120 protein-coding genes, 3 pseudogenes and 1 other annotated feature (1 of these 124 only partly in view) are annotated in these 115,343 nt (G+C 31.6%); of the genes and pseudogenes, 16 read left to right on the forward strand and 107 right to left on the reverse strand.

Going from position 1 to position 115,343, the window contains the following annotated elements:
- Positions 1–222 precede the first annotated feature (222 nt).
- Positions 223–591, forward strand: coding sequence for a large conductance mechanosensitive channel protein MscL (gene mscL, locus JX287_RS02345; RefSeq protein WP_204641610.1), 369 nt, complete (start codon positions 223–225; stop codon positions 589–591).
- Between the two features lie 469 nt (positions 592–1,060).
- Here mscL and JX287_RS02350 read toward each other — a convergent pair whose 3' ends face one another.
- From JX287_RS02350 to JX287_RS02405, 12 genes are all read right to left on the reverse strand, one after another.
- Positions 1,061–2,056 (reverse strand): D-2-hydroxyacid dehydrogenase, encoded by a 996-nt coding sequence (locus JX287_RS02350; RefSeq protein WP_204641611.1) that lies wholly within the window; start codon positions 2,054–2,056, stop codon positions 1,061–1,063.
- A gap of 94 nt (positions 2,057–2,150) precedes the next feature.
- Positions 2,151–2,849, reverse strand: a complete 699-nt coding sequence (locus JX287_RS02355; RefSeq protein ID WP_204641612.1) for an HAD family hydrolase — start codon at positions 2,847–2,849, stop codon at positions 2,151–2,153.
- Positions 2,850–2,950: 101 nt separating this feature from the next.
- A complete protein-coding gene (locus JX287_RS02360; RefSeq protein WP_204641613.1) occupies positions 2,951–3,097 on the reverse strand; it encodes a hypothetical protein in 147 nt (48 codons plus the stop codon).
- A 41-nt stretch (positions 3,098–3,138) separates the two neighbouring features.
- Positions 3,139–3,810, reverse strand: coding sequence for a transaldolase family protein (locus JX287_RS02365; protein WP_204641614.1), 672 nt, complete (start codon positions 3,808–3,810; stop codon positions 3,139–3,141).
- Entirely contained in the window at positions 3,791–4,468 is a 678-nt protein-coding gene (locus JX287_RS02370) for an HAD family hydrolase (protein WP_204641615.1), read from the reverse strand. The genes JX287_RS02365 and JX287_RS02370 overlap by 20 nt, the downstream gene beginning before the upstream one ends.
- A 98-nt stretch (positions 4,469–4,566) precedes the next feature.
- Positions 4,567–5,364, reverse strand: coding sequence for an SDR family oxidoreductase (locus JX287_RS02375; RefSeq protein ID WP_204641616.1), 798 nt, complete (start codon positions 5,362–5,364; stop codon positions 4,567–4,569).
- A gap of 19 nt (positions 5,365–5,383) precedes the next feature.
- The gene (locus tag JX287_RS02380; protein WP_204641617.1) at positions 5,384–5,740 is read right to left on the reverse strand and encodes a PTS glucitol/sorbitol transporter subunit IIA; all 357 of its coding nucleotides are present in this window, start codon (positions 5,738–5,740) and stop codon (positions 5,384–5,386) included.
- Between the two features lie 92 nt (positions 5,741–5,832).
- Entirely contained in the window at positions 5,833–6,840 is a 1,008-nt protein-coding gene (srlE, locus tag JX287_RS02385; RefSeq protein WP_006364083.1) for a PTS glucitol/sorbitol transporter subunit IIB, read from the reverse strand.
- A gap of 17 nt (positions 6,841–6,857) precedes the next feature.
- Positions 6,858–7,403 carry a PTS glucitol/sorbitol transporter subunit IIC gene (srlA, locus tag JX287_RS02390; protein WP_006364082.1) on the reverse strand — a complete coding sequence of 182 codons (546 nt, stop codon included), beginning with the start codon at positions 7,401–7,403 and terminating at the stop codon, positions 6,858–6,860.
- A 19-nt stretch (positions 7,404–7,422) separates the two neighbouring features.
- On the reverse strand, positions 7,423–7,863 hold the full coding sequence (locus tag JX287_RS02395) for a transcriptional regulator GutM (RefSeq protein ID WP_204641618.1): 441 nt from the start codon (positions 7,861–7,863) through the stop codon (positions 7,423–7,425).
- Positions 7,864–7,878: 15 nt separating this feature from the next.
- The gene (locus JX287_RS02400) at positions 7,879–9,789 is read right to left on the reverse strand and encodes a BglG family transcription antiterminator (protein WP_204641619.1); all 1,911 of its coding nucleotides are present in this window, start codon (positions 9,787–9,789) and stop codon (positions 7,879–7,881) included.
- Positions 9,790–9,988: 199 nt separating this feature from the next.
- A complete protein-coding gene (locus tag JX287_RS02405; protein WP_204641620.1) occupies positions 9,989–11,746 on the reverse strand; it encodes a 1-deoxy-D-xylulose-5-phosphate synthase in 1,758 nt (585 codons plus the stop codon).
- 366 nt (positions 11,747–12,112) lie between these two features.
- Between JX287_RS02405 and JX287_RS02410 the strand changes: the two genes are divergently transcribed.
- Entirely contained in the window at positions 12,113–12,949 is an 837-nt protein-coding gene (locus tag JX287_RS02410) for a DegV family protein (protein ID WP_204641621.1), read from the forward strand.
- 131 nt (positions 12,950–13,080) lie between these two features.
- On the opposite strand, the gene JX287_RS02415 is transcribed toward JX287_RS02410, so the two are convergent.
- From JX287_RS02415 to JX287_RS02455, 9 genes are all read right to left on the reverse strand, one after another.
- Positions 13,081–13,275 (reverse strand): heavy-metal-associated domain-containing protein, encoded by a 195-nt coding sequence (locus JX287_RS02415; protein WP_204641622.1) that lies wholly within the window; start codon positions 13,273–13,275, stop codon positions 13,081–13,083.
- Positions 13,276–13,297: 22 nt separating this feature from the next.
- Positions 13,298–15,751 carry a heavy metal translocating P-type ATPase gene (locus tag JX287_RS02420; RefSeq protein WP_204641623.1) on the reverse strand — a complete coding sequence of 818 codons (2,454 nt, stop codon included), beginning with the start codon at positions 15,749–15,751 and terminating at the stop codon, positions 13,298–13,300.
- Positions 15,752–15,982: 231 nt separating this feature from the next.
- Positions 15,983–16,642: an RDD family protein gene (locus tag JX287_RS02425; RefSeq protein ID WP_204641624.1), complete on the reverse strand. Its 660-nt coding sequence runs from the start codon at positions 16,640–16,642 to the stop codon at positions 15,983–15,985.
- Positions 16,643–16,655: 13 nt separating this feature from the next.
- Positions 16,656–17,633 carry a signal peptide peptidase SppA gene (gene sppA, locus JX287_RS02430; RefSeq protein ID WP_204641625.1) on the reverse strand — a complete coding sequence of 326 codons (978 nt, stop codon included), beginning with the start codon at positions 17,631–17,633 and terminating at the stop codon, positions 16,656–16,658.
- Positions 17,634–17,718: 85 nt separating this feature from the next.
- Positions 17,719–19,038, reverse strand: coding sequence for a DUF4767 domain-containing protein (locus JX287_RS02435; protein WP_204641626.1), 1,320 nt, complete (start codon positions 19,036–19,038; stop codon positions 17,719–17,721).
- Positions 19,039–19,049: 11 nt separating this feature from the next.
- A complete protein-coding gene (gene dnaB / locus JX287_RS02440; protein ID WP_204641627.1) occupies positions 19,050–20,411 on the reverse strand; it encodes a replicative DNA helicase in 1,362 nt (453 codons plus the stop codon).
- 22 nt (positions 20,412–20,433) lie between these two features.
- Positions 20,434–20,877 (reverse strand): 50S ribosomal protein L9, encoded by a 444-nt coding sequence (gene rplI, locus JX287_RS02445; protein WP_204641628.1) that lies wholly within the window; start codon positions 20,875–20,877, stop codon positions 20,434–20,436.
- 31 nt (positions 20,878–20,908) lie between these two features.
- On the reverse strand, positions 20,909–22,855 hold the full coding sequence (locus JX287_RS02450) for a DHH family phosphoesterase (RefSeq protein ID WP_204641629.1): 1,947 nt from the start codon (positions 22,853–22,855) through the stop codon (positions 20,909–20,911).
- A 2-nt stretch (positions 22,856–22,857) separates the two neighbouring features.
- Positions 22,858–23,859 (reverse strand): DUF2232 domain-containing protein, encoded by a 1,002-nt coding sequence (locus tag JX287_RS02455; protein WP_204641630.1) that lies wholly within the window; start codon positions 23,857–23,859, stop codon positions 22,858–22,860.
- A gap of 541 nt (positions 23,860–24,400) precedes the next feature.
- On the opposite strand from JX287_RS02455, the gene JX287_RS02460 reads away from it, so the two are divergent.
- Together JX287_RS02460 and JX287_RS02465 are read left to right on the forward strand one after the other, a co-directional pair.
- Positions 24,401–25,165 (forward strand): M15 family metallopeptidase, encoded by a 765-nt coding sequence (locus JX287_RS02460; RefSeq protein WP_204641631.1) that lies wholly within the window; start codon positions 24,401–24,403, stop codon positions 25,163–25,165.
- 25 nt (positions 25,166–25,190) lie between these two features.
- The gene (locus tag JX287_RS02465) at positions 25,191–26,138 is read left to right on the forward strand and encodes a hypothetical protein (protein ID WP_204641632.1); all 948 of its coding nucleotides are present in this window, start codon (positions 25,191–25,193) and stop codon (positions 26,136–26,138) included.
- A 52-nt stretch (positions 26,139–26,190) separates the two neighbouring features.
- On the opposite strand, the gene JX287_RS02470 is transcribed toward JX287_RS02465, so the two are convergent.
- The 3 genes from JX287_RS02470 to JX287_RS02480 form a co-directional block, all read right to left on the reverse strand.
- The gene (locus tag JX287_RS02470; RefSeq protein WP_239650314.1) at positions 26,191–27,432 is read right to left on the reverse strand and encodes an MFS transporter; all 1,242 of its coding nucleotides are present in this window, start codon (positions 27,430–27,432) and stop codon (positions 26,191–26,193) included.
- Between the two features lie 239 nt (positions 27,433–27,671).
- Complete coding sequence (locus JX287_RS02475; protein ID WP_204641634.1) at positions 27,672–28,268, reverse strand: ComF family protein; 597 nt, start codon at positions 28,266–28,268, stop codon at positions 27,672–27,674.
- A gap of 3 nt (positions 28,269–28,271) precedes the next feature.
- Positions 28,272–29,810, reverse strand: a complete 1,539-nt coding sequence (locus tag JX287_RS02480) for a DEAD/DEAH box helicase family protein (protein WP_204641635.1) — start codon at positions 29,808–29,810, stop codon at positions 28,272–28,274.
- A gap of 290 nt (positions 29,811–30,100) precedes the next feature.
- On the opposite strand from JX287_RS02480, the gene hpf reads away from it, so the two are divergent.
- Together hpf and JX287_RS02490 are read left to right on the forward strand one after the other, a co-directional pair.
- On the forward strand, positions 30,101–30,646 hold the full coding sequence (gene hpf, locus JX287_RS02485; protein WP_048802184.1) for a ribosome hibernation-promoting factor, HPF/YfiA family: 546 nt from the start codon (positions 30,101–30,103) through the stop codon (positions 30,644–30,646).
- A 380-nt stretch (positions 30,647–31,026) separates the two neighbouring features.
- Positions 31,027–31,602, forward strand: a complete 576-nt coding sequence (locus JX287_RS02490) for a DJ-1 family glyoxalase III (RefSeq protein ID WP_204641636.1) — start codon at positions 31,027–31,029, stop codon at positions 31,600–31,602.
- A 53-nt stretch (positions 31,603–31,655) separates the two neighbouring features.
- Here the strand turns inward: JX287_RS02490 and JX287_RS02495 are convergent, their stop codons facing one another.
- From JX287_RS02495 to rpsF, 5 genes are all read right to left on the reverse strand, one after another.
- Positions 31,656–32,732: an iron-containing alcohol dehydrogenase family protein gene (locus tag JX287_RS02495; protein ID WP_204641637.1), complete on the reverse strand. Its 1,077-nt coding sequence runs from the start codon at positions 32,730–32,732 to the stop codon at positions 31,656–31,658.
- A 236-nt stretch (positions 32,733–32,968) separates the two neighbouring features.
- Complete coding sequence (locus JX287_RS02500) at positions 32,969–34,186, reverse strand: HD domain-containing protein (RefSeq protein ID WP_204641638.1); 1,218 nt, start codon at positions 34,184–34,186, stop codon at positions 32,969–32,971.
- Between the two features lie 105 nt (positions 34,187–34,291).
- Positions 34,292–34,540 (reverse strand): 30S ribosomal protein S18, encoded by a 249-nt coding sequence (gene rpsR / locus JX287_RS02505; RefSeq protein ID WP_003148047.1) that lies wholly within the window; start codon positions 34,538–34,540, stop codon positions 34,292–34,294.
- Positions 34,541–34,563: 23 nt separating this feature from the next.
- Positions 34,564–35,136, reverse strand: a complete 573-nt coding sequence (locus tag JX287_RS02510) for a single-stranded DNA-binding protein (protein WP_204641639.1) — start codon at positions 35,134–35,136, stop codon at positions 34,564–34,566.
- A gap of 13 nt (positions 35,137–35,149) precedes the next feature.
- The gene (gene rpsF, locus JX287_RS02515; protein WP_027129919.1) at positions 35,150–35,437 is read right to left on the reverse strand and encodes a 30S ribosomal protein S6; all 288 of its coding nucleotides are present in this window, start codon (positions 35,435–35,437) and stop codon (positions 35,150–35,152) included.
- A 731-nt stretch (positions 35,438–36,168) separates the two neighbouring features.
- On the opposite strand from rpsF, the gene adhE reads away from it, so the two are divergent.
- Complete coding sequence (adhE, locus tag JX287_RS02520) at positions 36,169–38,811, forward strand: bifunctional acetaldehyde-CoA/alcohol dehydrogenase (RefSeq protein ID WP_204641640.1); 2,643 nt, start codon at positions 36,169–36,171, stop codon at positions 38,809–38,811.
- 103 nt (positions 38,812–38,914) lie between these two features.
- Here the strand turns inward: adhE and JX287_RS02525 are convergent, their stop codons facing one another.
- The 5 genes from JX287_RS02525 to JX287_RS02545 form a co-directional block, all read right to left on the reverse strand.
- On the reverse strand, positions 38,915–40,150 hold the full coding sequence (locus tag JX287_RS02525; protein WP_204641641.1) for an MFS transporter: 1,236 nt from the start codon (positions 40,148–40,150) through the stop codon (positions 38,915–38,917).
- Between the two features lie 200 nt (positions 40,151–40,350).
- Entirely contained in the window at positions 40,351–43,164 is a 2,814-nt protein-coding gene (locus JX287_RS02530; RefSeq protein WP_204641642.1) for a DEAD/DEAH box helicase, read from the reverse strand.
- Between the two features lie 20 nt (positions 43,165–43,184).
- Positions 43,185–43,988 carry a dihydropteroate synthase gene (gene folP / locus JX287_RS02535; RefSeq protein ID WP_204641643.1) on the reverse strand — a complete coding sequence of 268 codons (804 nt, stop codon included), beginning with the start codon at positions 43,986–43,988 and terminating at the stop codon, positions 43,185–43,187.
- A gap of 143 nt (positions 43,989–44,131) precedes the next feature.
- Positions 44,132–45,484 (reverse strand): MATE family efflux transporter, encoded by a 1,353-nt coding sequence (locus JX287_RS02540; RefSeq protein ID WP_204641644.1) that lies wholly within the window; start codon positions 45,482–45,484, stop codon positions 44,132–44,134.
- Between the two features lie 429 nt (positions 45,485–45,913).
- Positions 45,914–46,369 carry a GNAT family N-acetyltransferase gene (locus JX287_RS02545; protein WP_204641645.1) on the reverse strand — a complete coding sequence of 152 codons (456 nt, stop codon included), beginning with the start codon at positions 46,367–46,369 and terminating at the stop codon, positions 45,914–45,916.
- 385 nt (positions 46,370–46,754) lie between these two features.
- Between JX287_RS02545 and JX287_RS02550 the strand changes: the two genes are divergently transcribed.
- On the forward strand, positions 46,755–46,958 hold the full coding sequence (locus JX287_RS02550) for a hypothetical protein (RefSeq protein WP_204641646.1): 204 nt from the start codon (positions 46,755–46,757) through the stop codon (positions 46,956–46,958).
- 203 nt (positions 46,959–47,161) lie between these two features.
- On the opposite strand, the gene JX287_RS02555 is transcribed toward JX287_RS02550, so the two are convergent.
- Positions 47,162–48,004, reverse strand: a complete 843-nt coding sequence (locus JX287_RS02555) for an SDR family oxidoreductase (protein WP_204641647.1) — start codon at positions 48,002–48,004, stop codon at positions 47,162–47,164.
- 211 nt (positions 48,005–48,215) lie between these two features.
- On the opposite strand from JX287_RS02555, the gene JX287_RS02560 reads away from it, so the two are divergent.
- Positions 48,216–49,649 (forward strand): bifunctional folylpolyglutamate synthase/dihydrofolate synthase, encoded by a 1,434-nt coding sequence (locus tag JX287_RS02560; protein WP_204641648.1) that lies wholly within the window; start codon positions 48,216–48,218, stop codon positions 49,647–49,649.
- A gap of 260 nt (positions 49,650–49,909) precedes the next feature.
- On the opposite strand, the gene JX287_RS02565 is transcribed toward JX287_RS02560, so the two are convergent.
- Together JX287_RS02565 and JX287_RS02570 are read right to left on the reverse strand one after the other, a co-directional pair.
- Positions 49,910–50,668: a Cof-type HAD-IIB family hydrolase gene (locus tag JX287_RS02565; protein WP_204641649.1), complete on the reverse strand. Its 759-nt coding sequence runs from the start codon at positions 50,666–50,668 to the stop codon at positions 49,910–49,912.
- 4 nt (positions 50,669–50,672) lie between these two features.
- Positions 50,673–52,379, reverse strand: a complete 1,707-nt coding sequence (locus tag JX287_RS02570) for a PTS transporter subunit EIIC (RefSeq protein WP_204641650.1) — start codon at positions 52,377–52,379, stop codon at positions 50,673–50,675.
- A gap of 238 nt (positions 52,380–52,617) precedes the next feature.
- Between JX287_RS02570 and JX287_RS02575 the strand changes: the two genes are divergently transcribed.
- Positions 52,618–53,385: a MurR/RpiR family transcriptional regulator gene (locus tag JX287_RS02575; protein ID WP_204641651.1), complete on the forward strand. Its 768-nt coding sequence runs from the start codon at positions 52,618–52,620 to the stop codon at positions 53,383–53,385.
- Positions 53,386–53,581: 196 nt separating this feature from the next.
- Here the strand turns inward: JX287_RS02575 and JX287_RS02580 are convergent, their stop codons facing one another.
- From JX287_RS02580 to JX287_RS02590, 3 genes are read right to left on the reverse strand one after another with little or no spacing between them, the layout of a single operon-like run.
- Positions 53,582–56,191, reverse strand: coding sequence for a hypothetical protein (locus JX287_RS02580; protein WP_204641652.1), 2,610 nt, complete (start codon positions 56,189–56,191; stop codon positions 53,582–53,584).
- Between the two features lie 24 nt (positions 56,192–56,215).
- The gene (ytpR, locus tag JX287_RS02585) at positions 56,216–56,821 is read right to left on the reverse strand and encodes a YtpR family tRNA-binding protein (protein WP_204641653.1); all 606 of its coding nucleotides are present in this window, start codon (positions 56,819–56,821) and stop codon (positions 56,216–56,218) included.
- Positions 56,822–56,857: 36 nt separating this feature from the next.
- Positions 56,858–57,658, reverse strand: a complete 801-nt coding sequence (locus JX287_RS02590; RefSeq protein WP_204641654.1) for a DUF1444 family protein — start codon at positions 57,656–57,658, stop codon at positions 56,858–56,860.
- 178 nt (positions 57,659–57,836) lie between these two features.
- Between JX287_RS02590 and JX287_RS02595 the strand changes: the two genes are divergently transcribed.
- A complete protein-coding gene (locus tag JX287_RS02595) occupies positions 57,837–58,097 on the forward strand; it encodes a hypothetical protein (protein ID WP_048802210.1) in 261 nt (86 codons plus the stop codon).
- Positions 58,098–58,334: 237 nt separating this feature from the next.
- Complete coding sequence (locus JX287_RS02600) at positions 58,335–59,498, forward strand: multidrug effflux MFS transporter (protein ID WP_204641655.1); 1,164 nt, start codon at positions 58,335–58,337, stop codon at positions 59,496–59,498.
- Between the two features lie 390 nt (positions 59,499–59,888).
- Here JX287_RS02600 and JX287_RS08905 read toward each other — a convergent pair.
- The 12 genes and pseudogenes from JX287_RS08905 to JX287_RS02655 all read right to left on the reverse strand — a co-directional run.
- A pseudogene (locus JX287_RS08905) lies at positions 59,889–60,167 on the reverse strand (transglycosylase SLT domain-containing protein); the annotation flags it as partial.
- A gap of 141 nt (positions 60,168–60,308) precedes the next feature.
- A pseudogene (locus tag JX287_RS08910) lies at positions 60,309–60,911 on the reverse strand (ubiquitin-like domain-containing protein); the annotation flags it as partial.
- A 4-nt stretch (positions 60,912–60,915) separates the two neighbouring features.
- Positions 60,916–61,704, reverse strand: a complete 789-nt coding sequence (locus JX287_RS02610; protein WP_204641657.1) for a TatD family hydrolase — start codon at positions 61,702–61,704, stop codon at positions 60,916–60,918.
- A gap of 306 nt (positions 61,705–62,010) precedes the next feature.
- Entirely contained in the window at positions 62,011–62,502 is a 492-nt protein-coding gene (gene ybaK / locus JX287_RS02615) for a Cys-tRNA(Pro) deacylase (RefSeq protein WP_204641658.1), read from the reverse strand.
- A 165-nt stretch (positions 62,503–62,667) separates the two neighbouring features.
- On the reverse strand, positions 62,668–63,831 hold the full coding sequence (locus JX287_RS02620) for a 5-methyltetrahydropteroyltriglutamate--homocysteine S-methyltransferase (protein ID WP_204641659.1): 1,164 nt from the start codon (positions 63,829–63,831) through the stop codon (positions 62,668–62,670).
- A 164-nt stretch (positions 63,832–63,995) separates the two neighbouring features.
- Entirely contained in the window at positions 63,996–64,736 is a 741-nt protein-coding gene (locus JX287_RS02625) for a cyclase family protein (RefSeq protein WP_204641660.1), read from the reverse strand.
- A 98-nt stretch (positions 64,737–64,834) separates the two neighbouring features.
- Positions 64,835–65,086, reverse strand: a binding site (T-box leader).
- A gap of 142 nt (positions 65,087–65,228) precedes the next feature.
- Positions 65,229–66,638 (reverse strand): hypothetical protein, encoded by a 1,410-nt coding sequence (locus JX287_RS02630; RefSeq protein ID WP_239650315.1) that lies wholly within the window; start codon positions 66,636–66,638, stop codon positions 65,229–65,231.
- Positions 66,631–67,497 carry an ATP-binding cassette domain-containing protein gene (locus JX287_RS02635; RefSeq protein ID WP_204641662.1) on the reverse strand — a complete coding sequence of 289 codons (867 nt, stop codon included), beginning with the start codon at positions 67,495–67,497 and terminating at the stop codon, positions 66,631–66,633. The genes JX287_RS02630 and JX287_RS02635 overlap by 8 nt, the downstream gene beginning before the upstream one ends.
- Positions 67,472–67,615 carry a hypothetical protein gene (locus JX287_RS02640; RefSeq protein WP_204641663.1) on the reverse strand — a complete coding sequence of 48 codons (144 nt, stop codon included), beginning with the start codon at positions 67,613–67,615 and terminating at the stop codon, positions 67,472–67,474. The genes JX287_RS02635 and JX287_RS02640 overlap by 26 nt, the downstream gene beginning before the upstream one ends.
- A gap of 2 nt (positions 67,616–67,617) precedes the next feature.
- Complete coding sequence (locus JX287_RS02645; protein WP_204641664.1) at positions 67,618–67,986, reverse strand: GntR family transcriptional regulator; 369 nt, start codon at positions 67,984–67,986, stop codon at positions 67,618–67,620.
- A gap of 133 nt (positions 67,987–68,119) precedes the next feature.
- Entirely contained in the window at positions 68,120–68,590 is a 471-nt protein-coding gene (locus JX287_RS02650) for a threonine/serine exporter family protein (protein ID WP_048802220.1), read from the reverse strand.
- Positions 68,590–69,360 (reverse strand): threonine/serine exporter family protein, encoded by a 771-nt coding sequence (locus JX287_RS02655; protein ID WP_048802221.1) that lies wholly within the window; start codon positions 69,358–69,360, stop codon positions 68,590–68,592. The genes JX287_RS02650 and JX287_RS02655 overlap by 1 nt, the downstream gene beginning before the upstream one ends.
- 477 nt (positions 69,361–69,837) lie before the next feature.
- Here JX287_RS02655 and JX287_RS02660 point away from each other — a divergent pair, with 477 nt between their 5' ends.
- Positions 69,838–71,343 carry a C69 family dipeptidase gene (locus JX287_RS02660; RefSeq protein WP_204641665.1) on the forward strand — a complete coding sequence of 502 codons (1,506 nt, stop codon included), beginning with the start codon at positions 69,838–69,840 and terminating at the stop codon, positions 71,341–71,343.
- A 557-nt stretch (positions 71,344–71,900) separates the two neighbouring features.
- Here the strand turns inward: JX287_RS02660 and rplQ are convergent.
- From rplQ to JX287_RS02900, 49 genes and pseudogenes are all read right to left on the reverse strand, one after another.
- A complete protein-coding gene (gene rplQ, locus JX287_RS02665) occupies positions 71,901–72,269 on the reverse strand; it encodes a 50S ribosomal protein L17 (RefSeq protein ID WP_003144119.1) in 369 nt (122 codons plus the stop codon).
- Between the two features lie 21 nt (positions 72,270–72,290).
- Positions 72,291–73,232 (reverse strand): DNA-directed RNA polymerase subunit alpha, encoded by a 942-nt coding sequence (locus JX287_RS02670; protein WP_204641666.1) that lies wholly within the window; start codon positions 73,230–73,232, stop codon positions 72,291–72,293.
- 35 nt (positions 73,233–73,267) lie between these two features.
- Positions 73,268–73,657, reverse strand: coding sequence for a 30S ribosomal protein S11 (gene rpsK, locus JX287_RS02675; RefSeq protein ID WP_003144405.1), 390 nt, complete (start codon positions 73,655–73,657; stop codon positions 73,268–73,270).
- Positions 73,658–73,682: 25 nt separating this feature from the next.
- Positions 73,683–74,048: a 30S ribosomal protein S13 gene (gene rpsM, locus JX287_RS02680; RefSeq protein ID WP_003147638.1), complete on the reverse strand. Its 366-nt coding sequence runs from the start codon at positions 74,046–74,048 to the stop codon at positions 73,683–73,685.
- 22 nt (positions 74,049–74,070) lie between these two features.
- Complete coding sequence (gene rpmJ / locus JX287_RS02685; RefSeq protein ID WP_003144208.1) at positions 74,071–74,184, reverse strand: 50S ribosomal protein L36; 114 nt, start codon at positions 74,182–74,184, stop codon at positions 74,071–74,073.
- Positions 74,185–74,210: 26 nt separating this feature from the next.
- Positions 74,211–74,426: a translation initiation factor IF-1 gene (gene infA / locus JX287_RS02690; protein WP_003144387.1), complete on the reverse strand. Its 216-nt coding sequence runs from the start codon at positions 74,424–74,426 to the stop codon at positions 74,211–74,213.
- Between the two features lie 15 nt (positions 74,427–74,441).
- Positions 74,442–75,095 (reverse strand): adenylate kinase, encoded by a 654-nt coding sequence (locus JX287_RS02695; RefSeq protein WP_204641824.1) that lies wholly within the window; start codon positions 75,093–75,095, stop codon positions 74,442–74,444.
- A gap of 5 nt (positions 75,096–75,100) precedes the next feature.
- Positions 75,101–76,405 carry a preprotein translocase subunit SecY gene (secY, locus tag JX287_RS02700; RefSeq protein WP_204641667.1) on the reverse strand — a complete coding sequence of 435 codons (1,305 nt, stop codon included), beginning with the start codon at positions 76,403–76,405 and terminating at the stop codon, positions 75,101–75,103.
- A 3-nt stretch (positions 76,406–76,408) separates the two neighbouring features.
- Positions 76,409–76,849 carry a 50S ribosomal protein L15 gene (rplO, locus tag JX287_RS02705; protein ID WP_003147635.1) on the reverse strand — a complete coding sequence of 147 codons (441 nt, stop codon included), beginning with the start codon at positions 76,847–76,849 and terminating at the stop codon, positions 76,409–76,411.
- 31 nt (positions 76,850–76,880) lie between these two features.
- Positions 76,881–77,057, reverse strand: a complete 177-nt coding sequence (gene rpmD, locus JX287_RS02710) for a 50S ribosomal protein L30 (RefSeq protein WP_003144406.1) — start codon at positions 77,055–77,057, stop codon at positions 76,881–76,883.
- A gap of 16 nt (positions 77,058–77,073) precedes the next feature.
- On the reverse strand, positions 77,074–77,571 hold the full coding sequence (gene rpsE, locus JX287_RS02715) for a 30S ribosomal protein S5 (RefSeq protein WP_003144191.1): 498 nt from the start codon (positions 77,569–77,571) through the stop codon (positions 77,074–77,076).
- Between the two features lie 20 nt (positions 77,572–77,591).
- Positions 77,592–77,948 carry a 50S ribosomal protein L18 gene (gene rplR / locus JX287_RS02720; RefSeq protein WP_048802798.1) on the reverse strand — a complete coding sequence of 119 codons (357 nt, stop codon included), beginning with the start codon at positions 77,946–77,948 and terminating at the stop codon, positions 77,592–77,594.
- 27 nt (positions 77,949–77,975) lie between these two features.
- The gene (rplF, locus tag JX287_RS02725) at positions 77,976–78,512 is read right to left on the reverse strand and encodes a 50S ribosomal protein L6 (protein WP_204641668.1); all 537 of its coding nucleotides are present in this window, start codon (positions 78,510–78,512) and stop codon (positions 77,976–77,978) included.
- A 23-nt stretch (positions 78,513–78,535) separates the two neighbouring features.
- A complete protein-coding gene (gene rpsH / locus JX287_RS02730) occupies positions 78,536–78,931 on the reverse strand; it encodes a 30S ribosomal protein S8 (RefSeq protein WP_204641669.1) in 396 nt (131 codons plus the stop codon).
- A 32-nt stretch (positions 78,932–78,963) separates the two neighbouring features.
- Complete coding sequence (rpsN, locus tag JX287_RS02735; protein ID WP_003144337.1) at positions 78,964–79,233, reverse strand: 30S ribosomal protein S14; 270 nt, start codon at positions 79,231–79,233, stop codon at positions 78,964–78,966.
- A gap of 21 nt (positions 79,234–79,254) precedes the next feature.
- Complete coding sequence (gene rplE / locus JX287_RS02740) at positions 79,255–79,794, reverse strand: 50S ribosomal protein L5 (protein WP_003144426.1); 540 nt, start codon at positions 79,792–79,794, stop codon at positions 79,255–79,257.
- Between the two features lie 31 nt (positions 79,795–79,825).
- Positions 79,826–80,131 (reverse strand): 50S ribosomal protein L24, encoded by a 306-nt coding sequence (rplX, locus tag JX287_RS02745; protein WP_003144415.1) that lies wholly within the window; start codon positions 80,129–80,131, stop codon positions 79,826–79,828.
- Between the two features lie 38 nt (positions 80,132–80,169).
- A complete protein-coding gene (rplN, locus tag JX287_RS02750) occupies positions 80,170–80,538 on the reverse strand; it encodes a 50S ribosomal protein L14 (RefSeq protein ID WP_003144098.1) in 369 nt (122 codons plus the stop codon).
- 39 nt (positions 80,539–80,577) lie between these two features.
- Positions 80,578–80,841 (reverse strand): 30S ribosomal protein S17, encoded by a 264-nt coding sequence (rpsQ, locus tag JX287_RS02755; RefSeq protein ID WP_003144356.1) that lies wholly within the window; start codon positions 80,839–80,841, stop codon positions 80,578–80,580.
- Between the two features lie 15 nt (positions 80,842–80,856).
- A complete protein-coding gene (rpmC, locus tag JX287_RS02760) occupies positions 80,857–81,066 on the reverse strand; it encodes a 50S ribosomal protein L29 (protein WP_003147630.1) in 210 nt (69 codons plus the stop codon).
- A complete protein-coding gene (gene rplP / locus JX287_RS02765; RefSeq protein ID WP_003147629.1) occupies positions 81,066–81,491 on the reverse strand; it encodes a 50S ribosomal protein L16 in 426 nt (141 codons plus the stop codon). The genes rpmC and rplP overlap by 1 nt, the downstream gene beginning before the upstream one ends.
- A gap of 3 nt (positions 81,492–81,494) precedes the next feature.
- Positions 81,495–82,148 carry a 30S ribosomal protein S3 gene (rpsC, locus tag JX287_RS02770; RefSeq protein ID WP_003144348.1) on the reverse strand — a complete coding sequence of 218 codons (654 nt, stop codon included), beginning with the start codon at positions 82,146–82,148 and terminating at the stop codon, positions 81,495–81,497.
- Positions 82,149–82,199: 51 nt separating this feature from the next.
- Positions 82,200–82,535 (reverse strand): 50S ribosomal protein L22, encoded by a 336-nt coding sequence (gene rplV, locus JX287_RS02775; protein WP_003144105.1) that lies wholly within the window; start codon positions 82,533–82,535, stop codon positions 82,200–82,202.
- Positions 82,536–82,568: 33 nt separating this feature from the next.
- The gene (gene rpsS, locus JX287_RS02780; RefSeq protein ID WP_003147627.1) at positions 82,569–82,847 is read right to left on the reverse strand and encodes a 30S ribosomal protein S19; all 279 of its coding nucleotides are present in this window, start codon (positions 82,845–82,847) and stop codon (positions 82,569–82,571) included.
- An 87-nt stretch (positions 82,848–82,934) separates the two neighbouring features.
- Complete coding sequence (gene rplB / locus JX287_RS02785) at positions 82,935–83,765, reverse strand: 50S ribosomal protein L2 (protein ID WP_003147626.1); 831 nt, start codon at positions 83,763–83,765, stop codon at positions 82,935–82,937.
- A gap of 35 nt (positions 83,766–83,800) precedes the next feature.
- Positions 83,801–84,082 carry a 50S ribosomal protein L23 gene (gene rplW, locus JX287_RS02790; protein ID WP_003144216.1) on the reverse strand — a complete coding sequence of 94 codons (282 nt, stop codon included), beginning with the start codon at positions 84,080–84,082 and terminating at the stop codon, positions 83,801–83,803.
- Positions 84,082–84,705, reverse strand: coding sequence for a 50S ribosomal protein L4 (rplD, locus tag JX287_RS02795; RefSeq protein ID WP_048802796.1), 624 nt, complete (start codon positions 84,703–84,705; stop codon positions 84,082–84,084). The genes rplW and rplD overlap by 1 nt, the downstream gene beginning before the upstream one ends.
- A gap of 32 nt (positions 84,706–84,737) precedes the next feature.
- Complete coding sequence (gene rplC / locus JX287_RS02800; protein WP_003144195.1) at positions 84,738–85,400, reverse strand: 50S ribosomal protein L3; 663 nt, start codon at positions 85,398–85,400, stop codon at positions 84,738–84,740.
- Positions 85,401–85,419: 19 nt separating this feature from the next.
- Positions 85,420–85,728: a 30S ribosomal protein S10 gene (gene rpsJ / locus JX287_RS02805; RefSeq protein WP_003147624.1), complete on the reverse strand. Its 309-nt coding sequence runs from the start codon at positions 85,726–85,728 to the stop codon at positions 85,420–85,422.
- A gap of 357 nt (positions 85,729–86,085) precedes the next feature.
- On the reverse strand, positions 86,086–86,472 hold the full coding sequence (locus JX287_RS02810; RefSeq protein ID WP_204641670.1) for an OsmC family protein: 387 nt from the start codon (positions 86,470–86,472) through the stop codon (positions 86,086–86,088).
- Between the two features lie 81 nt (positions 86,473–86,553).
- Positions 86,554–87,219 carry an HAD family hydrolase gene (locus JX287_RS02815; protein WP_239650316.1) on the reverse strand — a complete coding sequence of 222 codons (666 nt, stop codon included), beginning with the start codon at positions 87,217–87,219 and terminating at the stop codon, positions 86,554–86,556.
- Positions 87,220–87,405: 186 nt separating this feature from the next.
- Positions 87,406–88,056, reverse strand: coding sequence for a nitroreductase family protein (locus tag JX287_RS02820; RefSeq protein WP_204641672.1), 651 nt, complete (start codon positions 88,054–88,056; stop codon positions 87,406–87,408).
- A gap of 127 nt (positions 88,057–88,183) precedes the next feature.
- Positions 88,184–89,365, reverse strand: coding sequence for a CapA family protein (locus JX287_RS02825; RefSeq protein WP_204641673.1), 1,182 nt, complete (start codon positions 89,363–89,365; stop codon positions 88,184–88,186).
- A 162-nt stretch (positions 89,366–89,527) separates the two neighbouring features.
- Positions 89,528–90,202, reverse strand: a complete 675-nt coding sequence (locus tag JX287_RS02830; RefSeq protein WP_204641674.1) for a hypothetical protein — start codon at positions 90,200–90,202, stop codon at positions 89,528–89,530.
- A 26-nt stretch (positions 90,203–90,228) separates the two neighbouring features.
- Entirely contained in the window at positions 90,229–91,119 is an 891-nt protein-coding gene (gene dprA / locus JX287_RS02835; RefSeq protein WP_204641675.1) for a DNA-processing protein DprA, read from the reverse strand.
- A 12-nt stretch (positions 91,120–91,131) separates the two neighbouring features.
- Positions 91,132–92,178 carry a competence protein CoiA gene (locus tag JX287_RS02840; protein WP_204641676.1) on the reverse strand — a complete coding sequence of 349 codons (1,047 nt, stop codon included), beginning with the start codon at positions 92,176–92,178 and terminating at the stop codon, positions 91,132–91,134.
- A 70-nt stretch (positions 92,179–92,248) separates the two neighbouring features.
- A complete protein-coding gene (locus JX287_RS02845; protein ID WP_204641677.1) occupies positions 92,249–92,530 on the reverse strand; it encodes a hypothetical protein in 282 nt (93 codons plus the stop codon).
- 54 nt (positions 92,531–92,584) lie between these two features.
- Entirely contained in the window at positions 92,585–93,400 is an 816-nt protein-coding gene (locus JX287_RS02850) for a methyltransferase domain-containing protein (protein ID WP_204641678.1), read from the reverse strand.
- A 277-nt stretch (positions 93,401–93,677) separates the two neighbouring features.
- On the reverse strand, positions 93,678–94,142 hold the full coding sequence (gene tadA / locus JX287_RS02855; protein WP_204641833.1) for a tRNA adenosine(34) deaminase TadA: 465 nt from the start codon (positions 94,140–94,142) through the stop codon (positions 93,678–93,680).
- A gap of 314 nt (positions 94,143–94,456) precedes the next feature.
- Positions 94,457–95,491: a YdcF family protein gene (locus JX287_RS02860; RefSeq protein ID WP_204641679.1), complete on the reverse strand. Its 1,035-nt coding sequence runs from the start codon at positions 95,489–95,491 to the stop codon at positions 94,457–94,459.
- Positions 95,492–96,047: 556 nt separating this feature from the next.
- Positions 96,048–96,590 (reverse strand): hypothetical protein, encoded by a 543-nt coding sequence (locus tag JX287_RS02865; protein ID WP_204641680.1) that lies wholly within the window; start codon positions 96,588–96,590, stop codon positions 96,048–96,050.
- Between the two features lie 69 nt (positions 96,591–96,659).
- Positions 96,660–97,709, reverse strand: coding sequence for a hypothetical protein (locus tag JX287_RS02870; protein WP_204641681.1), 1,050 nt, complete (start codon positions 97,707–97,709; stop codon positions 96,660–96,662).
- A 129-nt stretch (positions 97,710–97,838) separates the two neighbouring features.
- Positions 97,839–98,075: pseudogene (locus JX287_RS09110) on the reverse strand (restriction endonuclease PLD domain-containing protein); the annotation flags it as partial.
- 110 nt (positions 98,076–98,185) lie between these two features.
- On the reverse strand, positions 98,186–98,359 hold the full coding sequence (locus JX287_RS02875; RefSeq protein ID WP_204641682.1) for a hypothetical protein: 174 nt from the start codon (positions 98,357–98,359) through the stop codon (positions 98,186–98,188).
- Positions 98,360–98,750: 391 nt separating this feature from the next.
- Positions 98,751–99,671 (reverse strand): ABC transporter permease, encoded by a 921-nt coding sequence (locus tag JX287_RS02880; protein ID WP_204641683.1) that lies wholly within the window; start codon positions 99,669–99,671, stop codon positions 98,751–98,753.
- Positions 99,672–100,736: an ABC transporter permease gene (locus JX287_RS02885; RefSeq protein ID WP_204641685.1), complete on the reverse strand. Its 1,065-nt coding sequence runs from the start codon at positions 100,734–100,736 to the stop codon at positions 99,672–99,674.
- Between the two features lie 12 nt (positions 100,737–100,748).
- Positions 100,749–102,260 carry an ABC transporter ATP-binding protein gene (locus JX287_RS02890; RefSeq protein ID WP_204641687.1) on the reverse strand — a complete coding sequence of 504 codons (1,512 nt, stop codon included), beginning with the start codon at positions 102,258–102,260 and terminating at the stop codon, positions 100,749–100,751.
- 296 nt (positions 102,261–102,556) lie between these two features.
- Positions 102,557–103,663, reverse strand: a complete 1,107-nt coding sequence (locus tag JX287_RS02895; protein ID WP_204641689.1) for a BMP family lipoprotein — start codon at positions 103,661–103,663, stop codon at positions 102,557–102,559.
- A 630-nt stretch (positions 103,664–104,293) separates the two neighbouring features.
- Positions 104,294–105,409 (reverse strand): BMP family lipoprotein, encoded by a 1,116-nt coding sequence (locus JX287_RS02900; RefSeq protein ID WP_204641691.1) that lies wholly within the window; start codon positions 105,407–105,409, stop codon positions 104,294–104,296.
- A 345-nt stretch (positions 105,410–105,754) separates the two neighbouring features.
- Between JX287_RS02900 and JX287_RS02905 the strand changes: the two genes are divergently transcribed.
- Both JX287_RS02905 and JX287_RS02910 read left to right on the forward strand, forming a co-directional pair.
- Positions 105,755–106,579 (forward strand): purine-nucleoside phosphorylase, encoded by an 825-nt coding sequence (locus JX287_RS02905; protein WP_204641693.1) that lies wholly within the window; start codon positions 105,755–105,757, stop codon positions 106,577–106,579.
- Positions 106,580–106,592: 13 nt separating this feature from the next.
- On the forward strand, positions 106,593–107,021 hold the full coding sequence (locus tag JX287_RS02910; protein ID WP_204641695.1) for an HIT family protein: 429 nt from the start codon (positions 106,593–106,595) through the stop codon (positions 107,019–107,021).
- A gap of 46 nt (positions 107,022–107,067) precedes the next feature.
- Here JX287_RS02910 and JX287_RS02915 read toward each other — a convergent pair whose 3' ends face one another.
- Positions 107,068–107,748 carry a hypothetical protein gene (locus tag JX287_RS02915; protein WP_204641697.1) on the reverse strand — a complete coding sequence of 227 codons (681 nt, stop codon included), beginning with the start codon at positions 107,746–107,748 and terminating at the stop codon, positions 107,068–107,070.
- Positions 107,749–107,925: 177 nt separating this feature from the next.
- Positions 107,926–110,070 (reverse strand): anaerobic ribonucleoside-triphosphate reductase, encoded by a 2,145-nt coding sequence (gene nrdD, locus JX287_RS02920; protein ID WP_430537380.1) that lies wholly within the window; start codon positions 110,068–110,070, stop codon positions 107,926–107,928.
- Between the two features lie 445 nt (positions 110,071–110,515).
- On the opposite strand from nrdD, the gene JX287_RS02925 reads away from it, so the two are divergent.
- Positions 110,516–111,208, forward strand: a complete 693-nt coding sequence (locus JX287_RS02925; protein WP_102170143.1) for a GTP pyrophosphokinase — start codon at positions 110,516–110,518, stop codon at positions 111,206–111,208.
- Between the two features lie 65 nt (positions 111,209–111,273).
- Here the strand turns inward: JX287_RS02925 and JX287_RS02930 are convergent, their stop codons facing one another.
- The 4 genes from JX287_RS02930 to grdC form a co-directional block, all read right to left on the reverse strand.
- Positions 111,274–111,495, reverse strand: a complete 222-nt coding sequence (locus JX287_RS02930; RefSeq protein WP_239650317.1) for an amino acid permease C-terminal domain-containing protein — start codon at positions 111,493–111,495, stop codon at positions 111,274–111,276.
- 128 nt (positions 111,496–111,623) lie between these two features.
- A complete protein-coding gene (locus tag JX287_RS02935) occupies positions 111,624–112,715 on the reverse strand; it encodes an APC family permease (RefSeq protein WP_239650318.1) in 1,092 nt (363 codons plus the stop codon).
- 434 nt (positions 112,716–113,149) lie between these two features.
- Entirely contained in the window at positions 113,150–114,292 is a 1,143-nt protein-coding gene (grdD, locus tag JX287_RS02940; protein ID WP_204641707.1) for a glycine/sarcosine/betaine reductase complex component C subunit alpha, read from the reverse strand.
- A gap of 10 nt (positions 114,293–114,302) precedes the next feature.
- A protein-coding gene (gene grdC / locus JX287_RS02945; RefSeq protein ID WP_204641709.1) for a glycine/sarcosine/betaine reductase complex component C subunit beta crosses the window boundary here: on the reverse strand, positions 114,303–115,343 show its 3' portion. It continues 483 nt past the right edge of the window; 1,041 of the gene's 1,524 nt are visible here — the last part of the coding sequence; its start codon lies beyond the right edge, outside the window — the gene reads right to left on this strand; the stop codon is at positions 114,303–114,305.

Genomic DNA, 115,343 nt, shown 5'->3' on the forward strand with positions numbered 1-115,343 from the left:
TAAAGCGAATTTGGATATCAATAAACCACTGCGTCTATGAGTTATCATATACACTTTTTTAAAATTTAGGACTTTTAGGTCAAGCCCAAAATAATATGACAATTAAAATTGAAATACGTTTTCTTTTTGTTTTTTCATAAAAGTGAGTTCTTATCCTTGATTTTATTGATATTTTGATATAATATACTTTAGTATTAATTTTTAAAAGGAGATTATTTTTTTATGTTAAACGAATTTAAAAAATTTGCATTTAAAGGAAATGTATTAGACCTAGCTATCGGGGTTATCATGGGGGCTGCTTTCGGAAAAATCGTTAGTTCATTAGTAACTGATATTATGATGCCATTAATTGGATTACTTTTCCCTGCTAAACCAGACTTCACTAACTTAGCTTGGAATAATATTAAATACGGAAACTTCATTCAAATCACAATTGATTTCTTAATTACAGCAATCGCAATCTTCATTTTCGTTAAAGCTATCAACACAGCTAAAGATAAAATGTCTAAAGAAGAAGCTGAAGAAAAAGCACTAGAAGTTGATGCTAAAGAAGAACTTCTTAAAGAAATCCGTGATTTACTAAAAAAATAATAAATTAAAATTTTAAGATCTGACAATGTCGAATCTTTTCTTTTACTCTATTGAAGAATCCCTTGGAGATGATTATTTTCCAAGGGATTCTTTCGTTATATAAATCGAGAAATCTGAGAGTGTGGGGCTGTGAATAAAACTCTATACACTCTTTATGTTAACCGAAATTTATTAGTTTATTATATTTAATTTTATAGATTTAATGGTAAATGTCAAATGAAATTTACTTACACTTTTATTCTAACATTCATATAAGGCACTTCATCTTTTAAACATCCATAAACAATATATTAATCCTGTAATATCGATTTTTTAATATTCATATGGTCTTTACAACTAAAAAAGGGGCTGACCCAAAAATCCTAAAATTTAACAAGGTTCATATGAAAACTCATAAACCGTACGGAGCGACTCAAAAATCGATTTCGACGAAATCACGATTTTTGAGTCACTCCCTTTATTTCTATTATTAATTTACAGTATTCGCAGATGTTCCAGTTGTAATTACATCTACAGCAGCCTCTAGTCCACCATCTACAAGATTTTGAATCGCAGTTTCTGTGTAGAACGCTGTATGTGGTGTATAAATTACATCATCACGATCAATTAAAGTTTGTAATAGTTCATCATCGAATTCTTTTCCTTCAAAGTTTTTAGGAACATATTTGCTTTCATTTTCATATACATCTAATCCTACTCCAAGAAGTTTTCCACTATCTAAAGCACGTAATACAGCCTTAGTATCAACTAGCATACCACGAGCAGCATTTAATAAAATCGAGTTGTCTTTCATTTTAGAGATAAATTCATCATTTACCATGTGGTTATATTCTTTAATAGCTGGCATATGAATAGTTATTACATCAGAATTTGCAATTAAGTCATCTAAATTCTCAACATAAGTTAAAACTTCTTTTGCCGCTTCATTTTTGTAAACATCATATCCTAAAACTTTAGATCCTAAATCATTGAATAATCTGGCAGCTTGAGTACCGATTCTTCCAGTACCGACAACTCCTACTGTTAAAGTTCTAAGTTCACGAGATAAAATCCCTGGATTCCAAGAAAAATTGTGTCTTTCTAAATTACGTTGGATTTTGTTAGTATTTCTACTAATTCGAAGTGCTGTTGTTAGTACATGCTCAGCAATTGCATTAGGTGAATATGATGGTACGTTTGTCATTTTAATACCAAATTTATTCATTAACTCTAAGTCATAAATATCAAATCCTGCAGAACGAGTAGCAAATACTTTAATCCCTTGTTCGTGAGCATATTCATATACATCGCTCTCAAAAGGTTTATTTTGCGCTAAAACTACACCTTGTTTTCCTTCTAATAAATATTTATTAGCAGATGAAAGTTCTTCTGTATAAACGTCAATTTCAACTTCAGGATGAGCATTTCTCCAACTTTCTAAAGCACTCTTTTCATCTTCTCTTAAATTAAAAAATACTAATTTCATACCTTTTCCTCCTATGTATAAGTATCTAAAATAAATATTTTATTGAATATAACTAATTTTACCATAAAAATCTCTATCCTAAAATACTTTTATCTTATTTTTCAATTATTTTCTTAATAATTTCAAATAATTCGAAATTGTTTTTTACTATTTTATACATTTTAGAACCTTGAGGATATTCTTTATTGTAACGATTAACCCATATCGTATTCCAACCTGCATTATTTGCTCCTACTATGTCATTTTCTAAAGAATCACCAATGTAATATAAAGATTCAACTCCTAGTTGTAACTTTTCCTGCATGACTTCAAAAATTCTTTTATCAGGCTTGTTTATTCCTAAATCACCTGAAACAATAATATTTTCTTTAGGAATCCATTTTTCAACACCTAAAGCATCTACTTTCGCCCATTGATGTTCACTAGGACCATTAGTTATTACACCTAACTTCACATTATTCTTTTTAGCAAGTTCTAAAATACTTATCGTTGTATCAGACATTTTTAGTTTTTGTTGATTTTTCTTATATTCCTTTTGCATACTAAGGGCCTGTTCATCTGTTAGAAAGACACCTAAGTCTCTCGCCGCTTCTTGGATTCGATAAATATGATATTCGTCCATAGTCATCTCGCCATTTCTAGAAGCTTCAAATTTCACATCACTATAATATCTACTTAAAAGATAAAATTTCTCCATATTAATATCTATATCGAACAAACTCCTAAACGCATTTTCAAATGGAACTATCTGTTCATATAGAGTATCATCAACATCAAAAACAAGACCAATCATTTAATTCTCCTTATATTAAAATCAACTCAATATCATTATAGCTCCACTACTAAGCTTAATAATTTAGTATTTTTAGTTATTCATTGAGTTGATTTTAAACATTATTTTATTAACTTTTCTATTTTATTCTTAGCTTCTTCTAGTGTCTCACTACTCTCTAGTTTTTCTAAAACTAACTTTAGAAGAGTTTCTTTATACTCCATAAACTGTTTATCTGTCATACCTTCTACATTATTTATGTTATCCATACTAATCTCCAATTCTAAACATATTTTATTCTTATTAATTATTATATCATATCAATAATTTTTTTATCACCAAATTTATTTTTCCAATCAGTTTCGAAATCTAAAACGGACTTATCTGTATAAGGATGCCAAACGCTTGTTTCTATTAATTCAGGAGATATAGTTGCCGCTTCAGCTCCTTGAAGCAAGACTTCTTGAATCTGTTTTATATTTTTAAAACTTGCAGCCAAAATCTCTGTAGGATAATCTATTAATAAATCACTTATTGCAGAAATTGTTTCTGTTGCGTCTTGCCCGACATTTTCCATTCTATTTACATACGGCGCTACATAACTTGCTCCATTCATAGCTGCTGCCAATGCTTGCATAGGACTTAGAATTGCTGTAGCAGTAACCTTAATCCCTTCTCTTGAACAAAGTTTAATAGCTTCTAAACCAGCCTTTGTTACTGGAACTTTTATATAAAATGTTTCTCCAAAAAACTTTCGTAGTACTCTTGCTTCACTTAATATTCCTTCAACTTCACTTTCTGTTGTTTGTATATGAATTTCATATTTACCATAAGTAAATTCCTTTAATTCTTTTAAAATATTTTTAATATCCCCTTCTACTTTTGATAATATTGTTGGATTAGTCGTTATCCCTGTTATCTCTCTATATTTTGATATTTCTTTAATTTTTTCTACGTCTGCACTATCTATTAAAATTTTCATTATTTTTCTCCTCTAAAATACTTATAACCTCTCCTAAATTATTAACAATTTTATAAGCTTTTTCCTTACACTCAGCATCTGGTTTAAACATATCAGGAACCATTATAACCTTAGCTCCTGCTGAACTACCCGCTATTACTCCAGCTTTCGAATCTTCTAAAACTAAACAATTTTCTGGTTTAACTCCTAGTCGCTTCGCCGCTAATAAAAATACATCTGGTGCTGGCTTACCATTTTCAACCTCTGCTCCACTAGCAAACTCATCTATATATTTCTTCAATCCTGTTTTTTCCATATTGTTAATTATATGATCCATATTTGATGAAGAAGCTACGGCAACTTTATAACTATTTCCTTTCAAATATTTTAATAACTCTTCAATATATGGCATTTTCTCAGGTCCTGTCGTAAACAATACATTTTCTATATACTTATAATGATTGTCAACTAATTTCTTTCCACTAACATTAGAATCCTTAAAATAGTTTTCCCAAAAGTCATAAATATTTTTCGTCGTAAATCCTAATACTAGAAGCGTTTCTTCTTTTGTCATATCATAGCCTTGCTTTTTCGCACTATGAATAAATGCTTGAGTTGCTAGACTTTCTGTATCAACCATTAGTCCATCCATATCAAATAACACAGCTTTTATATCCATTTAACCAACCTCACTTTTTGTTCTTTACAATCATTATAATAGAAATAATAAAAAATCACAAACTACAAAAAATAGGGAAATCTCCCCTATTTCATCTATTATCCTCTTGTTTTTCCACCTGCTACATTATACGTAACACCATGAACATAACTTGCTCTATCACTTGCTACATATGCAACTAAATCTGCAACTTCTGATAACTTCCCATCTCTTCCTAGAGGCGTAGTTTTTGTACTTGTATATCCAGCACGAATTTGTTCTACTGTTACACCACGAGTGTAAGCTAACGCTTCCTCATAAGCTAATGTTCTAAGTCCTGTTGCTTCTAATATACCAGGGGCTACCCCTACTACTCTAACACCTAATTTACCAAGTTCTTTTGCCCAAGAACGCGTTAATGAGTTTACAGCATTTTTACTTGCCGCATAAATACTTTGTCCTTCTGATCCTTCTAATCCAGATTCTGAAGACATGTTTACTATTACACCACTTCCTTTTTCAACAAGTACACGTCCAACTTCTTGAGAGAAGATAAATAAACCTTTAACGTTTATATCCATAATTTTGTCATATACTTCATCACTAAATTCATATTTACCTTCAGGGGCATTTTTATCAACTAATAAACGAGGAATATTAATTCCTGCATTATTTACAAGAATATCAATTGTTCCAAATTTTTCTACAGTTTTAGCCACAACTTCTTTAACATCACTTCTCTTAGTAACATCACATTTTACATATAATAATCTATCATTATCAGATTCTTTTTCTGTAAGATCACTTACTACAACATTGCATCCTTGATTTAAGAATTCATCAACTACCGCTGCACCGATTCCTGATGCTCCACCTGTTACTACTACTGTTTTTCCTTCTAAATTTAACCAACTCATAATTATTTCTCCTTTATTTTTATTTTTCTATAGTAATTTTTGTATTTATATCAATCTTAGGACAACTTTTATTCTCTACCACAATTGCACCAGGTAATAAACTATCTAAATCTCCTGAAAAATGAACTGTTAAGTGACCTAAATCTACTAAGTTCTTCTCAGCTACATTACCTACTCCAAGAATTTCAAACTCTTCTCCATCTACTTTTAATATATGTCCAACCTCAATAGTTGCATTAGTAGGCACTACATCAATTCCATAACAATAATCTTTTAACACATCTGGTGCATTATCTCCAAAAAGGATAAACATCCCATCACCAAATTCACCTACAAGACTTCCTTTACTTTTTATTGTATTTTCATAAATTATCATACTCATTCTTCCTTTGCTTATTTTTGTATTTCCTTCATTTACGGTCGACTATGTCGTTAATGTAGGAAGCGAAGACCGCTTCCTATAAAATTTTAAGAGTACATTCCAAAGCTTGCTAACCAAGCTACAATAACCCTTGGTACCCCAATAATAAATCTTGAGTAAAGTACTGATACTACCCCTACTTCTACTGTTTCTGGTTCTGCTTCTGCAAGACCTAAACCAACTGGGATAAAGTCACAAGCACATTGTGTATTGATTGCGAATAATGCAGGTAATGCTAATTGTGGAGGAATAGTTCCTTTTCCGATTTCAACCCCAATTAATGTACCGATAATTTGTGCAATTACTGCACCAGGTCCAAGTAACGCTGATAATAATGGAATAGAACATACAAATCCTAAAGCTACTAATCCAAAGATGTTCCCTGCTAGTGGAGTTAATAATTTAGCAAACCAGTTACCAAATCCTGATCCTTGAATAACCCCTATTAACATCGCAACAAATGCCATAAATGGTAAAATTGTTGTAATCATTGATTGAACTGCATCTCTTGCAGCTTGGTATAATGTATGAACTACTTTACCAGCACCCATACCGATTTTTTGAATAACAGATGATTTAGCATTTTCTGCTAAACTTTGTGAAACTTTTTTATCTGCACTATATTTAAATTCACGTTTTGGTTCTTCTTGAGTTTTTTCCTCAACTACTACTTCTTCACTACCTTCAGCTAATGAGATTTGGTCTAATCCTACAGCTGAAACATAAATATCTTCTTTAATAAATTTAGCAAGTGGTCCACTTGGTCCAACAGGCATAATGTTAACTGTTGGAATTCTTTTTTGTGGATAAATACCACAACGTAATGTTCCACCACAGTCAATAATTGCTAAGAAAATTTCTTCGTCTGGTACTGATGTTTTAAATCCATTAACCGCAGTAGCACCTGTTAATTTTACGATTTTTTCTACGATTTCAGGTTCAGCTCCACCACCTGTGATATATAAAATTTTATCTTTTCCTGGTTTTGGAGTTACTACTAAAGGTCCACCGAAACCACCACTACCTTTTTCTATTTTAATTGTTCCGTATGTCATAATTATTTCTCCTAATCCTACGCTTTTAATTCATTACTTAATTCAATTTTTTGTTGTTTCATAACTATTTTTGTTGTGAAATCTGTAACCCATCCGGCAAAGAAGTTCATTACTAACCCTACAAGAAGGTATCTAATTGCTAATGGTGTAACGTCTAATCCTAATTGAGTAATTCCATTTGCAATACCTAAGTAGATGAAAATTTCACCAACGTTAATGTGTGGAAATATCCCACTGTTTGTATGACAGTGATATGATGCAGATGCATAATAACTAGGTTTCATACGTTCTGGTAAAAATTTACCCATTGATAATGCCATAGGGTTTGCTAACATAAATGCAGAAACGAATGGTAAAATTCCGTAAGCTAAAATTACATTTTTAGAACACACTTTAGCAAATTTTTCTACTCTGTGTGGTCCAATAAAAGCAACTAATGCATTCATAAATACAAGAAGTAATAATACTTTCGGTACGATTCCTCCAACCCAACTTACGAATACTTTTGCACCTTCGTCAAATAAACCTGTAAAGCCTGATGCTAATTTAACAATATAATCCATATTGTCCTCCTTATAATATTTAATTTAATTTTAATTTTTTTGCTAATTTCCCAAATGAACTTGGCTCCATTTCAACCTGTCCACCAGCAGAAATTGTTTTATAATTAACAACTCCGTCAAGCACTGCACTAGTTAAAGATGCTGATAGTTTTATCGCTTTACAATCTTCTCTATTTATAGTCCCTACTTTAAGACCATTGAAATATTCAAATTTTTTAAATCTAGCAAGTACTGTTACTCCTTGCATAGCTTCTCCAGTGATAACCTTATCATTATCATCTATAGCTAGCATAACAATTGCTCCCGCACGTGCAGCACCTTTTTTTCTTCCTATTACTACTCTACCTATTCGTCTAAGTTTACTATAGCTTCGTTTGAAACTATTTAACTGAACATAAGTTAGAGCATACTGTAAAATAAACGCTAAAATAAAGAGTATTCCTAAAACTATTAAATTCATATGTCCTCCTAATTGCTATCTGTATAAATTAGTATTTTTTATAAAGTAATTTACTAATAAGTCATAATTATCTATTTTAGATATGTCTGTAATTAATTTTTCATCTTTAATAATAGAAATTAATTCATCATAGGTTTTAGCTAAAATCAACCCATTTTTTTCTCCTTCAGGCACACACGCCATAAATATTAGTTTTAAATCTTCATTATCCTTAAATCCTTTTTCACTTACCCCTAGAGCAATTATTAAATCATCTCCCAGTTTATTTATCGTATGTGGAAATGCTACATTTTTCTCAAAAATCATAGACGATTTTTTTTCTCTTTCTCTGATTCTCTTTAAAAACTTATCATCTACTAAATGCTGTTCTATTAACTCTTCTATCATAAAATCAATATTTTCAGCATATGTTTTTTTGCTATTACATTTGAAAAATGTCTCCTCTCTCATCGAGCTTAGCAATACTGATTCCATTCCTCGAATACTAGGATTATTCATTTTATTAACATATTGTAGAAAATTAATTTCTTTTTTCAAGTACATCTTATCTAAAATTTCATTTTGATAAATAACCGGCGTTTCTGTTTCAAACTTTATATCTTCAGTAGAAATTATAATATTAAATTTACTATAATCAACTTTTTCAAAAGTGGTGTATGCTGATACTTGTGAATTTACTATTATACTTTCTATTTCATTTATCATAAGTTTGCTATATGCTGGTCCTGAATTAGTTATCAACAAGATACTTAGATTTTCAGATTGAACTTTTATTTTCTTCAATAATGTTTCAAAATATATCGCTAGATAACTAATTTCATCTTCTGAAACTATATAATTATACTTATTGTTAATTACTTTACTGGCAGTTTTAGCAATTTTATATGATACCGGATATTGTTCTTTAATTTTCTCTTTCATATTGTTGTTATATCTAACACCGTATTTTAATCGTTCCATTAAGAAGTATATGTGATAGATAAATTCTTCAATTATATCCGAAGTATCAAATTCAAGTCCATACTCGTAAACAACTACTTCTAGAATCTCTTGAACAAAATTCTTATATTCTTCAGTATATTTTAGGTTTTCTCTTATTTTATTTATTTTTGTAGGAACTCTCATCGTAGCAAAGCAAATCGCTAAAAATTTTATTTCATCAGAAGATAAATTTATCTTATATTTATTCTCTATATAATCACTTATCTCATTAATAAAAGGTTGTGCATAATTATTTAATAATTCTTCATATTGATTTTCTTCAAAATTCAAATAAAAACCATTAGCAAATCGATCTAAAGATACAGTTAAGTATCTGAAAAACTCAGTTTTTGCCTGTTTATCTATTTTATACTTTTCAAATGTTTCATCAAAAAACATATTGTCATCTTTATCAAAAATATCTTCTTTATATATATAATTAAATATATTTTCTAAAATAAAAATTCTAATATCTTTTTCTAGACCAACTACTTTAATACCTGTATTAGTTTTTCCTTTTATAACAAGATTATAACTACTTATAATATCGTTTAATTTTTTTATATCGGAATTTAAAGTTGTTCTACTAACCATCATTTCAAAAGATAAGTCATCTATAAGGGTACTCTCACCCGAAGAAACTAATGTCTTAAATATATATACTAACCTTACTTTACTAGAATCAAAATTAACACTAGCTTCGTATATAGATCTTTTTCTCTTTAAATATTCTTCTAACTTTGTAATAAAAAGACTATAGTTTAAATTTTTATTTTCTATATATGCACAGTCTCCAAATAATTCATTTAAATATTTAATTTCATTGCTAATAGTTTTTGAACTTACCTTTAATACATCTAACAAGTATTGATCCTGGACTAAAAAGTTAGATTCTAGTATATTTAGTAGCCTCAAACTTCTATTATCATAATTAAAAATCTCCATTTGCTTCACCACCTATATTTATTATAATGTTAGCGTTTCAAAAAATTAATACAGTTATTTTCTTCTAAAAAGAAAAACGCTTTAATCCGCCAAAAAAAGAATTCCCACTATATTTATTTTAATTATATTACCCTAATTTCCACACTATCACGTTTGATTATCAAAAAAACATCCCTAAAATCTAGGGATGCTCCTTTAATTACAAATTCTCTATAATATTTTTAACTATATTTTCTACAGTTAAGCCATTTTCTTTCATTAATTCTTCTACATTATATCTATCATAGAATTTTTTACTTATTCCGTAGTTTTGAACTTTCAATTCCGTATTTCCTAAATAACTCGCTACAGTTTGACCGTATCCGCCTTCTACTATACCATCTTCAACCGTTACAACCAATTTATGATTTTCTTTTAAAGAGTTTAGTAATTCTTTATCCAAACCAGTTAAAAATCTTGGATTTATTAATGTTGCATCTATATTATGTTCTGATTTCAATTGTTCAGAAACTTCCTCTGCTAGGTTATAAAAATTACCTACTCCAAATATTGCAACCTGTTCTCCAAATTTTTCTACTTTATTTTTATTTAAAATAGAATAATCTGTTTTATCTTCTTTCCCAGTTTCTACAACACTCCCCACAGGAACACGTATAGCAACTGGATGCTCATTTTGGTTAATTGCCCATTCTAACATCGCCAAGTGCTCTTCTTTATTAGTAGGAGCTAAGTATACGAAGTTTGGTATGTGCGATATAAATGGAATATCAAAAAATCCTAAGTGACTTTCATCATTCATTGAATTTATAGAAGCGCTATATACTAATACTACCCCTGCTTGATTGTTTAATGCCATATCATGAGAAAGTTGGTCATATGTTCTCTGTAAAAATGTTGATAATACAGCCCACACTGGTTTTGCTCCATTTTTAGCTAGTCCCGTTGTCATCGTTACAGCTTGTTCTTCCGCAATACCAACATCGACAAATTGACTTCCCAATTGCTCTCTTAGTTTTCTATTAAAAACTATCCCTGGTGTTCCTGCATTGATAATGACAGCTAGTGGATCTTCTTTTAATTTCTTAGTTAAATATTCAGAGGTGATACCATTATATGTTTGACTCACGGTACCTTTTTTTATATACTCCCCTGTTTCTAAACTAAATGGTCCTCCTGCATGGAATTTTTCATGATTTCGTTCTGCAGGTTCAAAACCTTTCCCTTTTTCTGTATAAATATGTAATACTACTGGATAATCTATATCTTTTACTTCTTTAAACAGTGAAATTAGCTCCTCTAAGTTATTACCATCTTCTAAATAATGATAGTCATATCCTAATGCTTTAAAAATATTGTTTGTCGCCTGCCCCTTAGTTTCACGTAAACTTTCTAATGCAGTATATATACCACCTTTAGGATTTTTAGCAATCGACTGATTATTATCATTTATAATAATTATTGCATTAGTTCCAAGTGTAGCTATTGTATTTAATCCTTCATAAGCCATTCCACCAGATAGCGCACCATCTCCAATAATCGCTACAACATTACCTTTTTCATTCTTTAAATCTCTAGCATGTAAAATCCCACTTGCTAACGATAATGAGGTTGAGGTATGTCCAATAGTAAAAACATCATGCTCACTTTCTTTTGGATTTGTATATCCAGAAACATCATCATAATGTTTAGGATCTATAAATGCCTTTTGGCGTCCTGTTAGCATTTTATGAATATATGTTTGATGCGATACATCAAAAATTATCTTATCTACTGGTGAATCGAATACATGATGTAAGGCAACTGTCATCTCTACCATTCCTAAATTTGGTCCACTATGGCCTCCGTGAGAACTAATTTTTTCTAATAATACCGTTCTTGTTTCATCGGCCAGAGTATGTAATTCTTCTATTGTTAATTTTTTAAGATCCTGGGGTCCTGAAATATTTTCTAAAATCATATTTATCCCTCCTATTTCTATCTATTTGTATTAATATCATTATAACATAAATTAATCTAGCTTAAGTATTCATTTTTGTTATAGGTTTAGTAGTACTTTTTATCATTCTTTAGATAGCTATTAAATATCTCCATCAACAAATATAAATATAATTAGAGATAAAACATGTAACTTTCTAAATTAATTTTAACGCTATTAAAACCTTAACATGTTAGTTTATTCAACTTTTAATACTTCATCTATATATAAAGGTGAATTTTTTATTTCACTTTTTATTTGAAAAAATTTTATTTTTAGTGTATTATATAAAAACGTAGTAAAGCTACAATAATTTTGAATACAAAATAAAACATGAGGTTAAAATTTATGAAAACAGCTTTTGTGTGCGATTCAGCATTACAAATTAATAAAAATTTTGCGAATAACAATCCAATTACAGTTATCCCAGTAGAGGTTCGTCTTGACGATGAAATTTTTGAGGATAACGTAACTATTACTCCTGACGAATTCTACGAGAGGATACATAACGGACAAATGCCTAGCACAAGCCAACCTGCTGTAGGTAAAATACTAAATGTCTATGAAGAATTAAAGCAACAAGGTGTTGAGCGTATCGTTGCTTTCAGCGTTTCTTCTAAATTGTCAGGAACATACTCTTCTTTTGTACAAGCTAAAGACCTTATTGATGGAATTGAAATTAAAATAATAGATACTCTTCAAATAGCAAGAATGGTAGGAATAGCAATCGAAAAAATTATTAAAGAATTCGAAGAAGGAAGTTTAACATTTGAAAATATAGAAAAAAGATACACAGAACTTTCACAACAACACAATGTTCTTGTAACAGTAGAAACTATGCAATATTTATATGCAGGAGGTAGACTTACTAAAGCTCAGTTCGTTCTATCAAACTTACTAAATATTCTTCCTATTATCACTATTAAAGACGGTCTCCTTGCAGTAAGTGGTAAACATAGAGGAATGAATAAAGTTCTTTCAAAAATGTGTGAAGAAATAAAAGAAAGAAATCCAAAGAGTTTATTTGTTCTTTATACAAATGATGAGTTATTAGAAAAAGCATTATCTTCGATTAAAAAAACTTTCGGAGAAATCGAAGTAGAAACAGAAATCGTATCACCTGTAATTGGATCTCACGCAGGACCTAAAGCTATAGCAATAGGATATTTAGGTTACGACAAATAATAAACACTTCTTTACATAAAAAAGCACCTTAGAATTAGATTAAAACTAATCCTAAGGTGTTTCTTTATTAGGAACGATTCCAAATCACGATGTCAAAATAATCAAATTTGTCGAATCAATCCCACTCTTTGCTAATCTATTTTATAATTTGTACCTTCTAACGCAGCTTGAAGAGCTTCTTTTGAAGCATTCCCTTCAACTTCGATAGTTTTTTCTTGAATATTAACTTCTATATTATCAACATTATCTAGTTTCGATAATTTTTCTTTAACTGCTGCGACACAACCACCACATTTTACGCCTTCGATATTATACTCATTTTTCATGATTAATCCTTCTTTCTTTTTATTAATTTAATTTTACTCTTTTTAATCTTAAAGCATTTAGAACTACAGATATAGAACTAAAACTCATTGCAGCTCCCGCTAACATCGGATTTAACAACGGTCCTCCGAATATATAGAATACTCCCATCGCAAAAGGAATACCTATAATATTATAGAAGAATGCCCAGAATAGATTTTCTTTAATATTTGTTATAGTTTTTTTACTTAATACTATTGCATTCACAACAGAATTTAAGTCAGGTTTCATCAATACTATATCTGCCGCATCGATTGCTACATCTGTTCCTGTTCCTACTGCTATTCCGACTTCTGCTTGTACTAGTGCTGGTGCATCATTAATACCATCACCAACCATCGCTACCTTTTTACCTTGAGCTTGAAGTTTTTTGATTTCATTTGCTTTATCTTCTGGTAAAACTTCACTAACAACTTTGTCTATCGATAATTGTTCTGCAATTACCTCAGCAGTTTTTTTATTGTCACCAGTCAACATAACTACCTCTAACCCTAAGCTATGTAATTTTTCAACAGTTTCTAAACTACTTGCTTTTATTTGATCGGCAACAGCTATGATTCCAGCTAGTTCAGAGTCTACAGCTATGAACAATGGTGTTTTTCCTTCTGAAGCATATTTCTCTGCTTTTTCAACTGAATCTTTTGTAACAATATTATTTTCCAACATTAATTTTTCATTACCAATAAGTACTGACTTTCCATCAACCATTGATGAAATACCTAATCCTGTTAATGAACTAAAATCTTCAACTTCTACTAGTTCCAAATTTCTATTTTTAGCTTCATCTACAATTGCTAAACCTAATGGGTGTTCTGAAAGATATTCTACACTCGCTGCAAGTTGCAATAGAACTTCTTCAGATAAATTATTAAATGTCATTATATCAGTTACTGAAATTTTACCTTCTGTCAATGTTCCAGTTTTATCAAAAACAACAGTATCAACTTCTTTAGCTAACTGTAAAGCTTCTGAACTTTTTATTAAAATACCGTGTTCAGCTCCCTTACCTGTACCTACCATTATAGCTGTCGGTGTAGCTAAACCTAAGGCACAAGGACAAGCAATAACAAGCACTGCGATAATAATTTTTAGAGAAAAACTCCAAGTAGCATCACCAGCAAAGTACCATAAAACCCCTGCAATTAATGCTAAGCTAATAACAACAGGAACAAATACCCCTGAAATTTTATCTGCAAGTTTTGCGATAGATGCTTTAGAATTTTGAGCATCTTCAACAAGTTTAATAATCTGTGATAAAGTAGTATCTTTTCCAACTTTAGTAACTTTCATTTTGAAAACACCTGTTTTATTGATACTTGCTCCTACTACTTTACTATTAATATCTTTTTCTACAGGGATACTTTCCCCTGTTAACATCGATTCATCTACAGTCGAACGACCTTCAATCACGACTCCATCAAGAGGTACTTTTTCACCAGGACGAACAAGTAGTATATCACCTGTAGATATTTCATCTACTGCTACAACATGTTCTTTACCATCTTTTATTAAATTAGCTGTTTTCGGTACTAATCCGACCAATTTACTTATAGCATTTGTAGTACGACTTTTCGATACTCCTTCAAAGTATTTACCTAGTGTAATCAATGTTAAGATTACCGCTGCAGATTCATAGTACAAATTCATAGCTGCATGTTCATCACCTAAATATGCCAATACCGTTGAATAAACACTATATAAGAATGCTTCCCCTGCACCTAACGCTACTAAAGAATCCATATTAGGTTTTCTTCTAAAAATAGCTCTAATTCCTACACTAAAGAATTTTCTACCAAAATATAAAACAGGTAACACCAGAATAAACTGTACAGTTGAAAATAATTTTGGATTTCCCATTGGACTTAAACTTTCCAACGTAGGTAATCCCACCATCTCAGCCATCGCTATATACAACACAGGCACTGTAAATATAGCTGAATAAATAAATCTTTTCCAAATACCATCAATTTCTTGTTGTTTTTTCTCAGCTTGATCATCAACCAAATCATCTATTTCTAATCTTGCTTTATAGCCCGCTTCTTCTACTTTTTTCTCGATTTCAGCTACACTTAATTTTTCTTTATCAAATTTTACAACCATTTTTTCAGTAGCAAAATTAACGACTGCTTTTTCAGTTCCATCTAGAGATGAAATCGTATCTTCTATATTTTTCGCACACGACGCACAACTCATTCCCTCTAATATAAATGTTCGCTCTTCAATACTAGAAACATAAGTAAGCTTATACCCCAATTTTTCTACAATCTTTTCTACTTCCGTTCTATCTATTCCCTCTCCTCTAGTAAGCGTAAGTTTACTCGTTGCAAGGTTTACATTGACATCTGATAAGTTATCAACTTGTTTTAAACTCTCTTCAATATGTGCTGCACAAGAAGCACAGCTCATCCCTTCAATTAAATATGTTTCATTTTTTACCATATATTAATCACACCTATCTTTTAAATATTTTTGTTTGTCTACAATTGTAGTCTTTTTTATAAATTAAGTATACTACCATCTAAAATTATTGTCAACAATATTTTAAATAATCAATAACAGCTATCATTATGATATATAGTGAAAGCTATCATAGAGCGTTTAAAAGGGGATAACTCGACAAAATCAATTTCTATAAAATCATGATTTTTGAGTCACCCCTTACAATATTATTTAATTTTTACTTTCTAATTTTTCATTCATCTGACGACGAAGTTTAGAAAAATCTTCTTTGACTACTACAGTGTCAGCAATATAGTCATGAAGTCCTTTTTTCTTATTAGTAAAAGCAACAGCTAGATACGGGATATACACTAAAAATATCGTTAATAGTCTACCAACTAGTTCACGGTAAACTATATCCATAAGACCTAACCTATCACCTTTATTAGTTTCTACTTTTATCTTCATAATCATCTTACCTAAAGTTTGAGAAAAGAAGTAAGTCATCGAGATAAAATAAGTGAACATAACGATAACATAACTCAGAGATTCTTCTCCTAAAATTGGGAAATCTAGTTGCTTATTCAAAAGTCCAAAACTAAAAGTATTCAATAAACTAGCTATAGCATAAATAACAATCATATCGATTAAATACGCAACAAATCTCGTCCAAAAGCCTGCATAGAAATTTTTTGAAAGAGTCATATAATCTTCTATTGTTGTTGGCAACGAAAGATCTTTTTCCTTTTTATCTACTCTTTCTTCTGTTTCTTTAGCATCTTCGTGTTCTCTAGTAGATTCTTCATTTTGTATCGTATCATTCTCTAGTTTTGCAGAAGTTTCATTTAAATTAGGATCATATGAAGGTCTATTATTTAATTCATTATTCATATAAAAAACCTCCTTATCCTAAGTAACTACGTTCAACTTTATTTGAATTCACTTCACTATTTAATTCAGAGATAAAACTTTTTGTTGTTGCTTTAACAAATCTAGAAATTAAACTTTCTGCAGTTTTATCAGCTCTTAACTCAACTACAGTTGGATTAGATAATCCTTTTTCTTCTTTTATTAAATCAATAAGCTCATCTTCGGTACCAATTTTATCAGCTAGTTTATTCGCTACTGCTTGTGTACCTGTATAAGTTCTTCCATCAGCAAGTTTCTTAACTTCATCTTCACTTAGATGTCTACCTTCAGCTATAGCTTTTACAAATCTTTCATATGCTTCTTTATTTTGTTCTTGTAAGATTTTTCTAGTTGATTCTGGTAAATCTTCTGTTAATCCTCCAACTGCTTTTTGATCTCCTGAACGAACAGTTTCTTGTTTAATTCCGTGATCATTTAAGAATTTTTGAGCAGATACATAACTCATAATTACCCCTAAAGAACCGGTAGTTGTTTCAGTATTCACGAAGATTTTCTTAGCTGGCGTAGATACATAATATCCACCTGAAGCAGCCATTTTCTTCATTGAAACATAGACATCTTTACCACTATTTTTTAAGGCGTTATATAATTCAGCAGTTTCATAAACTCCACCACCAGGTGAGTTTACCGATAATAGTATAGCTTTAACATTAGAATTATTTTTAGCTTCTTTGATTTGATTTAACACAGATCCTCTTGAATAAGTGTTCGTCATCTCAGCATTAATTTCACCTTCAATTGAAATCTTTTGAATTACTTGGCTACTATCTCCTTTTTTAAGAGTTAATTTAGTAATACTTTGCTCCTGTAAAAATTCTGTTAAGTAACCATTTAATTCCGACTCATCTTTTTTATTACTATTACTTGATGTTATAGTACCTTTAATTAGTGAAAATACTACTAAGACAACAACAATCACTGTTGATATCAATCTTTTATTTTTAAAATTCATATTTTTTCCTCCAAAACTTTATTATAATATTTTTATAAAAAGCCAGAGACAAATAACACTTTCGCTATCTGCCCCTAGCCTATTATTATGAACTCTTAACTATATTTTCAAAACCTTTTTGCAGATCCACATTAGCAGTTCTTCTGAAGTAAACGTACTTCTTAGAATTTCCTTGATTTTGTTCAGTTATCAGCACAATTGGTTCACCATTTAAAATAGTGAAATAGTATAGATGTGCTACAGAATTTACTGGTTTATCTATATCAGAAAATACAGCAACTATATTATAGACATCTTTATAATTTCCTTCAGGTGACCATTTCATACTAATCAGTTTATCACCTTCTAGAACTAAACGTGCATCCCCTGCCATTTCTGTCTCAGTAGGAAGTTTTAATCCATAAAAATTAACTCTATTATCAGGTGTATACTCTTTATAACTTTGGTTTAGAGATTTTTCCCAACTTTTCACAAATTGATAAAGTTTTTCACCTTTATTTTTATTCCAATATGAAGCACCTGTAGTTTTAACTTCTTCTTTTTTCTCAGTTTTTTCTTCAGATAATCCAGTAACAGTTAGTGTACGTTTGAAAGTTCCACTAACTTTTAGTCCTTTTTTCTGAGCTTCCTCTTTATTAAGAGTTATCTCAACATCTACCTTGCTTCCATTCTCTAAGTTTTCTGTAGGATTATATTTAATCTCAGGTTGTTTCAAGAATTTCTTAATATTATCATCGGCATCTTTTACTTCTGGAATATCTACAATATCAACATTTACCTTACCTTGTCTGTTAGTACCATATGCTGCTAATTCAACTTTATATTGATCAAGATGAACTACCTTATCATCTTTCTTGTAGAATTTAAAATAATAAACTCCCGCAGCAATAACACATACTAAAAGAAACGCAACTATAAATCCAAGTTTCGATGGTTTTTTCTTTGTTTTTTCTTTTTTAGTTTCCTTATTTTGTCCCTCAATATTTTCTTGATTCACATTAACAAAATTATCATTTCCTTGGAAATTATTATTCTGATTATCATTAGTAAATTGATCATATTGACCATTTGCTCCTTGTTCAAAATTAGCTTGATCATTATCAACATAATTACCATCTTGATCATAATAACCAGTTACCATAAAGAATCCATTTTGATCATAGTAGCCCGTTGGTGTAAAATTATCATCATTTTGATTATAGTTATTATATTGAATAAAATTACCACTCTGGTCATAGTATCCATTCGGAATAAAGTTTCCATCTTGGTCACAATAACCGTTTGAAACATAGTTTCCATTTTCGTCGTAATAGCCATAAGGAATAAAGTTTCCATTTTGATCATAATAACCATTTAAATCATTATTAAATTCACTATTTTGAGAATTAGTATCTCTATTTGTCATTACCTTCCCTCCTATTCAGCATAAGTTTTCGATACGAATTTATTATATCGTTTCATAAATGCAAGTTCTGCAGTACCTGTTTGTCCATGCCTATTTTTAGCGATAATTACTTCAATAGTTGAAACATCACTTGTTCCCTGAACTTCATTTTCATCTGCATCCTCACTTCTATAATAGTCACCACGGTATAAGAATGAAACTATATCCGCATCTTGCTCAATACTTCCAGATTCCCTAAGGTCACTCATCATAGGTCGTTTATCTTGTCTAGATTCCACACTACGAGATAGCTGAGATAATGCGATAACAGGACATTCTAATTCCCTAGCCATTTGTTTTAAACTACGAGAAATCTCAGATACCTCTTGTTGTCTGTTATCAGTTCGCTTACTTCCTTGAAGAAGTTGTAGATAATCGATAACAACAAGATCTAAACCATGTTCCGCTTTTAATAACTTACATTTTGCTTTTACTTCATTTACTTTGATAAAAGCACTATCTTCAATAAAGACATTTTTTTGACTTAAGAAATGAACCGCTGTTTCAAGTTTCATTAGATCGTCATTATCTAAATCACCTTTTTTAATCTTTTCAGAATCTATCATTCCCTCACTACAAATCATCCTAGATACAAGCTGGTCCGCTCCCATCTCTAATGAGAATAGTGCAACTGTTCTCTTCTCTTCTTCTGAACGAGGATTTTTCCCAGCAATATTAAGTGCAATATTAAGCGCAAATGCTGTTTTCCCCATCGCAGGACGAGCTGCAAGGATAATTAAATCCCCTTTACCAAATCCTACAAGCTTGTCTAGCGCACCATATCCGGTAGGTACAGCTACATTCTGACCTTCTCCAGCCATACGAGCCAAAATTTCTTTAAAAACTTCATCAGTAACATCTTTCATATTTTTAAACTGAGATGTTTTCGCTCGTTCCATCGCACGTTCAACTTGATCAAATAATGTAGCAGTTAAAGAGTCTATGTCAGCATTCCCTTGATTCATCTCTTCAGTACTACTTAAAAGTGCTGCTCGAATTTCTCTATATATTGAATATCTCTTTACTAAGTTCGCATAGTGCATAATATTACGAGAACTTGGAGTAATATCATACAAGTCCACTATGTATAATGAGGCATCCACTGTTCTGAATGCCCCACTATTATTTATTTCTTCGAAAATCGTAGTGGTGTCAGGTATTATTTCCATTTCATCTAAACGCAAAATAGCACTATAAATATCTTTATTCCGTTCATCATAAAAGTCTTCCGGATCAACCGTTGCTTTGACTTCTATTAATTTCTCTGGCTCTTGCATCAGAGCCCCTAATAACGATTGTTCTGCCATTACAACAGAATCTATATGATATTTCATATTGTCACCTTCAACTTATTTACTATTGCTCCACCACATGAACTTTAATAGTTCCTTCTACTTGGTTGTGTAGTTTAATTTTAACATTTGTATACCCTAAAGATTGGATACCGTGTGGTAAGTCGATTTTTTTCTTATCAACTTTAAGATTATGTTGTTTCTTAAGTTCTTCAACAATTTGTTTAGAAGATACTGATCCGAATAATCTACCACCTTCTCCAGATTTAACTTTAATTGTCACTTCAAGACCTTCTAATTGTTTCGCAAGTAAGTTAGCTTGAACTAATTCTTCTTGCTTGTCTTTTTCAACACGTTTTTGTTGTCCTTTAAGTGTTGCCATATTAGCGTTAGTTGCTGCTACAGCTTTTTTATTAGTTATTAAGAATTTTGCATATCCATCAGCAATTTCCTTAACATCTCCTTTTTTCCCTTTTCCTTTAACGTCTTCTAAAAATATAACTTTCATTACAATTTCTCCTTTTATCTATGTTTTTATTTTATGATAATATTTTATCGATGGCATCATTTAGTCGCTCTAAAGCTTCGTCTAAATTGACTCCCTCTATTTGAGTTGCTGCGTTGGCAAGATGTCCTCCACCTCCAAGCTCCTCCATAATTAATTGAACATTTATATTTCCTAATGATCTTGCTGAAATACCTACTTTTCCTTCTTCTAAATATCCAATAGCAAAACTACACTCAATTCCTTTAAGAGTTAGAAGTAAGTCTGCACTTTGGGCAAGCATTACATTAGTATAATATTTATCTTCAGGCGCTTTTGCCATGATAATCTCTGGTGATTTTTGAATAGAGTTATTAATGATTTCTACCCTATTCATAAAGTTCTCAAATGGTTCTTTAAGAATTGTTTTTACTTTTGTAGGATCTGCTCCATTACTACGTAAATATGCAGCTGCATCAAAAGTTCTAGAACCGGTTCTTATTGAGAAGTTTTGAGTATCAACAACAATTCCTCCAAGCATAATTGTCGCCGCTACTGGAGTAATTTTTTCTAACTTAGTTTGATACTCTATCAATTCTGCGATTAATTCCGATGCAGATGAAGCATAAGGTTCAATGTAAGTTAACAGCGGATTAGTAATTATATCCTCACCACGTCTATGATGGTCAATAATAACTTTTCTATTCGCCTTAGATAGTATCGCAGCATCAATAACACGTGATGCATCAGAAGTATCTACAATGATTAATGTTGTTTGTGGCGTCATAAGTTCCCAAGCTTCATCACTATCAACAAAGACTCTTGCCAATTGCTCATCTGAGTTATCAATTTCAAACATTACTTTTTGAATAGTTTCATCACGGTCACTATCATTTAAAATAATGTAACATTCTTTACCTACTATTTTAGAAAATGTATAAATACCTACACAAGCTCCAACAGCATCGAAGTCAGGACGTTTATGCCCCATTACGATTATTTTATCACTATCACTTACAATATCAGCTAACGCATTAGATACAACACGTGCCTTAATTCTAGTACGTTTTTCTTGTGGGTTTGTTTTACCACCGTAAAATCTAATCGTACCATCAACATCTTTCATAGCAACCTGATCTCCTCCACGCCCTAAAGCTAAATCAAGTGAACTCTTCGCAAGTTCTCCTAGTTCTGGTAGGAAATCCGTCCCCATACCTACACCTATACTTAAAGTAATCGGTGCATCAAACTCCTCTTTTAGATTTCTAATTGTATCTAAAATTTGGAATTTCTCTTTTTCTATTTTCTTTAAATCTTTTACATTTAGAAGTCCGATAAATCTGTCTTCATCGATTCTTTTTAGATAAATACTATTCTTTTTAGCCCAATCTGTCAAAGTGATAACTATAGTAGCATCCAGTCTACTCGCTACTTCGTCGTCTAATGAATCATAGACATCTTCATAGTTATCAAGACTTAGATTTAGAATAATAGGTCTAGTATCTCTAAACCTTTGCATTACTACTTTACTTTCTGTAATATCAAAGAAGTAGATATAACCACTATCTTTTTGATAATTAACTTTATAGTATTTACCAAAAATTTCAAACTGATTATCTACAGGTGTTTCCAGTTCGAATAATTCTGAGATTTCAGGCATAAGTTCAAGGATGTTTAAACCTTTTATCTCTTCAACTTTAATGTTTTTATAAATAAAGTTATTCGCCCATTCAATATTTTTATCTTTATCTATTACAATTATTCCAATAGGAAACTTGTTAATTCCTTTTTCCGAAGAATCTTTGATTCTATTAGTAAGTTTACTAATATATCTTTCCATCTGTTCCACAGATTTTTTCTTCTGAAGAATATAGGTTACGAAGATTAAAAGACCTATTAATAAATAACTAACTAAACTGAAAATATCAAATATTCCGCAAAGTATTGCTCCTATTAGAAAAATAGTTAAAATTATCAATTCATATTTTCTTTTTCCATTCATACTTATCTCCCCCTCTTCATAATGATATATCCTTCTCTTAACTTAAATATACTATCAACAAATCCAAGTAATTCAAAGATAGGACTGAAAACTAACATTAACATGAACACGATAGGTTTCGTAATCGTAGATTTATTCTTTGTTCTTTGTTCAATAAAGAAAAACGCAGTGAATAAACCATTTAATATAAATGCTAATGCTAATACCCCCGATATATTTTGTAATAAAATATTCCAAAAACTATACGTATTACCAGTTGATTGCATTTCCATTAGCAAAGTCACCAAAGAAACACCTATGTATATATAACCACTTCTCGGACTTAACATTATACGGCTAAATTTCGGAAAAGCAGGAATAATGACATATTCTCTAGCTAATAAAGAAAGTGTATATTGTACTAAACATAAACTATATACAAATAACATTATAAATAATGTTACTGGAAATGTTTTTTGCATATTCGAAAAACTCTCTAGAACTAAATTCTTATCAACACTCTGATTCATCTCTACCATAGAATTAACATAGTTATTAATAAATTCTAAAATTTGTTTACTATCAATAGTTATATGACCAAATTTTATAGATAAAAATACATATATAGCTATAGCTATAAATAGTATCGCTGTTACAGCTACTACCAGGAATAATTTAGAGGCACGTAAATATATCGTTTTGTATATTATATATGCTACTACCATATGAATTCCAAACCAAAACATCATAACTGGAGAAGCTAATACCGACAACATAATTCCTCCAGAAATTATCAATGGCAGAAATGATTTCAATCCTCTCGCCCCAAGCACATATGTAAGTGGGAACACAGAAAGGAATGCCGCAATAATCTCAATATTCAATAGTGCACCTAATAATATCAACACTAAATAACTAGCTGAATATGCCAATATTTTTAAATTGCTAGGCATTCTAAAGAAAAATTTATTTGCCATTAATTTCTCAATTTCTTTACTCAAAAGATCTGAAATGTTATTATCCAAATTAACACTCCTTTTTTATTTTTATAATACCCCTCATAAGTAATTAAACTATATAGGTATCTTTATTATTATACCAAATTTCAGAGTTTTTTTAAAGAAAAATAAAAACATTAGAATTGCTGCCTAGGAAAACATTAGCCCTATGCGTATTCAATTTATACATATGGTATTATCCTGTTCACCCAGAAGTAATTCATATTTCAGTCTACTACTTTTCTAAACATTTTAAATCAAAAATACTCTATCTCATAACCTTACAGCATTTCTATTTTCATTTTCAAGATAACCTCCGTGTACTGTCACTATAAATTTTTTATAAAAACGAAAAATTTCATATAAATATAATTAAACATCTATCGCATTCTTTTTGTCTCATATTTTTTATAAATTTTATATTTAAACACCGTTTATAATTGACAAAAACCACTATTCAACTTATCATATTTAAGTAAGAGATACATTTAATTTTGTATTTATATTTTTTGCATTAATATTATGAATTGAATGCAGTTATTATACTTAAAGAAAGAGGTATTTTTTTATGAAAAAATATATTATTACTATCGTTACAGTTACTTTAGTAGTTTTAACTGTTGCTTTAGGTGGATTTTATTATTTAACTAAAGATGATAAAGCAACAACTCCTAATTCATCTAATCAAAAACAGGATTCTAAAACTTCTACTAATAAAGAAAACGATAAAAATAAAAACGGTGAAAATGAATCATCAACTTTAGGGAAGACACCAGAAACAGTTACTGAACCTACAGTTATTAACGGTATTATTTTAGCTAACAAAAAACATCCACTACCTGCTAACTATAATCCTGGAGAAAATCCTACAGCTCGACAAAAAGTCAATAAACTTATTGCTGATGCTCAAGCATTAGGTCTTAATGTTTCTAACCAAGTATCAGGTTTCAGAGCCTACGATACTCAGGCTGGTCTTTACAATAATTATGTTGCAGCTCATGGAAAACAAGAAGCAGACAGATTCTCAGCTCGCCCTGGGTACAGCGAACACCAAACAGGTTTAGTTTTTGACTTAATCGACAATCAAGGTCAACTACTAGGGTCAGACGGAACTAACGAAGCCAGTAAAAAAGCTGCTGAATGGCTAGCAAATAACGCACATAAATACGGATATATTGTCAGATATAAACCAGAATTCGTAAATAAAACTGGTTATATGGAAGAAAGTTGGCACATCCGTTATGTAGGAGAAGATGTCGCTAAAACAATTCATGAAAAAAATATTTCACTTGAAGAATATTTAAATGCTCCAGGTGGAGATTACGCTAACTAAAATATTATTAACAAAGGAGAATTAAATGAATAGAAATAGTCAAGATCCAAACAACCAAAACTTCAATAATCAAAATTTTGATCCTAACTATAATTATGATTCAAATATAGATAATACTCAATATAATAATCAATATAATAATCAATATAGTAATCAAGGCTACGAACAACAATATCAAAACACTCAGTATCAAAATACACAGTATCAAAACTTTGAACAACCTCAAGATTATAACAACCAACAACAAAACTATAACGTTCCTCCTATGTATATGGAAGAACCTAAAGAAAAAAAGAAAAGTATTATTCCAGTTGTATTAACAGCTATCATCACTTTTGTAGTACTAGTTGTAGGATTATACTTCGGTTATAATAAATTCTTGAAAAAAGAAAATGTTATCGACTTAGCTACATATGAAGTAAACTTCGTAACATATGGTGCTGAAGGTGAAGGAAAACCTGAAGTTGACATTAAAAAAGTTCCTGAAGTTGCTAACTCAAATTCAAATGCGGAAATCTCAAACTTATTATCAAACCCAGACATCTCATTCGATAAACAAAGCAACTTGAAAAATGGTGACAAAGTAGAAGTAACTATTTCATTAAATAAAAATACAGTTAATAAGTTAAAACTAAAAACAACAGGAGAATTCAAACGTACATTCACTGTTAATGGATTAAACGAAAAAGCTAAAGAAAAAGAAACTATTATTGTTAAAGAAAGTTCTTCTAGATCTTCAAGCTCTTCAAGTTCTGGAAGTCGTCGTAGTGATGAACGTACAGTTTATGTTAGACCATCAGCTGGGGTTAACTTAAGAAGTTCTTCTAACGACTCAAGTAGTATCATTACTGCTATCCCAGTTGGACGTTCTGTTTACCAACATTATATCGAAGTAAACTCAGATGGTGAAGCTTGGGCTTATGTTTCATACGGAGGAAGTAATGGTTGGATAAGAGCCGACCTAATCGGATAATAAATTCAAAACAAAAAAGTTGATTCACAAACTCGTGAATCAACTTTTTTTATTATTTGTCTCTAACTTTAATCTTAACCATAAGCATACTTACTAGAGTTATTCCTATTACTATTAAAAATATCGCTTTACTTTGCGTGAAGCCAAATAATCCATTTTTAACATGTTTAGCAATCCAAACATAAACATAATCTCCGTAATAGATTCCTAGCGCAAAGAATGCTTGATATATTCCCATACTTACATTACGATACTCTCTATCAAAATATTGCATAGCAAGTGAAATAAGTGCATTATACGCACCTCCATACCCTAATCCGTTAAGTATATAACTGAAATAAATAACATACGGATTATTTACATACAACGCTACTATGTAGAACGCTAACGAACACCCTAATAAGAATAATAATGTTTTTTGAATACCCCATTTTCTAGTGAAATACACTCCCACAAGAACGCCTGCAATAAGCTGAGGTACCGCAAAAACAGCATCCATATAAGCAAGCATAAGCGGCGTCATATTTAGCTCAGTTTTACCATAAGCAATCATGTTTGCCCCACTTGTTGAGAATTTAATAAATGAAAGTAACAATGCTAATAAACAGATATAAATAAAACTCTTATGCTTAATTACTACTTTTACTTTATCAAATGAAAAATCACTATCGATTGGACGATAATCTTTCATCATAAACGATAATATGAACGTTACTACTGCAATAACACCTGATACTATCCACATATAATCAAAGTGTTTATATGTATTCATAGTGAAGACATATTGGATTGGGGCTGCGATAAATTCAGCTAACAGCGGTGCTACAGATAATATAGATACTGATACAGCTGCCTTATCTTTCGAAAATGTTTCCGAGAAAATAACATTAAATAAAGCAAGCATTGTTGCACTTATACCTAAAGATAATGAAGATAGGTATAAAGTCATGTAACTACCGTTAAATGCAACTAAAAACGATGTTATAATTAACAAGAATAACGAGATTTGTACAAATATTTTTCTTCGCTTAAATATATCACTCGCTAAAAACATAGGTAACCTTACAATTAAACTCATAAGACCATAACCTGCAGCAATCTGAGCAGAAAGTACCGGGGTTAATGAAAGTCCACCTTGATCAATCGGTGTTATAGCGTATAGCTTCCTATAAGCTCTAATAATACTTATCGCCGACCAAAATAAAACTAATATCCAAAATATAATAATTTGATCTTTATTTAATTCAAATTTTTTCGATAAGAAAATTACAAGAATTAAAATTAATACGATCATAATAAGTGAAAATAAAATTTTTGTTTTAACCATCTCCTAACTATATAATTTGAGTAATCATTTTATAAAATGTTGAACTTAACCTTTTCAAAAATAACATTTTAATTCAACTTTAACATTATACCACAAAAAACTAAGTTGTTAAGTAAAAAATACTTAAATTAAGCGTTAGTTTACTTTCTTCCAAAAAGACGACCCTCGCTTTAAATTCTTTCTAAAATTTACTTACCAAATTCCCCTTAGTTTACTTTCGCTAATGTTAAGAAACTTATATTTGTTTCTGGATAAACTTCTTTTATAGTTTTGACACAACCCAGTAAAGTATTACCACTTGTGAATATATCATCTATTATTAATATACTTCTAACATTTTCCAAATTTTGTCCATTAGGCAGCATATAATATTTATTCTCTACCCTCTCTTTATGGAGCTTTGCCTGTTTTTCTCTATACTCACAGCCTAGTATCTTCTCAATATTAATATCACACATCCTACATAGCTGTTCGATATGATCAAATCCTCTTATAATCTCCCGAATCTCGTTAACAGGCACAATGGTTATAAGTTCAAAAGTATTCAAAGATAGAAATTGTTTAAACAAATTTTTAAACTTCAGCGCACATGCTATATCTCCAAAATATTTTATCGAATAAATATCATCTTTTACAAATTCATAATCAGAAAAATAATAAAGAGTGTATTCTCCTACTTCTAAAACATTAATATCAAGATGTTCCTTACATTCGGCACACAATAGAAATTTCTCCTTTGTTTTGAAAAGTGTATCAAAACCTAATTTATCGGTAATTTTATCTCCGCAAAAACTACAATTCATAATCTATCTCCTATTTAACTTCCTATATTTCGCTAAATTATTCATGTATTCAATCTCTTTAATCGCCGCTTTCATCTCCCCACTAATTTTATCCGATAAAAATACTATATCCCCACTATTATCGTAATCTTTTCTTCCTACCCTCCCAGAAATTTGGATTAATGCTGACTTTGTGAAATTTATATGTTTTGCATCAAAAATTATCACATCTAGATAATCGAAAGTCACACCGCGTTCTAATATAGTAGTAGTTACAAGAATATCTATTTTCCTATCATAATACGCCCTAATCTTTTCACTCCTATTTTCATCTTCACTATATACAAAATCTATAATAATATCATCTGAAAAACTATTCTTCAGATAAAGTACTGCTGTTTCGCACATACCTATTTCAGGAACAAATATCAAAATTCGCCTATCTCTAGTTAATCTTTCTTTTATAAATTTTTCTATAAATTTTGATTTCTTTGTAAAGTCAAACACATCGCTCTTTTCAATTTTAATTTTCGGAACAGGCAACAAATATCTATGATACCTTATAGGTATTTTGATAATTTCATCAACACTATCTTTAATTTTATTTGAAGGCGTAGCTGATAAAAACATAAGCACACCATTATTTTTCAAACTCGTTTTTACTCCATTTTCTAAACATTCATCACCAGAATACGGAAAAGCATCTACCTCATCAATTATCACTATATCAAAATAATTGTAGTACTTCACAAGCTGATGAGTAGTCATTATATAAAAATTAGATTCTTCTAATACCTTCTCCTCGCCATGTAATACACTTATAGGGTAGCCACTAAAATCACGATAAAACCTCTCAGATAATTCCTTAACTACATCTCTCCTTGGAATAGCTAAACAAATAGTTTTACTTTCTAAAATCGCTTGATAAATTACCTCATAAACTATTTCTGTCTTTCCAGCACCACAAACAGCCCAAACTAGTGTATTTAGAGCTTTTCTAGTATTCTCTACCAATCTTTTACTAGCTATCTCCTGAACATCGCTCAGTTTTACACTTGGTCGTTTAGGTGCCTCAATTTTTGATACTGGAATATTAATATGAAATTTTACAAAATTATCATCACTTCTTCCAAAAGCGATACATCTCTTACAATACGTTGTCTTCAAACTATTATTCTCAAAACTAAAAAATAGATTTTGATCTCTGTTGTCGCATTGTAAGCAATGATATTTATCATCGACCAACTCCACTGAATACAACTTCTTAACAAAGGTACAATTATCTAAATAGTGTAATTTAATTTTCAAATTGAGTAATCTAGAAATAGACAAAAGCAGCCCATTGTACTTCCTTAAAAAAGTTAAATCACTTTCTTTCATAGTATAGACTGCCCCTGTAATTATCTCATCATAAATTTTTTCAAAATCATCATTTCTTTTTCCAAAATTATCATAACTCTTTTTAATTTTTCTATAATTTATATCTTTCTCATAATCATTCATTTTTGAATAATAAATTATATAAAGCGCTTCAATAAATTCACAGTACTCCCTAAAAAACATTTTTTCTCCCCACCTTAGCTGTAAATATTTATTAAATTTTCAGATTATTTTTACTCATTTAGTTAACATTTTAAGATTCTAGACTTCTTTGCAACTTTATACTAACTGTATTTAATTTTATTTTAACAAAAATATATTTATAAAGCAAAATAAAAGTACATTTTATAAAAGCAACATTTTTATGCAAACTATATTGCTAACGTTATCAAAAAGTGGTATAATAAAACTATAAAAAGAGGGGGAAACCCCTATAAAGTAGCTAGGCTACTTTATGAAAGGAGTGCTTTAAAATGTTAAGATATCAAGTACGAGGAGAAAATTTAGAGATTACTCAAGCAATTAGAGAGTATGTTGAAAACAAAGTTTCTAAATTAGAAAAATACTTTGCTGACAGTTTAGAAGCAAACGTTTATGCTAATGCTAAAGTATACAAAAATAATAAGAAAAAAATTGAAATCACTGTGCCACTTAAAGGTGTAACACTACGTGCAGAAGAAACTAACGAAGACCTATACGCAGCTGTTGATTTAGTTGTAGACAAACTTGAACGTCAAATGAGAAAACACAAAACTAAAATTAATAGAAAAGGACGCGAAAAAGGATTTGTTGAAGAAAATCTTCTTACTAACGAGTTAGAAGAGGCTGAAGAAACTGCATTAGATTTCGGTAAAGTTAAACAACTTAAAGTAGAACCAATGACAAGAGAAGAAGCTGTATTCCAAATGGAACTTCTAGGACACGATTTCTTCGCATTCTTAGACAGCAATACAAACGAAATTTCAGTAGTATACAAACGCCGTGACACTGGATACGGAGTTCTAGAAATTTCTAAATAATTAACAATGAGTTTAAACTTAATCAACCATCTTCCGTAGGTGGTTGATTTTTCTTTGCAAATACAATAAAATAAAACTAATAAGAAATGATATATGTTATAGAAGAAATACTCTCTTCTATGTATTTTTCTGTACTCTTATTGTATCCAATTAGTTTTTATTATTTCCCTTACTATTTTATAGTAGCTAAAGTAAAATACAATAGTGTTTTACTGCGAAGAAATAAGACTACAGGCTTATTTCTTAACTAGAATATCCTTTTGTACAACAAAAGATATAGAGGTATCGCAAGCTACACAAAAAATAGTAAGAAGAGAAAATATAAACTTACAAAATACCTTTTCTATAACTACACACAATACCCATTAGGAGGATTTTTTATGACTAAAAAAGTTGCTTTATTCGTTGAAAATGGAAGTGAGGAGCTAGAATTTATCGCACCTCTAGATATATTACGTCGTGCAAATATTCATGTTGATTTAATTTCTGCCAACAACGAAGATTACATAACAAGCTCACATAATGTAAAAATAATAGTAGATAAAAAAATTAACGATATCGACAATATCCTTGACTATGATGCTATAGTAATTCCTGGTGGAATGCCCGGAAGTACACTACTTCGTGATAACGACAAAATAATCACATTCTACCAAGGCATGTATAACGCTGGAAAACTTGTTGCAGCCATCTGTGCTGCACCTATTGTACTAAGTAAAGCAGGAATACTTGAAGATAAAGAAGCAACTTCTTATCCAGGATTCGATAAAGAAATTAACTGTAAAATATACAATAACGAAAAAGCAGTAATCGTTGATAAAAATGTAATTACTGCACAAGGACCAGCTGTCGCAATCCTATTCGGTTACGAAATCGTTAATTATCTACTTCAAGACGATACCGCACAAAACATTAGCAACGCGATATTAGTTCCAGTATTAAAAAACAACTTATAAAACACAAAAATTAAGACCTCAGAATAGAACATCCGAGGTCTTTTATCATACTATTATTTTGTTAATTCTTCTAATTCTTTCATCGCATTAAATACAACTTCTGGTGTACAAACATCAACTGCAAGTTTAAATGTTTCTTTTTCACTAGCTGCAAATTCTGCAATTTTCTTCATTTTTTCTTCTACATCTTCAGTTACATTAACACAAGCTAAGTTGTAAGCTAAGTTATTGTCTTTATAGAATGGAACAAGTTTCTCAACTTCTTCTCTCTTACCTTCAGCAAGTAATTGAACTAAGATACCGTATGATACTTTTGTACCGTGTAACACAGAGTGTGTTTCTTTAACTAAACTCATACCATTATGAACTGCGTGTGCTCCCGCCATACGTCCATAGTGAACACCGAAGCATCCAACACATCCTGAGATTGCGAATACTGTGTCTACAGCATTTTTGAAACTTTCTGTTACTTCACCTTTTTCCATAGCTTCTAATGCACCATTAGCATCACGTAAAAGTGCATCACGAGTGATTTTAGCTGCTTCTAATCCCATTCTTACAAAAGGATCGTTAAATTTATTGTTTCTCTCAACTAAAACTACTGCTTCATACCATTTTGCTAAAGTATCACCGATACCTGCTACGAAGTATTCTTTTGGTGATTCTAATAATAAATCTAAGTCTGCCACACAAGCATATGCAGTACGTTTAAAGTATGCAACTTCTCTAAATGTGTGGTCTGGGTGATAAACCGCAGCTACAGGTGCATAAGGTGCACAAGTTGCGATTACTGTCGGTACTGTCATGTACTCAACGTTTAAGTTTTGCGCTACACCTTTCGCAGTGTCGATAACACGACCTCCACCTACTCCAAGAACTACGTCAACACCTTCTCCAAATTCATCTGCAATACGTTGCATATCTTCAAAAGATGCTGATCCATCATATTTTGCTACTCTAAATTCTCTATTTCCTTTATAAAATTTCGTAAACGCCGCGTAAGATTTTTCTCCAGTAACAATCAAAGGAGTTTTAAATCCTTCTAATCTATTATCAAGTGCAGACAATGCCCCACTTCCTGAAATATATTCACTTACCCCTGGTCTCGCTACATTTGCTAATTCAAACATTTTACATCTCTCCTTTGTTGTTAATTTATTTTTGTTTTTTATAATGTAATTATGATTATAACATTTCCGAAAACTAAAATCAATAGTAAGTTAAAAATATTTTATTTTCTGATAATTAAATTAAAAATTTAAAATCCTTATCTTTAAACCTTATAAAAAAATAAGGCAACATAGAAGTTAATCAACAGAGATTATATCTCTTTCCAAACACTTCCATATTACCTTAAAATTTTATTTTATCTCGGGAAAAATATAGTCCCCTCTTTTTTAGTCTGACCTTTTGTTATAGATTCAACGATAGTACTAGCTTTTTCAAGAGCTACTATCTGTCCATCTAATTTCTCAATTAAAATTTTTCTACCTTTATACGGACTATAGACACTCGCTTCTATATTCTCTATCCTTAAATAATATTGCTCATCGTACCCATTATCACGTAGCATATTTTGTATTTGAGCTAAATTCTCTTCGTTATAATCCACATACTCGAAAAGTTTTCTATTTTGCAATCTTTTCGCTAAATCTGCAGCTATTACATCATCTTTATCTTGGATAAGAGCACAACAGTATAATAACGAATTCTCATCTAATCTGAAATACTCTTCTTCACTAACCTCTACTTTTTCTAAAAATGGAATTAGCACTTTCATATCTTCAAAATAATCTTTATTATCTTTAAAAATATCTTTCAATCTATTAAATAATTGAATAAACACTGCTTCATAACTTCTAGCTACAGGGTGATAGTAAACTTGCCAGTACATTTGGTACCTTGCCATAATATAATCTTCTACACTATGAATACCTGTATGTTTAACTACAATTACCTTCCTACCTTCACTTGTTTTTCTAACACGCATCGTACGCAATATTCTTTCTAAGTCAAATTGTCCATAACTCGTAGCTGTAAAGTAAGAATCACGTAGTAAATAATCCATTCTATCAGCATCGAGTTGCCCAGAAACAATCTGATTCAATATATCATTTTCATGAGTATGTTGAATAATAGAAACTATATCTTCAGGCATTTTTTTAGATACTGCTCGCAAAATAGAATTAAGTTCAGTGTCCCCCAATATTATTTTTGCTGTATATTCCTCATGACTATGATTAGTTACATGTTCAAAAGCATGAGAAAACGGACCGTGTCCAACATCATGTAATAAGCTAGCAAGCATCACGCACACTTTTTCATATTCAGTTAACTCAGCGCAGAGCGTCTTAACCTCGGTTACCATCCTTCTTACAATTTCATATACCCCTAACGAGTGAGAAAATCTTGAATGTTCGGCTGTTGGATAAACTTGAAAATCTCCACCTAATTGTCTAATACGACGCAATCTTTGGAACTCTTTACTATCAAGACAATTCCAAATTACCTCATAATGAATATGTATATAACTATGAACAGGATCCTTTAATACTTTGGTTTCATCTAATCTTTTTAATTCCATCCCTATTCCCCCTATCACAATCGATATTTTTTACTATATTTCACTATTATTATATCAAAGCACAAAAAAAAGACAAGCCTAAGCTCATCTTTTTCACTCTTATTCTTATTTTTCGTCTACTACGTATGGTAAAAGTGCCATGTGTCTAGCTCTTTTAATTGCTGTAGTTAACATTCTTTGGTACTTAGCTGAAGTACCTGTTACACGACGGGGTAAGATTTTTCCACGTTCAGAGATGAATTTTTTAAGTAATTCTACATCTTTGTAGTCGATAAATTCTACGTTATTTTTAGTGAAATAACATACTTTTTTACGACGACGCATGTTGTTACGACGATTGTTATTTACTGCCATTGTGCATGTCCTCCTATGTAATTTTAGTCTTCTTTAAACGGATTTACTACATCCTGCATGAAGTCATCATCTAGATTACTTGGGAAGTTTTCCCCAAAATCAGAGAATGATGAACTATCATTAATAAAATCTTGCATAGCTGAATTAGCTTGTCCAAAGTTTTGATTAGTATTGTTATAATAATTTTGATTATTGTTATTATTATAGGCTGGTTGTGATTGAGGTTGATTAAAACTCATAGAATCAAAACCATTGTTTTGTCTACTATGTGAGCTGTTTTTAGATTCAAGGAATTGAACACTTTCTGCTACTACTTCAGTAACATAAACTGTGTTTCCATCTTTACCTTGATAATTTCTAGTCTGTATTCTACCTTCAACTGAAACTTGACTTCCACGCCCTAAGAAACGAGCCATATTTTCTGCTTGCTTTCTAAAAGCTACGCAGTTAATAAAGTCTGCTTGTCTTTGACCATTTTGGTCAGTGAATGTTCTGTTTACAGCTACTGAGAAATAAAGCATTGGAATATTCGAACTAGAATATCTCAATTCTGGATCTTTAGTTAATCTACCTACTAATACTACACGATTTACCATAGTATTTCACCCCTTATTTTTCTAATCTTACTACCATATGACGGATGATGTCATCGCTAATTTTTGCTAAACGATCGAATTCTTTTGTAGACGCATCTGTTTCTGAAGTTAATTCTACTACATAGTAGTAAGCATCACTGAAGTCTTCGATTTCATAAGCTAGGCGTTTTTTACCTAAATCTTTAACTTCTACTGCTTCTGCACCTTCTGAAAGAATATTTACGAATCTATCAACCACAGCTTTTTTAGCTTCTTCATCGATACGTGGTTGAACAGCAAACATTACTTCATATTTTCTCATGTGTGTGTTACCTCCTTTTGGTCTTTGCGACTCCCTAGTTTACTAGAGAGTAAGGAGTAATAAAATTACTCTAACGGTTATTATATCAATTCTAAAAATAAAAATCAACTAATAACTATGTATTTTTTAAATATTTTTTAATTTAATCATCGTTAGTAAATATAAGTAAATCATAAATATAATTCATAATTAAATATTTACTGAGAAAATTACATTCTAGCTTCCTCTCCAACTTAATTACTTCTTAAGTTAGACTACGATAAATGTACTTGTTATTCTTTTTCTTCTATTATAATACACAAAGCCACTATTCTTTAATCGATAGCTATTATCAATGCTAGGAACTTTATTTTTAATATTATATTTAACTATCCAAAACAATAATACTCTCTATAATCTGTTGTATATCAATTATTTTCTATAATATAAAATAATATTGAAAACAACTATTATAAAAGTTATTGATTTATATAACAGAAATATATTATTGAATTCAAAAATGCGCAAATCATTAATTTGTACATTCAAATTTTATATAAAAATATATATTTTATCTAGGTTTTTAGTTATATAACAGATATTTACAACGATTAATTATAGGTGTAAAATATAGATGTAAACAAATAAGAGGTGTTTATAACAAAAATTAAATGATGATTATCCACTATTATACTTTACAGATATTCTCATTATTTCTGTTATAAATCCCTGAATTAAAAGGAGTAAAAATCATGTCTAAAGAAAAATTACAAACTGTAGATCCAGTTGAAGAAGTAAATACGTTAGTATCAAAAGCATTAGTTGCTTTAGATGAATTCAAAAAGATCGAAGATCAAGAGAAAATTGATGCAATAGTTCAGGCAGCAGCAGTTGCAGCTCTTGAAGCACACGGACCGCTAGCTGTTGCAGCAGTTGAAGAAACTGGTCGTGGTGTTGTTGAAGACAAAGCGATTAAAAATCTTTATGCATGTGAATACATTGTAAACTACATGCGCGATCTTAAAACTGTTGGAGTAATCGACAAAGATGACGTTGATGGACTTACAGCAATAGCTGAACCAGTTGGTGTTGTTTGTGGTGTTGTACCAACAACTAACCCAACATCAACAACAGTATTCAAATCTCTAATCTGTTTAAAAACTCGTAACCCAATAATTTTCAGTTTCCACCCATCTGCAAATGAATGTTCTAAACAAGCTGCTCGTATCGTTCGTGATGCAGCAGTTAAAGCAGGGGCTCCTGAAAACTGTATCCAATTCATCGAAAAACCATCTATGGAAGGAACACACGCTTTAATGAACCACGATGGTGTAGCTACAATCCTTGCTACTGGTGGTAACGCAATGGTTCGCGCAGCTTACTCTTGCGGTAAACCGGCTCTAGGTGTTGGTGCTGGTAACGTACCTGCTTATGTACACAAAGAAGCTAAACTTAAACAAGCTGTTAACGACATCGTATTAAGTAAAGCATTCGACAATGGTATGATTTGTGCCAGTGAACAAGCTGCGATCGTTGATAAAGAATTATACGATGAATTCGTTAAACTTATGAAATCTCACAGAGTACACTTCGTAACTAAAGAAGAAAAAGCTAAATTAGAAAACTTATTATTCGGTGTTGAAGCAAACTCTGAAAACTGTGCCGGAGCTAAATTAAACTCTGTAATCGTTGGTAAACCAGCTACAGAAATCGCTAAATTAGCTGGATTCGAGGTTCCTAAAGGAACAGTAATCTTAGCTGCTGAATGTAGTGAAGTTGGTGTTAAAGAACCACTTACTCGTGAAAAACTATCTCCAGTATTAGCTGTATTAAAATCTAGTAGCACAAAAGATGGTATTGAAAAAGCTAGACAAATGGTTGAATTCAACGGTCTAGGACACACTGCAGCAATCCACACTCAAAACGAAGAAGTTGCTGAAGAATTTGGTAAAGTAGTTCGTGCTTGTCGTGTAGTTTGGAACTCACCTTCTACATTCGGAGGAATCGGGGATGTTTACAACGCATTTATCCCATCTCTAACTCTTGGATGTGGTAGCTATGGACGCAACTCAGTATCTGGTAACGTAAATGCTGTTAACTTACTAAACATCAAATTAATCGGACGTAGAAACAACAACATGCAATGGTTCAAATTACCTCCAAAAGTTTACTTCGAACCAAATGCTATCAAATACTTAAGTGAAATGGAGGGTTTAGAAAGAGTAATGATCGTAACTGACGAATCAATGGTTAAACTTGGTTTCGCAGGACGCATCATCGATCAATTAAACCGTCGTAAAAATAAAGTTCAATACGAAGTATTCGCTGGAGTAGAACCTAACCCTGATATCACAACTGTAAGACGTGGATTAGAAATCATGAATACTTTCGAACCTAACACTATCGTAGCACTAGGTGGTGGTTCTCCAATGGACGCAGCTAAAATCATGTGGTTATTCTACGAAAGACCAGATGCAGACTTCAAAGAACTTGTTCAAAAATTCGCAGATATCAGAAAACGTACTGTAAAATTCCCTCACTTAGGACAAAAAGCTAAATTCATCGCTGTTCCAACAACTTCTGGTACAGGTAGTGAAGTTACACCATTTGCAGTAATCTCTGACAAAGAAAATGATAAAAAATATCCGTTAGCTGACTATGCTATCACTCCACACGTAGCAATCGTTGACCCAGTACTAGTTCAAACAGTACCAGCTAGACCAACAGCTGCAACAGGTATGGACGTATTAACTCACGCAACTGAAGCTTATACTTCTATCCTTGCTAACGATTATACTGATGGATTAGCACTTCGTGCAATCAAACTTGTATTCGAAAACTTAGAAAAATCTGTTAAAGAATTCGATAAAGACGCTAGAGAAAAAATGCACAACGCTTCTTGCCTAGCTGGTATGGCTTTCGCAAATGCATTCTTAGGAATTTCTCACTCAATGGCCCACAAAATCGGTGGTAAATTCCACACTATCCACGGTGAAACTAACGCAACATTATTACCATACGTAATCAAATACAATGGTACTCGTCCAGGTAAAGTATCTCTATGGCCTAAATACGAACACTATCAAGCTGATGAAAGATTCCAAGACATCGCTCGTATGCTAGGACTAAAAGCTGATACTCCTGAACAAGCAGTTGATTCTTATGCTCAAGCAGTATTCGAACTTGGTAAACGTGTAGGAACTCCAATGTGCTTCAGAGATCATGGTGTTGACTACGAAGCATTCAAAGCAGCTCTACCTACTTTAGCAATGGATGCTTACGAAGACCAATGTACTCCAGCCAACCCAAGATTAGCTCTAATCAAAGATATGGAAGGTATCATGGAAGCAGCTTGGTTCGGATTTGATGAGAAAAAATTCGTAGAAAATCAATAAGCTATTCATTCATAATCACAGAACATTAAACTCATACTTCTTTTCATCCATGAAGTAATGAATAGAAGCATCCCCTTAGACAAAATCTAAGGGGATTGTTTTTTTATTGTTTAACTTTAAATGAATACATCAAAACTATAATTAATAATAGTAATAAACTATATAATGCAAATGATGCACTAATAGCGTTAGCGAAAAATAATATTACTGTTGTTCCTATTGGAACAGAAATAGTAATAACAGTACTAAAAATACTATATATTGATGTTTGTTTTTCCTCAGGAACTGATTGTAAAATCAATGCATCTAGTTTTGGATTCGATATTCCTGCAAAATAACCTATTATTACAGTTAAAATAATAAGTATAAATTTATTTTGGAGCATCAATAGATTTCCTAAATACATAATGAATAAAATTATTTCTAATATAGCATTATTTCTCAAACTCATATTTTTATAGTAACTAATTTGGTAGACTCCTCCGATAATTGTACTAACTACCTCCACTATTTCTAATAAAGTAATAGTATAGGCTACATTCCCAAATAATAAACTCTCATTTTTTACTAAAATTACTAGAAGTAAAGCGAACATCGAAGATGAGTAAAAATTCATCCCTAGAAATAGTATAACAAAATTATATATTTTCTTTATCTCACGGAGTATTTTAAAGTTTTCAATAGTATCTTTTAAAAATCTTTTAGTACTTACCTTCTCTTTATTATTAATTTTAAAACTGCCAATCTCTGCTTTCATCGCATTTTTATATTTTGCCAGTATTAAAAATGCTATCAAGAATAGTGCTGCATTTAACATACCAAAGTATGAGTAATTGTAACTTAAAAGCCCTAAAACAAATACTCCAACAGCCTTTCCACCAAGCGAGATTGTATTGTTTATAGAACTAATAAATGCTAATGCTTCACTTAGTTGTTCTTTACGTACTAATCTAGTATTAATCGACATTGATAAATAACCATTATATCCGCCTAGAATATCTGCAACTACATTTACAAATACTAATACAATAAAAATCCACCATTGTACTCCGTAAATGCACACCAAAGCAAATAACGAAAATAATAAAAACTGATAAAATCTGGTAGATAGTGTTCTGTTGTACTTATCTTTTGTCTGATCTGCAAAATATCCTAAGATAAATGAGATAATATAAGGCAATGTCGTAGCTATCGAAACTATACTCACGGCTAATTCTGGATTCGGTAAACTCGTCGCATAAATAATAAATGCAATATCAAATAGCGTTCTACCAGCATTCCCAAATGCCGATGAAATAGTGAATAACCTATAGAGTTTATTTTTCAAGAAAATATTCATCGAATATCACCTCCTATATTAGCTCTATTTTACATTAGCAGCATCGAATTTTCAATATATTATATATTCTTTTTTGAAAATTTAAAATATTTATCATCAAACTTTAAATTCCTTATTATTAATAAAAAAAGAGCAACTAAATGAAATCCTAATTCCCATGAACTCAAATTCGTCTTAGTTACTCTTTAATCTATTATATTTTATATTCTATCCCTCGTGAAATATTCGTACATATCTTCTCGAATTGGAGTCTGTATTTTATAGAAGAACTGAATTACAGTATCTCCGCTTCTTTCTCTAGCTACTAATTTAGGCTCTCCCGTCGTCTTCATCTCACCTAGGAAGTAAAATATTCGTGCTCCATCTTTATCATCTTTATTTTTCCTCATAAATAGATAGATTTTCGTCTCGTTATTATAGAAATAGTCGCACTCTTTCGATTCTAAATTCCTTCTCGGCTTCGACATCGAAGTAAAACCATTATCCGGTAAAAATCCATGTGTATAATCTCGGTTAAATGAATTTTCATCAATGTCGTAGTTAATAAATACTGGTAAAGTCTTTGTTCTTTCATCGTATTTATAACCACCTATAGCTAATGGCACGTAGTTTATGCCCCATGAGAATAATTTACAAATATCTTCGAAACTATATTTCTCATACAATACAAAATTAGTATCTTTGTATAAATTATCTTTGTAATATTTATTATATCTGTAAATTCCATAGTCTACCAAATCTTGTAACAATTCCCTAAAAATCTCAGACTGCAATTGTTCTTCAAACTCCTTAGATATTTTTATCTCAGCTACATTCTCATCTAAAAATATACAATCATAAAACTTCTTCTTAGTGATACTGCTAGTTACGAAATTGTTAGTAAGTATCTTTCTACTAACATCCAACTCATAATCTACGATAAATTTATTATAATCTTTCAACATAATTTCTTCAAAAGCTGTAAGAATATTACGCTTCTTCTCATCTAATAACAAACGTAAAATTATAAGTTCTTCTATCTTTTTACTCAAAATTAAATTAGTAGAAACAAAATTTAACATATTCTCTGCAGTCTTTGTCAGTTTTCCACTATATTTAAATTGTTTTTCCTTCTTGGATAGGAATGAATAATAACTTCCAGCTACCTCGAAAATCTTTCTAACATCAATAGCGTCATAGTTTTCAAAATCTGAATAAGTAGGTATTCTTCCAAGCTTATTTTTAAGCTTATAATATTCATCAGTAACAAATAGCCACGTATTTAACTTCACATTGTCTATCGCGCTATAAATTCTTTGTTTAGAGATTTCATCAAAATGAATAGTCGATATCCCAGGAATATACCTAGTCCCCTGAGATAAAAACTTCCTTACAGTATCTTTATCATAACTATTATCACCAGATAGAGCCACAGGTATTAAAAAGTTATTTTTATAATTGGCTATAAAATCTATTATTACAACAAACTCCTTATCCGCAGATTTTCGCAAGCCACGACCTAGCTGTTGAATAAAGATAATAGAACTCTGAGTAGGTCTTAACATAATAACTTGATTAACCTCAGGAATATCTACACCTTCATTGAAAATATCTACAGTAAATATATAATCTAGCATATCACCATCATTCGCAACTAACTTAGCAATCTCCTGTTCACGGCGCTCCTGACTATTTTCACCTGTTAAGCTAGTAGTATTATAACCACGCCTATTAAATTCTTCGCTAAGTACCTTAGCTTCTTGTTTCGATGAACAGAAAACTAGACCCTTTACCCTATCTCCTGAATAACCATAATAATTAATTTTACTTATAATATGCTCTATGCGTTCGCTAGACACTAGATTTGAAAAATCGCTTAGCTCGTCAATAACCTTACCATCGACTTCTAAATCACTAATACCAAAGTAATGAAACGGACATAATAATGAATTTTCCATCGCTTCTTTTAAGCGAACTTCATAAACGATATTATTGTTAAACAATTCATAAATATTAAAACTATCCGTTCTATCAGGGCTTGCCGTCATCCCTAGATAAAATGTTGGTTTAAAATAATCCATCAATCTAAGATAACTGTCAGCTCCTGCCCTATGTACCTCATCTATTATGATTTCATCAAAATGAGTATCATTAAAATTCTTAAAAACATCTTCTTTAGACATAGTTTGAACAGTAGAAAAAATAAAATCCGCTTCTATATTTTTCTCCTTACCTGTAAGTAAACCATAGCTACGACTAGTTCCAAAAATAGTCTTAAATGTCTCCAGCGCCTGACGAGCAATCTGTTCCCTATGAACGATAAACAACAATCTCTTTGCACCTATACTCTTCATCGCAAAAGCAGCCGCAAATGTCTTACCAGTTCCTGTCGCAGAAATAAGAAGACCTTTATTATCTTGATTACGAAGTTTTTCGAAATTTTCTATAAAACTTCTTTGCATCTTATTCGGCTTGATTTCCTCGGAAATAATTTTTTCAGTAACAGTCTCAACCTTATTACTAGCGAATTCTTCAACATACTTATCTTTTATTTCAGAGTAAGACTTGGCCTTCTTCCATAAGCTATTAAACTCATATAGAATGTTATCCGTTAGAATCCTATCACCCTCAACAAAAGTATTCCATTCTTTATTTATCGTAAGTGCAGCACTCGTTAAGTTCGAACTTCCCATCAGTACTTTCCATGAATCACCATATCTAAATAAATAACCTTTAGTATGGAAGCCGTGTTTATTTTCTACACAATCATAAATTTTTAGAGAGATATTTTTAAAATTAGACAATTTCTCTAACACTTTAGGAGTATTAAAATATAAATAATTCGTCGTTAAAACTTTTCCACGGATATTTTTTTCTTCTAAATTCTTCAAAGTTTGAAGTAAACTAGTTAAACCACTTTCTGAAATAAACGCCACGCTGAAAATAAATTCATCGCAAATTTCTAATTCACTCTCAAGCGTACTAAGAACTTTCATCGCTTTTAGATGATTATTATAAACAAATGTATTCTTCATTTTAACCTCCTTCTGTTAGATTAGCCATTAATTATTTCATATGTTATTAGGGCTTCTTTCATAACTTTTACATTATGGACACGTACCATTCTAGCTCCTCGTTTTACCGCTTCTAATGATAAAGCCGCACTTACTATATCTCTATCTTTAGGGTTACTATTACCACCTAATACATAATCTGTAGTTCTTTTTCTACTTACCGCATATAAGATTTCACAACCTAATGAATTAAGTAATTCTAGTTTACGTGTGATTTCTAAATTAGCTTCTGCAGTTTTACCGAATCCCATTCCTGGATCGACGATTATGTTTTCTTTCTTCACACCAGCATTTAAGCAAATATCAACACTCTCGCCTAGTTCACGTACAACTTGTTCAATCTCTTTCCCTTCTTCTACACCACCATTGTGCATGATGAAGATTGGAATATCATGTTTAGCAGCTACTTCTGCCATAGTACTTCCTTTAGCACCATTCACATCATTTAGTACATCTACTCCTGCTTCAATCATGTATTCAGCTACATTAGGTTTATACGTATCGACACTAAAACACACATTAGGGAATGTTTTTCTTAAAGTTGGAAATACACTTTGTAATCTAGCTAGTTCATCTTCCTCGCTAACTACAGTAGAACCTGGACGAGTCGATTCAGCACCGATATCAATAATATCCGCACCTTCAGCTACCATCTTACGAACTCCTTCTATCGCAGCTTCCACATCATAAAAATCTCCCCCATCTGAAAATGAATCAGGAGTAAAGTTCAATATCCCCATAATTAAATATTTTTTTTCATTTAATAATTGTTTTAATTTATTCATTCTGTCACCTTATCGTTTTATTTTACATACCTTACTATTATATCATGTGAGTATGGTGTTTGCAGTAAAAAAAGAAGCAACTCTAAAATCTTAATTTTAGAATTACTTCTCTATTTTGTTAATTGGGTACTACTCCCAGCTTTCTACTCACTCTTTTTCTTCAATGAACGAATGACGGGTTCTTTCCTAAATGCATAATACAATTGAGCTGCCATTACAACCCATAGAATAGGTTCTACAAATATTACTCCTAAATATCCTGCACTTGGAATAATAAATATTACAAATAATATTTTCCCTAGCATTTCTATAATACTTGAAACTAGTGGCATCATCTTTTGTCCTAATCCTTGCAAGGCATTTCTTAATATTACTAATACACTTAATATCGGATAAAATGCTGAACTAATTTTTAGATATAATGAAGCTTGATAAATTAATTCTTCATCATTGCTTCCTGTGACAAGTCCATTTAGATATGGACTAGCAAAGAATAATACAATACTAATAAAAATTGACCAAGTAATCGCAATAGCCATCGCTTGTCGAAGACCTTCAACAATACGTCTATATTGTCTCGCACCAAAATTCTGCGATGTGAAGGTTGTTACAGTCGCGTTCATAGCTATTATTGGAAGAAGTGCAAATATCATTATTCTTCTAGCACTTGTCTGAGCACTGATAATCGTTGAACCTAAGGCATTAATCGAAGTTTGCAAAATTAAAGTTCCAATCGAAACAACAGAAAACATAAGCCCCATAGAAATACCTTGCCCCAATAAATCAGCATAAAGTTTTTTATTCCATGCAAAATGTTTTTTAGATGGTATTAAAAACGGAGTTTTTTTGCGAATATAAATAAAACACAATACAGCAGACACTCCTTGTGAAATAATAGTTGCTACCCCAGCCGAGCGTACACCCATATGTAAATATGCTATGAAATATATATCTAATACAGTGTTAATAATTGCTGAAAAAATTAAAAAATATAATGCAGCCTTACTATCTCCTACTGCTCGAAGTAGTCCAGCACATAAATTATACGCAAGAGTAACACCTACAAATACTACTATAAGATAAATATACTCATAAGACTGAGCAATAATATTACTTGGTGTCCCAAGTAATTTCAATAATGGATATAAAGCAAAATTACCTAATACGGCAATTATAATGCTCAATACTCCACCTATAACAAACATAACAGCTACAGCACTCTTTAACTTTTCATAGTCTCCTGCACCATAATAACGGGCAATAACTATACCCATACCATTTCCTGTACCTAATGCAAAACCAACTACAAGCTCAAATATCGCAGCAGTAGCTCCAACAGCAGCAAGGGATTCTTCTCCAAGGAATCTACCAACAATCATAATATCTACCGTATTATAGAGTTGCTGAAAAATATTTGCTATCATAATTGGTATCGCAAAAGCTATCATCGCCCGTAAAATCGGGCCTTCTAATAAATTTACTGATGTTTTTTTCATAAATTATATTATAGCACTTTGAAATAAAGTTTCAAGAAAAAACCTGAAAACTATTCTGAAAATGGAGAAAGGCCCATCTTTCGATGGACCGTATATTTCACTGATTCGAAACTAAGAATTTTCTCGTCCTTTCGTCCTAAAAATTCTAGTTTCTGTAGCATGTGTTATTCGTACATTCTATCTGCTTCCTCCAGACTTGATAGAATTACGACTAACCGATGAAAAAAAATATCTATTATCTACATAGTTTAAACTCAAAATCAAAAATTACCCTAGAAATGGAGAAAGGTCCACCTTCCGATGGACCGTATATTATGAAAAAAAATATTATTAAGTTTTGTTATGCTTATATTATATCCCACTTACCTTACGTGAACTTTAGACTATAATTAAAATGAAACTAAAGTTGAAAAATTTTGAAAATAATAATTATCTAGTTCTTTTCATAATATACTTCAAATTTGGACATTCTATCACTTTATCAATTTTAAAACCTAATTTCTCATACAGGTTCTTAGCGATTATATTAGAATCAAATACTGTTAAAGTTATACTATCAATATTTTCATCTTCAAAAATATACTGAACAAATGATCCTAATGCATTTTTTCCAAAACCTTGTCCTATTTTTTGTGGATTTAAAATAAATCTCCCTAAATGCACATTATCTCCCTCGATTTTTATAATTTGTATTATTCCAAGAAATTCTTCTTCATGAAAAATAGAAAATATATTCTCTAATTTCTGTATCTTATTTAAATTTAAAGGATAAGAAACCTTTAATCCCATCCATTGCTTTTGAAATTCTTCACCTTTCTCATTCGACCATTTACAGATCACTAGAGAATGGTTTTTGTTTATACCTTTTTCAAATCTAATATCCATATCTACACCTTCGCAAAAATCACCTATACTAAATACTTTAATTTGCTAACCTCTTAATAGCATGAGTATTCATAGAATTTATTAATTATCAATTTAAATATATTATATTTACAAAAATAATAACTTGTCAAGTCCTTCCAGAAATGGAGAAAGGCTCATCTTTAGATGAGCCGTATATTATGAAAAAAAATATTATTAAGTTTTGTTATGTTTATATTATATCCCACTTACCTTACATGAACTTTAGACTATAATTAAAATGAAACTAAAGTTGAATGATTATTTTCTGAAAAATATTTTACTTAAAGATTTACTTTTTATCAAATTCATTTCTTATATTGACAATACTAAAAATGATGGTATATTTTTATAGTGAGGTGATAATATGCAAAAACACAACATAAAGTATATTACAAATAGAATTTTTAAAAAAACATCTAATCATATTCCAGGAAAATTACAATCCCATACAAATAAAGAACGATTAGAGGCTAAATTTCTACAAGCAGGAATTAAAGATATCAAAAATAAAAACCTTATTGACGGAGAAAAAATTCTCTCAAATCTGGAAAAGAAATATAATATATAGATATAGCCTACAATTATAGTAACTTCAGAAAATTACTCAAGAAATGGAGAAAGACTCATCTTTCGATGAGCCGTATATTATGAAAAAAAATATTATTAAGTTTTGTTGTGTTTATATTATATCTCACTTACCTTATATGAACTTTAGACTATAATTAAAATGAAACTAAAGTTGAAAAGTTTCGAAATTTTTTAATTTTCATTTTATTCCCCCTCAACATACTCCTCTAAAAGTTGTTCTAATGATGTTGCCGGTCTTCCTAATACTGTTTCTATATCTAGTGAAACTCCTTCTTGTTCACCTTTTTCTATAGCTGTATATGTACTTACCCATGAATCATATTCCCATTGTTCCGCATCCCATTTTCGACGTGATTGATAGGCTTCTTCTACTGTTTCATTGTAATATGTAATTTCCTTACCTGTTTTTTCACTAACAATCTCAGCAATCTCATTCATAGATAAATTTCGTGGACCTGTTAAGTTTAATACTTTATTTCTATATTCTTCTGTATTTAACATAACTGCCACTACCATATCTGAAGCATCTTTACGCGCTACTGCAGACACTAAACCATCCCCTGCCGGTCCTCGAAGTTCTCCATATTCAAAACACATATCTAAAAAGAAATCTAAATAAAAATTATCTCTAAGAAATGTATATTGTAAACCTTGTTCTTTTATATATTTTTCTGTTTGATAGTGATCTCGTGATAAAGTAAATGTTGCATCTTCTTTATTATTATAGAATGAAATATATACAATATGTTCTACTCCTGCTGTTTTAGCTACATCAATAAATCCAATATGCTCCTCCAACCTTTGAGGGTTTTCTTTAGCTGAAACCATTAATAATGTTTTTACTCCAGTTAATGCAGCTCGACTTTCTTCGCTATTCTCGTAACTTGCTTTTCTCACTTCTGCATTGCTATATTTTTTAGCTTTCAGAGGATTTCTTGCGATATGAACTGTATCTATCCCACGTTCACTTAAAACTTTCGCTACTCTTCCACCTAATTTTCCTGTTACACCTGTTATTGCTATCATGTTTTTCTCCTTTTTTAACTCTATATTCTTCATTAATAATACTAGCATACTAAAAATTAAAATTAAAGTACTCACTTTATTGTATTTTAGTTACCCTAAAGTAACTATTACCCAAACACCTCCTTTAAGATCACCAAAATTATATCCTTTACAATTCATCTTTATCATTATAAAATTAAGTGTATATTATTAGAAATGTTGGTGTTTATTTATGAATTTGAATTGTAAAAGAAAATTTGAGAAATATTTAAAAGAAAATAATTTAGAAGATAAAAATAACATATTAGAACTTTTCAATCAGTTAAGTTTAGAGCAACTTGCTGAAAAACTTCTAACTTTAGATGAAGATGAAATTGTAAACTATGCAACTGAATGTGTTTGCGAAGAACTTCTTATTACTTCATCGTATAAAATAGAACGTACTGGAATGAAACTTGGCCTTCACAGAATGGAACATATTCTTGAACTCTTCGACCATCCTGAAAAAGATCTTAAAGTAATTCATGTTGCTGGTACTAATGGTAAGGGATCTACTTGTTCTTATTTAAAAGATGTCTTAAAAACTAAGTATAGAGTTGGATTATACACAAGTCCCGGTATGCTAAGTTTTAATGATAGAATTCGTGTTAATGATGATTTTATTTCATATAAAGAAGCCTATCGATTATTCAAACTAGTTCAAGAAACTTACGACAAAAATAATCCAGACCCTAGTGATAAACTGTCATTCTTCGAAATTATCACTGGTGTAGCTTTATTATATTTTAGAGAGCAAAAAACAGATTTCGTTATTATGGAAGTTGGTCTTGGTGGAAGATACGACGGAACAAATATTTTTAAAGAAAAAGTATTATCTATTATTACAAAAATCGGCCTAGATCACACTGCGATTCTTGGCGATACTCTTGAAAAAATCGCCTATGAAAAAGGTGGAATTATCCAAGAAAATGATAATGTCCTAATATATCCTGCTAGTGAAGGTGTTGTAAATGTAATAAAAGACATCTGTCAGGATAAAAATGCTAACTTAAGCATACTAAACGAAGAAGATATCGTTGTGAACAAAGTCGAAGCTAGAGGTAACGAATTCTCATATAAAGGTGTAAATTATTCTACAAAAATGGTCGGTGCACACCAAACTTTTAACGCATCTTTAGCTTTAGAAGCATTATCTAATCTGAAAAAACGTGGTATTATCGATATAGAAGATGACGTTATAAAAGAAGCTCTAAGTAAATCAGTTTGGGTAGGTCGTTTAGAATGGATTCGTGACAATATTCTTCTAGATGGTGCACATAACAATGATGGAATAGATAGTTTAGCCGCCTACCTAGATAAGCAAAAATTCCCTAAATTGAAAATTCTACTTGGTATTCTTGAAGACAAAGACTATAAAGATATGATTGAAAAATTAAAAACTATTCCTGCTGAATTTTCAGCGACAAAAGTTCCAATCGAGATTAAAGAATCAAATCTCGATAATTTAGTTCAAAGTTTTGAGGATACTCATGTTACTAAATATGAGAATTATGAAGTTGCTTTAAACAATATTATTCCAAATCTAAAAGCCGATGAAACACTTTTAATTACAGGTTCACTTTATCTTATCTCAGCGGTAAGAGGTGAAATATTGGAGAAATATTAGAAATATTAAAAATCCAGGGAGTGACTCAAGAATCGTGATTTCGAAGAAATCGATTTTGTCGAGTCATCCCCGCAAAGTTTATTAGATATCTAAAAAGCTTTCACAAAGCGAATTTAGATATTAATAAACCACTGCGTCTATGGGTTCTCATATAAACTTTGTTAAGTTTTAGGTCTTTTGGGGCTGCCCTTGGATTTTATTTATTGATTTTAATACATGGAATAGAAAAAAGAACCAGCATCTCTGCCGGTTCTTTTTTACTATTCATAGTTTTCTACAAAATGTTTTATCGCCGTTGCAAAATCGTCCACTACATGTGTAGCTTGATTTTTCACGTCTTGTGGCGCACGGTTCATACAGTATGAAATATCTGCTACTTTAAACATATCCACGTCATTCCCTGAGTCTCCTAAAGCTATTACTCTATCATACCCTGACCTGATAGCTTCTATACCACTAGCTTTAGAAATATTTTTTGCTGTGATTTCCATACGTGTTGAACCTGATTTATAAATCTCTACTTCTGGAAATTTTTCTTTCATTATATCGTAATGATAATCTAATTGGTCTTTTGTTGGTCTTACATTTATTTTATAGATTGTTTTTCCTTTTAGTATTTCAAAAGGATTCTCAACACAAATTAGTTCCATGTTCCACAATCTATCTTTCTTCTCATGATCAAAATTACCGATACGTTGTTTTCCATCTAAAGCATCAAATATTAATTTGCTTTCCTTTAGATATTCAAATATTCCAGTTAAATCTTTAGTAGGAATATATTTTTCAAAAAGAACTTCATCTTGTCTTGTTACGACCGCTCCGTTAAACCCTATCATGTGTGTAACATCCATATCATTGCCTTCTGCAATATATTTGATTTCTTCAACAGAACGCCCAGTCGCAACTGAGAAATCCCCGTATTTTTTCGCATCATGATACGCTTTTAAATCTTCTTGTTCTACGAACACTGAATTCTTAACATATGTACCGTCTAAGTCTGTAACAAACAAATTCTTCATGAAATTATTCCTCCATACCAAGCATTTCTTGGATTTCCATTTTTAATACATTAGCATGAGATCCATAAATTGATTGCATTTGCATATCACTTTCTGCGAATCCCATAGCTCCAAGTTTTGTTGTAATACGCTCTTGATCAACTACACTTTTATCTTTTACATTGATTCTTAAACGAGTAATACAAGCATCTACAGCTTCGATGTTATCTGGACCACCGTGTGCTTTAACTAATTCAATCGCTTGTTTTCTAATTCCTTCTGGTGTTTTTTGTACTGTTTCCATTACTTCATCATCACCAGCAGCTACGTCTACTGATTTTGGTGCTTCTTCTTTACCAATTGTAGCAATTTCTACACCAAGTTTAGCACGAGCTTCATTTTTATTAGATAATTTAACATCATCTCCGTCTTCACGACCAGGAGTTTTAAGATCGAATTTAACAATCATAAATCTGAATACGATGTAGTAGATGAAGAAGTAAACTACACCTACGATTGGTACTAACCACCAAGCTGTTTTAGGACCTTGAAGTACTCCGTAGATTACCCAGTTAATAAATCCGTGTCCAGTTGGAGTAGCAACCCCTGCTCCTAGCATGTGCATTACGAATAATGCTGAACCAGCTAAGAATGCGTGTACTACATAAAGAATTGGCGCTACGAATAAGAATGTAAATTCGATTGGTTCTGTAATACCAGTTAAGAATGAAGTACCTGCAGCTGCGAATAATAATGATCCTACAACTTTACGTTTTTTCTCATCAGCTGTTTTGTACATTGCATAAGCTGCACCAGAAAGACCGAACATGAAGTAAACAAATTTACCACCGTTAAATCTAGTGATACTTGGGTCTACGTGTTGTACGTTTGGATCAGCTAATGAAGCTAAGTAAGCGTTGATTGTACCAACTACACGTTGTCCACCAATTTCCCAAGCTCCACCTAGTTCTGTTGTACGAACTGGCCAGTTTAAACCGTGGTGAAGACCGAATGGTAATAACGCTCTTTCTACTAAACCATACAGGAACGTTCCAATAGGTCCTGATTTAAGGATGAAGATTGATAATACACTGATACCTTTTTGTACTGGAGGCCATACGAAGAATAGTCCAGTTGCAACTGCTGACATAATTACGATAGTTGCGATAGGTACGAAACGTGGTCCACTGAAGAATCCAATAACTGTTGGTAATTGAACTTTAACAGCCCACTTATGGACGAAGTATACAACTATACCTACAATGATACCCCCGAATACACTAAGGTCCATTGTTTGAATACCAAGTACTTTTGTCTGCATGGCATTTGATAATGCTAATTTTGCTTCGTTACTTGATAATTTACTAGTATCTACTAATTTGTGACTTTGTACTAATAGGAAGTTAAGTACGTAGTGTAATACGATGAATCCTAGTAAACCAGAAAGTGCAGCAGAACCTTTTTCACGTTTTGCTAAACCTACAGCTACCCCAACTGCAAAAATAATTGGTAAGTTGTTGAATGCTGTATCTCCTAATACAATTAGGAATTTCATAATAAATTGAATAATGTCATTTTTTAATGCTGGGAACATTTTTAGTGTGTTTGAATTACTGAAGGCTGTCCCAATCCCTTTAATAATACCTGCACCAGGAAGTACAGATACTGGTAATAAGAACGAACGTCCGAATTGCTCAAAAGCAGAAACGAATTTATTTTTTTTCTTTGCCATTACCTTTTCTCCTTTATTATTTTTTATAAGTACATTATAACAGATTTGAAAACGGTTTTTCCGATTTCGCCTAAAAGTTTCTTGTTTTGTAATTTATTACTATTTCAGTAAAATTTTACTGAGCTCTAGAAAACCTTAACAATATAGCTTTTATTTTTCTATATTTTGTGATATGATACTTTATGCTGAGTAATCAAATGAAAATTTTTAGTAAATTTTACTATAGGGGGAATTTTTTATGTTTTTTGAGAATCTAAAAGAAAACTATGATAAACTATCAATTTCGGAACAACAAGCTATTGATTATCTAATGAAACAAGATAATATTGAGCATACCACTCTAAAAGAAATTAAACAAGAAATCCTTGTTTCTTCTTCTACTGTAATTCGGGCTTGTAAAAAATTGGGATATAACACATTTATTGACTTAAAATATGATTTGAAAATAAGCAAAGAGTTAGCTAAAAATAATAAGGCGACCTCATCTACCTTTAACAACTTAAAAGAACAGCTTAGCGTCGAATTTTCACGTACTATGTCTATTCTTAATCAAGATGATTTTGATATTTTTGCTGATAAAATAATTAATGCACGTCGTATTTTTTGCTTAGGTAGTGGTTCTAGTTATATGGTTATGAGTGATTTCAACAGAAAACTTAAACTTATTAACCTTTGGTCAAATGACTATTTTGAACATTATTCTATTAAAAGAATCCCTGATATTTGTACAAAAGATGATGTAATTTTAGTATTTTCTCTAGGTGGTAATACGGACGTCATTAATGATTGCGTCTTGGAGGCAAAACAAAATGGAGCAACAATTCTATCAATCACTAGCCTTGCGAGTAGTCCACTAGCAAAAATGAGCGATCATTTGATTAAAGTCTATGATGCACCAAAAAACAGAAAAAAAATTCGTTCTCGACTTATGTTAAACGTAGTTGGAATAATTCTATTCGAAACTATCGTTAACACTCTAAGCCCTGGAGAATATGTAATAGATTAAATTTAATAACAAGGGAATGGCTCGACAAAATCGATTTCTCCGAAATCACGATTTTTGAGTCACTCCCTTATTTATTTTCTTATATTTCATTTCAATATTAAAAATTCAGTCTATAGCTAAATTTTTTCTTCCAAATGAAATATCTTAAAAAAAGAGGATGACTTTTGAGCCATCCTCTTTCTTATCGATTATCTAATTATTTCTTATTTTTCACCTTGTTTTTAGGTACTCGTTTTGCTGAACCTATATTCCAAACTGTCTCTTCTTGTGAGGCAATTTCTTTATAGATATTTGCATTATTTTTTACTGTAGTAGTTGCTTTAGCTTCTACTGTTTTTTTTTCAGCTATTTTTGGTTCATCTTCTTTTACTTGATTATTTATAGATAATCCTGTAGTTGATATACCAACTGGTTTATTTGAATTTTCAGCTGTATTACGTGTTGCTGAACCATATACAGAAGAATATACTGGAGATGGTTTAAACTTACCTACACTACGTGATTTAGGAGTGATAGTATTTGAACTCATCATTTTACTTGTTACTGACCTAGTCGATGTAGAGATTCCTGATGAAGAATATTTTTCAAAAATTGCATCGAGTATTTTTTGATTATTTTCAATTTTCTCTTTGCTAACTGGTCTATATCCATGATCTACAGTTTTATATTCACCTAACTTAGTTCCATTACCTTTGTCAAAGTACTCAGAAACGTCATTAGTATATAATTTTTCTGTATAATCTATTCCACGTTCTACCTCTTCAACTTGTTCACTTTCTTCGTGAACTTTAGCGTTCTCTATTCTCTTTTCAACTACTTCTTTAGGAACAACTTTTTCATCTGTGAATTTATCTACATCATTAGCTTTTTTGATAATTTTATTATTAGGAGAGACTTCTCTTAATAAACTATCAATATTTACTGAATCTACAGATTCTTCGAGATAATTTTGCTCTTCTAACTCTTCGATTTCATCTTCATTTAAATGATAATCACTGTAACCAGAAAGTCTATCTTTTTTAGCTTCTTTAATTTCTTCGTAATCTTCAACTTCAATGTCTTCTATTTTAGCCACTTCTTGAACTAAATCAACATAAGTTTCCTCTTGTTTTTCTTTCTTGAAGTCAGCTAGATTTTCATTAAGTTCTTCTATTTCAGGAAGAGTCTCTGCTTTTCTTGGAGAAACATCAATTTTCTCAGTTTCAATCAACTCATCTAAAGCAGTTCTTTCTTGATTATTATCAGATTTCTTACCTTCATATAAACCTTTTCTGAAGTTTTCAACTTCTTCGCTAGATTCTTGGCCTTCTTCGAATCTTTCACCAACAAGTTTTTTACTTACTCTATCGATATCATCTTCGAATAAATCTTCATTTCCTTCTAATACGTCGTGTACAGAAGTATATTTTAATTTCTCACGACGGCTTCCTTCAGCATCAAGTTCTCTAACTTCTAGTGCTGTAGCTTCTTTCTCGTGAGTTTTGCTCTCTTTTTCACGAATTTCGTCAAAAATACCATCTAATTTTTCATTTTTCTTAGCGTATAATGGATTATCTTTTTCAATCTTATCGCTTCTTCTCTCTAGAGAATTAAAGTTTTCTTCGAATTCTCTACGAGCTTCTCTATTTTTAGTAGTTCTTTCTTCTTGAACTTGAGTTTCCTCTTTAACTTGGCCTTTGAATGAAGTAGCTACTTCTTGTTTTAATTCACTACTATCTTTCCCTAGTACTACACTGTCTCCAAGAGTGTCAATCTTATGATCTTGTTTTAGTCTCTTAGTACGAACAGCAGCAAGAGTTGGGTGTTTTCTTCTTGATGGTTTCTCATCAAAGATATCAACATCAGTTATTTCAGAGCTTGAAACTCCAAGTTTTTTAAGAGCATCCCCTAAGTCTGTAACTGTTCCAGCTGAAGCTTTTTCTTCTTTTTCTTCGTATTTAGTAATATCGATTTCTTCAAACTTAGCCTCTTCTTTAACTTCATCTACAAACTCAATTTCAAGTTCTTCTTCCGGTTCAGAATTAAATCTTTCAACTGATACTCGTGGTTTTTTCTTAGCTGGAGTTTCCTCTTCATATTCTTCTTCCTCAAAATCATCTAATGCCACTTCTAACTCTTCTTGATCAATCTCATCTTCACTTACGTTAAACAATTTATCTTTAAGCCTTGAGAAGAATCCTACTTTTTTATCTTCTTCGTATACTTCCTCATCGTCCTCATAATCTTCATAGTCTTCTTCTTTAACTACTCTTGATTGTTCTTTTTCAGCTAGTTTAGCTTTTTCTTTTTGTTCACGTTTTTGGCGTTCTAAATATGTTTTATAATCTTCAGCCTCATCATCTTCATCTTCTTCAAGAAGCTCTTCATCTAAAAAGTCATCGTCTAATTCTTCATCATTTTGTTTAAATAGATTTTTGAATTTAGCAAAAAAGCCATTTCCTTTTTTAGATTTTTTCTCTTGTTCGAAGTCTTCTTCATAATCATCATCTTCGAATTCATCTATTTCAAAGTCGTCTAGGTTTACTTCTTCATAATCTTCAAACGTTTCTTGAACTCTCTCTCTCTCTCTTCTATTTCTAAAATCTGATTCAAACTCTTCATCTTCAAAAGTTCTCTTAGATTTTTTAGAACTAAAGTCTATCTCAAAATCTGATTCATCCTCATAATAGACTCTTTCTTTTCTCTTATCTGCAGTTTTTCTTTCTTTACCTGCTAATGAATCTTCTTTCTTTTCTTTTTTAGATACCTCTTCTTCAAATATCTCATCTTCATCTTCTTCTAAAAACCACTTTTTCCAATTCACCATGCTTCACACCTCCTAAGTTAAATTCTATTTAAGATTTAAATCTTTCACACGAGTTCCTACTTTAGTATCCGCGTCTAATACTAAAATTCCTCGTGCTTCTTCTTGTGGTAATCCTAATTCACGTTTTGAACATAGCATTCCGTTTGATTCTACACCACGTAATTTTGATTTTTTAATTAATAAACCACTTGGCATCATTGCACCGCTTAATGCTACAACAACTTTTTGTCCAGCTTCTACATTCGGCGCTCCACAGACAATTTGTAATGTCTCATCTTCACTAACTTTTACTTCCGTTACTTTTAGCTTATCAGCATCTGGGTGTTTTTCACAACTTAAAACTTCTCCAACTACGAAGAAATCGTCATTGTTTCCTTCTAAATCAATTTTGATTCCATTTTTTTCTAAACGTTTTTGAAGAATCTCTTTTTGTTCTTCTGTTAAATCAATACTTCCTTCTCCATCTAATTTCAAGTTTTCAATATTAAAAATATTTAACCCAACTAAAGCACCATTTTCATCTTTAATTAGAGTGATATTTTTTTTCTCCTCGTATGTTACCTCTTCTTTACTTTGAATAGTAATTAATAATGTTTCTCCTAACATTTTCTTATTGTAAAAAAATAACATGACTCTCTCTCCTATACTTAATTTTAATTTTTAAAGTTATTCTACAAAAATAAAATAACTCTCTAGTTCTTTTCCATCATATTTAAATGTAATTGTTGTTATTGGCACAAGACCTTCCGTAAAAAAATGAACCATCATTTTTTGCAAAATTTCTAAGCCCTGTTTATTTTTTATATCTGCGATAATTAGCGTATCTTGATGTGGCAAGCCGACATAAAATGAATCACCTATTTTCTTATAGAAATAATCTAATACATTCTTATCAAATATTCTAGCTCCGTCATAACCATCTTTCGCATTTAGGAAATAAAATCTATTCCCTACAACTTCATCCACATTATACTTAAGTGGTAGTTTTTCTAAATTGTTTTTAGCAACTTCTAAAACTTCTTGCTTATTTTTTGAGAATTTATCTAAAAAACTACTATCTAACAATTTATATCCATCTTTAAAATCATAAGCTAGATACATTTTAGTCTCGTTTGTATGTTCAAAACTAACAAGATTATCCTCATTATTCTTGTTGAAACTACTCGCTCGAACTATCGGATAAATATTTTTCAATAATTCATCTTCAGTTATATCATCTATAGAAAGTTTTTTTTGTGCATTAAAATTCCCTACTATGTAGTAGACAAACTCTTCTATTTTTTTATCCCCTTTACTAGTTTTCTTATCTCCTAGCTTTCTAACAAAACTATCTATATCTATTTTTGCACGACGATTTTCATACTCTAAAATAAAAACACTATTATCTTTTTCTCGTCGTTCGTGAATTTTTAAAGTGGGTAGTTTTTCTATTATTTTTTCAAATATATAATCTCTTGTATAAGACATATTACCTCCAATTTTGTGTATAATATGGCAACTTAATTATACCATATTCATTTGTATTCAATCAACATAAATAGGGAATATATACAAATATTATTCACTTTTTTACACTTTAGTTATTTAATTGCAGCTTACTCTTTTATTTGTTATAATTTTATATATAAAACTTAGGAGGAATTTTGTGAATAACGAAGCTAAAAAAGCTGAATTATTGGAAAAATACAATAATTGGGCAAAAAAAAATAAACAACGCTTGTTAATTTCTGTTGTTGTTTACTTAATAATAATTTTATTGAATTTCATATTTTTAAAAAATAATAAAATTACTATTCTTTCTTCTTTATTATTTTTTACTTATGCTATTTATGTATTTTCATTAATTTGGTTTATAAATAATAAACTTATTATGAATATTGATTCTATAGATTTTGATATAAAATAAACTGACTTAAATTAATCACTTTCGATTATTTAAGTCAGTCTTTTTATTTATTAAGCTTGTTGTACTTCTAGCTCTTCTTCATCTTCTTTTCCAATTTTATCAAAAGTCATAATTCTTCCTAAAGGAAATTACCTAAATTAGCACAAAAATTAACTTATTAAACTAAAAAAAACTTACGAAAAAAATTTTTTTATGCTATAATACCTAGCATATTTCAAAAAATCGAAAGGAGTCAACATGACATTAAAAAGAAATTCTAAATTATTTTTAGTTCTATTTCTAGGAACTTTATCGGCTTTTGGGCCATTTGTTACAGACTTATATTTACCAGCATTGCCTACTATGACATCATTCTTCAATGCTAGTACCTCAACAATTCAACTTACTCTAACAGGTAGTATGGTTGGTCTTGCATTAGGGCAATTGCTTATCGGACCTATTAGTGATAAGTACGGACGTAAAAATCCACTGATTCTAAGCCTAATAATATATTTAATCAGTACACTGGCTATTATTATCTTTCCGAATGTTTATGCAATGATAATATTGAGATTTATACAAGGTATTTCATCTGCAGGTGCTGTAGTTATTTCTCGTGCTATTTCTACTGATTTATACCAAGGACGTGAATTAGCAGCATTCTTCGCATTACTTATGGCAGTTAATGGATTAGCTCCTATACTTTCTCCTATATTAGGGAGTTTATTACTTCAACTTACAGACTGGCGCGGAATATTCGTGACCCTTGCTGTAATAGGTATTATCTTATTAGCTGTAAGTTTCAAGTTCCATGAATCATTAAATTCAGATAAAAGATTGAATCTTCCAATAACTAAAACTTATTACTCAATCATCCTAGTCGCAAAAAATAAACTGTTCTTTGCGTTAGTTATCATCCAAGGATTCTCCTTAGCTGCAATGTTTGCATATATAGCTGCATCTCCATTTATCTTACAAACACACTATAATTTAACTCCATTGATGTACAGTTTGTGTTTTGGTCTTAATGGTTTTGCTATAGTTTTAGGTAGTAAAAGCGCTGGTAACTTTAAAGAAAAAAATAGTATCAAACTTGGATTATCACTTATGCTAGCAGTTAGTATATATCTAGCAATCGTTTTAACATTAACGTTACCTTTCCTATTCATTGAAGCTGGATTTTTCCTTCTTCTACTGGGGTTAGGTTTCATATTACCTGCTGGTTCTGCTATTGCTATGAGTTTAGAACGCGAGCGTGCTGGTAGCGCATCTGCATTCTTTGGATTCGTACCATTTTTCTTAGGTGGTGTCGTTTCACCACTAGTAGGAATAGGTAATATCTTCCACTCTAGTGCAATTGCAATCGTAATTTGTTCTGCAATATCTTTTGTAATATTCAAATTAGTTGAAAAAAGAATATAAAATTAAAAATCTAAGTTGTAAAATTATGTGTAATTACATAATGTCATAACTTAGATTTTCTTTATAATTTAAGTACACTATCAAACTCATTATACCATATATTCCTAGTTATTATAAGACTTGTTTTCCCCCTTTATTTATGATACCTTGTAAGTGAGAAGTGATAGAAGAATTTTTGAAGAATGACTCAAAATCGTGATTTCGAAGAAATCGATTTTGTTGAGTCAACCTAACTAAAAAGGAGGGAATAAAAATGTATATTCCAACAATAGTAATAATTTGTATGGTATGTGGAGCTATGGGTGGAACTCTAGGCTACTATTTTACAAATAAAAATAAGAAAACAAAAAAATAAAAAAGACAATCAACCGATTGCCTTTTTTGTTTATATTATCTCATTCCCCAAGCTGCTAAACCTTGCGCTTTGTATGCACGAGTAGCTGCATTAATTTGGTCTTGAACTGTTGCTGTAGACCCCCATCCTGGCATAGTTTGGAATAATCCACTAGCTCCTGAAGCGTTTCTAGCATTTACTTGTCCGTTTGATTCACGGGCGATGATGTGTTCCCAAGTTGAAGCTGAAACTCCTGTACGACGAGCCATCTCTTGAGCTGCCGCTGTTCCGTCCGCTCCTGCTGTGTTACCATTTGATAATCTTACTGAACCACCAGCTGATGAATATGATTGAGCTGAGTATGATTGACTTGAAGATGATTGGCTAGATGACTTTTGTTGATCTGCTGGACGTTGTTTAGTTCCTACTACAACTACTTTAGTTGTTGCTTCTGTAAGTACTTTTTCTGAAACAACTTCTCTAGAGATTTCTTTTCCATTTTCTCTTACAACATTATAAGTTACTTCTTTTTCTCCGTTTTTACCTTCAATTTTAGTAACTTTTTCATCTACATATTTAGTATCATCTTTTTCTTCTTTTGTTTCAAATTTGATTTCTTCTTTTTTAACTTCTGTAGCTTTTCCGTCTCTTACGATTTTAATAGTATCAACTGTTGCTACTTCTTTATTTAAATCTGGTGTTACTCTATCATTTTCTCCAAGAGTGATGTTTAATTCTTTTAAGATATCTTCAACTTTTTTGTAAGTAGTTTTTCTTACTGTAGTTGTATCACCATCAATGATTGTTACTTCGTGAGCTTTATAGATGTTAATTGTTTCCCCACCATTTACTTTTGTATCTAAACCTGGTTCTACTCTATCATCTGCTCCAAAAGGAATATCATTAGCAATAAGAACTTCTCTTACTGTTCCTTTTTTAGCTTTTAGCTCAACTTTGCTTCCGTTATCTAAACTTACGGCGAAAACATTGTGCCCTGTATATTCTTCTGCTACTACGAAAGCTCCTGATAATAATAATCCTGATGTTGCTGCTGCTGCAATAATTCTACCTAATTTCATTCTGTTAATCAATCTCCTTTTTATCTTCTAATCCAAACAACGTACATGCATTATTAAATGTTTGTTTTGTTAGTTGTTCATACGACATTTCTTTAAGATCTGCAATTTCTTGTGCTACATAATGCACATATGCAGGTTCATTTCTTTTCCCTCTATATGGTGTTGGTGTTAAATATGGACAATCCGTTTCAATTAACAACTTATCTAATGGACAAGCTTTTGCTACTTCTTTAGGTGTCTTCGCATTTTTAAATGTTACTGGACCTCCTAATGAAATGTAGAAGTTCTCTTTTAGCATAATATTCATGCTTTCTACAGAACCAGAAAAGCTGTGCATTATCCCACCGATTTCACTAGCTTTTTCTTCTTGAAGTATTTGTATTGTATCTGCCATAGCATCACGTGTGTGAATTACTATTGGTTTGTTTACTTCTTTCGCTAGTTGAATTTGTCTTCTAAATACTTCTTTTTGAACATTTTTTGGACTTTTATCCCAATGATAATCTAGACCAATCTCACCGATTGCTACTACTTTGTCATTTGTTAAAGCAATTTTTTTTATCATTTCATATTTTTCTTCTGTGAAATCTATTGCTTCTACTGGGTGCCAACCAACTGTTAAATATAAAAAGTCATATTTAGCTGTGATTTCTAGTGCTTTTTCTATACTTTTATCATCGAAACCAACCATGTTTACTAATTTCACTCCCGCTTCTTTCGCGCGAGCAATAGTTTCTTCTAAGTCTTCTAAATAAGCATCATCATTTAGATGCGCATGTGTATCAAATAACATACTACGCCTCCTTACTCTTACAAGTATAACAAAACAAAGTTTCAGTAGAATATCTAAACTATTTCAATTATGTTACAATACTTTTTCAATTAAGATTTATCAACATAAATGAATCACATTTTAGGAGATTTTTATAATAATTAAATACTATCAATGTCTATTTAAACAAATTATCTATATTTTTTTAATATTGCTATTTTAATCACTATATAAAATATAAAAATTAATAATGTATAAACTTCTGGTCATTTGCTAAATTTTCCAACAAAAAACTAACCTTTACTACTAAAGATTAGTTAAAAAACTTTATTCAGCTTTGAAGTCTACTACTTGAGCACCGATAAGTTGCTCTAAAACTTCTGGTTTCACCTCTACTTGGTGACCTACTTTACCCGCAGAAACAATAATCGTTTCAACTTCACGACATTTCTCATCTATAAAAGTCGGGAATAGTTTTTTCATCGCAAATGGTGAACATCCACCTTTTACATATCCTGTAATTTTTGTTAGGTCTTTAAGTGGTAACATTGATAAACTTTTCACACCTGATGCTTTGGCAAGTTTTTTGAAGTTTATGCTATCTTCACTCATCAGCACTCCTACAACATAGTTACCTTTACCATCTGTAGTCATAATTGTTTTAAATACTTGGTTATGGTCGCGTCCGATAATATCAGCTACTCCTACACCAGTTTTCGCAGCATCACTTTCTGCATCAAATTCAAAATGATTATACTCTACACCATTTTCATCTAAAAATCGCATAGCATTTGTTTTAATTTCTTTTTTCTTAGCCATAATAGCACCTCTTTTCCATATTATGTAATAATATTATTATTTTACTCCAAAGTTTGCATTGTGTCAAAATTTGCATTACATGATCTAAATTAACATATAAAAAGAAGTTACACTAAAAAATTTAAAGTGTACCTTCTTGATTTATAATTTTATTTTAGTAGTTTCTTATTTTTCTGTTCCCCAAACTTCTTCTACTATTTCTTTGATTAGTCCAATTTTTTTCCATTGATCTTCTTCTGTAATTACATTCCCTTCTTCTGTAGAAGCGAAGCCACATTGAGTACTTAGGTAAATATTTTCTAATGGTACATATTCACTAGCTTCTTTAATTCTTGCGATTACTTCTTCTTTATCTTCTAAATCTGCAAATTTAGATGTAATTAATCCTAAAACAACTTTTTTATCTTTTCCAACTTTTGCTAGTGGCTTGAAATCTCCTGCACGATCTGTATCGTATTCTAAGTAGTATGCATTTACGTTTTCTCCAGCAAGTAACTCGTCTTCAACGTTTTGGTATCCTCCTTGAGAAATCCATTTAGAAGCGAAGTTACCACGACAAACGTGTGTATTGATTGCTAAGTCTCCTGGTTTTCCTTCGATAACTTCATTATTTAATGCTAAACAACGTGCTGCATATTCTCTACGAACTTCTTCTAAAGGACGCTCGTCACGGAAACGGTTCGCAAATCCATCATCAGCTAATGCTCCCCAAGTACAATCGTCAAATTGTAATACACGTAATCCTTCACTGTAAAGATCTGCGATAACTTGTTTATAAGCTGCTACAATAGCATCTTTTAATTCTTCGAATGTTGGATAGAATTTTTCGTATCCTTTGATGTGATCTTCTGTACGAATTAACTCAAAGTATAATTGTGATGGTGATGGAATTGTTAATTTTACAGTTACACCTTCTTTATCAGCTACTAGGTCTCTTAAGAATTTGTAGTGTGCTACAAATGGGTGATTTTCTCCGCTGATTTTTCCTGATACTTTTGCTGTATCTGGTTTAGTTTCGATACCTTTGAATGGGTAACCTTTTTCACCTTGAACGTGTTCTACACCGTTAAGACCCCAGAAGAAGTCTAGGTGCCAGTATGCACGACGGAACTCCCCATCTGTTACTCCTTTTAGTCCATTTGCTATTTGTTTTTCAACTAATTCAGTGATTGCTTTATCTTCTACTTTTGTTAATTCTTCTTGTGATAATTCACCTTTTGAAAATTTCTCACGAGCTTCTACTAACTCCTTAGGTCTTAAGAATGATCCTACGTGATCTACTCTGTATGCTGCTCTTTCTACTACTTTATTTTGACATCCTTGACACATAATATTTTTTCTCCTTTTGTTTAACTGATTTATTTTCTCTTTTTGTTTTATTCTTCTGACTTTATTATTTTGACCTTATTATAAACTTCTAGTAACTTTCCTTCTTTTCTCTTTTCTAATACATATTTTTTCTCATAAACTAAAACTTTTTTATAAAGACCGTACTATTCGTCTTCTGGTAGTATCGCTACTACTCTTACTGGTGATCCAGTTGCTTCTGTCCAGTTTGGATAAGCAATTGAAATTAATGATCCAGTTGCAGGTACTTGATCAAGATTTGCTAAAACTTCGATTTGATAAATATCTTGTTCTAGTAAGTAATACTCTTGAATTAGTCCTTCTGCAGCTGCTGTAACTCCTGAGTCAGTATCTAGAGTTTCATGTCCGACAGCTTTAACTTTTCTTTCTTTAATTAAGAATTCTAATGCATCTCTTCCCCAACCTGGAGTGTGTTGAACATCATTTTTGTCTAGATTTCTAATTTCATCATAGCTAGGCCAACGTTTAGACCAATCACTTCTGAATGCTACGAATGATTCTGGTAATATTTCACCATGCTCAGCTTCAAAATCAAGGATATCTTGTTTAGAAATTACATAGTCATTATTTTCTGCTACTTCTTTACTTTTATCAATTACATATAAAGGTAATAATAAATCTTTAAGTTCAATTTCATCTAACCAACGTCCACCTTCTACGAAATGAATTGGTGCGTCAATGTGTGTTCCATATTGACCTACTACTGAGAATTTTTGAACATAGAAACCATCTTTTAAAGTAAAGACATTTTCTTTTTCTAAAGCAGGTAGTGCTGGGAATTTAGGTGAATTTTCATCAATTTTGTGACTTAAGTTTACCCATTTTTTGTTTTTTAAAGTTTTATAAATATTTAGTAATTCTGACATGTTTTTGTCCCTCCAAAGTGTTTGTAATATTAGATTAAGTTAAGTATCCTTGTGATTATTTTGAGAAATAAAAAAGTCCTCACAGAAGCTTATGCTTCTGCAAGGACGTCTAATAATTTACGTGTTACCACCTTACTTTATGATATTCTCACAAATATCAACTCAAAAAGTACGCACCAAAATAGAATGGTGTTATACCCTGAAGCGATAACGGGCTCACCCGTAAAGGTCTAATTATTCGACCATTAACACTCAAAGACCATTTTCAAAGTTTCCAATACAATCTCTTTTCACCAACTGAGACTCTCTTTACCATCTTTCACTTTTACTTATCTTATCAACGTGTGAATCATTAACTTGTTATTAAGTATATCAGTAATTTTTTTATGTGTCAACACTTTTTTTGAAAAATTGTGTATTTTCATCAAAAAACTTTACAAAACTCTATAGAATTGTCGGAAAATAAAGAATGGTTTCTGATTTTTGTAAATTTTATATTCTGATCTTTGTTCGGGACAATTTCCAAAGAATAGCCGGCACTAATAATATTGTTAATGCTAAAGCCGCACCTTGGTTAATAGTAAATACATCCACTAATACTATTAATACGAAGGCAAATACTCCTATTAATAATATTAAGTATCCCACTAATGACAGTTTTTCTATTATGAAAAATTCTCCTTCTTTTTCTACATTATGTATTTTATAAACCCTACTTGCTAACAGCATAATTATTGTTAAAATAACTAGGTAAATAATTATATTATCCCAAGAAGTGTATGCGAAATAATAAAATATTGGAACTTTAGGCAAATTATCAAGAAACTTCTCATCTGGGAGATAATTTACAAAGAATAATCTTCCTATAGCAATCCATACTCCTAATGGATAATATATCAATGTAAGAGCTGGAATATACATCGCACCTATACTCAATATACTTCCACAAAAACTTGATAAAATAGCACCTAGTAATACTAACCCTATTCCCAGTATATATATTTTATTATTTATATCAAGTACAGCTGGTACATTATATATTTCTCCTAACAAACTGTTGCTTATAACTGCTATATTAGCTAATCCTGTTAGAATATAAGTAACCATTAAAGTTAAGAATGATAAAATTACTTTGGCAAAGTATACTTTCTCTTTTTCATAAGGTAAGCTCGCTACAAATTTACCAAAATTAGTATGATATTCAACTCCAAAGATTAACAACGGGATTAAAGTTATCAAAATATAATAACCAATATTAGTTCCCTCGTTAAACATAGTTTCTTTTAACTTAATTTTACTAGATTCTAAATTTTCTTTTAAGAAAGTTAATGTTTTTATATTACTAATATCTAATGCTGGAGGGTATATTTTATCTAATTCCTCTTGTTTATCAAAGTACTCCTTGCTACCCGGCTGCATTCTTGACCATTCTTTATACTTAGGAACGTTATTTAGTTCTTCTTCTGTTAAATATTGTTTGTATTTTTCACTCTCACTACCTACAAGTACATTTAGATCCTCATTGTTGGTATAAAATGTCCATAATGCTGTACTAGGAAAATTATGTAAATATGCTCCAACCGCATAAGAATGTTTGATCTCATCTAATTTTTCTTTTGATAATTTTCCCTTATAATTTTTCTGATATTCTTCTTTCAACTTATATAGTTCATGTCTTTTCTTATTTAATTCATCATTAGATGCGCCTTTTCTAATTTCCAATTCCTTAGCTATTCCTGTTGTTAATTGAAAATCATAGACTGCAACTCCATTTTTTAATTTATCTAATTGTTTATTAGTAGTTGTAGCAGCAAATGTTGAGAAGGCAATTAATAGTATAACTAACATAATTGAATATTGTTTCAAATATATACGAATAATTTTTAAAATATCTTTACACATTTTCATCTTCCCCCTTACTATTTAATAAAAAGATATCCTCTAATACAATAGGGAGTTTATCATATTGAAGAAGATCTTTATCTTGAATAATGTCATGAGTAGCATCATAACTTCCCCTCATAATAACCACATAAACTCTTCCAATATTACTAATAATTCTTACATCAGGATTACGGCGTAACTCCTCTGGTATTTTCTCTTGGTACACTAATTGATATTTACTATACTCATCCTTATTAATTTCTTTACCTATTCCAATTCCATCATCTAAATAGACAACCTTATCACTTATATTTTCTAAAGATTGTAATTGATGACTACTAATTAATAATCCAATGCCATCACTTTGAGCATCTAAAATATAATTAACTATCATTTTTGTATTTATCACATCTATCCCATCTAATGGTTCATCTAAAAAGATAAACTTTGTTCGACAAGAAATCCCCAAGATCAAGCTGAAAATAGCTAATTGTCCTTTTGATAATTCAGATAATCTACTGGTTTGTGATAACTTAATTTTTCCTAATTCTGTTTTAAAATATTGTTCATCAAAATTTTCATAAGCTAACTTGTAAAATTCACAAATCCTTTTAATTTTAGAATTTTTAAAATAATCGAATCTATCCGGTATATAAATCAGTTGTTTTTTTATATTTTTATTATCTACACCTTCAATTTCTATTTCCCCAGAATCTTGACTATATATTCCTGATAATATTTTTAATAATGTTGTTTTCCCGCTTCCGTTTCTACCAATAAGTGCTACAATTTCTCCAGCATTTACAGTAAAACTAACATTATTTAATACTATCTTTTTTGAAAATTTTTTATTAATTTTTTCTATCATAAGTTTCATAATTTTTCTCCTTTATCTTTTCTGATATGACTTCGCATAATTTCTCCATCGATAATCCTAAAAATTTCCATTCCATGATTAATTCTTTTAACTTTACATCTATCTTCTTATTATCCATGATTAATCATCCTTTCGAAATTCTAACTTAATTTTTTCTAATAAATCTTCTTCCGAAATTCCCCTTATCTTTACTTCCCTAACCAATTCTTCAATTATCGAATCTATTAGTTCGTAATTTGGAATAATATTGTCAAAATTATTAGTAATGAAAGTACCTCTTCCTACGATTGTTGTGATTATCTTTTCACTTTCCAGCTGTTGAAAAGCTTTTTGAATTGTACTAACATTAACACCCAGCATTTTCGAAAATTCTCTTACCGATGGTAATTTATCTCCCTCTTGTAATAAGTTTTTACTTATCATAGATTTAATTTGATCTACTATTTGTTTATAAATCGGTTTATCTGATAATGAATCAATTTGAAACATAGTAACCTCCTTCCCAAGTGTACCATATACAACCATACATTTTCTACTTAAAGTGTACCATGCATCACCATACATTTCAAGTAAAAAAAGACATAATAATAAATTTTCCAATAAATTATTATGTCTAAATTTTTTATTTATGTTTTTTCTGTAATAATGGGTTTAATACTACCCTAAAAATTGAATCCGCGATTATTATTCCTACTGCAAGTCCTACTGCTCCATAAAAACTATTTAGGAAAATTTTTGCAGAATTTCCGTATTCATCTAGCAATAATGTTCTAAATGCATCGTAAATAGTAACCCCCGGTACTACTGGAACCAGCCCAGGTACGAAGTATACTGTTAAGGGGTTTTTAAATTTTATCGCACAGATTTGGCTTATATTTGCTAGAAGTAGTGAACACACTAAGCTCGACATGAATACACTTTGTCCATGACTCCACATTTCCCAATATCCACACCAACCTATTGCACCAATGACTCCACCTGTTACTAAAGTTTTCTTCGGAACATCACAAACAATTGCGAATGAAACGGAAGATATAAAACTAAAAACGAAGTGATATAGTAATAATAAGGCATGACTTAAAACTGCAATCATTATACCACACCTCCTAATAATCTGACTAGATAATAGACAGTTACAATACCTGCACCTAATGCAAAAGCTACACAGAATGTTTCAATAAATCGGATAGATCCAGATATAAACTGTTTAGCGATTATATCCCTCATGGAGTTCGTAATTGTAATACCGGGTACAAGTGGAACTACAGCCCCTATCATAGCTAATCTTAACGACTGACCATTTAACAATGCAAATCCTAAATAACCTGCTACTCCTCCAGCAAAGGTGCTAATATACTCTGATATAAACGGTGCCTTTAGATATCCTATAACTTTTACATATACATAGAATGCTACCGCTCCAGCTATACTCCCAGGAATTACATCCCAAAAACTTCCCTCAAATATCAATACGATACTTCCACTAAGAATACCTGAACACAGAACTTTAAACCAATTTTTTATCGGACTCTTTTCTGCTTGAACTCTTTTAAGTGCATCATACATATCCAACAGACTAATCTGACCTGATGTATAGGCCCTTGATAAGGTATTTACGGCTGTTGTTTTAGTTAAGTTATATGTTCTATCTGCAACACGTCTAAAATCTGTCCCTATCCCTTCTATTCTTATAAAAATACCCGTTAAAGTTACATGTGTATAATATTCATCCGTCCTAACTTCTCCTACACCTTTTCTAATAATTCTCTCCAGTGTATCCTCTGTTCTATAAACTTCAGCGCCATTTTCCATTAGGATTTTTCCCGCAAGTAAGGCTGTTTTCATTAATAATTTCTCATACATCTCTTTTTCCCAATTAAGATTAGCAAGATAGTCAAAATAAAAAAACTATATATTATTACACAGTTTTAATAAATATCATTTTTAGGATTATCTGTACTACTTTCTAATCTCCCAACCTTTCTTAAATCGTTACCATGGTTATTATATCATAAATATTGTAATAAAAATATACTTTTTATAATTTTATTTTTCTGTTTTTTCATCTTTAATAATTTTTATTATTTATAATGTTTTTAATTTGTTATTATTCTTTTTCCTTTTAATAAAATCTTTATTTTCTTTAAAAAATTTATTTTTTTACGATATTCCCTCAAATCTCTTGAATAAAAAGCATATTAGTATTACAATAAAATTAAAGAATATTTCGTGTAAGGGGGAAATATTATGAAAGTTATATTTTTAAAAACTCTACGAGAATAAATTTTTTTACATATCATATATAAAGTTAACTATTTAAAAATTAGGAGGAGAATTATTATGGGATGCACAACTATTCTTGTAGGAAAAAATGCTAGTTACGACGGTTCAACTATGGTGGCTCGTACTGAGGACTCACCGTCAGGAGTATTTAGATCAAAAAAATTCATAAACGTAAGTCCAGAGGAACAACCTCGTAAATATAAATCTGTTATTTCAAAAGTAGAAATCGAATTACCTAATAATCCGGTACGTTATACTGCAGTACCTAACGCTATTTTAGATAATGGTATTTGGGGACAATGTGGTGCTAATGAATACAATGTTTCAATGAGCGCTACTGAAACTATTACATCTAATGAACGTGTCCTTGGAGCTGATCCATTAGTAGAATATAAACCTGCCGTTGGTAATCCAGGGGACGCTGATTATGTACCTGAACAAGTAGGTGGAATTGGTGAAGAAGATATTTATACAATAGTAATGCCATATATTGCAACTGCAAGAGAAGGTGTTGAATTTCTAGGGAAACTGTTAGAAAAATATGGTACATATGAAATGAACGGAATTGCATTTCAAGATGAAGATGAGATTTGGTGGTTTGAAACTATAGGTGGACATCATTGGATGGCACGCCGCGTTCCTGATGATAGTTATGTAATTATGCCAAACCAACTTGGTATCGATCAATTTGATTTTGATGATGCTTTTGGAGCGAAAAAAGAATATATGTGTTCTGCAGATTTAAAAGAATTTGTAGATAAATATCATTTAGACTTATCTATCGATGGAAACTTTAATCCACGTCACGCTTTTGGTAGTCGTAGTGATGCCGATCATACATATAATACACCTCGTGCTTGGATACTTCAACGCTATTTCAATCCAACATCTAACTCTTATGATGGTATAAATGCTGACTATCGCCCAGATTCTGATAATTTACCTTGGGCTAGAGTACCAGAGAAAAAAATAACTGTTGAAGATATTAAATATGGATTATCTCACCACTACCAAGGAACAGAATATAATTCATATTCTAAAAACATTAATTCTGTTAAAAAAGGAACTTTACGTCCAATCGGTATAAATCGTACTAACTTCTTAGGATTAGTTCAAATAAGACCATATATGCCTGATGAACTTAAATCTATTCAATGGCTAGCTGTTGGTTCTTGTGTGTTTAATGCAATAGTTCCATTCTACACTAACATTAATCGCACACCTGAATACTTAGCTAATACAACTAACCAAGTAACAACTGAAAATTTCTACTGGACTAATCGTTTAATTGCAGCTCTTTGTGATGCTCATTTTGCAGATACTGCTTCACATATTGAACGTTATCAATTAAAAGTTCAATCACAATCACGAGAACTTCTTAATAAATATGATGAAGAATTTATAGAAACTAAGGTTTCTAAAGAAGCCGCTAAAGATTATCTAGAAAAAGCTAACGATAAAATTGCTAAAGAACTTAAAGTTCAAACAGATGATTTATTAGATAAAGCACTATTTACAGCAAGCTGTAATATGAGAAATAAATTCGCAAGATCAGATGCGTAATATTAAAGAAGAACCATGTGGTATTTTCCATATGGTTCTTTAATTTTACATTGTTTATCTGAAAAGTAAGTATTCAGTACGTATTTTACACGTAACGATTTCTACGAATCGAAGATTCTAGAAATCTCAACGACGCGGCAGTAGACGTACTCCAATCACCTTCAGCTATCGCTTTACTTCTTGGCACGTCCTTGCGTACTTTGTACCTAACGTATTCTTTCCATAGTATCCTAATTTCACTTTGTCAATTCCCAGTTGGAACTAAAAATTTCTTTCGTCTCTTCTTTCCTTAGAAATTTAGTTCCTTTTACGTACAAAGCAAAAAAAGACTACCTTGCCTGGTAATCTTTTAAAGTATAATTAGATTTAATTTTTAAAGGGACAAAAGGGTATCCTAGCGATATGCTAGGATACATTAGAGCTAGACGACGTAGCCTTTTCCTACGCATTTCAAGCACTCTTTTGCCAAAAAAATTAGTTTAAATTCTTGTTGTATGTGTTGTTTAGTTGTGTGTGTGTGTGTATGTAGTATGTTATTGTTGTATGAAAAATTTTTATTAAACTAATTCTATAATAGCTGTTTCTGCACCATCACCTTTACGTGGTCCAACACGTAGAATACGAGTGTATCCACCGTTACGGTCTGCATATTTAGGTGCTACTTCTTCAAATAATTTTTTAAGAGCTAATTGACTCTTACCTTCTTCAGTTGCTACTGCAACAGGTTGGATGAATTTAGCTGCATTACGTCTTGCTGCTAGATCACCTTTTTTACCTAATGTAATCATTTTTTCTGCTAATGAACGAACTTCTTTCGCTCTTGTAACAGTTGTTTCAATTCTACCGTGTACTAGTAGAGCAGTTACTAAGTTTCTTAACATCGCTTTACGGTGAGCTGATGTACGTCCTAATTTTCTGTAACCCATTAGTGTGCCTCCTTGTTAGTATTATTCTTCTTTGAATCCTAGTTCTAACTCTTGAAGTTTAATTTTAACTTCTTCTAGAGATTTACGACCTAAGTTTCGTACTTTAATCATTTCTTGTTCTGTTTTGTTAGCTAATTCTTGTACTGTGTTAATTCCTGCACGTTTTAAGCAGTTGTAACTACGTACTGATAAGTCTAATTCTTCAATTGTCATTTCTAACATTTGAACTTTGTTATCTTCTTCTTTAGCTACCAATATTTCAGCAGCTTTTGCTTCTTCAGACATTTCCATAAATAATTCTAAGTGTGAAATTAGAATTTTTGATGCTAATGCTAAAGCGTCGTTAGCTGTAATTGAACCATTAGTAGTAACATCTAAGATTAGTTTATCAAAGTCAGTGCTTTGACCTACCCTAGTTTTTTCTACTGTATAGTTAACTTTTGATACTGGTGTATAAATTGAATCGATTGGAATAACTCCGATTGGTAAGTCACGTTTTTTGTTACCATCAGCTGGTACAAACCCACGTCCTTTTCCAACGTAAATAATCATTTCAAAATGACCACCTTCAGATACTGTTGCAATGTGTTGATCAGTATTTACTACTTCGATATCAGAATCGATAGCGATGTCTGCTGCAGTAACAACCGCAGGGCCTTTAACACTGACTGAAACTTGTTTTTCTTCTTCAGAATGAACTACAAACGCTATGTTTTTAACGTTCATAATAATTTCAGTAACATCTTCTACAACACCTTTAATTGCTTGGAATTCGTGTTGAACTCCTTCAATATCGATGCTTCTTGCTGCTGCTCCTGGTAATGATGAGATTAACATTCTTCTCAATGAATTACCTAATGTAGTTCCATATCCACGTTCAAGTGGTTCAACTACAAAGCGACCAAATCTCTTATCTGATGATTCTTCAATGATTTGAATTTTTGGTTTTTCTATTGCTAACATTATGTTAAACCTCCTAAATTTTGTCTATGTTATTATTATACACGACGACGTTTAGGCGGGCGACATCCATTGTGAGGAACTGGAGTTACGTCTTTGATTGATGTAACTTCTAATCCTGCAGATTGTAATGCACGAATTGCTGCTTCACGTCCTGCACCTGGACCTTTAACTGTTACATCTACATATTTCATTCCGTGTTCCATAGCTTGTTTAGCTGCTGCTTCACTTGCCATTTGTGCTGCGAATGGAGTAGATTTTCTAGAACCTTTGAATCCTAGCGCTCCTGCACTTGACCATGATACTGCATTACCATGTTCATCTGTAATTGTTACGATTGAGTTGTTGAATGTAGAACGAATGTGTGCAACACCATTTTGTATATTTTTTTTCACACGACGTTTACGTGATTGTTGTTTACGAGCCATAGTTGTGTTTCTCCTCCTATCCTAATTATTTTTTCTTGTTCGCAACTGTTTTCTTAGGACCTTTACGAGTACGAGAATTGTTTTTAGTATTTTGTCCTCTTACTGGTAGTCCACGACGGTGACGGATTCCTCTGTAACATCCGATTTCCATTAGACGTTTGATGTTTAATGAAACTTCACGACGTAAGTCACCTTCTGTTTTGTAGTTATCTACGATTTCACGAATTTTATCTAGTTGTTCACCTGTTAAGTCTTTAACTCTCACATCTTCAGAAACTCCAGCTTCTTTTAAGATTTTTTGAGAAGTTTTTAAACCTATACCATATACATAAGTTAGTGATATAACAACGCGTTTTTCACGTGGAATATCGACTCCTGCTATACGTGCCATTAAGTTTGCACCTCCTAATTAATTATCCTTGTTTTTGTTTATGTTTTGCGTTTTCGCAAATCACTAATACTTTACCACCACGACGAATTACTTTACATTTGTCACAGATTTTTTTTACTGATGGTCTTACTTTCATCGTTATTTCCTCCTTGAGTTTATAACTTACTTGAATCTATAAGTTATTCTACCTTTTGTCAGGTCATACGGACTCATTTCTACTGTAACTTTATCACCTGGTAAAATTCTTATATAATTCATTCTGATTTTTCCAGAAACATGAGCTAAAATAATATGACCATTTTCTAATTCTACTTTAAACATTGCATTCGGCAAGTTTTCTACTACTAAACCTTCTACTTCAATGACATCTTTTGCCATACTTTTCCTCCCTGACTATTTCAGTTTGTCTAATATATTTTGTACGTCTTGGAAAACTACTTTGATGTCTTGGTCACCATTAACATTTTCAACTACACCTTCTTTTTGACTGTAGAAGTCTAAAAGAGGTTTTGTTTGTTTAATATTAACTTCTAAGCGACTTCCAACTGTTTCTTCGTTGTCATCACTTCTTTGGTATAGTTCACCACCATCATTATCACAAACACCTTCAACTTTTGTAGGGTTGAAAATCAAGTGATAAGTGTTTCCACATTGTTTACAGATTCTTCTACCTGTTAAACGAGGTAACAGAATAGCTGGATCTACATCGATGTTTAATACTTTATCGATTTTTCTATTAGTTTTTGCTAAAATTTGATCAAGGGCTTCAGCTTGTTCTACTGTTCTTGGAAAACCGTCAAGTAAAAAGCCTTCTTTTGCATCTTCTTGATTCAATCTTTCTTCAACTAATCCTATAGTTACACTGTCAGGAACAAGTTGTCCTTTATCAATATAACTTTTTGCTTCTTTTCCAAGCGGAGTCTCATTTTTAATAGCAGCTCTAAACATATCTCCAGTTGAAATATGCGGAATTGGATAATTCACTTTAATTTGCTCTGCTTGAGTACCTTTACCCGCTCCTGGTAATCCCATTAAAATAATATTCATCATAATTATTTACCACCTTTTCGTCCTGTAATGAAACTTCTATAGTTCTTCTCTGTTAATTGAGTATTAAGTTGTTTAACTGTCTCTAGCGCTACACTGACAACAATTATTAAACTTGTACCACCAATTTGAACAGATGCTGGTAATTTTGCAATGCTGGTGAATATTGTCGGAAGAACCGAAACAGCTGCTAGGAATATTGAACCTACAAACGTTAGTCTGTATAAAATACCTGTAATGTATTGTTCAGTTTTTTTACCTGGTCTAACCCCTGGAACAAAACTTCCTTGTTTTCTTAAATTATCAGCCATTTTTTCTGGGTTAACTTGCACCATTACATAGAAGTAACAGAACGCAATAATTAATACTACGTATAATGTTAATCCTAGAACATGACTGAAATCGAAATATGATACAATTCTTTGTAACTTTTCGTTATTAGGTGCGAATATCGCAATAGTTCTAGGTAATTGTAAGAATGCTATAGCGAAGATTACCGGGATAACCCCTGCACTATTCACTTTAAGAGGCAAGTATGTTGATCTTGCTCCTAACATTCTACGACCTGCTCTCTGTTGAGAGTATTGAATAGGAATTTTACGGTTTGCTTCTTGTATATAAACTACAGCAGCAACAATCCCTACTACAATAATTGCTACAATAACAATTTTTAAAATTGCTAATGTAAGGTTTTCAGCATCTCTAATTTGAGATTCATAAACTTGTATGAATTCCATTGGTAAACGAGCAATAATACCCGCTAAGATAATGATAGATACACCATTACCAACACCATATTGAGATATCTGGTCCCCTAGCCATAGTAATAATGCTGTACCAGCAGTTAAAACTACAGCTACTGTAATGAATCCTAGAATTGATGTATCTTTAATTAATCCTTGATATGCATTATTAAATCCATAAGACATAATAAGCGATTGGATGAATGCTAAGATAATTGCTAAGACTCTAGTCAATTTTTGAGTTTTTTTATGTCCAACTTCACCTTGTTTAGACCACTCAGTTAATGTAGGAATAACATCCATTTGCATAAGTTGAATTACGATAGATGCTGTAATGTAGGGCATAATACCCATAGCAAAAACAGAAAACTGTTGTAATGCTCCTCCTGCAAATGTATTAAATATTCCGAATAATCCAGATGCATCCTGATTTTTAAGAACATCTGCATCTACCCCAGGTACCGGTAAAAATGAACCGATACGGAATAGGAATATACCAAATAGGGTAAATAAAATTTTGTTACGAGTTTCTTTAACTTTAAATAAATTTAGTGATGCACTAAACATATATTATAGCACCTCGCAAACTCCTCCAGCTGCTTCGATAGCTTCTTTTGCTGAAGATGAGAATTTGTGAGCTTGTACAGTTAATTTTTTCTCTAATTTACCGTTAGCTAATACTTTAACACCTGAAAGTTCTTTTTTAATAACTTTAGTTTCTAATAATAGAGCAGGTGATACTACAGTACCATCTTCAAATTTATTTAAGTCGTTAAGATTTACAACTGCAAATTCTTTTCTATTTACATTGTTAAATCCACGTTTTGGAATACGTCTGAATAATGGGTTTTGTCCACCTTCAAATCCTGGGCGAACTCCACCACCACTACGTGCTTTTTGTCCTTTTTGACCACGTCCTGAAGTTTTACCATTTCCTGATCCAATCCCACGACCTACTCTGTTACGCTCTTTACGAGAACCTTCAACTGGTTGTAATTCATGTAATTTCATTTAGACTAGCACCTCCTTGTATTAATAATTCTTATTTTTCTTCTACTGTTACTAAGTGTGAAACTTTGTTGATCATTCCACGAATCGCAGCGTTGTCTTTGTGTTCAACTGTTTGGTGCATTTTTTTAAGACCAAGAGCTTCAACTACTTTTCTTTGATTCTTTGGACGACCAATAGTACTACGAGTTAGGGTTACTTTTAATGTCATGTTCTTTTCCCTCCTCTTATCCTAATAATTCTTCCACAGATTTACCACGTAAAGCTGCTACATGTTCTACTGTTTGTAATCTTGTTAATCCTTCGATTGTAGCACGAACCATGTTTACTGGTGTGTTTGAACCTAATGATTTTGATAAGATATTTGAAATACCTGATAATTCTAATACGGCACGAACTGGTCCACCAGCGATAACCCCTGTACCAGGTGCAGCTGGTTTGATTAATACTGAACCTGCTCCAAATTGCCCGATGATTTCGTGAGGTATTGTTCCGTTAACTACTGGTACAGTAATTAAGTTGTGTTTTGCAGCTTCAACTGCTTTTCTGATTGCATCTGGTACCTCTTGAGCTTTACCAGTGCCAAATCCTACGCGACCATTTTTGTCACCTACTACTACTAAAGCAGAGAAACGGAAACGACGTCCACCTTTAACAACTTTAGCTACACGACGAATGGCAACTACGCGTTCTTCAAATTCTTTTTTGATTTCTTCTTGACGCATCTACTTATTTCCCTCCTTTATTAGAATACAAGTCCGTTTTCACGTGCTGCTTCAGCTAATGCTTTAACACGTCCGTGATATAGGTATCCTCCACGGTCGAAAACAACTTTTTCAATTCCTTTAGTTTTAGCTACTTCTGCGATTAATTTTCCAACTTCTTTAGCTGCTTCTACACTTGATTTAGAAACATTTTCAAGTTTTAATGAAGAAGCTTGTGCTAATGTAACACCTTTAGTGTCATCAATAATTTGTGCGTAAATGTTTGTGTTTGAACGGTATACGTTTAAACGTGGAACCTCAGTAGTTCCTTGAACTTTAACACGTACTCTTGCGTGTCTTTTTTTACGAACTTTATTTTTATCAAGTTTCGTAATCATATTTGAAACACTCCTTTCTGTTATCTATTATTTACCAGTTTTTCCTTCTTTACGGCGAACATATTCACCAACGTAGCGAATACCTTTACCTTTATAAGGTTCTGGAGGACGTACTGCACGAACTTTAGCTGCGTATTGTCCTACTACTTCTTTGTTAATACCTTCGATACTAACTTTAGTGTTTCCTTCAACACCTAATTTAATTCCATCGATTTCTTCGAATTCAACTGGGTGAGAGTATCCAACACTTAGTACTAATTTTTTACCTTGCATTTGAGCACGGTATCCAACCCCGATTAATTCAAGTTCTTTTTTGAATCCAGTTGATACACCTTCAACCATGTTTGCTAAGATAGCACGAGTTGTTCCGTGTACTGTACGGTGACGTTTTGAATCAGATGGACGTACTACTGCGATTTCACTTCCTTCAATGTTGAAAGTCATGTCTTTATCAAATTGTTGTTTTAATTCACCTTTAGGTCCTTTAACTGTTGCGAAGTTATCAACGATGCTAACTTCAACCCCTGCAGGTACTGTAATAACTTTATTACCTATACGTGACATTTAATTGGCACCTCCTTATAATATTACCAGATGTAAGCTAATACTTCTCCACCTGTGTTATTTTTACGAGCAACTTTATCAGTTACAACTCCAGTTGAAGTTGATACGATTGCTATTCCTAGTCCGTTTAATACTCTTGGCAGTTCATCTGCTTTAGCGTATACACGTAAACCAGGTTTTGAAATTCTTTTAATTCCTTTGATTACTCTTTCACCTTTTGAGTATTTAAGAGTAAGTTTAAGTTTTCCTTGTTTGTTATCTTCGATGTATTCTACATCATTGATGAAACCTTCTTGTTTTAAGATTTCTGCAATTTGCTTTTTAATATTTGACGCAGGTAATTCTAATGTTTCGTGCTTAACCATGTTAGCATTACGAATACGTGTTAGCATATCTGCGATAGGATCTGTCATTGTCATTAGGATAAATCCTCCTTTCTTCTACTAATATATTACCAACTTGCTTTTTTAACTCCAGGAATTTGTCCTTTGTAAGCTAATTCACGGAATTTAATACGGCTGATTCCAAATTTTCCAATGTATCCGTGAGGACGTCCAGTTATGCTACAACGATTGTGTAAACGAGCTGGAGCTGAGTTTTTTGGAAGTTTGCTAAGTCCGATGTAATCACCTTTAGCTTTTAATTCCGCTCTTTTAGCTGCATACTTGTCAACTAATTTTTGGCGTTTTAATTCACGCTCTACCATTGCTTTTTTAGCCATGTGTCTTTTACCTCACCTTTCTTATTTTGCGAATGGCATTCCACATTGTGTTAATAACTCACGAGCTTCTTCATCAGTGTTAGCTGTAGTTACTATAACGATGTCCATACCACGTACTTTACTTACTTTATCGTAATCAATTTCAGGGAAAATTAATTGTTCTTTAACACCTAGTGTGTAGTTACCACGACCATCGAATGCTTTTTTAGAAACACCGTGGAAGTCACGTACACGTGGAAGTGCTACAGTTACTAATTTGTCGAAGAATTCATACATTCTTTCTCCACGTAAAGTAACTTTAGCCCCGATAGGCATACCTTCACGAAGTCTGTAAGTAGCGATTGATTTTTTAGCTCTTGTTACTAATGGTTTTTGACCAGAAATTAAAGCTAATTCTGCTACTGCGTTGTCTAGGGCTTTAGAGTTTTGCACAGCATCACCTACACCCATGTTAATTACGATTTTTTCAATTTTTGGTACTTGCATTACACTGCTGTACTCAAATTTTGTCATTAATTCTTTTGTTATCTCAGATTTAAATTTATCTTCTAAACGAGCCATCTAAAATAGTGCCTCCTTTCTTCAACTATTATTATATTTCTTTTCCTGATTTTACTGCGATACGTACTTTCTTACCATCTTTTGTTTCGAAACGTACTCTTGTCGCTTTTCCAGTTTCAGGATCTTGTAACATTACGTTTGATACGTGAATTGCTGCTTCTTTTTCAACGATTCCACCTTGAGGTGCATCTTGAGAATTTTTAACGTGTTTTTTAATGATGTTAACACCTTCTACAACAACACGATCTTTTTTAGGTTGTGCTTCGATTACTGTACCAACTTTACCTTTGTCTTTACCAGTAATTACTACAACTTTATCACCTTTTTTAATGAACATTTCTTGTTAACCTCCTTCTTTACTGTACTTTTTTCAAATTATAATACTTCTGGAGCTAGTGATACGATTTTCATGTAGTTACCGTCTCTTAATTCACGAGCAACTGGTCCGAAAATACGTGTACCACGTGGGCTCTTATCATCACGGATAATTACACAAGCATTTTCATCAAATTTAATATATGAACCGTCGTTACGACGAGCTCCTGTTTTTGTACGAACGATTACGGCTTTAACTACTTCACCTTTTTTAACAACTCCACCTGGTGTTGCTTTTTTAACAGAACATACAATTACGTCACCAATGTTAGCAACTTTACGTCCTGAACCACCTAGAACTTTAATTGTTAAAACTTCTTTTGCTCCTGAGTTATCAGCCACTTTTAAGCGTGTTTCTTGTTGAATCATGCGCTTTTTGCCTCCTTCTTAGGGTTTATCCTAGTTTTATTAGATTATAACTGCTTCTTCTACTACTTCTACTAAACGGAAGTTTTTAGTTGCAGATAATGGACGAGTTTCCATTATTTTAACGATATCATTTAATTTAGCAACATTGTTTTCATCATGTGCTTTGAATTTTTTAGAATATTTTACACGTTTACCGTATAGAGGATGTTTTTTGTAAGTTTCTACTAAAACTGTGATTGTTTTGTCCATTTTATCAGAAACTACTTTTCCAACGTAAACTTTTCTATCATTTCTCTCAGTCATGTTTGCCTCCTATTATTATTTATTCGCTAATTCTCTTTCGCGAATAACAGTTTTCATACGAGCGATTGATTTTCTAACTTGACTAATACGAGCTGTATTTTCTAATTGACCAGTTGCCAATTGGAAGCGTAAGTTGAAAAGCTCTTCTTTTAATTCTTTGATTTTTGCTTCTAACTCTTGTGAAGTTAATTCTCTAATCATTGATTTGAATTCATTTGTTTTCATTATGCTTCACCACCTGTTTCTTCACGTTTTACAAATTTACATTTAACAGGTAACTTGTGAGATGCAAGTCTTAGAGCTTCACGTGCAACTTCTTCACTTACTCCAGCAACTTCGAACATCACTCTACCTGGTTTAACGATTGCAACCCATCCTTCTACTGCACCTTTACCAGATCCCATACGTACTTCTAATGGTTTTTTAGTGTAAGGCATGTGAGGGAAGATCTTAATCCAAACTTTACCACCACGTTTCATATAACGAGTCATCGCTATACGAGCAGCTTCTATTTGACGAGAAGTAACTCTTGCTGCAGTAGTAGCTTGTAATCCATATTCACCGAAATCTACTACGTTTCCGCCTTTAGATTTACCTTTTGTTGATTGTCTGTGTTGACGACGATATTTAACACGTTTAGGCATTAACATAAATTAGTTACCTCCTTTTTCAGATTTTCTAGTTGGTAATACTTCACCACGGTTAATCCAAACTTTAACTCCAAGTTTACCATAAGTTGTATCTGCTTCTTCGTGAGCGTAATCGATGTCTGCTCTTAATGTGTGTAGTGGCACTGAACCTTCTGAGTAGTGTTCTGCACGAGCGATATCTGCTCCACCAAGACGTCCTGATACTTGAGTTTTGATTCCTTTAGCTCCTGCTCTCATAGCTCTTTGGATAGCTTGTTTTTGAGCACGACGGAATGATACACGAGCTTCTAATTGACGAGCAATGTTTTCAGCTACTAATTTAGCGTCGATATCAACTTTTTTGATTTCAACTACATTAATGTGTACTCTTTTTCCAGTTAATTTGTTTAATTCTAATCTTAATTTATCGATTTCAGAACCACCTTTACCGATAACCATACCTGGTTTACCAGTGTGTACTGAAATATTTACTTTCTTATCAAATCTTTCAATTTCTACTTTAGAAACTGAAGCGTCTTTTAATTGTTTACTGATGAACTCACGGATTTTGAAATCTTCGTGTAAGTTAGCAGCGAAATCTTTTTCCGCATACCATTTTGAATCCCAATCACGAATAACTCCAACACGTAAGCCTATTGGATGTACTTTTTGACCCACAGTTTGTAGCCTCCTTTAACTAGTTTAGCTTTTATAATTTCTTAATTTTTATTATTTGTTGTCACTTAAAACGATAGTGATGTGACTTGTTCTTTTGTTGATTGAACTTGCAGCACCTTTTGCTCTTGGACGGAATCTTTTAAGAGTTGGTCCTTCATTTGCAAATGCTTGTGATACTACTAAGTCTTCTACATTCATTCCATAGTTGTGTTCAGCGTTAGCAGCAGCTGATTTAATAACTTTAGCTACTGGTAAAGAAGCTGATTTAGTTGTGAATTCTAAAATTCCTAATGCTTCGCCCACTTTTTTTCCACGTACTAAGTCTAATACTAGTCTTACTTTACGAGGAGCGATGCGGACTGTCTTAGCGATTGCTTTTGACTCCATGAATGTGCCTCCTTGATTTTACTAATTTCTAAATTATCTTCTTGTTTTTCTGTCGTCTGCAGCGTGACCTTTGTAAGTTCTTGTTGGTGCAAACTCACCTAATTTATGTCCTACCATATCTTCAGTCACATATACAGGTACATGTTTTCTTCCGTCATATACTGCAAAAGTAAGTCCTATGAATGTTGGGAAGATTGTTGAACGACGAGACCAAGTTTTAATTACTTGTTTCTTTTCTTGTTCGTTCATTTTTTCAACTTTTGCTAATAAGTGGTGATCAGCGAATGGTCCTTTTTTTAAACTACGAGCCATTGTGTTATCTCCTTTCCGATACTTTGCATACTTAAGGGTGTGGTAAAGAGCACTTGCTCCTCACCAACTAACCTTTGATTAATTTTATTATTTAGTTCTAGCACGTACGATAAATTTGTTTGAACGAGCTTTTTTAGAACGAGTTTTCTTACCAAGAGTAGGTTTACCCCATGGTGACATAGGTGATTTACGTCCGATTGAAGTACGTCCTTCACCACCACCGTGTGGGTGATCGTTCGGGTTCATAACAGATCCACGTACAGTTGGTCTTTTACCTAACCAACGAGTTCTACCGGCTTTACCGATATTTACTAGTCCGTGTTGTTCGTTACCAACTTCACCGATTGTAGCACGGCAAGTTGCTAAGATCATTCTAACTTCTCCTGATTTAAGACGTACTAATACGTATTTACCTTCTTTACCAAGTACTTGAGCACTTGCTCCAGCTGAACGTACTAATTGTCCACCTTTACCAGGTTTAAGTTCGATGTTGTGAATTAATGTCCCTACTGGGATGTTTGCTAGTGGTAATGCATTACCAACTTTAATATCAGCAGTTTCACCAGATACTAAGATTTGTCCTACTTGTAATTCTTTAGGAGCGATGATGTATCTTTTTTCTCCATCTACATAGTGTAATAGAGCGATATTTGCTGAACGGTTTGGATCGTACTCAATTGTAGCAACTTTTGCTGGTACGTTGTCTTTATTTCTCTTGAAGTCAATAATACGGTATTGTTTTTTGTGTCCTCCACCGTGGTGACGAACAGTAATTTTACCTTGGTTATTTCTTCCCGCTTTTTTCGGTAGCGGCGCTAATAATGACTTTTCTGGTTTGTTAGTTGTAATTTCTGCAAAATCTAATGATGTCATGTTACGACGACCGTTAGTTATAGCTTTATATACTTTAATTGCCATTTGTCATTTTTCCTCCTTAGTGGTATTTGTTATTCTTAAGCGAATAATCCTTCGATTGTTTGTCCTTCTGCTAACTTAACGATAGCTTTTCTACGTTTGTTAGTGTAACCACCGTATCTTCCAACACGACGGAATTTTGGTTTGTAGTTCATTACGTTTACTTTCTCAACTTTAACTCCGAAGATTTCTTCGATAGCTTGTTTAATTTGAGTTTTATGAGCGCGTGTGTCTACTAGGAAAGTGTATTTATTTTCTTGCATTAATAAATAACTTTTTTCAGTTAGTACTGGGCGTTTGATAATATCGCGTGCTTCCATTATGCTAATACCTCCCCAACTTTTTCTACTGCATCTTTAGTGAATACAACTTTGTTGCTTCCTAAGATGTCTAATACGTTAAGACCAGTTGTTTCAACGAATTCAACTCCTGGAATATTTCTTCCTGATAAAACAGTATTTTCTTCTAGTTCAGTAACTACGAATAATACTTTTTTCTCTAGGCTAAGGTTTGATAACATTTCTTTAAAGTTTTTAGTTTTAATTGTATCAAATGATAAACTTTCTAATGCAAATACTTCGTTAGCTGCTACTTTAGAAGATAAAGCAGAACGTAATGCTAAACGACGCATTTTACGTGGCATTTTGAAGCTGTAGCTACGTGGTGTAGGTCCGAATACAATTCCACCTCCACGCCATTGTGGTGAACGGATAGATCCTTGACGAGCACGACCTGTTCCTTTTTGACGCCATGGTTTGCGACCACCACCTGAAACTTCAGAACGTCCTTTTGTTTTGTGTGTACCTTGACGAAGTGATGCTCTTTGTAAAGTTACAGCTTGGAATAAAACGTGTTGATTTGGTTCGATTCCGAATACTGCTTCATTAGCTTCAACTGCACCAACTTTAGTACCGTCTTGTTTAAATAAATCTAATTGTGGCATTATCTAATTTCCTCCTTCCGTATATTTTCCGATTATTTACCAGATTTAACTGCTGATTGGATTTTTACGAAGCTTTTCTTAGATCCTGGAATACATCCTTTAACTAGGATTAATCCATTTTCTACATCTACGCTTACGATTTCTAAGTTTTGAGTAGTAACTGTAACTCCACCCATTTGGCCTGGTAATGCTTTACCTTTGAATACACGGTTAGGTGCTACAGGTCCCATTGACCCAGGACGACGGTGGTAACGAGAACCGTGAGCCATTGGTCCGCGGCTTTGTCCATGACGCTTGATTGCCCCTTGGAATCCTTTACCTTTACTTACTCCTGTTACGTCAACTAAGTCCCCTGCTGCAAAAATATCAACTTGGACTTCTTGACCTACTTCATAATTAGCAACTTCTGCATCTCTGATTTCGCGTACGAAACGTTTTGGAGCAGTGTTAGCTTTATCTGCGTGACCTTGTTCAGGTTTGTTCGCAACTTTTACTAAACGGTCTTTACGTTCTTTATCGTAAGGACGTTTGTCGTCGAATCCTAATTGGATTGCGTTGTATCCTTCAACTTCTTCTGTTTTCTTTTGTAATACGACGTTACCTTTCGCTTCAACTACTGTTACTGGAATTAATTCTCCATTTTCAGCGAAGATTTGAGTCATACCTACTTTTCTTCCTAAGATACCTTTGGTCATCGAAAGTCACCTCCTATAATTATAATTTTAATTCGATGTCAACACCTGATGGTAAGTTTAAGCTGATTAAAGCGTCAACTGTTTTTTGTGTTGGTTCAATAATATCGATTAGGCGTTTGTGTGTACGTTGTTCGAATTGTTCACGGCTATCTTTGTAAATGTGAACTGAACGTAAGATTGTGTAAACTGCTTTTTCTGTTGGTAATGGAATTGGTCCAGAAACTTTTGCTCCAGAACGTTTTGCAGTTTCAACAATTTTCTCTGCACTTTGATCTACTAATCTGTGATCATATCCTTTAAGACGAATACGAATTTTTTGTTTTGCCATCATTTCTCCTCCTATACATTTATTCGCTGCTATCTAGTAGCAACTTCTCCACGAAAGTTCTCCAGCACGCCATGCCATGGCAAAGCGGCCGGGCGTGTCAGTAACCTTTCGCTTCAACGCAAGTCTTTTGCAAGACCAACATTTATTATTATACATGGTAAAAGCATATATTGCAAGTATTTTAACGAAAAATTTTTAAAAAAATTTATGAATATGTTTTCTATTTTTTACTTACTTTTTAATCTTTAATTTACTTTCTAATTTTACCTATATTATATGGAAGAAAAAATTTATTTTTCTTCAAAAAAATTAAAAATACTTAGAGTTTTTATACCCTAAGTATTTCTAATTTCTAATTTATTTTAAAGGTAAAATATTATATTGAATTTCTAAGTCTGAAGACAATAAATGCGAAACTTTACAACGAAGTTTAATATTATCTAATACCCCTTGTCTATCTCCAGCAGCAAGTTGTTCCTCAGTTCGATCTACATGAACATTAACTACAATTTTTTTATTATCATAATCTACAACTAGTTCAGTTTCAATCGCTAGATCTACTAATTCATATGCTCTGAAGAAATATCCTTTTGCACACATACTTACACATCCATTGTATGCAGTAGCAAATAAATCCATAGGACCATCTTTACTTTCTTCTATAAACATTTTATACTCACCACCCAGCGGTGTAGTTGCATGTGAAGTAAAACCTTCTTTAATTTTTAAATTAGACGTATACATAACAGTCTCCCTTTGTATATATAATTTTAAGATTACTCTTAATAAGTTTATTATACTCTCATATACTATTTTTGTATACTATTATTTCTCGACTATACTTCTAACTGTTTCTACTAAATCTACATCTTTATACTTATAGTTTACACCAGTGAAATCCATATATTTAGTAATATCATTTGTCTGAAGTATTAACGTTGCACCTGAAGCCGCAGCTCCTAATGCTCCCGGACGTGAATCTTCAACTGCAATTGTATTATTAATATCTGCACCTAGTTTTTTTGCCGCTAGTAAATAGATATCTGGGGCAGGTTTAGGATTCTTTACCTCTTCTTTTGTTGCAATTGCTGAGATATATTTCTCAAAACCTTTTCTTCGAAGTCCTGTCTCAATATGTTCTCTCTTTCCATTTGAAGCAACAGCCATCTTTATTCCGTGATTGTAAAGATACTCCATTACCTCAGCAATTCCTGGTAATACTGATGCATTATGATAATTATCTAATATACGCTTTGTAATCTCCGCTTCGAATTTATCATAATCTTCACTAGACATACCATATCTATCATTATAATATTTTCTACTCGTTTCTTCATTCGTTCCAGAAACGTTTTTTATATAGTCCATCTTATCCAGTTTTTCATTTAACACTTCTTTTGTTAAATCACGCATATTTTCATAGTAAACTTTCTCAGTATCTACTATTGTTCCGTCAAAATCAAAAATAACCGCCTCTAATTTTTCCACCATTAATCTCCTTTTTCTTATATACATATAACTACTATTTTATAATGTAATACTCAAAATTCAAAATAATTTGGACAAAAAAGAGCACCATAACCACAAATAATTATGATTAAGCACTCTTTCTGTATATTTTTATTTATCTAAGTTTAACTCTAGCATACCAAAATTAGTTGCATCACTTGAAAACTATTATTCAAATCTCACAAGATTCTCTGCCTTCATTCTTACAGTTGGTCTCGCATCTTTTTCCTTTTTACCTAGGGCTATAAGCATCACAGGAATTAAGTTCTCTTCTAATTCAAATAATTCAGCTACCTTTTCTCTAACAAATCCGCCAATAATATTAGTGTCATATCCTTTAGCATATGCAATATTTGCAAATTGCATAGTCCACAATCCACAATCAAAATATACACCTTCTCTATTTTTATCAATCGGCAAGTTTTCTAATTGAGGTCCCATTCCTTTTTCGAAACCATCTTTTACCTCTTCAGTCATATAACCTTTTTCGACAGCTTCTCCGTAAATTTCATCAAATTTCCCGTAGTGATTCAAGTCTCCTAAGACTATAATCATAGCGGCTGAGGTATCATTTTGAATTTTATTATAATTAGCACTTCCTAATTTTTCTTTACCTTCTGGTGTATCTACAACAATATATCTCCAAGGTTGTAAATTACACGATGAGGGAGCGATATTAGCTTCATTTAACATTTCTATTATTTCTTCACGTTTAATTTTAACATTCGGATCAAAATACTTAACCGATTTTCTTCCTTTAATTACATCAAAAAACTCTGGCCTTTTCTTACCTAATAGAGTACCAAAAAATTTCCTCACTAGATTTCCTCCTTCTTCAAGTAATCAACTCAATAATTTTACTATACTTGAGAATTATTATCAAACAAAAGGCTCAAACAGAAATAATTTATAAAAATGTCAACTATCTCTTAGTCCATATAGTCTTTTACTCCCACTTCAAGTTTACATGTTCCATTATTTCTTTGTATGAAACATCTACTTTTTCCTTCATTTTATCATCAAGCTGATCTCTAAGTTTTCCACCATTAATAAAATCTTCTAACACCATAATTTTATAGTCGTATAATGGAATTCCATTTATATTTCTACCGTTAAGTTTTGAATAAACTAGTGTTGGATGAGCTTTTACAGTTTTAACAGTTGTTTTATCGTTTGCTTTTTCGAATGTAACATCCATCAATAAACCTCTCTCAGGCCACTTGTTTTCCATTCTTTCCATACGTTGGTTTGAAACGAAGTTCCCCATAGAGTATATTATAAATTTCTTATCTCCATCTTTTTCTACAGTCTCAGCAGGCTCTATAACATGAGGATGCCCTCCGAATACTACATCAGCACCCCATTCTATCATCTTGTGATAAAGAGCTTTTTGTTCTTCTGTAGGCTCTAACTTATACTCGACACCCATCTGAGGCATCACTACTGTAACATCTGCTTCTTTCTCAGCTCTTTGTATTTCTTCTTTCATCTTTTCCTCATCAAGATCCGATAAATGATTAGTTCTATCCTCTGCAGTTAAATTAGCATCCATTCCATTATAACCATAAGCATAGGCTAGAATTGCTATTTTAATTCCATTAACCTCTTTAATAAGAATCTTATCTTCCGAACGTTTTTTATCAGCATGGACTCCAACTGTATCCAAACCTCTATCTTTGAAGACTTTATCCGTATACTTCAATCCATACAAACCTGTATCCAATATATGATTATGAGCTAAATCAACAACATCATACCCTACTTCTTTCATTGTATCTGCAATTTGAACAGGAGCATTAAACAATGGATATCCTCCTAGTGGAGAACGATCACTAATAGTCCCTTCAAAATCTCCTATCGCTAAATCAGCACCTTCAATCCATGGCTTAACATATTCAAAAAATGGATTGAAATCATAACTTCCATCTTCTTTTTTAGCAGTATAATAAAGTGCATCATGAATAAGAATATCTCCATTAGCTACAACTCGCGCAGTTCTCACACTCGAATCGCTATCCTTTTTTAAAGTTCCCCCTTCTTTATCAGATGCTGTTAAAAAATAAATACACGAAAAAATAATACCACTAATACTCAGTACACCTAATAAATATACTAATACTTTCCTCAATATAATATCCCTCCTAATTAAATACTTTATCTATCTATAATAACAAGTAGTTAATAATATTTCAATTAACTACTCGTTTTATATAATTATTTTATATCGCAACAATAATGTGATCCTCTTACACATCATCAAGTTTTCCATTATAAAATATTTCATTATTCTCTATTTCCCTAATAATATATCCAAGATCATCTGTGGTTTAGTAACCATAAGAAGATGATCTGACTCCTCTATTTGTGTATAATTCATTCCTACTAATTTGAAATAAGAAAAAACAGAAAGTTTATTAAAAATATTCCTACTTCTTTTTAATAGTTCTAAATTATCTACCCCCGCGTATAAAGATAAATAATTATACTCTATTCGCGAGTTCGGCCTTACCATATATTCACTACCTTCTTTTTTAAGTTTTCTTAGAATTAACTCCACTAAAAACTCATCTTGCATCTCTTCTACACTAAGTGTCTTTGATAGATATTCTTCTTTACTAGTGAACTTTATCTCTGGTTCAAAATATGTTTTTAACACCGATTCAGGAGGTATAGGTTCTAAGCCCTCAATAATGATTAAATTAACACCATCAAGGTACTCACTAAAAATCTCTAAACCGTTAAGTAAAACGACCGTACCGTAAGAAGCAGCAACTATAAAACCACCTCTTCTTACTTTTGTCATTTTATTTAATAGTACCTTCTCAATTTCTTTTTTTGATATAGATTTAAAACTCTCTTCGGTAAATTCAATAAAATCAAAGGTTTGGTCTGGCATATTTTCTAAGACTCTCGCCCAAATACATCTATCCCAACCTAGTGGATTAATAAATAAGATATCTGTCATACTAATCATCCTCTCAAATATCTACACTAAAATCCTAATTCGTCACCAAAATCCTCTAATTTATTTACAAGTATCGCCCCCTCTTTAATGTATTCATTCATTGCATAACTCATCTTATCGCCAAATTTCCCTGGTAGGCAGAATACATCAGAACCTACATCCAAGGCAAAATCCACCGTCCTTTGCGTTCCACTTCTTTTTGCCGCTTCAGTTACTAAAAGAGCACTGGAAAGACCAGCGACAATCCTATTCCTTTCTAAGAATTTATATTTCCTTATAGGTGAAGTTGGAAAATACTCAGATATAATAAGATGGTTTCGTTCTAATTCCTTATAAAGTTTATAACTTTTTTCCGGATAAATTATATTGTGCCCATGAGCTATTACACCGATGGTGTACCCCTTACTTTTTATAGCGCCCTCATGAGCAAGACTATCGACACCAATCGCAAGACCACTAACTATAACAAAATTATTCATAGTTAAATATGGTACTATACTCTGCAAGGCATCTTTTGAATATGATGTATTGTTTCTGCTTCCTACTATAGATATCTTTCTTCTAAATAGAAGCAAATCTTTATTTCCCCTGTAAAATATAATATATGGATAATCATAAATCCTAAATAATTCTTTCGGATAATAGATATCATCGCAAAAAATATACTTTACATTATAAAACTCAAAATAACTCTCGAAATCAAACTCCATATTATTATGAAGCTTAGTATAAATTTCTTCAGCATTATCTCCAAAATATACAGCTAACTCAGGTATAGATAATTCGAGAATCTTCTCTATACTATTTAAATCCATAAAAACTTTATGTAGCTTGAGTGTTGTAATCCTCTCAATCGCTATTAACGAAAGTAATACCTTTTTTTCTTTTTCTGTAAAACTACCACTATACTCCCCCATAGTTTCATCCTCTTACTTTTCATTCTCAACCAATAAAGCATAGTATGCTTTAAATACTTTTAAGAAAATCTCCCCTTGTTGAACATTGTTAATATAAATACTATCTTTAAACTCTATAATATTACTCATTATTCTTATAAGTTCTGAGTAACTTTTACCCTCTTTATAAAATCTATACATCAACCCTTGCCAATAAACAAGTGGAGTTCTAATAAGAACTTGCTCCAACATATTCACACCAATGATTTCAGGTATATTATTTAACTCTATATGTTGGTTATAAAACATACTCAATACTTTATTTTTCACAGTTTTATCATATTTAATTTGCTCGTAGACATAGTTTTCAACATCTTCCGGATATAACTTAGACGTTAAATCTTTATCCAGTAGTTTCAAATCAAGTGGTACATCAAACTCATCAATACTCAAACTAGTTTTTATACAAACAGCATTTCGTTTTTTCAAATTATGAGCCCAAATTTGATAAAATTCAAATTTTTTATTTATATTATCCCAACCATAAAAGAATACTTTCCCTTGATAATAATTTAAAAAATTATCCACAAATGGCGCATACCTAATATAACTTATACCATCATAACTCTTCAATTCTTTTACAAATTTGTTTGTATCGATTAGCCAGATTAATTTCAATCCAGCTTTCATATATCCTCTTGTTCTCGCTTTAATAAGATCAAATGGAATAACCGATCTTTGATACTCAAAAGCGATACTATTATCTTTAATAAATACATCAGCTATCTGAATATCATTCTCCCCAGTTTTAAAAATATGTTCGACTTCCACATTACGATATTTTTTTCTAAAATGCTCATAAAGATCCTTCTTCGCTTCAAGGTGCTCACTACTCTCTTTCTTATAAGTTTCAAACTCACATGAACAATTCTTAGCATGAGCAAAATGCGATTGAATTTTCACTCCTTTTTTGAAAATTACTCTCCCCCCACATATCGGACAGTGATATTCCTTATTTTTTTCCACCTCACTATCCAAAGCATTAAAAACTTCATCCTTACTATCGTATGCCACGTACATAATGTTTCTCCTCTTTTTTCTGTACTACACTTACAAACTACATCTAACGGCGTCTTATTCAATTGTCATTTTACTTTAATACCCTATACCTTCTATAGGTTGCATCACCTTCTTCTATTTCAACAAACTTATCTAGATTAACCCAGCTTATTTCATCTTTATGGTTATCACTATCTACTAGATATACCCTATCATCTTTTTTACACAAATAGTAATTTGTCTGACGAATACTAGCCTCTCTCATAAAATATGTATTTTTATCCTGTATAGAAAAATCTAGACAACTTGTTGTCCATGGTTTTTTAACATATTTTTTTACTTCGACAACTTGGTCATATTTTTCAATGTTCATACTCTATCCTCCTTCATAATTTCCTTTTAATGTACTCCGTGCTTTCTATGTATACTACTTCTTACAAACTAAAAGTTCTAAATCTATCGTAATTTCTTTTAATTGATTAATATCAGAATCTGTAATTTCTTCAGAAAATGTTAAAGGTGTCATCTTAAGAAAACTCTCAGCTTGCTCCTTAGTCAATCGGAATGTATCATTTACAGTTAACTTTTCTACGATGGTGCAATTTCCCTCAATCAATTTCACAGTATCTCTATTCGTGTATTCCTTCCCACCAATTAACTCTCTAATCTCCCTTAAGTAATTTGTATTAGGAATAACTTTTATCAAATATCCATCATCACCTAACACTCTGAAAAACTCTTCATAATTAGCAGGGGTTAGTATGTTAAGAATACACGAAACACTTCCGTCTTTAAACGGAAGACTAGCTAAGTTAGCCACCATATAAGGATTCAATTTATCTTCTTTAACAGCTAATTCAATCGCATCTTTACTATTATCCAAACCATAGAAATATTTCCCAGGAAATACTGTTTTTAACTTCTTAATATAATATCCTTCCCCACAACCAATATCCAATACAACATCTTTAGCATACTTTTCAATTAAATTTTGAATATTCTTTAATACATTTTCATAAAAACTATTACTAAAAACTTCACTACGAGCTTTAAATAAATCTTCACTGTATTTCGTGGGTTTATAATTGTTTATCAGATGAATATAGCCTTTTTTTGAAAAATCATAACGATGATTTCCATTGCAAACAAGACTGATACCCTCTATGTGAGATTCTGATAAACACTTTGGACAAAGGTATATTTCCTCTTGATTAAACTTTTTTATTACATTTTCTATTTTCATTGAAACTCCTCTATACTTTCTAAGTTAATTGTATCAAATTTTATTTAAGAATGGTAGCAAAAAACAGTTGAAAAATCAGAAATTTTCGCCTTTTTTAGATTTCTTCTTAAGTTTATTTTTAATAAGTAACTATTTATTTTATTACTATATATTAAAACAAAAATGACGACACAATTCTTTGAAATGTTTTTATCGTCATTATGTTTATATATTATTATCTTTAATTATTTTATATTTATAATTTGAAAAATTTTAAATTTATAAATATATTAAATATTTATTTCTTTTTTCGCTCTCTTAACTCTTTGAAAAAGTTCTTCATTAGCATAGAACATTCTTCTTCAAGAACCCCAGAGATAACCTTAGCCTGATGATTAAATTTATTCTCTCCTACTAAATCAATGCAACTACCACAGCAACCATATTTAGGATCACTCGCTCCATAAATAACATTTTCAACTCTAGCTTGAACAATTGCTCCACTACACATAACACAAGGCTCTACAGTAGTATATAAATAACTATTGTCAAGTCTCCAAAAACCCTGTTTTTCACAACCTTTTTTAATAACTAACATTTCTGCATGATTCAATGCCTGTTGATTTTCTTCACGAGTATTATGAGCCTTCGCAACAACCTTACCATCAATAACCAGCACAGCTCCAATAGGTACTTCACCTTTAGCGTAAGCTCTCCGCGCTTCTTCTAGCGCCATCTCCATATAATAAGAATGATTTTTCACACCACTACATCCTTCCGCAAATATTTTTTTCAATTAATTATATCACACTTCAAAATCATTAGGGGAGAAAGTTGTAGGGAGTGACTCAAAAATCGTGATTTCAAAGAAATCGATTTTGTTGAGTTACCCCCGCACAGGTTATTAGATATCTAAAAAGCTTTTATAAAACGAATTTAGATATCAATAAACCACTGCGTCTATGAGTTTCCATACAAACCTTGTTAAAATTTAGGGCTTTTGGGACAGCCCCGATAGAAAAAAACTTAACAAAATTAATTTCAAAAATAATTTTGTTAAGTCGATTCTCTTAAACTCTAGCTATTATTAGCCCAATAAAATACTTCCACTAGGACAGCTGCTATAAACAAGGATGTCAGCACACCTAGAACTATAGCGTGTATTCTTCTTTTGAAATATAGATATCCAATAAATTCTCTAATGAAAGCATTAAGACTGAAATAGAACTTAGTCGGTGCTCCATATCCAATACACCTAAAACCTAAAGTTCTTGCTTGAACCAATGCACGATAAACGTGATAATAATTCGTCACCACTGCGAAACTTTTATCAGCTGGAATAAATTTCTTCGAAAAAATAATATTTTCTTCGGTAGAAGTTGATTTATCTTCTAGAATTATATCATTCTCATTAATCCCCTGCTCAAGAGCATAATTTTTCATCGCAAATGCTTCAGATACTACTTCATCAGGACCTTGACCACCTGACATGATTAGCTTACTCCCAGGATTAGCTTTATAAACTTTTATCCCTTTTCTAATTCTGCTAGCTAAAAGAGGTGTTACCCTTTCACCAATCAATCCTGCACCTAAGACCACTACATAGTCAATCTTTCTCGGTAAGATATTAATAAAATTTAAAACACTAGATACTAAATAAGACATCGCTATACATAAAAAATATAAAACTACTAAACTGGTATAAACATAAAGTGTATTTAACAGAATATTGTCACGTGTGTAGGTAGCAACACGTGGCCAATATGTAAAATAACCTACCAGAAAGAAAAATACAGCTAGACTCAGTAGGTTGCCTACTCTTAATCCTTCTCTTCTAATAAGCATAAACGAATTGTATAAAAACATAATGACTACCACCATTGGAAGCAAAGTGAATATTACCACCGCTATAACAAGTAATACTACACCTAAATTATAAACAAACTTATTATCTGTTGCATTATTAGTAATAAGAGTCATTATATAAAAAATAAAACTTAAACCTGTCGCTATAAAAAATATTCCTAAAAATAGATTTCTTCTATCCAAGTATAAAACTAATAAGAACAGCAACAGAAATACCACAAAAACTATAAAAGAACCTATTACCATAAAAACCTCCTTCTTACATATGTATATTATAGATTATATTGCAAAATTAGTATAAGTGTCAATCGTGTCTAAGCATCAACAGTAATCTCCTGTAGACTTATTTCTAATCAACTCACAATAAACATAAAAATAAGGAATATTAAATTAAAAAGCTACACTTTCTCGCAACCTTACCATTATAACACAATAGAAAATTGTATAATCGAATTAGACATTAAAAAACATAGTAAAAATCTGTTATACTAAATTTATCACAAAATACTAAGAAGATTTTTACTATGCCTAAACCTAATTCCATAAAGAAATAGAAACACCTAGTGCTCATAATCCGAAAAATCCCAATCAATATGATTAGAAAAGCTAAGAGATACAAGAAGCAAAAAACATATACTACAGCTAAAACGCTATGAACAGACCTAAAACAATACTCAACAAGAGTAGAAGAAGTACGCCTAATGTAAATATCAGTATAGAAATGTGCAATAATTCGAAATTAACATGTTTTTTTAAATCAACAAGAAATTATCAAGAATTCAAATGAAACTCTGTAAAACCTTTATTTCTTCCCAAATAATCTTTGGAAAAAATTAACTTTCTCCCCTACATCTTGAATTTTTTCTTCAATAGTATTTTCTTGCTTACCACCTGATTTTAGTGGAACATTTATCCATTCATGGAAAGAATCTTGGAAAATTTCAACAAATAAATCTGCATTTGTTTTGCTCGAACTTAAAACCTTATTCTCTAATGCTTCCGAATAAACTTTTGATGGTTTGGTATTATCCACTCCATACCTAGAACTTTGGAAATTATGATCAAGTTCACTCATCTTAATCATATAAATATTTCTCTCTTCTTGCTCACCTTTAACTTCTTTAAACAATTCTGGAGAACCTATATACAGTTTGCACCACATCAACATATTATTTTTCGTTGCATCATCTACACGTGAAAGTGGGAAAAAGTCAGGTAATTCAATTCCTGCGATTTCAAAATATTCTTTAAATATTTCACGAGTATAGTATAAGAAATCTAATTTATTTCCACTATAATGTTTCCAATTCAAATCATCTTGCATAAGTTTTCTAGAAAATCTCAAAACAAAATCTCTAAACAAGCTTGAATTAATCTTCTCGTAGACCTCTATATATCTATCTGTAGTTTCTGCTTATCTTTGCGAATCAAATTTACAATCATTTAGTAAATAATATATTTTTCTACTAAGAGCCTCTGATTTAGAACTGATTGTTTCTGCATTAGTCGTACAAATAAATGCAGGAGTTAAGTGGATTTGATTTTCCGCTTGGTTAGAAATATCTTTAATCAAATCTTCACCTTTTCCATTAAAGAAATCACTTGGAGGCTCGTCAACAAGTAAAGGCGCAACATTATCCTCATTAAGCATCCAATAACGAATCTGTTGACGCGTTGCAGAATCTTTTCTCGTATCATTGTCTATCAACTCATTATACGTTAGTATTTTGTTATCCGTAGTCAATCCTAACATCTTGTTTAAAATATTAAGTAAATTAGACTTTCCAGAACCCCCTGTTCCACCTACAATAGCAAATAAAGGTATACCCAAAGCTTCATTTCCTAATGTGAATTTTTCTCTAATCTCACCTATAAATGGTGATGTGAATGTATATAATATTGTTTCCATAACACGTTTCCCATATTCAGGAGTATAATTAGGAACAAAATCTTCGTAATTTTTTAATAATTTACAAATTACATCAATATTTTCCTTAATTTCTGCATCAGTTAGCTTCTCTCCTATTGGATAATAAGAAAAACGTTCTTCTAAAGCTTTCGTCTCTGGATTTATCGTACTTTCTATTTTTATTCCCTGTGATAAACCACTATTGCTCTCCGTTCTCAGTGCAGGTTTATTTATAATAAGCTCCCTCGGAGCAGTTTCCGATTTTACTTTTTTATCCTGAATTTGAAGTTGTAAGTATTTTTTAATATTCGTACGCATCTTAGCTTTGTCTAAAAGTTTCGTATCACTATTAGCGGTATTACCTGTCCTTCTATTAACCACACTATTTGTGATTCTCAAAGCAAACTCCAGTTCATTAGCTTTTTGTTGAAATTCTTCTGCGCGGATTTGTTCGAATTCTTTTTCCTCTTTCAAATCTTCTATTAATTCTTGCTTTATCTCACCAACCGTAACTTTTTTCTGAACTTCATCATAAAAATCACTAATAGTATTCACTTTCAACTCAGAAGTTTCCTCTGGTGTGAAATTAATATTTAAATCAGGATCCTTGTCTTTTTTCTTAGTTATTTTATCTAAAACAGACTTCGCGAATAAGTTTTGAGTAGCAGAAATTATTGTATTCTCATAATATTCATTATATATTTCAAAAATAGCATCGTTATCTCTAATTTCTACTATTTCTAATTGATTAGTACTGTTTGAAAATGCTTGTGTAGATAAATTTGCAGATCCTATAATAACCCGTGTTTCTTCTGTCTGCGTATTTTCTAATAGATATACCTTACTATGAATGGTTTTATCTATTGGTATTCTTATATTAAACTTATTTTTAGTAACTTTTTTTGAAGTCTCGAATTTAATTCTTCTATAAGCCTCATAGGTGTTCCATCATTTAGTATCTTTGTACTATTTATCAGTTGATGAATAGCTTGTTTTCTTGAACCTAGGGCTCTTTCTTGAACTTCACTGTCTTAAATAGCTACTGTTATTGTTGTTTCTTCAAAGTTTTCCAAGTACTTATTGTAAAAATTCAAATCAATTGAAAAAGTTACAGCTTTTAATACATTATATTTATTAGGGTCAAATATCTCTCCTATTTCTAAATTTTTCTTTTCATTATTTAATATCGTTAATAACGTCGTCATTCTTTATATTCCTTTTAATAATCTATAATTTTTTATATAGCGTTTTCCTCAATCATACAGCATTTAAACTAGCTATAACTTAATTTTAATACATCAATCTTTATTCACTACTTCTGGCGCTCAATTTTTTTATCCAACTCCTGTGGATAATCGCCATCTGTACAGATAAAAACACAAGTATATTACTATTTTCATAGCAATACACCTTATTATCTTTACGAAACACTATAAAATTTAAGGGGCTTCTTTCCCTCAACTTTTATCTATAGTAATATTAATAACTTTTTATTCATATATTAATCTCTTTCCTTTACCCTGTTATATTATATCATAATTTTCTCAATAAAAAAGTAGCCCTTGAACTAAGAAGTTTCAAAGGCTACTAGTTTTATTATCTTAAACCTTTATCGTACGGAATACCAAGTGCTTCTGGAGTAGCAGTTTTCTTAGAAAATACGATAAGTGCAATTATTGTAGCTACGAATGGGAACATGTTCCAGAATGATACCGGAATTGGTAGGTCTGGTGCTAAGATAGAAACTTTCTCAGCGAATACTTTAGTTCCTCCGAAGAATAACGAAGCTAATGTAATTGTAATTGGATTATATTTACCAAAGATTAATGCTGCTAATGCTAAGTATCCGAATCCGTATACTGTAATCGCTGCGTTGAAACCTTGAGAGAATGTAGTTGCAATGATAGCTCCAGCTAATCCTGCTAAACATCCTGAAATAAATACCCCAATGTAACGATATTTAAATACGTTTAATCCAAGTGAATCACTTGCTTGTGGGTTTTCCCCAACAGAACGTAAACGTAATCCAAATGGACGTTTATAAATTACATAGTATGTTACAATTACTAAGATTACAGCTATAAATACTGTTGGATAAATAGTGAATTTACCAAATACTGTGTATCTTGGGAAACCACTTGCTAATAATAATTCATATGTACCATTATAGTGGTTAACTAAGAATAACGCTATAGCTGGTGTAATTAAGTTAATCGCCGTACCTGAAATAACTTGGTCAGCTTTTAAGTTAATACTGATATATGCGTGAATTAATGACATTAACCCACCAGCAAAAGTTGCAACAACTAAACAAATTACTAGTTGGAATAGTGTTGGAGATCCATCAAACACTGATAATGCTAATAGTGATGCGATGAATGATCCAAAGATTACGAAACCATCAAGGGCAATGTTAACAACCCCACTTTTTTCTGAATAGAAACCACCGATGGCAGCTATAAGAATTGGTGCAGTATATTGTAACATTGAATCTAATAGTGATAATACTGTATCCATCTATTTATCTCCTTTCTGTTTCTTACTACTAAATAATTTATCAAGCAACTTATTATCAAAGATAGCTTTAGCTGCAACGAATAATACGATTAAACCAATTAGGATGTTCGCGATATCTTTTGGAATACCGATGAATGATAATTGTGGAGTTAATACTCCTAGGAATCCGAATAATAATGCTCCTAATAATGATCCAACAGCTGTGTTAGCTCCGATTAATGCAACCGCAATTCCCATATATCCAAATCCTTGGAATGTTGAACCTGCAACTACTTGTCCCACAGGTCCCATATTGTAAAGAGCACCACCTAAACCAGCGAAAGCTCCTGAAATAGCCATAGATAACACAGTATTTCTGTTAACTTTCATACCTACGAATTTTGATGCATTCGGGTTAAATCCTACAGAACGTAATTCATAACCGAATACTGTTTTTTCCATAACGATATAGAAAATAATAACACTAAAAATGGCTAAGAATAAATCAGTCCCTAAACGATAGTTGTTGAAAATACCTTCAACTAAACTATTTTGTAAGTATCCTGCTCCATCGGCTGAAACGATAGGTTTAGAAATAATATCGTTAGTCCCTTTAATATACTTAGGTACAGCAAACTGTACGAAATATAAAGCTGTATAGTTTAACATGATTGTTACAACTACTTCACTAATATTAAATCTAGCTTTTAAGTAACCTGCAATAGCTGCCCAAAGGCCACCTACTACTACACCAACTAAAATACTAGTAATTAACACTAAATAGAAGTTCATACCTTCCATTTTAATCGCAACAAGTCCAGCGAAAAGACCACCCATAATGAATTGACCTTCTGCTCCAATGTTGAATAAACCTGTTCTAAATGCAAATGCAACAGACAATCCAGTACAAATAAGTGGAATTGTTGATACAAAAATTTCAGCTATACTGTTTGAATCTGAGAAAATATCTCCGATTACTCCAAACACATCTCCTGGTGCTGCCCCTATCGCTGAAATAAGAATAGCTCCTATAATAAATGAAGCTAATATCGGTAGCACCGCATTAGTTAAAACTTTCTTTAACATACGTTCTCCTCTCTACTTCTTAACCCCTGCCATAAGCAGACCAAGTTGTTCTTTTGTTACATTTTCATCATTATCCACTATATCGATAATGTTACCATTGTGAATTACCGCGATTCTATCAGATAATGTTAAGATTTCATCTAAGTCAAATGAAATTAATAATACACCATTACCTTTATCACGATAGTTAATTAACATTTTATGAATACCGTTAATAGCCCCAACATCAAGACCACGTGTAGGTTGCGTTGTTACTAATAATTTTGGATCTAATTCCAAAGCACGTCCAATAATAAGTTTTTGTTGGTTACCACCACTCATACTACGTGCAGAAATTTTTTCATCTCCAGCTTTACGAACATCATATTTTTCACAAATTTCTTTAGCAAATTTTGAAATAATATTCTTTTTCAAGAATCCACGTTTAGCAAATTTTTCTGTATAATAATTTTCTAAAACTGAGTTTTCTTCAACACTGAAATCTAACACAAGACCATCTTTATGTCTATCTTCCGCAATAATTTCAAGTCCAAGCTCTTTACGTTTTGCTGTTGATAATGAATTAATCTCTTTTCCGTCAAAAATAATTTTCCCTTTTGTTTCTTTAAGTAAAGCATTTAGTACTTCTACAAATTGTTGTTGACCATTCCCGTCAACTCCTGCAATACCAAGGATTTCACGTTCACGTACATTTAAGTTGAAGTCATGTAGAATATCTTTCTTCTCAGCAGTGTCAGCATAAACACCTGAAACTTCAAGAATATTTTTCTTACCGTCTCTTGAACGCTCATATTTAATTATTTCTAAGTCTTTACCAATCATAAGACTAGCTAGTTTTTCTTTTGTTGTTTCCGCTATTTCAACTGTTCCGTAGTATTCACCACGACGAATAATACTACAACGATTTGCAACAGCCATAATTTCATTAAGTTTGTGAGTAATTAATAAAATAGTTTTTCCTTCAGCTTGTAGATTTTTAAGAATAGCTAAAAATTCTTTAATCTCAGCAGGAGTTAAAACTGCAGTAGGTTCATCAAAAATTAAAATGTTAGCATCTCTATATAACATTTTAAGGATTTCAACCCTTTGTTGCATTCCTACACTGATGTCCCCTACTAAAGCTTTAGGATCAACTTCTAAACCATATTTTTTAGATAAATCTTTAATTTTTACAGCAGCACTTTCTAAATCGATTTTTCCACCTTTTACTTCTTCCATCCCTAAAATAATATTTTCAGCAACAGTGAAGTTTTTAATAAGTTTAAAGTGCTGGTGCACCATCCCTATCCCTAGTTGGTTAGCATGCTTAGGATCTTTAATATCAACTTCCGTACCATTCAATTTAATAACACCGGCTTCTTGATGGTACATACCAAAAAGAACCGACATCAACGTAGATTTTCCAGCACCATTTTCACCAAGTAAAGCATGAATTTCATTGTTTTTTACTTGAATAGTGATATCTTTATTTGCGTAGAAGTCGCCAAACTTTTTAGTTATGTTTAGCATTTCTATAGCGTACATATCATTACCTCTCTTTTATAAATTCTTACATATATATATTATAATATATTTTGACAAACTAGTATAGCTTTTTCCGGTATTTTTTTAATATATTTAACATTATTTTTAGAAACTAAAAATTTATTAACTACAGTACTGTATTCGTTTTATAGTTTTATAATATAATACGAATTTTTCAACTTAAAAAATTTAAGTTATAATATAAATTTTTTAATACTATTTAAGAAATATAAAAATAATTTCATACAAAAAAAGACCTAGAATTTGCTAGGCCTTTTTATATAAACTTCTTAAAATTAAAGTTCTCCGTCGATATTAGCTTTATCAGCTACACCAGCAGCATCAGCTGCAACTGTTGCTTTACCAGCTTTTAGATTTTCAACAACTGTTTTAATTTTAGCTTTGATATCATCGCTTAAGTTAGGGTTTTCTGCTGGAAGTCCAACACCATCTTCTTTAATAGTGAAGACTCTAGCTTTTCCACCTTCAAATTTTCCAGCTTTGATAGCGTCTAAGATGTTAGATACTGCAACGTCGATACGTTTAACAGCTGAAGTTAAGATAACTGATTTTTCAACATCTTTTCCGTCTTTATCTTTAGCTTTGAATACACCTTCAGAATATTGGTCTTTATCTACACCAACGATCCAGTGTTTAACTTCTCCGCTTTCTTTAAGATCTTTAGTTGCTCTTTCTTGAGCTTCTTTGATAGATCCACTTCCAGTACCACCAGCTGCTACGAAGATTACGTCAGCTCCAGCATCGTACATAGTTGCTGCTAAAGTTTTACCTTTGTTAGTGTCGTTGAATGAACCACTGTAGTTGTAAACAACTTTGATATCTTTTTTAGCTGCTTTAGCACCTTGAACGAATCCAACACCAAATTTAACTACTGCTGGGATTTTAGCTCCACCAATGTATCCAACTTTACCAGTTTTTGATTGTAAAGCTGCTGCATATCCAGCTAAGTATCCTGCTTCGTGTTCTGAGAATGTAACTGATTCTACGTTTTTGTTTTGAACTACACCATCGATGAAGATGAATTTTTTATCTGCAAATGAATCTGCAACTTTTGGTAATTCTTTTTCAAAGTAGAAACCAGCTAATGAAATTACGTCAGAAGCTTTTGCTGCGTTTTGTAAGTTTGCAGCGATATCACTTTGGTTTTTAGTTTCGATTGGGTTAAGTGCTTTTCCACCATTTTTTTCAGCCCAAGCTTTTACTGTTTCAACGTTACTTTGGTTGAAACTTTTATCTTTTGCTCCACCTTCGTCAGTTACAACACCGATTTTTAATCCAGAGTTGCTAGAAGATGAATTTCCGTTAGATGATTTAGAAGAACATCCAACAATAATTAATGCTGCCGATAAAACAACTGCTATTAACGAAAATACCTTTTTCATAAATAAAAAGTCTCCTTTATTTGTATATTGTTTATACCTAAATAATACCACATTATCTTTCAAACTTCAATGATTTATTAAAAAATTGTTAACATTTTTTTATAATGTTCGTTTTCTAACTATAAAAACCTATAAAAGTAGTATTTATAGGAGTTATCATATCTATTCTTCTATATTCATATAAGATTATTTTAGAATAATAAAGCATTTTCAAAACATTAAGAACGTTTACATTTTTATACGAATTTTATATCCCAGACTATTATTACACATTAATTATATTCTTTAGATAAAGACTTTATTTTATTGATATAATCGTATTTAATATTTTACGAACTTTAAAATATCACACTCTAATTATTGGATATTAATGTATATTAATACTTATTCTTAAGATAAAACAATTTATGTAAAACTATAGATTTTAATAAATATTTAAAATCAACATTATCCAAAATAGATTATATTCAACTATTGTTCTATTACCTCTAGATACGATAATTCTACATACTTTACTTTAATAAAATATCACATCTTAGATATCTACTATATGTTATTTACAAAAAATAGGAGTGTCCGAAATCAAAATCTCTTAGAAATCTTGCTTCAAACAGCTCCTATATTCTTTAATTATAGTTCACCTTCTAAATTAGTAACTGAACCTTTTGCTTTTAATTCATCTCCAGTAGCTACTACTTCGACTTTACCTGATTTTAGTTCTTCGATAGCACTAGCAACTTTTGTTTTAACTTCATCGCTTAAGTTAGGATTTTCTTTTGGAATTCCTACACCATTTTCTTTAATACCAAAGACATGTTCACCTTTTGTAAATCTACCTTCTTTGATTTCATTTAATATTTTAGTAACTGCTACTTCAATATTTTTTACAGCTGATGTTAGGACTGCAGATTTTTGATATTCTTTTCCGTCTTTATCTTTCCCTTTAAAAATACCTTCTTCGTATTGATCTTTATCTACTCCTACAACCCAGTGTTTAATCTCTCCACTCTTAGACATATCGATAATACCACGTTCTTTAGCTTCTGAGATTACACCATTACCAGTATTACCTGCAGCAACGAAAATTACATCTGCACCTGAGTCATACATAGTAGCTGCTAATGTTTTACCTTTATTTGTATCTGAAAAAGTTCCGCTATAATTATACATTACTTTAATATCACTTTTAGCTGCTTTAGCACCTTGTACAAATCCAATACCAAATCGCTCTACTGGTGGAATTTTAGTTCCTCCAATATATCCAACTTTTCCTGTTTTAGATTGTAAAGCTGCAATATATCCAGCTAAATAACCAGCTTCTTGTTCCTTAAAGATTAATGAAGCAATATTAGGCGCATCAACAAAAGTATCAACATACATGAATTTTTTATCTTTATATTGTTCCGCTACTTTTGGAATTTCTTTTTCAAATTCATAACCAGCTAAAGAAATAATATCAGATACTTTTGCTGCATTTTGTAAATTAGAAGTTAAATCCGATTGAGTTTTCGTTTCTAAAACAACTGGCTCTTTTGCACCATTAGCTTTCGTCCAAGCTTGAATAGCTTCTACGTTAGCTTGGTTAAAACTCTTATCTTTTGCTCCACCTTCACCAGTTACGACACCAATTTTATATCCGCTCTTACCGTCAGATTTAGTGTCATTCTTAGCATTCTTTGAAGAACAACCAACAACAATTAATGATAATGCAACTAGAATTGCAAAAATAGTACGTAATTTTTTCATAATACCCTCCTTAAAAATTTATGTACTAAGAACATAATACTACTTTTTAAAATCGTTTGCAAGATATTTTTTACAAATAAATATAAAATATAAATAACATGAAATATACTTCTAAAAAAATACTACGATTCCTAATAATTCAGCTATAACCCTTCTTTAAATCTAATAAGGATATTGCTTTTGTTATATAAAATCTATACAATCCAACCTATCGACCATTACTTTATTTTAAAATATACATCTAAAATTGTAAACGTTAATAATAAGTAGGTTAGAAATTATATATTTTCTGAATGTTTTATGCTATAATATTTTTGATAAAGCATTTTCAGGAGGATTTATATTATGACATATTATGAAAATATTGTAGAAACTGCAAACTACATAAAGAAATATTTTGGGGAGCCTATCGACTATGCAGTAGTTTTAGGAAGTGGTATTACACTTGAACTTGAAGATCAACAAGAACTTGGTTATGAGGCTATTCCACTTTTCCCAGGAAATAAACACGCTAATCGAGTTAAAGGACATGCTAACAAACTAACTTTTGGCAAAATCTCTGGTAAAAACGTATTAGTATTAAACGGTCGCCTTCACTTCTATGAAGGATACAGCATGAAAGATGTTGCTTTTATGACATATGTTGTTAAATTTTTAGGAGTAAAAGGATTATTCATAACTAATGCATGTGGAGCTATTAACACAAACTTCACTGAAGGTGATATCGTGTGTCTTGACGACTTTATTTCACTAGTGAGTAAAAACCCTCTAATGGGAGAAAATGATCCACGTCTAGGTGAAAGATTCGTTGATATGACTACACCATTCGATCCATATCTAGTAGAAAACTTACACAATTCTGCTAAAAAACTAGATATTACTTTACATACCGGTGTTTATGGATTCTTCCAAGGTCCATACTTTGAAACACGTGCTGAAATTCGTGCATTCAAAACAATGGGATGTGATCTTGTAGGAATGTCTACAGTTCCAGAAGTAATCGCTGCAAACCACGCATCACTTCCTGTAGCAGTTTTAGCTTGCGCTACTAATATGGCAACAGGGATACAAGAGAAAAAACACGACCATGAACACGTACTAAAAACTGCTCAAAAAATTAGTATAAACCTGAAAAATCTTTTAATTGAAACATTAGAAAACTTAAAATAGAAGGAGTAAAATTATGGAAAAAACTATTTTCGAAAAAATCATTGATGGAGAAATCCCAAGTTACAAAGTCTACGAAGATGAATATGTATACAGCTTTTTAGATGTATTTCCTATAACAAAAGGACATACATTAGTAATACCTAAAAAACATAGTAGAAATATTTTTGACTGTGATCCTGAGACTGCAGCAAATATTGGACGAGTTCTTCCGAAAATCGCTAATGCAGTAAAAGAAGCATATGGTTGTGATGGAGTTAACATCTTCCAAAACAACGAAGAATACGCTGGGCAAAGTGTCTTCCACCTTCACTTCCACATTGTACCAAGATACAAAGATAAAGATACAAACTTCGATAACTTAGAAGTTAAATGGCCACCACAAAAAGTTGAGCCTGCAGAATTTGAAGAAATTCAAAAAGCGATCGCTGATAGATTAGCATAAAACAAAAAGATAGCTAGATAAAATTTTATTTACCTAGCTATCTTTCTTATTTTCCTTCTTTTGATGCAAATAAAGATACGATAGAATCTAGAGTTGTTTTTGGTTTTTCCTCAACTTCCTCTTCTAATTCTTCATGTACTTCTTCTGCTTTTTCAATAACTGGAGCTACAACCTCATGAATTTCTTCTACAGTCGGCTCAACTTTTTCTTCGTAGTGAGTTTCAGCAACTTCTTTTGCTTCCTCTACAAAATCACTAGTACTTTCAAAAGTTGACTCAACAACCGGTGAAACTGTTTCTTCCACTTTTCCTACTACTGGTTCAGTCACTTCTTCTACCTTTTCAACTACAGGTTCTACTACTTCTTGCACTTTTTCTACTACAGGTTCTGCAACCTCTTTTACTTCTTCGACTTTTTCAGTTGTTTCAGCTACTACTTCTTCTTCTGCTTTAGCACCTAATTCAACAAAGTTTTCCTCTAATTTTTCAACTTCTTCAGTTGCTGTTAATTCCTCTAATTTTTCTTTAGCAACATCTTTTTCTTCTTGTACTTTTGCTTCTAATTCTTGAGTTTTCTCATTAATGTAGGCCGTTAATTTCTCAATACCATTTTTAGTATTTTCCTTTAATAAATCTTTGTGTTTTTCTAACTCTTTAGGATTTTTATAATAATAAGCTCCTAATGCACTCACTGCTCCTAATAAAGCACCTTTAAAAATTTTACCCATATTTGAATTCCTCCTAATTTCTTATCAGTATTGATTTTAACAAAAAAATCAAATAATGTAAAGGATTTAAAGGCTTTTATTTTTATAGATTAACCTTTTATTCTCTTAAAATTCAAAAAATTATAGAAGCAATAATCAAATATTTTACTTGAATACCGCTTCTATAAATAATTATTTTTATTTTAAGTGTTTAACCCTTGCTACAATTTCCTTATGACGACCTTTAATCATCGGACGAGCTTGTGGATTCCCTAGGTATCCACATGTTCTTTTTACTACATCGCAACTTTTCGGATCTCTATTTCCACACTCAGGACATTTGAAACCTTTTTTAGTCGGTTCAAATTCTCCCTCATAACCACATTTATAACAATGGTCAATCGGTGTATTTGTTCCAAGGTATCCCACTTTGTCATATGCAAAATCCCAAACCGCTTCTAGTGCCTTAGGATTTTGTTTTAGCACCGGATATTCACAATAATGGATAAATCCACCGCTAGCGTAATAAGGATAATCTTTTTCAAAATCTAGTTTTTCAAATGGAGTTGGATTTTTTCTAACATCGTAGTGATATGAATTAGTATAATATTCCTTATCAGTTATGTTTTCAACTATACCAAATTTCTCAGTATCCATACGACAGAATCTATCAGTTAGAGATTCACTAGGTGTTGAATAAATACTATACCAATAATCCCCTTCTTCAGTCCACTTATCAACGCATTCTTTCATATAACGCATAATATCTAATGTAAATTCCTTCGCTTCAGGATTTTTCTCCCAGTCACCACCATAAAATACACTCGCAACCTCATATAATCCAATATAACCTAGTGATAATGTAGAACGTTTATTATCAAAAAGTTGTTTCACCCTATCGTCAGGTTTAAGTCGTTTTCCAAATGCCCCGTGCATATAAAGAATTGGTGCATTTTGAGGTTTTGCTTCACCACAACGTTTCGCTCTATAATCTAAAGCATCTTTACAAATTGCTAATCTTTCTTTAAAGATTTCCCAAAATTCATCTTTACTACCCTTAGATTCTAGCGCTATTCTAGGAAGATTTAAAGTTACTACACCAAGGTTCATACGACCACTTTCCACAAGCTCGCCTTGTTCATTTCTCCACGCAGGTAAAAATGATCTACATCCCATAGGAGTTTTACAGCTTCCTGTTATCTTCGTAATTGTATCATACATCAAAACATCTGGATACATTCTTTGAGTTGCACATGATAAGGCAAGTTCTTTTACATCATAATTTGAATCTGTTGGTTTTAAGTTCAAGCCATCTTTAATAACAAAAATCAACTTAGGAAAAATAGCTGTTCTTTTTTCTTTTCCTAAACCATCTATTCTAACTTGCAGAATTGCTTTTTGTATTTCTTTTTCAAAATATCCCTCACCTAAACCAAAACCTAATGATGTAAATGGTGTTTGTCCTTGTGATGAATATAAAGTATTTATTTCATATTCTAAGGACTGCATAGCATCGAAAATATCTTTTTTTGTTTTTTTATCTGCAAAAGCTTTTTGTTTTTCTTCGTCATCAATCCACTCTTGAGCTATTTTTAAATTTTTCTCATAATTTAATTTAGCAAAAGGAGCAAGTACCTCATCTATTCTATCAGCACTACATCCGCCGTATTGACTTGATGCCACATTTGCTATTATTTGTGCCATTTGAGCTGTTGCTGTTTGAATACTTTTCGGACTATCTACATCTGCATTTCCTATTTTAAATCCTTTTGTCAGCATCTCTTTAAAATCGATTAAACAACAGTTTGTTAAAGGTTGATACGGAGAATAATCTAAATCATGGTAGTGAATATCTCCTTTTTGATGAGCATTTGCCACATGATTCGGTAACATTTTAAGCCCTATTGCTTTGGCTACTATACCACTCGTTAAATCCCTATGAGTATTAAACACCAAGCTATCTTTATTGGCATTTTCATTAACTACATTTTCATCGCGATTAACTAGTTTTTCAATAGCTACATTAATATCTAAGCTGCGTTCACGCTCGATATCACGCATACTTCTATATCCAACATACTCTTCATAAATCGCCTCTTCACCAAGTGTAAGTAGCGTATGTTCTACTATATTTTGTAACTCATAGATTTTAATATTATCTTTGAATCTATTTCCTATTTCTATAATGACATTATCTACAATCCCATCAATATTAACGCTATGATTTTTTCCAAATACAGAATGAACAGCCTTTTCTATCGCTTTATAAATTTTCTCAGCATCAAACTTAACTATTCTTCCATCCCTCTTGATTACTAATAAATTTTTTGTTAAATTATCCATCTTTGCTTTTGTATATGAATATAAATTACTACTACGCATGTTATCCCTCATTCCTCTTTTAAATTTCAATTTATAAAAACATTATAATACTATCTTATCTCAAAAAATAACTACTGTCTATAACAAATATTTCCCGGAAATCCAGAAACCTTATTACATAGCCTTTGAATGAATTTGTGAATTTTTTTAGCCTTACTGTTTTCTTCTCGCAAACTTGAAAACATTGCTATATAAACGATTATACAAATTTACATATACTTCTGTATTAAAATTTCTCTTGTTTAATTTGTGATACAGTTTCTTCAATCTTTACTTAATAACAATTAAAAATGATATTTAAAAAGTTCACTTATAACCAAAAAAATTATTTATTTATTACTTAAACTATATTTTAATAAGGAAATTTATGATAAAATTGTATTAAAGAACAAAGTGAGATAAATATATGAAAAAAACACAAATTGAAAAATTAACAGACCAGTTATTTTCTATGGAAAATAACAACTCATTATTAATAAACGAATTAGAACCATATGTAGAATTATTCATGCACTATGAGTGTGCAATGCTTGAAATAGAAACAAAACTTAACGTATTCGATAAAGAGTTTTCTCTTCACGGAGAAAGCAATCCTATTGAATCAGTCACTACTAGATTAAAAACTCCCGTTAGTTTAATGAACAAACTAAAACGACTGAACCTACCTTTTGATATTGATACTATAAAAAATAATATTTACGATGTCGCAGGAGTACGTGTAATATGCTCATTTAAAAATGATGTTTACAAGTTAGTAGATGCTCTTAAACAACAAGACGATTTAACGGTAATCGCTGAGAAAGACTATATTAAAAATTATAAAGATAATGGTTATAGAAGCTATCACCTTATTGTAAAAGTTCCTATTTTCTTGTCTGATAAAGTTGAACATGTTGCTGTTGAAGTTCAATTTAGAACTATAGCAATGGATTTCTGGGCAAGTTTAGAACATAAACTTAGATACAAGAAAAATCTAAGCGAAGAAAAAGAAAAAGAAATCGAACGACGCCTATTACTTTGTGCTGAAATAAGTGCCAAGTTAGACAATCAAATGCAAAAAGTTAAAGAAATTATTGAAGACGATTCACAATTTTTATAAAATAAAAGAACCTCTAATATTAGGTAAAACAACCCTATATTAGAGGTTTATTAAATTGATGCAAACTACTTTTCTACGCTGTGCTTCATCGAATAACTAAAGTAAATTACTAATCCAACTAAAATCCAACATCCGAATATTATCCATGTAGATAATTGAATCCCATATAATAATACAATAAATAATAATATAGAAATTATAGGTAAGTATGGCATTCCTGGCATAGTAAAACCACGCTTAGAATTAGGATACTGTTTTCTTATTATAATTATCGAATAACTAACCAACGTAAATGGAAGTGACTCAAAAATCGTGATTTCGTAGAAATCGATTTTGTCGAGTCACTCCCGCACAGTTTATTAGATATCTAAAAAGTTTTTACAAAACGAATTTAGATATCAATAAACCACTGCGTCTATGAGTTTTCATGTAAACTATTTTTAAAATCTAGTACTTTTGGATCAGCCCCTAAATCTGCTAACTGTCCTAATGGTAAAAAACCTGTTAGTAATGCCATTAATATTCCTACACCTATTGTCGTTGAACCTGGTACTCCATTTTTATTTAATTCCGTTAATTTTTTAGGTAATAATCCGTCTCTACTCATTGTAAATAAAATCCTAATTGAAGCGGACATAGTAGCTAATGGTCCTGCTAATAAATCAATTACAGCTCCCAGTGATATTATCCCTGCAATCTTATCTTGTCCTACTGCTTCTAGAACATAAGCCAGAGCATCACCTTTTCCTAATTGTGAGTAGGGTACCATTCCTATTAAAACAAGACATACAATAATATAGAACGCCGTACAAATTAGCAATGTAATTATAATAGCTCTTGGTAGAGACTTCTGAGGATTTATAGTTTCTTCAGCTGAAGTTGATATTGTATCAAATCCAAGATATGCAAAGAAAACTGTCGTAGCTCCTACCATAATCCCTGATAAACCTTGAGGAGCGAAGTCATTTGTCCAATTATGAGGTTTCACATAAAATACTCCAACTAACACAAATAAAATTATTACAGCAATCTTAGTAACTACCATAAAATTATTAACAAACTTACTACTACTCGTTCCTTTAAACAATACAATCATTATTAATAAAACTACAGAAATCGCCAAAAGATTTCCATAACCCCCCTCACTAGGTAGACTTGTAAATTTCTTTGGAACAATGACGCCAAAACCTTCTAGTAAATTTTTAAAATAACTAGACCAACCGTTTGCAATCGCAGCACCAGCAATTATATAACTTCCTCCAAGAAGCCAGCCCATTGAATGGGCAACAATCTCACCTAATGTCATGTAACTATAAGTATAAACACTTCCACTAGATGGTATCGCAGACGATAACTCGGAATAATATAAAGCTGTTAATCCACAAGCTAAACCAGCAATTAAAAATGAAAAAATTACCGATGAACCCACTTTAGATGATGCTTCGCCCGTTAGAACAAGAATACCGGAACCAATTACAGAACCTACTCCTAAGAGAATTAAATCCATAGTTTTCATAGTTGGTTTTAAAGTTTTTTTACCACTTTCTCCGAGGATCCTTTCCAATGTTTTTTTCTAAAAATCCTCATCAATCTCCCCTCCCATTATTCATTCAAATTACTTTTTCATCTCTTCCTTAAACTCATACTTCAATAAACTAAAGAGTGGGAATAACTCTCCCAATATTAAAGAAACTAGAACATCGTGAACTTATAATTATTCCATTGCTAAATTACTTCACATAGTTCTCTAGAGAGTTAGTAATACTCTATTTTAGTATCAATAAACTATCCAAAACTATATTTACTAATATTATAATTATATAACAACTCTAATCTCTCTAATTAACATCATTTAAAAGTTATTCCCACTTAAATTAATATTTAACTTATATTATCTTCTTACTTCTAATGTTTAATTAATAACAATTTTAATCTTTTTTCTTATTTTGAAATATATCCTGCATCTTTTAGAATTTCTTTTGCATTTGGTTTCTTAGAAGAATTTACTAGAACTATTGGTCCTGTGCATCCCATTCCACTTTCTGCATAGATACCTTGTTTCCATAATAATTTCGTAGCATCTTCAAGATCCAAAATGTCTACTCCTGATATTTGTGAAGTTACTACTTCTTTCTCAGGTACTTTTACTTCCTCAGTATTTGATCCTTCTTTTTTAACTTTTAATTTTGAAATTAGTTCCCCTAATTTGGCATTATTTGCTTTTTTGTATTCTAGTTTAGCTATTTCATTAACTTTACCTTTAGCTATTTCATAAGCATATTTAAGCGCATTAGCTACAACTGGTGAGCCTGATGCTCTCGATAAGATTAATATTCTTCTATCATAATCTTCACCAACACCTGGACCATAACCATAGCCACTAGCCTCATAATCTCCACCTGTATTAAATGCTGAAAATACCTTCATAAACAAGTTCCCAGTCAATGAATCAACAACCATAACGTCTGGTGTAGCCATTAATAAATCGTTACCTCTCATTACTGATCCACCATCTGCTCTTTGTGATGTTGCAAATTCAAAATTGTACCCATTACCTTTAAGGTCTAATAATATTTTTTCAACTTGTCTTGCACCTTCTACATTTGCAATTCCTACTGTAGGATTTTCTATTCCTAGTGATTTCGCAGTTGCAATACCGTATAATGTATTTCTCACCATAGCTTCTACTCTATTAGTAGCAGAAGTACCTGTAGTTGTCGCAAGAAGTATTTCGCGCCCTCTAGCAGGTGTAATAACCCTTCCTACTGTAGATACTCCAATTGGGAAGTTATAGTGCATTGTAACACAAGATGCTATTTCCCCTTTATCTAATAGGTCTTCCATAATTTTGTGAGCTTCTTCTTCATCTTTTGCTTCATATGATTCAAAGTCCTTATGTCCTTCACCTATTAAAACTATATCGAATATAGGATTTTTAGCTAATATCGCACCTTGAACTAAATTTTCAAAGCCGTGTTCACTACCTAAAGTTGTTAAACCAACTTTTAATTTTTTGCCAAAGTTTCCTGTTTCTATGGCATTAGCTACTTCTAGCAATACTTCTGATATAATTTTTTTACTCATAGTATCACCCCTATTCTTCTAACATTTCTTGGGAAATTTTTCTCATTGATTCTGCTATAATTTTTCTTATTTCATCTTTAGAAATTCCTGCAGCTTCACCTTCTACTGCTCCATTATTTCTTTCAATTACAATAGATACTCCATCGAATAAGTTAGTCATTCTTCCTAAGAATAAACTTCCTTTACCTACTATCATAGCACGGTTTTTATCTCCTTTTGTAAGATCATCAATTAAGAATCCTACATATGGCACACCTGAAGGAATATGTCCTTGAGTTGGAGCCCATCCAGGTAATCCTTTAGCTTCGATAAATGATTTTAATTCTTTTTTCTCAATATCTCCACGCATTGCTGCTAAAGCTGCAATCATTTTGTAGTTAGCTTCTGGAACATTTCCTGCTCCTGCAGACTTAGTAATATCTGGGTTTTGCATTTCTACAGAAAACACATCAACATCTGTAATTTTTAAGTTAGCTTTATCTAATGGATTAGCAACTAAAGCTCCCATTACAGCCTGTGGTGAAGATCCTGTTCCTACATTATGTTTTCCTACTAAGTCAGTTCTAATAATTGGATTTACTCCATCATTTTCACCGATAAGAACAGCAAATCCACCTAGTACATCTTCAAGAACTGGTAAACCTTTTTTAACATGATCTTTACCATTCATTCCAAGTTTTGCACTAGCTCCACCTGCTACCACTAAAACATTTTTGTAAACACCAGATTTTACTAACGCTGAAGCACTTATTAGAGCATGAGTCGGCGCTGCACAGAAACCTCTAAGGTCAGAACCAGTAGCATTAACCAATCCTACAACCTCGGCTATAGATTTTGCGAAGTTACCACCACCACGTTGGTTAATATCTCCACATGCTTCTTCAGAACATTCAACTACATAATCAATATCTTCTGGGTTTATTTTGTAACTACGAAGTAATTCTAAAGCTGAAATAACTCCAGAAGCCTTAACTACTAGATTTTCAAATATAACATGAGCATTCAAGTTCACATCGACATCGTGAGCTTTTTTAACATAACCTACTACTTT

The sequence above is a fragment of the Gemella haemolysans genome (genome assembly GCF_901873445.1).
GTDB lineage: Bacteria > Bacillota > Bacilli > Staphylococcales > Gemellaceae > Gemella > Gemella haemolysans_C.

What these genes read in the sequence shown, in the direction of transcription:
- mscL (WP_204641610.1), top strand. Translation starts at nt 223, where the DNA reads ATGTTAAACGAATTTAAAAAATTTGCATTTAAAGGAAATGTATTAGAC.
- JX287_RS02350 (WP_204641611.1), bottom strand. Translation starts at nt 2,056, where the DNA reads ATGAAATTAGTATTTTTTAATTTAAGAGAAGATGAAAAGAGTGCTTTA.
- JX287_RS02355 (WP_204641612.1), bottom strand. Translation starts at nt 2,849, where the DNA reads ATGATTGGTCTTGTTTTTGATGTTGATGATACTCTATATGAACAGATA.
- JX287_RS02360 (WP_204641613.1), bottom strand. Translation starts at nt 3,097, where the DNA reads ATGGATAACATAAATAATGTAGAAGGTATGACAGATAAACAGTTTATG.
- JX287_RS02365 (WP_204641614.1), bottom strand. Translation starts at nt 3,810, where the DNA reads ATGAAAATTTTAATAGATAGTGCAGACGTAGAAAAAATTAAAGAAATA.
- JX287_RS02370 (WP_204641615.1), bottom strand. Translation starts at nt 4,468, where the DNA reads ATGGATATAAAAGCTGTGTTATTTGATATGGATGGACTAATGGTTGAT.
- JX287_RS02375 (WP_204641616.1), bottom strand. Translation starts at nt 5,364, where the DNA reads ATGAGTTGGTTAAATTTAGAAGGAAAAACAGTAGTAGTAACAGGTGGA.
- JX287_RS02380 (WP_204641617.1), bottom strand. Translation starts at nt 5,740, where the DNA reads ATGATAATTTATGAAAATACAATAAAAAGTAAAGGAAGTCTTGTAGGT.
- srlE (WP_006364083.1), bottom strand. Translation starts at nt 6,840, where the DNA reads ATGACATACGGAACAATTAAAATAGAAAAAGGTAGTGGTGGTTTCGGT.
- srlA (WP_006364082.1), bottom strand. Translation starts at nt 7,403, where the DNA reads ATGGATTATATTGTTAAATTAGCATCAGGCTTTACAGGTTTATTTGAC.
- JX287_RS02395 (WP_204641618.1), bottom strand. Translation starts at nt 7,863, where the DNA reads ATGAATTTAATAGTTTTAGGAATACTCTTTATTTTAGCGTTTATTTTA.
- JX287_RS02400 (WP_204641619.1), bottom strand. Translation starts at nt 9,789, where the DNA reads ATGGAGATTTTTAATTATGATAATAGAAGTTTGAGGCTACTAAATATA.
- JX287_RS02405 (WP_204641620.1), bottom strand. Translation starts at nt 11,746, where the DNA reads ATGATTTTAGAAAATATTTCAGGACCCCAGGATCTTAAAAAATTAACA.
- JX287_RS02410 (WP_204641621.1), top strand. Translation starts at nt 12,113, where the DNA reads ATGAAAACAGCTTTTGTGTGCGATTCAGCATTACAAATTAATAAAAAT.
- JX287_RS02415 (WP_204641622.1), bottom strand. Translation starts at nt 13,275, where the DNA reads ATGAAAAATGAGTATAATATCGAAGGCGTAAAATGTGGTGGTTGTGTC.
- JX287_RS02420 (WP_204641623.1), bottom strand. Translation starts at nt 15,751, where the DNA reads ATGGTAAAAAATGAAACATATTTAATTGAAGGGATGAGCTGTGCTTCT.
- JX287_RS02425 (WP_204641624.1), bottom strand. Translation starts at nt 16,642, where the DNA reads ATGAATAATGAATTAAATAATAGACCTTCATATGATCCTAATTTAAAT.
- sppA (WP_204641625.1), bottom strand. Translation starts at nt 17,633, where the DNA reads ATGAATTTTAAAAATAAAAGATTGATATCAACAGTGATTGTTGTTGTC.
- JX287_RS02435 (WP_204641626.1), bottom strand. Translation starts at nt 19,038, where the DNA reads ATGACAAATAGAGATACTAATTCTCAAAATAGTGAATTTAATAATGAT.
- dnaB (WP_204641627.1), bottom strand. Translation starts at nt 20,411, where the DNA reads ATGAAATATCATATAGATTCTGTTGTAATGGCAGAACAATCGTTATTA.
- rplI (WP_204641628.1), bottom strand. Translation starts at nt 20,877, where the DNA reads ATGAAAGTTATATTTTTAGAAGACGTTAAAGGAAAAGGGAAAAAAGGA.
- JX287_RS02450 (WP_204641629.1), bottom strand. Translation starts at nt 22,855, where the DNA reads ATGAATGGAAAAAGAAAATATGAATTGATAATTTTAACTATTTTTCTA.
- JX287_RS02460 (WP_204641631.1), top strand. Translation starts at nt 24,401, where the DNA reads ATGAAAAAATATATTATTACTATCGTTACAGTTACTTTAGTAGTTTTA.
- JX287_RS02465 (WP_204641632.1), top strand. Translation starts at nt 25,191, where the DNA reads ATGAATAGAAATAGTCAAGATCCAAACAACCAAAACTTCAATAATCAA.
- JX287_RS02470 (WP_239650314.1), bottom strand. Translation starts at nt 27,432, where the DNA reads ATGATCGTATTAATTTTAATTCTTGTAATTTTCTTATCGAAAAAATTT.
- JX287_RS02475 (WP_204641634.1), bottom strand. Translation starts at nt 28,268, where the DNA reads ATGAATTGTAGTTTTTGCGGAGATAAAATTACCGATAAATTAGGTTTT.
- JX287_RS02480 (WP_204641635.1), bottom strand. Translation starts at nt 29,810, where the DNA reads ATGTTTTTTAGGGAGTACTGTGAATTTATTGAAGCGCTTTATATAATT.
- hpf (WP_048802184.1), top strand. Translation starts at nt 30,101, where the DNA reads ATGTTAAGATATCAAGTACGAGGAGAAAATTTAGAGATTACTCAAGCA.
- JX287_RS02490 (WP_204641636.1), top strand. Translation starts at nt 31,027, where the DNA reads ATGACTAAAAAAGTTGCTTTATTCGTTGAAAATGGAAGTGAGGAGCTA.
- JX287_RS02495 (WP_204641637.1), bottom strand. Translation starts at nt 32,732, where the DNA reads ATGTTTGAATTAGCAAATGTAGCGAGACCAGGGGTAAGTGAATATATT.
- JX287_RS02500 (WP_204641638.1), bottom strand. Translation starts at nt 34,186, where the DNA reads ATGGAATTAAAAAGATTAGATGAAACCAAAGTATTAAAGGATCCTGTT.
- rpsR (WP_003148047.1), bottom strand. Translation starts at nt 34,540, where the DNA reads ATGGCAGTAAATAACAATCGTCGTAACAACATGCGTCGTCGTAAAAAA.
- JX287_RS02510 (WP_204641639.1), bottom strand. Translation starts at nt 35,136, where the DNA reads ATGGTAAATCGTGTAGTATTAGTAGGTAGATTAACTAAAGATCCAGAA.
- rpsF (WP_027129919.1), bottom strand. Translation starts at nt 35,437, where the DNA reads ATGAGAAAATATGAAGTAATGTTTGCTGTTCAACCACGTATCGATGAA.
- adhE (WP_204641640.1), top strand. Translation starts at nt 36,169, where the DNA reads ATGTCTAAAGAAAAATTACAAACTGTAGATCCAGTTGAAGAAGTAAAT.
- JX287_RS02525 (WP_204641641.1), bottom strand. Translation starts at nt 40,150, where the DNA reads ATGAATATTTTCTTGAAAAATAAACTCTATAGGTTATTCACTATTTCA.
- JX287_RS02530 (WP_204641642.1), bottom strand. Translation starts at nt 43,164, where the DNA reads ATGAAGAATACATTTGTTTATAATAATCATCTAAAAGCGATGAAAGTT.
- folP (WP_204641643.1), bottom strand. Translation starts at nt 43,988, where the DNA reads ATGAATAAATTAAAACAATTATTAAATGAAAAAAAATATTTAATTATG.
- JX287_RS02540 (WP_204641644.1), bottom strand. Translation starts at nt 45,484, where the DNA reads ATGAAAAAAACATCAGTAAATTTATTAGAAGGCCCGATTTTACGGGCG.
- JX287_RS02545 (WP_204641645.1), bottom strand. Translation starts at nt 46,369, where the DNA reads ATGGATATTAGATTTGAAAAAGGTATAAACAAAAACCATTCTCTAGTG.
- JX287_RS02550 (WP_204641646.1), top strand. Translation starts at nt 46,755, where the DNA reads ATGCAAAAACACAACATAAAGTATATTACAAATAGAATTTTTAAAAAA.
- JX287_RS02555 (WP_204641647.1), bottom strand. Translation starts at nt 48,004, where the DNA reads ATGATAGCAATAACAGGTGTAACAGGAAAATTAGGTGGAAGAGTAGCG.
- JX287_RS02560 (WP_204641648.1), top strand. Translation starts at nt 48,216, where the DNA reads ATGAATTTGAATTGTAAAAGAAAATTTGAGAAATATTTAAAAGAAAAT.
- JX287_RS02565 (WP_204641649.1), bottom strand. Translation starts at nt 50,668, where the DNA reads ATGAAGAATTTGTTTGTTACAGACTTAGACGGTACATATGTTAAGAAT.
- JX287_RS02570 (WP_204641650.1), bottom strand. Translation starts at nt 52,379, where the DNA reads ATGGCAAAGAAAAAAAATAAATTCGTTTCTGCTTTTGAGCAATTCGGA.
- JX287_RS02575 (WP_204641651.1), top strand. Translation starts at nt 52,618, where the DNA reads ATGTTTTTTGAGAATCTAAAAGAAAACTATGATAAACTATCAATTTCG.
- JX287_RS02580 (WP_204641652.1), bottom strand. Translation starts at nt 56,191, where the DNA reads ATGGTGAATTGGAAAAAGTGGTTTTTAGAAGAAGATGAAGATGAGATA.
- ytpR (WP_204641653.1), bottom strand. Translation starts at nt 56,821, where the DNA reads ATGTTATTTTTTTACAATAAGAAAATGTTAGGAGAAACATTATTAATT.
- JX287_RS02590 (WP_204641654.1), bottom strand. Translation starts at nt 57,658, where the DNA reads ATGTCTTATACAAGAGATTATATATTTGAAAAAATAATAGAAAAACTA.
- JX287_RS02600 (WP_204641655.1), top strand. Translation starts at nt 58,335, where the DNA reads ATGACATTAAAAAGAAATTCTAAATTATTTTTAGTTCTATTTCTAGGA.
- JX287_RS02610 (WP_204641657.1), bottom strand. Translation starts at nt 61,704, where the DNA reads ATGTTATTTGATACACATGCGCATCTAAATGATGATGCTTATTTAGAA.
- ybaK (WP_204641658.1), bottom strand. Translation starts at nt 62,502, where the DNA reads ATGGCTAAGAAAAAAGAAATTAAAACAAATGCTATGCGATTTTTAGAT.
- JX287_RS02620 (WP_204641659.1), bottom strand. Translation starts at nt 63,831, where the DNA reads ATGTGTCAAGGATGTCAAAATAAAGTAGTAGAAAGAGCAGCATACAGA.
- JX287_RS02625 (WP_204641660.1), bottom strand. Translation starts at nt 64,736, where the DNA reads ATGTCAGAATTACTAAATATTTATAAAACTTTAAAAAACAAAAAATGG.
- JX287_RS02630 (WP_239650315.1), bottom strand. Translation starts at nt 66,638, where the DNA reads ATGTGTAAAGATATTTTAAAAATTATTCGTATATATTTGAAACAATAT.
- JX287_RS02635 (WP_204641662.1), bottom strand. Translation starts at nt 67,497, where the DNA reads ATGAAACTTATGATAGAAAAAATTAATAAAAAATTTTCAAAAAAGATA.
- JX287_RS02640 (WP_204641663.1), bottom strand. Translation starts at nt 67,615, where the DNA reads ATGGATAATAAGAAGATAGATGTAAAGTTAAAAGAATTAATCATGGAA.
- JX287_RS02645 (WP_204641664.1), bottom strand. Translation starts at nt 67,986, where the DNA reads ATGTTTCAAATTGATTCATTATCAGATAAACCGATTTATAAACAAATA.
- JX287_RS02650 (WP_048802220.1), bottom strand. Translation starts at nt 68,590, where the DNA reads ATGATTGCAGTTTTAAGTCATGCCTTATTATTACTATATCACTTCGTT.
- JX287_RS02655 (WP_048802221.1), bottom strand. Translation starts at nt 69,360, where the DNA reads ATGTATGAGAAATTATTAATGAAAACAGCCTTACTTGCGGGAAAAATC.
- JX287_RS02660 (WP_204641665.1), top strand. Translation starts at nt 69,838, where the DNA reads ATGGGATGCACAACTATTCTTGTAGGAAAAAATGCTAGTTACGACGGT.
- rplQ (WP_003144119.1), bottom strand. Translation starts at nt 72,269, where the DNA reads ATGGGTTACAGAAAATTAGGACGTACATCAGCTCACCGTAAAGCGATG.
- JX287_RS02670 (WP_204641666.1), bottom strand. Translation starts at nt 73,232, where the DNA reads ATGTTAGCAATAGAAAAACCAAAAATTCAAATCATTGAAGAATCATCA.
- rpsK (WP_003144405.1), bottom strand. Translation starts at nt 73,657, where the DNA reads ATGGCTCGTAAACAACAATCACGTAAACGTCGTGTGAAAAAAAATATA.
- rpsM (WP_003147638.1), bottom strand. Translation starts at nt 74,048, where the DNA reads ATGGCACGTATAGCAGGAGTCGATATTCCACGTGAAAAACGCGTTGTT.
- rpmJ (WP_003144208.1), bottom strand. Translation starts at nt 74,184, where the DNA reads ATGAAAGTAAGACCATCAGTAAAAAAAATCTGTGACAAATGTAAAGTA.
- infA (WP_003144387.1), bottom strand. Translation starts at nt 74,426, where the DNA reads ATGGCAAAAGATGTCATTGAAGTAGAAGGTTTAGTAGTAGAAAACTTG.
- JX287_RS02695 (WP_204641824.1), bottom strand. Translation starts at nt 75,095, where the DNA reads ATGAATATTATTTTAATGGGATTACCAGGAGCGGGTAAAGGTACTCAA.
- secY (WP_204641667.1), bottom strand. Translation starts at nt 76,405, where the DNA reads ATGTTTAGTGCATCACTAAATTTATTTAAAGTTAAAGAAACTCGTAAC.
- rplO (WP_003147635.1), bottom strand. Translation starts at nt 76,849, where the DNA reads ATGAAATTACATGAATTACAACCAGTTGAAGGTTCTCGTAAAGAGCGT.
- rpmD (WP_003144406.1), bottom strand. Translation starts at nt 77,057, where the DNA reads ATGACATTAAAAGTAACCCTAACTCGTAGTACTATTGGTCGTCCAAAG.
- rpsE (WP_003144191.1), bottom strand. Translation starts at nt 77,571, where the DNA reads ATGCGTCAAGAAGAAATCAAAAAAGAATTTGAAGAACGCGTAGTTGCC.
- rplR (WP_048802798.1), bottom strand. Translation starts at nt 77,948, where the DNA reads ATGATTACGAAACTTGATAAAAATAAAGTTCGTAAAAAAAGACACGCA.
- rplF (WP_204641668.1), bottom strand. Translation starts at nt 78,512, where the DNA reads ATGTCACGTATAGGTAATAAAGTTATTACAGTACCTGCAGGGGTTGAA.
- rpsH (WP_204641669.1), bottom strand. Translation starts at nt 78,931, where the DNA reads ATGACAATGACAGATCCTATCGCAGATATGCTAACACGTATTCGTAAT.
- rpsN (WP_003144337.1), bottom strand. Translation starts at nt 79,233, where the DNA reads ATGGCTAAAAAAGCAATGGTAGAGCGTGAATTAAAACGCCAAAAATTA.
- rplE (WP_003144426.1), bottom strand. Translation starts at nt 79,794, where the DNA reads ATGGCTCGTTTAGAAGATAAATTTAAATCTGAGATAACAAAAGAATTA.
- rplX (WP_003144415.1), bottom strand. Translation starts at nt 80,131, where the DNA reads ATGTTCATTAAAAAAGGTGATAAAGTTGTAGTAATTACTGGTAAAGAC.
- rplN (WP_003144098.1), bottom strand. Translation starts at nt 80,538, where the DNA reads ATGATTCAACAAGAAACACGCTTAAAAGTGGCTGATAACTCAGGAGCA.
- rpsQ (WP_003144356.1), bottom strand. Translation starts at nt 80,841, where the DNA reads ATGACTGAGAGAAATGATAGAAAAGTTTACGTTGGAAAAGTAGTTTCT.
- rpmC (WP_003147630.1), bottom strand. Translation starts at nt 81,066, where the DNA reads ATGAAAACAAATGAATTCAAATCAATGATTAGAGAATTAACTTCACAA.
- rplP (WP_003147629.1), bottom strand. Translation starts at nt 81,491, where the DNA reads ATGTTAATGCCTAAACGTGTTAAATATCGTCGTCAACACAGACAATCA.
- rplV (WP_003144105.1), bottom strand. Translation starts at nt 82,535, where the DNA reads ATGGAGTCAAAAGCAATCGCTAAGACAGTCCGCATCGCTCCTCGTAAA.
- rpsS (WP_003147627.1), bottom strand. Translation starts at nt 82,847, where the DNA reads ATGGCTCGTAGTTTAAAAAAAGGACCATTCGCTGATCACCACTTATTA.
- rplB (WP_003147626.1), bottom strand. Translation starts at nt 83,765, where the DNA reads ATGGCAATTAAAGTATATAAAGCTATAACTAACGGTCGTCGTAACATG.
- rplW (WP_003144216.1), bottom strand. Translation starts at nt 84,082, where the DNA reads ATGGAAGCACGCGATATTATCAAACGCCCAGTACTAACTGAAAAAAGT.
- rplD (WP_048802796.1), bottom strand. Translation starts at nt 84,705, where the DNA reads ATGCCACAATTAGATTTATTTAAACAAGACGGTACTAAAGTTGGTGCA.
- rplC (WP_003144195.1), bottom strand. Translation starts at nt 85,400, where the DNA reads ATGACCAAAGGTATCTTAGGAAGAAAAGTAGGTATGACTCAAATCTTC.
- rpsJ (WP_003147624.1), bottom strand. Translation starts at nt 85,728, where the DNA reads ATGGCAAAACAAAAAATTCGTATTCGTCTTAAAGGATATGATCACAGA.
- JX287_RS02810 (WP_204641670.1), bottom strand. Translation starts at nt 86,472, where the DNA reads ATGTATACGTCTAATTTAAAAATTAAAGAAGGTTTTACTTCACATGCA.
- JX287_RS02815 (WP_239650316.1), bottom strand. Translation starts at nt 87,219, where the DNA reads ATGGTGGAAAAATTAGAGGCGGTTATTTTTGATTTTGACGGAACAATA.
- JX287_RS02830 (WP_204641674.1), bottom strand. Translation starts at nt 90,202, where the DNA reads ATGACAGATATCTTATTTATTAATCCACTAGGTTGGGATAGATGTATT.
- dprA (WP_204641675.1), bottom strand. Translation starts at nt 91,119, where the DNA reads ATGGGGGAGTATAGTGGTAGTTTTACAGAAAAAGAAAAAAAGGTATTA.
- JX287_RS02840 (WP_204641676.1), bottom strand. Translation starts at nt 92,178, where the DNA reads ATGTACGTGGCATACGATAGTAAGGATGAAGTTTTTAATGCTTTGGAT.
- JX287_RS02845 (WP_204641677.1), bottom strand. Translation starts at nt 92,530, where the DNA reads ATGAACATTGAAAAATATGACCAAGTTGTCGAAGTAAAAAAATATGTT.
- JX287_RS02850 (WP_204641678.1), bottom strand. Translation starts at nt 93,400, where the DNA reads ATGAAAATAGAAAATGTAATAAAAAAGTTTAATCAAGAGGAAATATAC.
- JX287_RS02860 (WP_204641679.1), bottom strand. Translation starts at nt 95,491, where the DNA reads ATGGTAATAGGTTCTTTTATAGTTTTTGTGGTATTTCTGTTGCTGTTC.
- JX287_RS02875 (WP_204641682.1), bottom strand. Translation starts at nt 98,359, where the DNA reads ATGACGACGTTATTAACGATATTAAATAATGAAAAGAAAAATTTAGAA.
- JX287_RS02880 (WP_204641683.1), bottom strand. Translation starts at nt 99,671, where the DNA reads ATGGATACAGTATTATCACTATTAGATTCAATGTTACAATATACTGCA.
- JX287_RS02885 (WP_204641685.1), bottom strand. Translation starts at nt 100,736, where the DNA reads ATGTTAAAGAAAGTTTTAACTAATGCGGTGCTACCGATATTAGCTTCA.
- JX287_RS02890 (WP_204641687.1), bottom strand. Translation starts at nt 102,260, where the DNA reads ATGTACGCTATAGAAATGCTAAACATAACTAAAAAGTTTGGCGACTTC.
- JX287_RS02895 (WP_204641689.1), bottom strand. Translation starts at nt 103,663, where the DNA reads ATGAAAAAGGTATTTTCGTTAATAGCAGTTGTTTTATCGGCAGCATTA.
- JX287_RS02900 (WP_204641691.1), bottom strand. Translation starts at nt 105,409, where the DNA reads ATGAAAAAATTACGTACTATTTTTGCAATTCTAGTTGCATTATCATTA.
- JX287_RS02905 (WP_204641693.1), top strand. Translation starts at nt 105,755, where the DNA reads ATGACATATTATGAAAATATTGTAGAAACTGCAAACTACATAAAGAAA.
- JX287_RS02910 (WP_204641695.1), top strand. Translation starts at nt 106,593, where the DNA reads ATGGAAAAAACTATTTTCGAAAAAATCATTGATGGAGAAATCCCAAGT.
- JX287_RS02915 (WP_204641697.1), bottom strand. Translation starts at nt 107,748, where the DNA reads ATGGGTAAAATTTTTAAAGGTGCTTTATTAGGAGCAGTGAGTGCATTA.
- nrdD (WP_430537380.1), bottom strand. Translation starts at nt 110,070, where the DNA reads ATGGATAATTTAACAAAAAATTTATTAGTAATCAAGAGGGATGGAAGA.
- JX287_RS02925 (WP_102170143.1), top strand. Translation starts at nt 110,516, where the DNA reads ATGAAAAAAACACAAATTGAAAAATTAACAGACCAGTTATTTTCTATG.
- JX287_RS02935 (WP_239650318.1), bottom strand. Translation starts at nt 112,715, where the DNA reads ATGGATTTAATTCTCTTAGGAGTAGGTTCTGTAATTGGTTCCGGTATT.
- grdD (WP_204641707.1), bottom strand. Translation starts at nt 114,292, where the DNA reads ATGAGTAAAAAAATTATATCAGAAGTATTGCTAGAAGTAGCTAATGCC.